This window comes from Streptomyces sp. NPDC048434 (assembly GCF_043200375.1).
Taxonomy (GTDB): Bacteria; Actinomycetota; Actinomycetes; order Streptomycetales; family Streptomycetaceae; genus Streptomyces.
Genome location: NZ_JBICXQ010000011.1, coordinates 111,714 through 223,911, shown reverse-complemented (window position 1 = coordinate 223,911; position 112,198 = coordinate 111,714). Strand labels below are relative to the sequence as shown.

General features: G+C 69.5%; 106 protein-coding genes and 2 pseudogenes (2 of these 108 only partly in view). 69 read left to right on the top strand and 39 right to left on the bottom strand.

Annotated features, from left to right (window positions below):
- From ACGFWI_RS15870 to ACGFWI_RS15860, 3 genes are all read right to left on the bottom strand, one after another.
- On the bottom strand, positions 1–85 hold the 5' portion of the coding sequence (locus tag ACGFWI_RS15870; protein WP_393906516.1) for an ECF subfamily RNA polymerase sigma factor, BldN family. The gene continues 701 nt to the left of window position 1, outside the view; the window shows 85 of its 786 coding nt (coding positions 1–85); the start codon lies at positions 83–85; its stop codon lies off the left edge, out of view.
- Between the two features lie 330 nt (positions 86–415).
- Positions 416–1,399 carry an HAD family hydrolase gene (locus ACGFWI_RS15865; RefSeq protein ID WP_393906515.1) on the bottom strand — a complete coding sequence of 328 codons (984 nt, stop codon included), beginning with the start codon at positions 1,397–1,399 and terminating at the stop codon, positions 416–418.
- A gap of 142 nt (positions 1,400–1,541) precedes the next feature.
- A complete protein-coding gene (locus ACGFWI_RS15860) occupies positions 1,542–1,820 on the bottom strand; it encodes a glutaredoxin family protein (protein ID WP_086720225.1) in 279 nt (92 codons plus the stop codon).
- Positions 1,821–2,213: 393 nt separating this feature from the next.
- Between ACGFWI_RS15860 and ACGFWI_RS15855 the strand changes: the two genes are divergently transcribed.
- Genes ACGFWI_RS15855 through ACGFWI_RS15840 form a run of 4 tightly spaced genes read left to right on the top strand, consistent with a single transcriptional unit; the run spans position 2,214 to position 6,980 of the window.
- On the top strand, positions 2,214–2,987 hold the full coding sequence (locus tag ACGFWI_RS15855) for a redox-sensing transcriptional repressor Rex (protein WP_393906514.1): 774 nt from the start codon (positions 2,214–2,216) through the stop codon (positions 2,985–2,987).
- Positions 2,984–4,351: a glutamyl-tRNA reductase gene (locus ACGFWI_RS15850; RefSeq protein ID WP_393906513.1), complete on the top strand. Its 1,368-nt coding sequence runs from the start codon at positions 2,984–2,986 to the stop codon at positions 4,349–4,351. Before ACGFWI_RS15855 ends, ACGFWI_RS15850 begins: the two co-directional genes overlap by 4 nt.
- Positions 4,348–5,325 carry a hydroxymethylbilane synthase gene (gene hemC / locus ACGFWI_RS15845; RefSeq protein WP_393906512.1) on the top strand — a complete coding sequence of 326 codons (978 nt, stop codon included), beginning with the start codon at positions 4,348–4,350 and terminating at the stop codon, positions 5,323–5,325. Before ACGFWI_RS15850 ends, hemC begins: the two co-directional genes overlap by 4 nt.
- Positions 5,322–6,980 carry a uroporphyrinogen-III synthase gene (locus ACGFWI_RS15840; RefSeq protein ID WP_393906511.1) on the top strand — a complete coding sequence of 553 codons (1,659 nt, stop codon included), beginning with the start codon at positions 5,322–5,324 and terminating at the stop codon, positions 6,978–6,980. The genes hemC and ACGFWI_RS15840 overlap by 4 nt, the downstream gene beginning before the upstream one ends.
- Before the next feature lie 52 nt (positions 6,981–7,032).
- Here ACGFWI_RS15840 and ACGFWI_RS15835 read toward each other — a convergent pair.
- Positions 7,033–7,128: pseudogene (locus tag ACGFWI_RS15835) on the bottom strand (DUF397 domain-containing protein); the annotation flags it as partial.
- 93 nt (positions 7,129–7,221) lie between these two features.
- On the opposite strand from ACGFWI_RS15835, the gene hemB reads away from it, so the two are divergent.
- Together hemB and ACGFWI_RS15825 are read left to right on the top strand one after the other, a co-directional pair.
- Complete coding sequence (gene hemB, locus ACGFWI_RS15830; protein ID WP_393906510.1) at positions 7,222–8,211, top strand: porphobilinogen synthase; 990 nt, start codon at positions 7,222–7,224, stop codon at positions 8,209–8,211.
- Positions 8,212–8,362: 151 nt separating this feature from the next.
- Entirely contained in the window at positions 8,363–8,548 is a 186-nt protein-coding gene (locus tag ACGFWI_RS15825) for a CsbD family protein (protein WP_393906509.1), read from the top strand.
- A gap of 57 nt (positions 8,549–8,605) precedes the next feature.
- On the opposite strand, the gene bla is transcribed toward ACGFWI_RS15825, so the two are convergent.
- The gene (gene bla / locus ACGFWI_RS15820) at positions 8,606–9,544 is read right to left on the bottom strand and encodes a class A beta-lactamase (RefSeq protein ID WP_393906508.1); all 939 of its coding nucleotides are present in this window, start codon (positions 9,542–9,544) and stop codon (positions 8,606–8,608) included.
- 118 nt (positions 9,545–9,662) lie between these two features.
- A complete protein-coding gene (gene argS, locus ACGFWI_RS15815; protein ID WP_393906507.1) occupies positions 9,663–11,438 on the bottom strand; it encodes an arginine--tRNA ligase in 1,776 nt (591 codons plus the stop codon).
- 175 nt (positions 11,439–11,613) lie between these two features.
- Between argS and lysS the strand changes: the two genes are divergently transcribed.
- The 4 genes from lysS to ACGFWI_RS15795 all read left to right on the top strand — a co-directional run bounded on the left by lysS (position 11,614) and on the right by ACGFWI_RS15795 (position 17,335).
- Entirely contained in the window at positions 11,614–13,338 is a 1,725-nt protein-coding gene (gene lysS / locus ACGFWI_RS15810; RefSeq protein ID WP_393906506.1) for a lysine--tRNA ligase, read from the top strand.
- 124 nt (positions 13,339–13,462) lie between these two features.
- Positions 13,463–13,678, top strand: coding sequence for a hypothetical protein (locus ACGFWI_RS15805; RefSeq protein WP_393906505.1), 216 nt, complete (start codon positions 13,463–13,465; stop codon positions 13,676–13,678).
- Positions 13,679–14,078: 400 nt separating this feature from the next.
- Positions 14,079–15,245, top strand: a complete 1,167-nt coding sequence (locus ACGFWI_RS15800) for an acetyl-CoA carboxylase biotin carboxylase subunit family protein (RefSeq protein ID WP_393906504.1) — start codon at positions 14,079–14,081, stop codon at positions 15,243–15,245.
- 59 nt (positions 15,246–15,304) lie between these two features.
- Complete coding sequence (locus tag ACGFWI_RS15795) at positions 15,305–17,335, top strand: hypothetical protein (protein ID WP_393906503.1); 2,031 nt, start codon at positions 15,305–15,307, stop codon at positions 17,333–17,335.
- A 179-nt stretch (positions 17,336–17,514) separates the two neighbouring features.
- On the opposite strand, the gene ACGFWI_RS15790 is transcribed toward ACGFWI_RS15795, so the two are convergent.
- The 3 genes from ACGFWI_RS15790 to ACGFWI_RS15780 all read right to left on the bottom strand — a co-directional run bounded on the left by ACGFWI_RS15790 (position 17,515) and on the right by ACGFWI_RS15780 (position 20,815).
- On the bottom strand, positions 17,515–18,753 hold the full coding sequence (locus tag ACGFWI_RS15790; protein ID WP_393906502.1) for a DUF2637 domain-containing protein: 1,239 nt from the start codon (positions 18,751–18,753) through the stop codon (positions 17,515–17,517).
- A 215-nt stretch (positions 18,754–18,968) separates the two neighbouring features.
- Positions 18,969–19,676: a DUF3558 domain-containing protein gene (locus ACGFWI_RS15785; protein WP_393906501.1), complete on the bottom strand. Its 708-nt coding sequence runs from the start codon at positions 19,674–19,676 to the stop codon at positions 18,969–18,971.
- A gap of 248 nt (positions 19,677–19,924) precedes the next feature.
- Positions 19,925–20,815: a hypothetical protein gene (locus tag ACGFWI_RS15780; RefSeq protein WP_393906500.1), complete on the bottom strand. Its 891-nt coding sequence runs from the start codon at positions 20,813–20,815 to the stop codon at positions 19,925–19,927.
- 162 nt (positions 20,816–20,977) lie between these two features.
- Here ACGFWI_RS15780 and ACGFWI_RS15775 point away from each other — a divergent pair, with 162 nt between their 5' ends.
- Positions 20,978–22,171 (top strand): RtcB family protein, encoded by a 1,194-nt coding sequence (locus ACGFWI_RS15775; protein WP_393906499.1) that lies wholly within the window; start codon positions 20,978–20,980, stop codon positions 22,169–22,171.
- 70 nt (positions 22,172–22,241) lie between these two features.
- On the opposite strand, the gene ACGFWI_RS15770 is transcribed toward ACGFWI_RS15775, so the two are convergent.
- Positions 22,242–22,991 (bottom strand): SDR family oxidoreductase, encoded by a 750-nt coding sequence (locus ACGFWI_RS15770; protein WP_393906498.1) that lies wholly within the window; start codon positions 22,989–22,991, stop codon positions 22,242–22,244.
- Positions 22,992–23,076: 85 nt separating this feature from the next.
- Positions 23,077–23,412: a YnfA family protein gene (locus ACGFWI_RS15765; protein ID WP_393906497.1), complete on the bottom strand. Its 336-nt coding sequence runs from the start codon at positions 23,410–23,412 to the stop codon at positions 23,077–23,079.
- A gap of 112 nt (positions 23,413–23,524) precedes the next feature.
- Between ACGFWI_RS15765 and ACGFWI_RS15760 the strand changes: the two genes are divergently transcribed.
- Positions 23,525–24,265, top strand: a complete 741-nt coding sequence (locus ACGFWI_RS15760) for an AAA family ATPase (protein ID WP_393906496.1) — start codon at positions 23,525–23,527, stop codon at positions 24,263–24,265.
- Here the strand turns inward: ACGFWI_RS15760 and ACGFWI_RS15755 are convergent.
- Positions 24,222–25,820 carry an FAD-dependent monooxygenase gene (locus ACGFWI_RS15755; protein ID WP_393906495.1) on the bottom strand — a complete coding sequence of 533 codons (1,599 nt, stop codon included), beginning with the start codon at positions 25,818–25,820 and terminating at the stop codon, positions 24,222–24,224. The two genes, ACGFWI_RS15760 and ACGFWI_RS15755, sit on opposite strands and share 44 nt — an antisense overlap.
- A 126-nt stretch (positions 25,821–25,946) precedes the next feature.
- Between ACGFWI_RS15755 and ACGFWI_RS15750 the strand changes: the two genes are divergently transcribed.
- On the top strand, positions 25,947–26,618 hold the full coding sequence (locus ACGFWI_RS15750; RefSeq protein ID WP_393906494.1) for a TetR family transcriptional regulator: 672 nt from the start codon (positions 25,947–25,949) through the stop codon (positions 26,616–26,618).
- A gap of 37 nt (positions 26,619–26,655) precedes the next feature.
- On the opposite strand, the gene ACGFWI_RS15745 is transcribed toward ACGFWI_RS15750, so the two are convergent.
- Entirely contained in the window at positions 26,656–27,462 is an 807-nt protein-coding gene (locus ACGFWI_RS15745) for a DUF6597 domain-containing transcriptional factor (protein WP_393906493.1), read from the bottom strand.
- 122 nt (positions 27,463–27,584) lie between these two features.
- On the opposite strand from ACGFWI_RS15745, the gene ACGFWI_RS15740 reads away from it, so the two are divergent.
- The 3 genes from ACGFWI_RS15740 to ACGFWI_RS15730 all read left to right on the top strand — a co-directional run bounded on the left by ACGFWI_RS15740 (position 27,585) and on the right by ACGFWI_RS15730 (position 30,016).
- On the top strand, positions 27,585–28,271 hold the full coding sequence (locus tag ACGFWI_RS15740) for a TIGR03086 family metal-binding protein (protein WP_393906492.1): 687 nt from the start codon (positions 27,585–27,587) through the stop codon (positions 28,269–28,271).
- Between the two features lie 309 nt (positions 28,272–28,580).
- Complete coding sequence (locus tag ACGFWI_RS15735) at positions 28,581–29,192, top strand: cupin domain-containing protein (RefSeq protein WP_393906491.1); 612 nt, start codon at positions 28,581–28,583, stop codon at positions 29,190–29,192.
- Complete coding sequence (locus ACGFWI_RS15730) at positions 29,189–30,016, top strand: SDR family NAD(P)-dependent oxidoreductase (RefSeq protein WP_393906490.1); 828 nt, start codon at positions 29,189–29,191, stop codon at positions 30,014–30,016. The genes ACGFWI_RS15735 and ACGFWI_RS15730 overlap by 4 nt, the downstream gene beginning before the upstream one ends.
- A 119-nt stretch (positions 30,017–30,135) precedes the next feature.
- Here ACGFWI_RS15730 and ACGFWI_RS15725 read toward each other — a convergent pair whose 3' ends face one another.
- Positions 30,136–30,687 (bottom strand): hypothetical protein, encoded by a 552-nt coding sequence (locus ACGFWI_RS15725; RefSeq protein WP_393906489.1) that lies wholly within the window; start codon positions 30,685–30,687, stop codon positions 30,136–30,138.
- Positions 30,688–31,011: 324 nt separating this feature from the next.
- On the opposite strand from ACGFWI_RS15725, the gene hemL reads away from it, so the two are divergent.
- The 7 genes from hemL to ccsB all read left to right on the top strand — a co-directional run bounded on the left by hemL (position 31,012) and on the right by ccsB (position 38,798).
- The gene (gene hemL / locus ACGFWI_RS15720) at positions 31,012–32,319 is read left to right on the top strand and encodes a glutamate-1-semialdehyde 2,1-aminomutase (protein ID WP_393906488.1); all 1,308 of its coding nucleotides are present in this window, start codon (positions 31,012–31,014) and stop codon (positions 32,317–32,319) included.
- A 58-nt stretch (positions 32,320–32,377) separates the two neighbouring features.
- Entirely contained in the window at positions 32,378–33,058 is a 681-nt protein-coding gene (locus tag ACGFWI_RS15715) for a histidine phosphatase family protein (protein WP_393906487.1), read from the top strand.
- 146 nt (positions 33,059–33,204) lie between these two features.
- Positions 33,205–34,434, top strand: a complete 1,230-nt coding sequence (locus ACGFWI_RS15710) for a hypothetical protein (protein ID WP_393906486.1) — start codon at positions 33,205–33,207, stop codon at positions 34,432–34,434.
- 77 nt (positions 34,435–34,511) lie between these two features.
- On the top strand, positions 34,512–35,126 hold the full coding sequence (locus ACGFWI_RS15705; RefSeq protein WP_393906485.1) for a TlpA family protein disulfide reductase: 615 nt from the start codon (positions 34,512–34,514) through the stop codon (positions 35,124–35,126).
- Between the two features lie 4 nt (positions 35,127–35,130).
- Complete coding sequence (locus ACGFWI_RS15700) at positions 35,131–35,892, top strand: cytochrome c biogenesis CcdA family protein (RefSeq protein WP_393906484.1); 762 nt, start codon at positions 35,131–35,133, stop codon at positions 35,890–35,892.
- A gap of 3 nt (positions 35,893–35,895) precedes the next feature.
- Positions 35,896–37,707 (top strand): cytochrome c biogenesis protein ResB, encoded by a 1,812-nt coding sequence (locus tag ACGFWI_RS15695; RefSeq protein ID WP_393906483.1) that lies wholly within the window; start codon positions 35,896–35,898, stop codon positions 37,705–37,707.
- The gene (gene ccsB / locus ACGFWI_RS15690; protein WP_393906482.1) at positions 37,704–38,798 is read left to right on the top strand and encodes a c-type cytochrome biogenesis protein CcsB; all 1,095 of its coding nucleotides are present in this window, start codon (positions 37,704–37,706) and stop codon (positions 38,796–38,798) included. Before ACGFWI_RS15695 ends, ccsB begins: the two co-directional genes overlap by 4 nt.
- Positions 38,799–38,911: 113 nt before the next feature.
- Here ccsB and ACGFWI_RS15685 read toward each other — a convergent pair whose 3' ends face one another.
- The 3 genes from ACGFWI_RS15685 to ACGFWI_RS15675 form a co-directional block, all read right to left on the bottom strand.
- Positions 38,912–40,339 carry an alkaline phosphatase family protein gene (locus ACGFWI_RS15685; RefSeq protein ID WP_393906481.1) on the bottom strand — a complete coding sequence of 476 codons (1,428 nt, stop codon included), beginning with the start codon at positions 40,337–40,339 and terminating at the stop codon, positions 38,912–38,914.
- A gap of 214 nt (positions 40,340–40,553) precedes the next feature.
- Positions 40,554–41,051, bottom strand: coding sequence for a DUF4291 domain-containing protein (locus ACGFWI_RS15680; RefSeq protein WP_393906480.1), 498 nt, complete (start codon positions 41,049–41,051; stop codon positions 40,554–40,556).
- 60 nt (positions 41,052–41,111) lie between these two features.
- The gene (locus ACGFWI_RS15675) at positions 41,112–41,759 is read right to left on the bottom strand and encodes a hypothetical protein (protein WP_393906531.1); all 648 of its coding nucleotides are present in this window, start codon (positions 41,757–41,759) and stop codon (positions 41,112–41,114) included.
- Between the two features lie 364 nt (positions 41,760–42,123).
- Here ACGFWI_RS15675 and ACGFWI_RS15670 point away from each other — a divergent pair, with 364 nt between their 5' ends.
- Positions 42,124–43,044, top strand: a complete 921-nt coding sequence (locus ACGFWI_RS15670) for a phosphotransferase enzyme family protein (protein ID WP_393906479.1) — start codon at positions 42,124–42,126, stop codon at positions 43,042–43,044.
- A 6-nt stretch (positions 43,045–43,050) separates the two neighbouring features.
- Here the strand turns inward: ACGFWI_RS15670 and ACGFWI_RS15665 are convergent, their stop codons facing one another.
- A complete protein-coding gene (locus ACGFWI_RS15665) occupies positions 43,051–44,388 on the bottom strand; it encodes a sporulation protein (protein ID WP_393906478.1) in 1,338 nt (445 codons plus the stop codon).
- Between the two features lie 272 nt (positions 44,389–44,660).
- On the opposite strand from ACGFWI_RS15665, the gene ACGFWI_RS15660 reads away from it, so the two are divergent.
- From ACGFWI_RS15660 to ACGFWI_RS15645, 4 genes are all read left to right on the top strand, one after another.
- Positions 44,661–44,957 (top strand): hypothetical protein, encoded by a 297-nt coding sequence (locus tag ACGFWI_RS15660; protein WP_393906477.1) that lies wholly within the window; start codon positions 44,661–44,663, stop codon positions 44,955–44,957.
- Positions 44,954–45,292 (top strand): hypothetical protein, encoded by a 339-nt coding sequence (locus ACGFWI_RS15655; protein ID WP_393906476.1) that lies wholly within the window; start codon positions 44,954–44,956, stop codon positions 45,290–45,292. The genes ACGFWI_RS15660 and ACGFWI_RS15655 overlap by 4 nt, the downstream gene beginning before the upstream one ends.
- 486 nt (positions 45,293–45,778) lie before the next feature.
- The gene (locus ACGFWI_RS15650; RefSeq protein ID WP_393906475.1) at positions 45,779–46,054 is read left to right on the top strand and encodes a hypothetical protein; all 276 of its coding nucleotides are present in this window, start codon (positions 45,779–45,781) and stop codon (positions 46,052–46,054) included.
- 1,046 nt (positions 46,055–47,100) lie between these two features.
- Positions 47,101–47,562 carry a GNAT family N-acetyltransferase gene (locus ACGFWI_RS15645; RefSeq protein WP_393906474.1) on the top strand — a complete coding sequence of 154 codons (462 nt, stop codon included), beginning with the start codon at positions 47,101–47,103 and terminating at the stop codon, positions 47,560–47,562.
- Between the two features lie 182 nt (positions 47,563–47,744).
- Here ACGFWI_RS15645 and ACGFWI_RS15640 read toward each other — a convergent pair whose 3' ends face one another.
- Positions 47,745–47,897: a hypothetical protein gene (locus ACGFWI_RS15640; RefSeq protein WP_326744800.1), complete on the bottom strand. Its 153-nt coding sequence runs from the start codon at positions 47,895–47,897 to the stop codon at positions 47,745–47,747.
- Positions 47,898–48,404: 507 nt separating this feature from the next.
- Here ACGFWI_RS15640 and ACGFWI_RS15635 point away from each other — a divergent pair.
- A complete protein-coding gene (locus ACGFWI_RS15635; RefSeq protein ID WP_393906473.1) occupies positions 48,405–50,597 on the top strand; it encodes an AAA family ATPase in 2,193 nt (730 codons plus the stop codon).
- A gap of 409 nt (positions 50,598–51,006) precedes the next feature.
- Here ACGFWI_RS15635 and ACGFWI_RS15630 read toward each other — a convergent pair whose 3' ends face one another.
- The gene (locus ACGFWI_RS15630; RefSeq protein ID WP_393906472.1) at positions 51,007–51,780 is read right to left on the bottom strand and encodes a GntR family transcriptional regulator; all 774 of its coding nucleotides are present in this window, start codon (positions 51,778–51,780) and stop codon (positions 51,007–51,009) included.
- A 166-nt stretch (positions 51,781–51,946) separates the two neighbouring features.
- On the opposite strand from ACGFWI_RS15630, the gene ACGFWI_RS15625 reads away from it, so the two are divergent.
- The 3 genes from ACGFWI_RS15625 to ACGFWI_RS15615 are packed head-to-tail and all read left to right on the top strand — an operon-like array spanning position 51,947 to position 53,801.
- Positions 51,947–52,309, top strand: coding sequence for a hypothetical protein (locus tag ACGFWI_RS15625; protein ID WP_393906471.1), 363 nt, complete (start codon positions 51,947–51,949; stop codon positions 52,307–52,309).
- Complete coding sequence (locus ACGFWI_RS15620; RefSeq protein ID WP_393906470.1) at positions 52,309–53,610, top strand: FtsK/SpoIIIE domain-containing protein; 1,302 nt, start codon at positions 52,309–52,311, stop codon at positions 53,608–53,610. Before ACGFWI_RS15625 ends, ACGFWI_RS15620 begins: the two co-directional genes overlap by 1 nt.
- Positions 53,607–53,801 (top strand): hypothetical protein, encoded by a 195-nt coding sequence (locus ACGFWI_RS15615; protein WP_393906469.1) that lies wholly within the window; start codon positions 53,607–53,609, stop codon positions 53,799–53,801. Before ACGFWI_RS15620 ends, ACGFWI_RS15615 begins: the two co-directional genes overlap by 4 nt.
- 871 nt (positions 53,802–54,672) lie before the next feature.
- On the opposite strand, the gene ACGFWI_RS15610 is transcribed toward ACGFWI_RS15615, so the two are convergent.
- The 4 genes and pseudogenes from ACGFWI_RS15610 to ACGFWI_RS15595 form a co-directional block, all read right to left on the bottom strand.
- The gene (locus ACGFWI_RS15610) at positions 54,673–56,184 is read right to left on the bottom strand and encodes a recombinase family protein (RefSeq protein ID WP_393906468.1); all 1,512 of its coding nucleotides are present in this window, start codon (positions 56,182–56,184) and stop codon (positions 54,673–54,675) included.
- Positions 56,185–56,202: 18 nt separating this feature from the next.
- Positions 56,203–56,406, bottom strand: a pseudogene (locus ACGFWI_RS15605) (DUF4291 family protein); the annotation flags it as partial.
- A gap of 207 nt (positions 56,407–56,613) precedes the next feature.
- Complete coding sequence (locus ACGFWI_RS15600; protein WP_393906467.1) at positions 56,614–57,159, bottom strand: nucleoside deaminase; 546 nt, start codon at positions 57,157–57,159, stop codon at positions 56,614–56,616.
- A 70-nt stretch (positions 57,160–57,229) separates the two neighbouring features.
- Positions 57,230–57,655, bottom strand: coding sequence for a PLD nuclease N-terminal domain-containing protein (locus tag ACGFWI_RS15595; RefSeq protein WP_393906466.1), 426 nt, complete (start codon positions 57,653–57,655; stop codon positions 57,230–57,232).
- Between the two features lie 88 nt (positions 57,656–57,743).
- On the opposite strand from ACGFWI_RS15595, the gene ACGFWI_RS15590 reads away from it, so the two are divergent.
- Together ACGFWI_RS15590 and mqnP are read left to right on the top strand one after the other, a co-directional pair.
- Positions 57,744–59,204: a menaquinone biosynthesis decarboxylase gene (locus tag ACGFWI_RS15590; RefSeq protein WP_355789216.1), complete on the top strand. Its 1,461-nt coding sequence runs from the start codon at positions 57,744–57,746 to the stop codon at positions 59,202–59,204.
- Positions 59,201–60,103, top strand: coding sequence for a menaquinone biosynthesis prenyltransferase MqnP (mqnP, locus tag ACGFWI_RS15585; RefSeq protein WP_393906465.1), 903 nt, complete (start codon positions 59,201–59,203; stop codon positions 60,101–60,103). The genes ACGFWI_RS15590 and mqnP overlap by 4 nt, the downstream gene beginning before the upstream one ends.
- 438 nt (positions 60,104–60,541) lie before the next feature.
- On the opposite strand, the gene ACGFWI_RS15580 is transcribed toward mqnP, so the two are convergent.
- On the bottom strand, positions 60,542–61,201 hold the full coding sequence (locus ACGFWI_RS15580; RefSeq protein ID WP_393906464.1) for a DUF4870 domain-containing protein: 660 nt from the start codon (positions 61,199–61,201) through the stop codon (positions 60,542–60,544).
- 94 nt (positions 61,202–61,295) lie between these two features.
- Positions 61,296–61,889 carry a rhomboid family intramembrane serine protease gene (locus ACGFWI_RS15575; RefSeq protein WP_393906463.1) on the bottom strand — a complete coding sequence of 198 codons (594 nt, stop codon included), beginning with the start codon at positions 61,887–61,889 and terminating at the stop codon, positions 61,296–61,298.
- A gap of 116 nt (positions 61,890–62,005) precedes the next feature.
- Here ACGFWI_RS15575 and ACGFWI_RS15570 point away from each other — a divergent pair, with 116 nt between their 5' ends.
- Positions 62,006–62,734 carry a UbiX family flavin prenyltransferase gene (locus tag ACGFWI_RS15570; protein WP_393906462.1) on the top strand — a complete coding sequence of 243 codons (729 nt, stop codon included), beginning with the start codon at positions 62,006–62,008 and terminating at the stop codon, positions 62,732–62,734.
- On the opposite strand, the gene ACGFWI_RS15565 is transcribed toward ACGFWI_RS15570, so the two are convergent.
- Positions 62,731–62,865, bottom strand: coding sequence for a hypothetical protein (locus ACGFWI_RS15565; RefSeq protein ID WP_393906461.1), 135 nt, complete (start codon positions 62,863–62,865; stop codon positions 62,731–62,733). The genes ACGFWI_RS15570 and ACGFWI_RS15565 overlap by 4 nt on opposite strands.
- A 117-nt stretch (positions 62,866–62,982) precedes the next feature.
- Here ACGFWI_RS15565 and ACGFWI_RS15560 point away from each other — a divergent pair, with 117 nt between their 5' ends.
- The 5 genes from ACGFWI_RS15560 to ACGFWI_RS15540 all read left to right on the top strand — a co-directional run bounded on the left by ACGFWI_RS15560 (position 62,983) and on the right by ACGFWI_RS15540 (position 67,557).
- The gene (locus ACGFWI_RS15560; RefSeq protein WP_393906460.1) at positions 62,983–63,441 is read left to right on the top strand and encodes an Lrp/AsnC family transcriptional regulator; all 459 of its coding nucleotides are present in this window, start codon (positions 62,983–62,985) and stop codon (positions 63,439–63,441) included.
- A gap of 155 nt (positions 63,442–63,596) precedes the next feature.
- A complete protein-coding gene (gene mqnE / locus ACGFWI_RS15555) occupies positions 63,597–64,760 on the top strand; it encodes an aminofutalosine synthase MqnE (RefSeq protein WP_393906530.1) in 1,164 nt (387 codons plus the stop codon).
- A gap of 44 nt (positions 64,761–64,804) precedes the next feature.
- Positions 64,805–65,329, top strand: a complete 525-nt coding sequence (locus ACGFWI_RS15550) for a GNAT family N-acetyltransferase (protein ID WP_393906459.1) — start codon at positions 64,805–64,807, stop codon at positions 65,327–65,329.
- A gap of 150 nt (positions 65,330–65,479) precedes the next feature.
- A complete protein-coding gene (locus tag ACGFWI_RS15545) occupies positions 65,480–65,770 on the top strand; it encodes a DUF4229 domain-containing protein (protein ID WP_393906458.1) in 291 nt (96 codons plus the stop codon).
- 431 nt (positions 65,771–66,201) lie between these two features.
- Positions 66,202–67,557 carry a dicarboxylate/amino acid:cation symporter gene (locus tag ACGFWI_RS15540; protein ID WP_393906457.1) on the top strand — a complete coding sequence of 452 codons (1,356 nt, stop codon included), beginning with the start codon at positions 66,202–66,204 and terminating at the stop codon, positions 67,555–67,557.
- 299 nt (positions 67,558–67,856) lie between these two features.
- Here the strand turns inward: ACGFWI_RS15540 and ACGFWI_RS15535 are convergent, their stop codons facing one another.
- Both ACGFWI_RS15535 and ACGFWI_RS15530 read right to left on the bottom strand, forming a co-directional pair.
- Positions 67,857–68,183, bottom strand: a complete 327-nt coding sequence (locus ACGFWI_RS15535) for a hypothetical protein (RefSeq protein WP_393906456.1) — start codon at positions 68,181–68,183, stop codon at positions 67,857–67,859.
- Between the two features lie 503 nt (positions 68,184–68,686).
- Positions 68,687–69,577 carry an alpha/beta fold hydrolase gene (locus ACGFWI_RS15530; RefSeq protein ID WP_393906455.1) on the bottom strand — a complete coding sequence of 297 codons (891 nt, stop codon included), beginning with the start codon at positions 69,575–69,577 and terminating at the stop codon, positions 68,687–68,689.
- Between the two features lie 164 nt (positions 69,578–69,741).
- On the opposite strand from ACGFWI_RS15530, the gene ACGFWI_RS15525 reads away from it, so the two are divergent.
- The gene (locus ACGFWI_RS15525) at positions 69,742–70,446 is read left to right on the top strand and encodes a TetR/AcrR family transcriptional regulator (RefSeq protein WP_393906454.1); all 705 of its coding nucleotides are present in this window, start codon (positions 69,742–69,744) and stop codon (positions 70,444–70,446) included.
- Between the two features lie 25 nt (positions 70,447–70,471).
- On the opposite strand, the gene ACGFWI_RS15520 is transcribed toward ACGFWI_RS15525, so the two are convergent.
- Positions 70,472–71,521: a MaoC family dehydratase gene (locus ACGFWI_RS15520; RefSeq protein WP_393906453.1), complete on the bottom strand. Its 1,050-nt coding sequence runs from the start codon at positions 71,519–71,521 to the stop codon at positions 70,472–70,474.
- 776 nt (positions 71,522–72,297) lie between these two features.
- Between ACGFWI_RS15520 and ACGFWI_RS15515 the strand changes: the two genes are divergently transcribed.
- Complete coding sequence (locus ACGFWI_RS15515; RefSeq protein WP_393906452.1) at positions 72,298–74,253, top strand: AMP-dependent synthetase/ligase; 1,956 nt, start codon at positions 72,298–72,300, stop codon at positions 74,251–74,253.
- Between the two features lie 99 nt (positions 74,254–74,352).
- Here ACGFWI_RS15515 and ACGFWI_RS15510 read toward each other — a convergent pair whose 3' ends face one another.
- Together ACGFWI_RS15510 and ACGFWI_RS15505 are read right to left on the bottom strand one after the other, a co-directional pair.
- Positions 74,353–74,736: an ATP-binding protein gene (locus ACGFWI_RS15510; protein ID WP_393906451.1), complete on the bottom strand. Its 384-nt coding sequence runs from the start codon at positions 74,734–74,736 to the stop codon at positions 74,353–74,355.
- The gene (locus ACGFWI_RS15505; RefSeq protein ID WP_393906450.1) at positions 74,733–74,945 is read right to left on the bottom strand and encodes a hypothetical protein; all 213 of its coding nucleotides are present in this window, start codon (positions 74,943–74,945) and stop codon (positions 74,733–74,735) included. The genes ACGFWI_RS15510 and ACGFWI_RS15505 overlap by 4 nt, the downstream gene beginning before the upstream one ends.
- A 111-nt stretch (positions 74,946–75,056) precedes the next feature.
- On the opposite strand from ACGFWI_RS15505, the gene ACGFWI_RS15500 reads away from it, so the two are divergent.
- Both ACGFWI_RS15500 and ACGFWI_RS15495 read left to right on the top strand, forming a co-directional pair.
- Entirely contained in the window at positions 75,057–75,914 is an 858-nt protein-coding gene (locus tag ACGFWI_RS15500) for a helix-turn-helix domain-containing protein (protein WP_393906449.1), read from the top strand.
- Positions 75,895–76,188, top strand: a complete 294-nt coding sequence (locus ACGFWI_RS15495; protein ID WP_393906448.1) for a DUF397 domain-containing protein — start codon at positions 75,895–75,897, stop codon at positions 76,186–76,188. Before ACGFWI_RS15500 ends, ACGFWI_RS15495 begins: the two co-directional genes overlap by 20 nt.
- Before the next feature lie 376 nt (positions 76,189–76,564).
- On the opposite strand, the gene ACGFWI_RS15490 is transcribed toward ACGFWI_RS15495, so the two are convergent.
- Together ACGFWI_RS15490 and ACGFWI_RS15485 are read right to left on the bottom strand one after the other, a co-directional pair.
- The gene (locus ACGFWI_RS15490) at positions 76,565–76,702 is read right to left on the bottom strand and encodes a hypothetical protein (protein ID WP_393906447.1); all 138 of its coding nucleotides are present in this window, start codon (positions 76,700–76,702) and stop codon (positions 76,565–76,567) included.
- Positions 76,703–77,176: 474 nt separating this feature from the next.
- Complete coding sequence (locus tag ACGFWI_RS15485) at positions 77,177–77,380, bottom strand: cold-shock protein (protein WP_003984261.1); 204 nt, start codon at positions 77,378–77,380, stop codon at positions 77,177–77,179.
- A gap of 249 nt (positions 77,381–77,629) precedes the next feature.
- Here ACGFWI_RS15485 and ACGFWI_RS15480 point away from each other — a divergent pair, with 249 nt between their 5' ends.
- The 5 genes from ACGFWI_RS15480 (at position 77,630) to ACGFWI_RS15460 (ending at position 83,353) form a co-directional block, all read left to right on the top strand.
- Positions 77,630–78,529 carry a menaquinone biosynthetic enzyme MqnA/MqnD family protein gene (locus tag ACGFWI_RS15480; protein WP_393906446.1) on the top strand — a complete coding sequence of 300 codons (900 nt, stop codon included), beginning with the start codon at positions 77,630–77,632 and terminating at the stop codon, positions 78,527–78,529.
- A gap of 158 nt (positions 78,530–78,687) precedes the next feature.
- Entirely contained in the window at positions 78,688–80,649 is a 1,962-nt protein-coding gene (locus ACGFWI_RS15475; RefSeq protein ID WP_393906445.1) for a protein kinase, read from the top strand.
- A gap of 149 nt (positions 80,650–80,798) precedes the next feature.
- Positions 80,799–81,998 (top strand): cyclic dehypoxanthinyl futalosine synthase, encoded by a 1,200-nt coding sequence (gene mqnC, locus ACGFWI_RS15470; protein WP_393906444.1) that lies wholly within the window; start codon positions 80,799–80,801, stop codon positions 81,996–81,998.
- Between the two features lie 7 nt (positions 81,999–82,005).
- A complete protein-coding gene (locus ACGFWI_RS15465; RefSeq protein WP_393906443.1) occupies positions 82,006–82,572 on the top strand; it encodes a hypothetical protein in 567 nt (188 codons plus the stop codon).
- 79 nt (positions 82,573–82,651) lie between these two features.
- Complete coding sequence (locus tag ACGFWI_RS15460) at positions 82,652–83,353, top strand: demethylmenaquinone methyltransferase (protein ID WP_393906442.1); 702 nt, start codon at positions 82,652–82,654, stop codon at positions 83,351–83,353.
- 211 nt (positions 83,354–83,564) lie between these two features.
- Here the strand turns inward: ACGFWI_RS15460 and ACGFWI_RS15455 are convergent, their stop codons facing one another.
- The gene (locus ACGFWI_RS15455; protein WP_393906441.1) at positions 83,565–84,074 is read right to left on the bottom strand and encodes a GNAT family N-acetyltransferase; all 510 of its coding nucleotides are present in this window, start codon (positions 84,072–84,074) and stop codon (positions 83,565–83,567) included.
- Positions 84,075–84,226: 152 nt separating this feature from the next.
- Here ACGFWI_RS15455 and ACGFWI_RS15450 point away from each other — a divergent pair, with 152 nt between their 5' ends.
- Both ACGFWI_RS15450 and ACGFWI_RS15445 read left to right on the top strand, forming a co-directional pair.
- Entirely contained in the window at positions 84,227–85,510 is a 1,284-nt protein-coding gene (locus tag ACGFWI_RS15450; protein WP_393906529.1) for a geranylgeranyl reductase family protein, read from the top strand.
- Between the two features lie 160 nt (positions 85,511–85,670).
- On the top strand, positions 85,671–86,126 hold the full coding sequence (locus tag ACGFWI_RS15445) for a carboxymuconolactone decarboxylase family protein (RefSeq protein WP_393906440.1): 456 nt from the start codon (positions 85,671–85,673) through the stop codon (positions 86,124–86,126).
- Positions 86,127–86,353: 227 nt separating this feature from the next.
- Here the strand turns inward: ACGFWI_RS15445 and ACGFWI_RS15440 are convergent, their stop codons facing one another.
- Positions 86,354–87,157, bottom strand: a complete 804-nt coding sequence (locus ACGFWI_RS15440; RefSeq protein WP_393906439.1) for a C40 family peptidase — start codon at positions 87,155–87,157, stop codon at positions 86,354–86,356.
- Positions 87,158–87,882: 725 nt separating this feature from the next.
- On the opposite strand from ACGFWI_RS15440, the gene ACGFWI_RS15435 reads away from it, so the two are divergent.
- The 14 genes from ACGFWI_RS15435 to nuoN are packed head-to-tail and all read left to right on the top strand — an operon-like array spanning position 87,883 to position 104,072.
- Positions 87,883–88,242: an NADH-quinone oxidoreductase subunit A gene (locus tag ACGFWI_RS15435; RefSeq protein ID WP_006604811.1), complete on the top strand. Its 360-nt coding sequence runs from the start codon at positions 87,883–87,885 to the stop codon at positions 88,240–88,242.
- 9 nt (positions 88,243–88,251) lie between these two features.
- Positions 88,252–88,806 carry an NADH-quinone oxidoreductase subunit B family protein gene (locus ACGFWI_RS15430; protein ID WP_030074638.1) on the top strand — a complete coding sequence of 185 codons (555 nt, stop codon included), beginning with the start codon at positions 88,252–88,254 and terminating at the stop codon, positions 88,804–88,806.
- Positions 88,803–89,567, top strand: coding sequence for an NADH-quinone oxidoreductase subunit C (locus ACGFWI_RS15425; protein ID WP_393906438.1), 765 nt, complete (start codon positions 88,803–88,805; stop codon positions 89,565–89,567). Before ACGFWI_RS15430 ends, ACGFWI_RS15425 begins: the two co-directional genes overlap by 4 nt.
- A complete protein-coding gene (locus ACGFWI_RS15420; protein ID WP_393906437.1) occupies positions 89,567–90,940 on the top strand; it encodes an NADH-quinone oxidoreductase subunit D in 1,374 nt (457 codons plus the stop codon). The genes ACGFWI_RS15425 and ACGFWI_RS15420 overlap by 1 nt, the downstream gene beginning before the upstream one ends.
- A 35-nt stretch (positions 90,941–90,975) precedes the next feature.
- Positions 90,976–91,827 carry an NADH-quinone oxidoreductase subunit NuoE gene (gene nuoE, locus ACGFWI_RS15415; RefSeq protein ID WP_393906528.1) on the top strand — a complete coding sequence of 284 codons (852 nt, stop codon included), beginning with the start codon at positions 90,976–90,978 and terminating at the stop codon, positions 91,825–91,827.
- Positions 91,827–93,209, top strand: coding sequence for an NADH-quinone oxidoreductase subunit NuoF (nuoF, locus tag ACGFWI_RS15410; protein WP_393906436.1), 1,383 nt, complete (start codon positions 91,827–91,829; stop codon positions 93,207–93,209). Before nuoE ends, nuoF begins: the two co-directional genes overlap by 1 nt.
- Positions 93,206–95,740: an NADH-quinone oxidoreductase subunit G gene (locus ACGFWI_RS15405; protein WP_393906435.1), complete on the top strand. Its 2,535-nt coding sequence runs from the start codon at positions 93,206–93,208 to the stop codon at positions 95,738–95,740. Before nuoF ends, ACGFWI_RS15405 begins: the two co-directional genes overlap by 4 nt.
- Positions 95,740–97,128, top strand: coding sequence for an NADH-quinone oxidoreductase subunit NuoH (nuoH, locus tag ACGFWI_RS15400; RefSeq protein WP_393906527.1), 1,389 nt, complete (start codon positions 95,740–95,742; stop codon positions 97,126–97,128). The genes ACGFWI_RS15405 and nuoH overlap by 1 nt, the downstream gene beginning before the upstream one ends.
- Positions 97,121–97,711: an NADH-quinone oxidoreductase subunit NuoI gene (gene nuoI, locus ACGFWI_RS15395; protein WP_393906434.1), complete on the top strand. Its 591-nt coding sequence runs from the start codon at positions 97,121–97,123 to the stop codon at positions 97,709–97,711. The genes nuoH and nuoI overlap by 8 nt, the downstream gene beginning before the upstream one ends.
- On the top strand, positions 97,708–98,568 hold the full coding sequence (locus ACGFWI_RS15390) for an NADH-quinone oxidoreductase subunit J (RefSeq protein WP_393906433.1): 861 nt from the start codon (positions 97,708–97,710) through the stop codon (positions 98,566–98,568). Before nuoI ends, ACGFWI_RS15390 begins: the two co-directional genes overlap by 4 nt.
- Entirely contained in the window at positions 98,565–98,864 is a 300-nt protein-coding gene (gene nuoK, locus ACGFWI_RS15385) for an NADH-quinone oxidoreductase subunit NuoK (protein WP_018090964.1), read from the top strand. Before ACGFWI_RS15390 ends, nuoK begins: the two co-directional genes overlap by 4 nt.
- Positions 98,865–98,877: 13 nt before the next feature.
- Positions 98,878–100,761 (top strand): NADH-quinone oxidoreductase subunit L, encoded by a 1,884-nt coding sequence (nuoL, locus tag ACGFWI_RS15380; RefSeq protein WP_393906432.1) that lies wholly within the window; start codon positions 98,878–98,880, stop codon positions 100,759–100,761.
- A 3-nt stretch (positions 100,762–100,764) separates the two neighbouring features.
- The gene (locus ACGFWI_RS15375) at positions 100,765–102,423 is read left to right on the top strand and encodes an NADH-quinone oxidoreductase subunit M (RefSeq protein WP_393906431.1); all 1,659 of its coding nucleotides are present in this window, start codon (positions 100,765–100,767) and stop codon (positions 102,421–102,423) included.
- A complete protein-coding gene (nuoN, locus tag ACGFWI_RS15370) occupies positions 102,420–104,072 on the top strand; it encodes an NADH-quinone oxidoreductase subunit NuoN (RefSeq protein WP_393906430.1) in 1,653 nt (550 codons plus the stop codon). Before ACGFWI_RS15375 ends, nuoN begins: the two co-directional genes overlap by 4 nt.
- 86 nt (positions 104,073–104,158) lie before the next feature.
- Here the strand turns inward: nuoN and ACGFWI_RS15365 are convergent, their stop codons facing one another.
- The 3 genes from ACGFWI_RS15365 to fahA all read right to left on the bottom strand — a co-directional run bounded on the left by ACGFWI_RS15365 (position 104,159) and on the right by fahA (position 106,669).
- Positions 104,159–104,644, bottom strand: coding sequence for a hypothetical protein (locus ACGFWI_RS15365; protein WP_393906429.1), 486 nt, complete (start codon positions 104,642–104,644; stop codon positions 104,159–104,161).
- 172 nt (positions 104,645–104,816) lie between these two features.
- Positions 104,817–105,470, bottom strand: coding sequence for a GPP34 family phosphoprotein (locus ACGFWI_RS15360; RefSeq protein ID WP_393906428.1), 654 nt, complete (start codon positions 105,468–105,470; stop codon positions 104,817–104,819).
- Positions 105,467–106,669, bottom strand: coding sequence for a fumarylacetoacetase (fahA, locus tag ACGFWI_RS15355; protein ID WP_393906427.1), 1,203 nt, complete (start codon positions 106,667–106,669; stop codon positions 105,467–105,469). The genes ACGFWI_RS15360 and fahA overlap by 4 nt, the downstream gene beginning before the upstream one ends.
- 281 nt (positions 106,670–106,950) lie before the next feature.
- Here fahA and ACGFWI_RS15350 point away from each other — a divergent pair, with 281 nt between their 5' ends.
- The 4 genes from ACGFWI_RS15350 to ACGFWI_RS15335 form a co-directional block, all read left to right on the top strand.
- Positions 106,951–108,231: an ATP-grasp domain-containing protein gene (locus ACGFWI_RS15350; RefSeq protein ID WP_393906426.1), complete on the top strand. Its 1,281-nt coding sequence runs from the start codon at positions 106,951–106,953 to the stop codon at positions 108,229–108,231.
- Complete coding sequence (locus ACGFWI_RS15345; RefSeq protein WP_393906425.1) at positions 108,228–109,430, top strand: FAD-dependent oxidoreductase; 1,203 nt, start codon at positions 108,228–108,230, stop codon at positions 109,428–109,430. Before ACGFWI_RS15350 ends, ACGFWI_RS15345 begins: the two co-directional genes overlap by 4 nt.
- A 461-nt stretch (positions 109,431–109,891) precedes the next feature.
- The gene (locus ACGFWI_RS15340) at positions 109,892–110,905 is read left to right on the top strand and encodes a polyprenyl synthetase family protein (RefSeq protein ID WP_393906424.1); all 1,014 of its coding nucleotides are present in this window, start codon (positions 109,892–109,894) and stop codon (positions 110,903–110,905) included.
- 271 nt (positions 110,906–111,176) lie between these two features.
- Positions 111,177–112,198: the 5' portion of an outer membrane lipoprotein carrier protein LolA gene (locus ACGFWI_RS15335; protein WP_393906423.1), read on the top strand. Its footprint extends 262 nt past the window's final position; 1,022 of the gene's 1,284 nt are visible here — the first part of the coding sequence; the start codon lies at positions 111,177–111,179; its stop codon lies off the right edge, out of view.

Here is a 112,198-nt window from a genome sequence, read left to right as displayed (position 1 = left end):
TGGGGACAAAACTGCGCAGGTGGTCGACGAGTGTCGTACGCAGCGTAGCCAGGCCCGAGGCGTCAACCCCGACGTGTGGGTACACGGGACTCCCAGAGGCAGAGCTTCCATCACGTGCAGTGCGGGACCGTTCACTCGTCGTAGGGACGTGTGGGTTCCGGATTGCGTCTGAGGAGAATAACGCTTCGTACAGGCAGCGCTACACCCAGTTGCTCAAATCATCGATTACTTACGGTCCGTGCCGGGTTGGTGGCAGATCAAGTATCGAATACTGAGCAACTTTTGATCGGAAGGAAACGCAATCTGCCTGGTTGGAGGGCGTGTTGTGGTTACCCGGCGGCTACGGGACTGAGGGGACGGCGGAGGGGGTAGGAAGAGGGGATGGGCCGCCGTCCCATACGGGCATCAGGCCTGGTCAGCGGCGTCGGCGCTGCAGTGCGACCGCGGCTGCGGCACCGCCTGCGAGGGCGCCCACACCGGCCGCCGCGGGGATACCGATCTTGGCGGCTTTGCGTCCGGTCCGGTAGTCGCGCAGCCGCCATCCCTGCACCCGGGCGTGCTTGCGCAGTCGGCTGTCCGGGTTGATCGCATAGGGGTGCCCGACGAGCGAGAGCATCGGGATGTCGTTGGCGGAGTCGCTGTAGGCGGCGCAGTGCGACAGGTCCAGGCCCTCCGCGGACGCCAGGGCGCGGACCGCCTCGGCCTTCGCCGGGCCGTGCAGCGGCTCGCCGACCAGTTTGCCCGTGTAGACCCCGCCGACGGACTCGGCGACGGTGCCCAGCGCGCCGGTCAGGCCGAGCCGGCGGGCGATGATCGTCGCGGTCTCGACGGGGGCCGCGGTCACCAGCCAGACCTTCTGACCTGCGTCGAGGTGGGCCTGGGCCAGGGCGCGGGTGCCGGGCCAGACCCGCTCGGCCATGTACTCGTCGTAGATCTCCTCGCCGATGGACATCAATTCGGCGACGCGGTGGCCCTGGACGATGGACAGCGCGCTGTTGCGGACGTCCGCCATGTGCTCGGGGTTCTCCGAGCCGGCCAGCCGGAAGTAGATCTGCTGCCAGGCGAACCGGGCCAGATCGCGCTTGTGGAAGAAGCGCCGCTTGTACAGGCCGCGGCCGAAGTGGAACAGGGCGGCGCCCTGCATGACGGTGTTGTCCAGGTCGAAGAAGGCGGCGGCCGCCGTGTCTCCGACGACCGGGAAATCGGGTTCCGCCGCGGTCTCGGTCTCTTCGGCGGGCGGCGCTTCCTGGGAGGACTTCCGGGCGGCCTCGGCTGCGGCCTCGCCGGCCAGCACACTGCGGGCCGTGGCGGGTCGTCTGCGGCGGGTGAGCCAACCCAGGGAGAAGAGTGCCCCGGAGGGACTCCAGCGGAGGCGATGAGCGGGCGACGGGCGTGCCATGGCGCTAGCGTAGCCAGTTTGTTCGGTGCAGCCGGTTACGGGCGCGTGTCAGGAAGGCCTGGGGCGGTGGACGGTTGCGTTACGGCCATCCGTGGCGGCGTCCGCGAGAGCGTTCCGCACGGCCCGGCGGAGCGGGTACGGCTCAGGCGCCCAGAGCCGTACGCAGCCGCTTCGGGTCGACCCGCCAGAAGTCGTGCTGGGCGCCGTCGACGAGGATGACCGGAATCTGCTCCCAGTACTTGCGGTGCAGCTCGGCGTCCTCGGTGATGTCTTTCTTCTCCCAGGACGCGCCGGTCTCCGCGCACACTTTCTCGATCACGGCCTGGGCGTCATCGCAGAGGTGGCAGCCCGGCTTGCCGACGAGGGTGACCATCCGGTCGGCGGGGTTCTTGCGGGGGCTGCGGCTGAACAAGGGGGCCATGGAGCCATTGTGCCGGGTCGGGTCGGCGGGAGGGCGTGTCGCGGGGGCCGGGCCGGGCCCCGCACCGCCGGGCACGGATTCGGGGCGCGCCCGCGGGGGTCCGGGTCGATTACCATCGGTGGGCGATTTGTAGGTTTCCGGGGGTATGGCGATGAGGAGTGAGGGCACGTGCTCCCGTGGGTGCTGCCGTGTTTCACGGGCGGCGCGAGGGAACGGTGTGACGTGGGAGTTGGTTCCGCGGAGGCCTGTAATAGGCGCGTGACCCCGGTCACTTTGGGCGGACAAACCGGACACCATCTTTGTGCACGCGTTCACAAAGACATAGCCTGCAGAAGACAGGGCGGTCGGGTTCCATGTGGTCGCCCGCAGCCCCGCTCTACCCGCAGGAGCACCGTGGCAACTGGCCGAACTCACCGACCGGCGACCCGCAGCCGAGGCATTCCCGAGGCCACCGTCGCCCGTCTCCCGCTGTATCTGCGTGCACTGACCGCGCTCTCCGAGCGTTCGGTCCCCACGGTGTCCTCCGAGGAACTCGCCGCCGCGGCCGGAGTCAACTCTGCCAAGCTGCGCAAGGACTTCTCCTACCTCGGCTCGTACGGAACCCGCGGCGTCGGCTACGACGTGGAGTACCTCGTCTACCAGATCTCGCGCGAGCTGGGGCTGACGCAGGATTGGCCGGTTGTCATCGTCGGTATCGGTAACCTCGGCGCCGCGCTCGCCAACTACGGCGGCTTCGCCTCGCGTGGCTTCCGCGTCGCCGCGCTGATCGACGCCGACCCGGCCATGGCCGGCAAGCCCGTCGCGGGCATCGGTGTCCAGCACACCGACGAGCTGGAGCACATCATCGAGAGCAACGGCGTCTCGATCGGCGTCATCGCCACGCCGGCCGGGGCTGCCCAGCAGGTTTGTGAGCGTCTGGTCGCCGCCGGTGTCACCTCGATCCTCAACTTTGCGCCGACCGTGCTGACCGTCCCCGACGGGGTGGACGTGCGCAAGGTCGACCTGTCGATAGAGCTGCAGATTCTCGCCTTCCACGAGCAGCGCAAGGCGGGCGAGGAGGCCGGGCCCGACGGCGACGCCCCGGCTCCGGCCGCCCGCGCCGCTGCCGCCGTGGCGGGCGATCGTAAGGGACCTGACGGGGACATGCCCGCCGTGATGCCGGCATGACCCTCCTGGTCGTCGGACTGAGCCATCGCAGCGCGCCGGTGAGCGTGCTGGAGCGGGCCGCACTCGCCCCGGAGGCGCGCGGCAAGCTGCTGCAGGACGCGGTGTCGGCCGAACCGGTCACCGAGTCCGCGGTGCTCTCCACCTGCAACCGCATCGAGCTCTACGCCGACGTGGACAAGTTCCACGCCGGTGTCGCCGAACTCTCCACCCTCCTGGCCCGCCACAGCGGCGCCGGCCTGGAGGAGCTCACCCCTTATCTCTACGTCCACTACGAGGACCGCGCCGTCCACCACCTCTTCTCGGTGGCCTGCGGCCTGGACTCGATGGTCGTCGGCGAGGGCCAGATCCTCGGGCAGATCAAGGACGCGCTGGCCGTCGCCCAGGAACTGCACACCGCCGGGCGGCTGCTGAACGACCTGTTCCAGCAGGCCCTGCGGGTCGGCAAGCGCGCCCACAGCGAGACCGGCATCGACAAGGCCGGCCAGTCGCTGGTCACCTTCGGGCTGGAGCAGCTCGCGGCCGGCCAGGACGTCGCGGACTGGGCGCGCGGCAAGCGGGCGCTGGTCATCGGTGCCGGATCGATGTCGTCGCTGGCCGCCACCACCCTCGTACGGGCCGGGGTCGGCGAACTGGCCGTCGCCAACCGCACCGTCGAGCGCGCCGAGCGGCTCGTCCGGATCCTCACCGAGCCGGGCGGACCCGGCGCCACGCACCGGCTCACCGCCCGTGCGGCCGCCATGACCTCCGTCCCGGACGAGCTGGCGCTCGCCGACATCGTGGTCTCCTGTACCGGCGCGACCGGTCTGGTCCTGGCCGGCGAGATGGTCGCGGCCGCGCGCGAGGGGAACGCGGCGCCGCTGGCGCTGCTCGACCTCGCGATGCCGCGGGACATAGATGCCGCGGCACACCGGGTCGAGGGCGCGCATCTCGTCGACATCGAGTCGCTGGCCGACGCGTCCGCGGACGCGCCGATGGCGGCCGACGTGGACAAGGTGCGCGGCATCGTCTCCGACGAGGTCGCCGCGTTCGGCGCGGCCCAGCGGGCCGCGCACATCACCCCCACCGTGGTCGCCCTGCGCACCATGGCAGCGGATGTCGTCGCCGGTGAGATCTCCCGGCTCGACGGCCGCCTTCCCGACCTGGACGACAAGGAGCGCGCCGAGATCACCCAGACGGTGCGCCGCGTCGTCGACAAACTCCTGCACGCGCCCACCGTCCGGGTCAAGCAGCTCGCCAGCGAGCCCGGCGGCGCCGGGTATGCGGACGCCCTGCGGGAACTCTTCGACCTCGACCCCCAGACGGTCGCCGCCGTCAGCCGGGCCGACACGCGCGCCGACAGGCACGATGCACGGGAGCGGGCATGACCGACAGCACTACGAGAGCACTGCGGCTGGGCACGCGGCGCAGCAAGCTCGCCATGGCCCAGTCCGGACGCGTCGCCGAGGTGGTAAGCGAGCTGACGGGCCGTCCCGTCGAGCTGGTGGAGATCACCACTTACGGCGACACCTCCCGTGAGCACCTCGCGCAGATCGGCGGCACCGGCGTCTTCGTCTCCGCGCTGCGTGACGCGCTGCTCGCCGGGGAGATCGACTTCGCCGTCCACTCCCTCAAGGACCTGCCCACCACGCAGCCCGAGACCCTCACCCTGGCCGCGATCCCCGTACGGGAAGACCCGCGTGACGCGCTGATCGCCAGGGACGGGCTCACCTTCGAGCAGCTGCCCGACGGCGCCCGGGTGGGGACTGGGTCCCCCAGGAGGATGGCGCAGCTCAACGCCTGGGCCAGGTCGCTGGGCCGGCGTGTGGAGACCGTGCCGATACGCGGGAACATCGACACCCGCATCGGCTTCGTCGCGAAGGGGGAACTGGACGCGGTCGTACTGGCCGCCGCCGGACTCACCCGGATCGGCCGGATCGACGAGGCGACGCAGCTGCTGTCGCCCGACGTGATTTTGCCCGCCCCCGGCCAGGGGGCACTGGCGATCGAGTGCGCTGCGGTCAACGTGGACCTCATCGCCCTGCTTGCCGAGCTCGACGACCCGGACACCCGGGCCGCCGTGACCGCCGAGCGTTCCCTGCTCGCCGCCCTGGAGGCCGGCTGTTCCGCACCCGTCGGAGCACTGGCCGACCTGCAGGTTGACGAGCAGGCTGTCACCGAATTGCATCTGCGGGGTGTCGTCGGCACGACCGACGGCAGCACGCTGGTGCAACTGTCCACCACCGGGCACGTACCCGCCTCTCCCGACGACGTGTCGACCCCGCTGAACCTGGGTCGTGAACTCGCCGCCGAGATGCTCGCAAAGGGTGCGGCCGGTCTTATGGGGGAGCGAGCACTTTGAACCCCACCGTCCCAAACCACTCCGCCTCCGGTCAGGTCACCTTCCTGGGTGCCGGGCCGGGAGACCCGGGTCTGCTGACGCTGCGTGCCGTGGAGGCGCTGGCCTCCGCGGACGTACTGATCGCCGACCCGCAGGTGCTGGACGTCGTGCGCGTGCATGCCCGCGCACAAGTGGACACACCACTGCAGGCAACAGCTGACGAGGCGTCAATCCCCGTCACCCCCAACGGCGTTTCCACCCTTCGGGACACCGCCAATCTTGTCATGGCGGCCGCCCGTGCGGGCAAGCGGGTCGTACGTGCCGTCACCGGGGACCCCGGGCTCGACGGTGATGTCGCCGAGGAGATGCTGGCGTGCGCCGCCGAGGGGATCGTCTTCGAGGTGGTGCCCGGCATCGCCGCGGCCGTCGGCGTGCCCGCGTACGCCGGTGTGCCGCTACGTGACGCCGAGGGCACCGACGTGCGCTTCATCGACGCCCGCAGCGCCGACGCGCGCTGCTGGTCCGAGGTGGGTGCCAGTGACGCCACCGCCGTCGTCTCGACCACCCTCGACTCGGTGGCCGCGGCCGCCGGTGAGCTGGTGTCCGCGGGCCGCAAGCCCGACACCCCGCTGACCGTCACCGTCGCCGGTACCACCACGCGCCAGCGCACCTGGACCGCCACCCTCGGGTCGGTCGCCCAGGTGCTCAAGGCCGCCAAGGTGCTGCCGTCGCCGGACGGGGGCCAGCCGGTCATAGCCGTGGTCGGTGAGCGCAGTGCGGCGGCCCAGCGCGACCGTCTTTCGTGGTTCGAGTCCAAGCCGCTCTTCGGCTGGCGGGTGCTCGTGCCGCGCACGAAGGAGCAGGCCGCTTCGCTCTCCGACCAGCTCGTCTCGTACGGCGCGGTGCCGCACGAGGTCCCGACCATCGCCGTCGAACCGCCGCGCACCCCGCAGCAGATGGAGCGCGCGGTCAAGGGCCTGGTCACCGGCCGCTACGAGTGGATCGCCTTCACCTCGGTCAACGCCGTCAAGGCCGTCCGGGAGAAGTTCGAGGAGTACGGCCTGGACGCCCGCGCCTTCGCCGGGATCAAGGTCGCCGCGGTCGGTGAGCAGACCGCCAAGGCGCTGATCGCCTTCGGTGTGAAGCCCGACCTGGTGCCGAGCGGGGAGCAGTCGGCCGCCGGTCTGCTGGAGGACTGGCCGCCCTACGACGCGGTCTTCGACCCGATCGACCGCGTCTTCCTGCCGCGCGCCGACATCGCCACCGAGACCCTGGTCGCCGGGCTGATCGAGCTGGGCTGGGAGGTCGACGACGTCACCGCCTACCGGACCGTGCGCGCCTCGCCGCCGCCGGCCGAGACCCGTGAGGCGATCAAGGGCGGCGGTTTCGACGCCGTGCTGTTCACGTCGTCGAGCACCGTGCGGAACCTGGTCGGTATCGCGGGCAAGCCGCACAACGTGACGGTCATCGCCTGTATCGGCCCGGCCACCGCCAAGACGGCCGAGGAGCACGGGCTGCGGGTGGACGTCATGTCGCCGGAGCCGTCGGTGCACAAGCTGGCCGAAGCGCTCGCGGACTTCGGTGCGGCGCGCCGCGATGCCGCGATCGAGGCCGGGGACCCGGTCACCCGGCCGAGCGAGCGGCGGCCCGGCTCGCGGAGACGGGCTCGTAGCTGAGCGGCGGTACGTACGCTTTGAAGGGCGCCTCTTCCCGGGGCGCCCTTCTGCGTTACTGCCGTTCGGTGGCGTACGGCAGGAAGTCGGCCCAGGTGGTGGGGGCGAAGGTGAGGCGGGGGCCGTCAGGGTTCTTGGAGTCGCGGATGCGTCCGGTGAGCCCGCCCGTGGCGGCCTGAGCGGACCCGTCCGCTCCGACGACACGTCGGCAAAGGCAGGGGCGAAGCGGGCGTAGCGTGGCGGTATGACGAAGTACGGAAGCTTCCCCGGTGCGCGGCCCCGGCGGCTGCGTACCACCCCCGCCATACGGCGGATGGTGGCCGAACACCGGCTGCACCCCGCCGACCTGATCCTTCCCGCGTTCGTACGGGAGGGCATCGGCGAGCCGGTGCCGATCTCCGCGATGCCGGGCGTCGTCCAGCACACCCGCGACACGCTGCGGAAGGCCGCCGTCGAGGCGGTCGAGGCCGGGGTCGCCGGGATCATGCTGTACGGGGTGCCCGAGGACGCCACGAAGGACGGCCTCGGCACGGTGGGCACCGACCCGGACGGGATCCTCCAGGTCGCCATCCGAGACGTGAAGGCCGAGGTCGGCGACGACCTCGTCATCATGTCGGACCTGTGCCTGGACGAGTACACCGATCATGGTCACTGCGGCGTGCTGGACGCCCAGGGGCGGGTCGACAACGACGCGACGCTGGAGCGCTACGCCGAGATGGCGCAGGTCCAGGCTGACGCGGGCGTCCATGTCGTGGCCCCGAGCGGCATGATGGACGGCCAGGTCGGCGTCGTCCGTGACGCGCTCGACCAGACCGGGCACGAGGACGTGTCGGTCCTCGCCTACACCGCGAAGTACTCCTCGGCCTTCTACGGGCCCTTCCGGGAGGCCGTCGGCTCGTCGCTCAAGGGTGACCGCAAGACCTACCAGCAGGACCCGGCCAACCTCCGTGAGTCGATGCGCGAGCTGGCGCTCGACCTGGAGGAGGGCGCCGACATGGTGATGGTCAAGCCGGCGCTGCCGTACCTCGACGTGCTGGCGAAGGTCGCGGACACGGTGGATGTGCCCGTCGCCGCGTACCAGATCTCCGGTGAGTACGCGATGATCGAGGCGGCCGCGGAGAAGGGCTGGATCGACCGGGACAAGGCGATCCTGGAGGCGCTGACCGGCATCAAGCGGGCCGGTGCCCAGATGATCCTGACGTACTGGGCGACGGAGGTCGCGCAGGGGCTGTGAGGCGCCCCGGCCGGCCGTGCCGTTGCCGAAGCTCCCGTCCCCGGGTTCCGGGGTCGGGAGCTTTGTCGTGGGCACCACGTTTTGTCCGCCGTACGCCGGGCACGGGACCGATTGTCAAGGAAGACCCCGACCGACCGAGGAGCGGGTAACCATGACTGCCAAGCGCAAGATGCAGGCCAAGGGCGCACAGGCCATCGGCGCCATGAAGGAAGTCGTCGGCCGGGCCACGCACAACCGCAAGCTGCAGGCCGAGGGGAAGGCCGAGAAGACCGCCGGGCACGGGCTGGACGCGAGCGAGAAGATCAAGGACGCGGTACGCAGGCCCTGGCAGCACTGACGGCGCCGTCCGCACCGGAACCCCGCGGCTGAACCCCGCGCCGGGACCTCGTGCCGCTCAGCCCGCCACGGCCCGCGCGAGCACCCTCGTCACGTCGACGATCAGTGGATTGTCGTAGGCCGCGGCCTGCTCCGCCTTGCCCGTGAGCACGGCCAGCACGATCGGGGTGCCGTCCGGGGTCCAGGCCACCCCCACGTCGTTGCCGGTGCCGTACGAGCCGGAGCCCGTCTTGTCGGCGATGGCCCAGTCCTTGGGCAGGGCGGCGCGGAAGCGTTCCGTGTTGGTTTCGTTGGTCGTCATCCATGCCGTCAGCCGGCCCCGGTCCGTTGGCGTGAGGGCGTCACCCACGAGCAGCCGGGTGTAGGTGTGGCCGATGGCGGCGGGGCTGGTGGTGTCCGTCCTGCGCCAGGGCTCGGCCGAGTTCAGTTCCGTCTCCCAGCGGTCGAGGCGGGTGGTGCGGTCGCCGAGGGAGCGGGCGAAGCCGGTGACGGCGGTCGGGCCGCCGAGCTCGCGCAGCAGGAGGTTGCCGGCGGTGTTGTCGCTGCGCTGGAGGGCGGCGGCGCATAGTTCGGCGATCGTCATGCCGGTGGCGACGTGCTTTTCGGTGACGGGCGAGTTCTCGACGAGGTCGGCGTCGGTGTAGTGGATGCGGCGGGCCAGCGTCTCCCCGTTGCGGTCGAGGTCGCGGAGCACCGCCGCGACGGCGAGGGTCTTGAAGACCGAGCAGAGGGGGACGCGGGTGTGCGCCCGGTAGGCGACCGTCGCGCCGGTGGCGGTGTTGTGGGCGAAGGCGCCGACCCGGGCCCGGTGTTCGTGCTCCAGCCGGCGCAGCGCCGCGTACGGATCACCGGTGGCGGCCTGTGCGGCGGCCGGTGTGGTGGCGGACGCCAGTAATCCGGCCGCCAGCAGCCCGGCTCCGGTGCCCAGCGCGGCGCGCCGGGTCGAACCGGCGGTGTGTGTGGCCCGGTGATTGCTCCGGTGTGGTGCTCGGTGCATCGCTGCCCCTCCCCATGAGACCTGAGCGGCCCCGTACAACACCTGTGGTGTACGGGGCCGTTGTGGCAGGAGCGTAAGCGACGGCAGGCCGTCTGGACGGCCGGACGGCGCGACCGGGTCAGAGGCGCTCGGGCGTACGGATGCCGAGGAGCGCCATGCCCTGGTGGAGGGTGCGGGCGGTCAGGTCGCAGAGGAACAGCCGGCCCGCGACCTGGTCCGGGCCGCCCTCAGCCTTCAGGACCGGGCACTGGTCGTAGAAGGTCGTGAACAGCGAGGCGAGGCCGTAGAGGTACCCGGCGAGCTTGTGCGGCTCGTACGAAGCGGCGGCCTCGGCGAGGGTCTCGCCGAACTGGTCGAGGTGCAGGCCCAGCGCCCGCTCCGCCGGGGCCAGCGGCAGCTCCGGGTGCGCCGCGGGGGCCGCGTCACCGGCCTTGCGGAAGATCGACCGGATACGGGCGTAGGCGTACTGGAGGTACACCGAGGTGTCGCCGTTCAGCGACACCATCTGGTCCAGGTCGAACTTGTAGTCCCGGCTGGCCGAGGTCGACAGGTCCGCGTACTTCACCGCGCCGATGCCGACCTGCGCGCCGTTGCCGGTGATCTCCTCCTCGGTCAGGCCGATCGGCTCGCCCTTCTCCCGCACCACCGCAGTCGCCCGGTCGATCGCCTCGTCCAGCAGGTCCACCAGCCGCACCGTCTCGCCCTCACGGGTCTTGAACGGCTTGCCGTCCTTGCCCAGGACCGTGCCGAAGGCCAGCTGGACGGCGTGCGTCTTGTCGTTCAGCCAGCCGGCCCGGCGGGCGGTCTCGAAGACCATCTTGAAGTGCAGGGACTGCCGGGCGTCGACGACGTAGAGGAGGGTGTCGGCGCCCAGGTTCTGCACCCGGTCGCGGATCGCCGAGAGGTCGGTGGCGGCGTAGCCGTAGCCGCCGTTGGTCTTCTTGACGATCAGCGGGACGGGGTTGCCGTCCGGGCCCTTGACGTCGTCGAAGAACACGCAGAGGGCGCCCTCGGAGCGCACCGCCACACCGGAGTCCTCCAGCAGCCGGCAGGTCTCCTCCAGCATGTCGTTGTAGCCGGACTCGCCGACGACATCGGGGTCCTGGACGTCCATGTCCAGCTTGTTGAAGACCGAGTAGAAGTAGATCTTCGACTCGTCCACGAACCGCCGCCACAGGGCGAGCGTCTCCTCGTCCCCGGCCTGGAGCTCGACGACCCGGCGCCGGGCCCGCTCCTTGAACTCCTCGTCGGAGTCGAAGAGCGCACGCGAGGCCTTGTAGAGCCGGTTGAGGTTCGACATGGCCTCCTCGCCGGAGACCTCGCCGCTCTTGTGGTCCAGCTCGTGCGGGTGCTCGATGAGGTACTGGATGAGCATGCCGAACTGGGTGCCCCAGTCGCCGATGTGATGCCTGCGGATCACCTTTTCGCCGGTGAACTCCAGGATCTCGACCATCGCCGCGCCGATCACCGCCGACCGCAGATGGCCGACGTGCATCTCCTTCGCCACATTCGGCTGGGCGTAGTCGATGACGGTCGTCCCGGCACCGTCGGCGTACGGCACGCCCAGGCGGTCGTCGGCGGCGCGCTCGGCGAGGGTCTTGATGATCGCCTCGTCGGCGATGGTGATGTTGAGGAAGCCGGGGCCCGAGACCTCGATCTCCTTGATCACCGCGCCGCTCCCACCGGTCGGGATACCGGCGACGACCTGGGTGGCCAGCTCCCGCGGATTGCCCTTGAGCTTCTTGGCCAGCGCCAGCATGCCGTTGGCCTGGAAGTCGGCCCGGTCGCTTCGGCGCAGCAGCGGGTCAGCGGCGCCGGCCTCCGGCAGGGCTGCCGAGAGGGCGTCCGCGACGCGCTGGTGGACCGAAGCTGCGAGGGAAGTGACCGAGGCCATGGAAAGAGCTCTCTTCCAGAGGGAGGTGTCGTCGGAGTGGAAAGGGTTTGCCAAGGAGTATCCCACGGCACTACCACTGATTTTTCGTCTGGGACAATGGGCACCGTCAGGCATTTGTGCGTCGCACGCGCAAGACGGCGCAATCAGGAAGCATCAGGAAGAGGAAGGGCCGATCGTGGCTCAGCAGAGCACCGAGACCGACTGGGTCTCCAGGTTTGCGGACGAGGTCATTGCCGAGGCGGAGCGCCGCGCCCCCGGCAAACCCATCGTCTGCGCCTCGGGCCTGAGCCCGTCCGGCCCGATCCACCTCGGCAACCTCCGTGAGGTCATGACCCCGCACCTGGTCGCCGACGAGATCCGCCGCCGCGGCCACGAGGTCCGCCACCTCATCTCCTGGGACGACTACGACCGCTACCGCAAGGTCCCGAACGATGTGCAGGGCGTCGACGGCTCCTGGGCCGAGCACATCGGCAAGCCGCTGACCGCGGTGCCGGCCCCGGCCGGTTCGGCGTACCCGAACTGGGCGGAGCACTTCAAGGCCGCCATGGCCGAGGCGCTCGCCGAAATGGGCGTCGAGTACGACGGCATCAGCCAGACCGAGCAGTACACCTCCGGCGTCTACCGCGAGCAGATCCTGCACGCGATGAGGCACCGCGCGGACATCGACGCGATCCTCGGCCAGTACCGCACGAAGAAGGCGCCGGCCAAGAAGTCGCAGAAGCCGGTCGACGAGGCCGAGCTGGAGGCCGCCGAGGGCTCGGGCGCGGCAGCCGAGGACGACGGCAGCGGCGGCTCGGCGGGCTACTTCCCGTACAAGCCCTACTGCGGGCAGTGCGAGAAGGACCTGACCACGGTCACCTCGTACGACGACGAGAGCACCGAGCTGGCCTACACCTGCACGGAGTGCGGCTTCGGCGAAACGGTACGGCTGAGCGAGTTCAACCGCGGCAAGCTGGTCTGGAAGGTCGACTGGCCGATGCGGTGGGCCTACGAGGGCGTGATCTTCGAGCCGTCCGGTGTCGACCACTCCTCGCCGGGCTCGTCCTTCGTCGTCGGCGGCCAGATCGTTCGCCAGATCTTCGACGGCGACCAGCCCATCGGCCCCATGTACGCCTTCGTCGGCATCAGCGGCATGGCCAAGATGTCGTCGTCGCGCGGCGGGGTGCCGACCCCGGGCGACGCACTGAAGATCATGGAGGCGCCGCTGCTGCGCTGGCTGTACGCCCGCCGCAAGCCCAACCAGTCCTTCAAGATCGCCTTCGACCAGGAGATCCAGCGGCTCTACGACGAGTGGGACAAGCTGGAGGCCAAGGTCGCGGCCGGCAGTGCGCTGCCGGCCGACGCCGCCGCGTACGCCCGCGCGGCCCGTACCGCCGCCGGCGAGCTGCCCCGGACGCCGCGCCCGCTGCCGTACCGCACGCTCGCCTCGGTCGCGGACATCACCGCGGGCCATGACGAGCAGACGCTCCGGATCCTCGGCGAACTGGACCCGGAGAATCCGGTCACCTCGCTGGACGAGACCCGGCCGCGGCTCGGCAAGGCGGAGTACTGGATCAACACCCAGGTCCCGGCGGAGCAGCGCACCATCGTCCGCGACGAGCCCGACGAAGAGCTGCTCGGCACCCTCGACGAGCAGTCCCGCGGTTCGCTGCGGCTGCTGCTCGACGGCCTCGACGAGCACTGGTCGCTGGACGGTCTGACCACCCTGGTCTACGGCGTCCCGAAGATCCAGGCGGGCCTGGAGCCGGACGCCAAGCCGACCCCGGAGCTGAAGGCCGCGCAGCGTGCCTTCTTCGCCCTGCTCTACCGGCTGCTGGTCGGCCGGGACACCGGGCCGCGGCTGCCCACCCTGCTGCTGGCCGTCGGCGCCGACCGGGTGCGCAAGCTGCTCGGCGGATGACGGGCCGTCGGAGCGCCCTTGCCGTGGAGTCGTAGACACCCCGGCGGGGTCTCCGACCGAGGGATGAGAAGGGCTCGGCCCCGGGGACGAAGACTCCCGGGGCCGGGCCCTTCACGCTGGAGCCATGAGGGGATTCTTGGGATTCATCATCATGATCCAGGGCGTCATGGGATTCATCGGGCAGGTCTTCTTCGACCACGCCTGGGGGCTGCTGCCCCACTGGTTCGACCTGCCGTCGGCCGCCTACGCAGGCCTCTTCGCGGCCGGTGCGGCGCTGGCCGTATGGGGAGACACGGACCGGAAGCGCAAGCAGAGGCAGGCGGACGCCGGGGCGCTCTAGGAGTTGTCTTTACCTGATCTCGGGTGGTGGATCACGGTCGGGTGATATGTCGCCATGAATCGCCGGATGCTCCGTGGTCAAGTCAACCCCGTGGTCAAGTCAACTCCGTGGTCAAGGAGTCAGCGGGCCGGGCCGGCTCCCGCCTGTCCCGTTTCCCCCGTCACTCCGAGCGGGAGGCGTACCCGCGCGCACATGCCGTCTCCGTCGCTGCGTGCAGGAATGAGGTGCTTGCGCGCGGGCATGCGGTGCTTGCGAGGCAGATCGCCGGGCACGGTCGTGCCAGCCACGCCGTCGATGAGCGCACGCGTCGAAGGAGAAACCGTCTATGACACAAGGCGAACCGGCCACCAAGAATCCGGACAAAGGCTATGTAGCGCTTCTTGGTTGGAGCCTCAATGCAGTGGAAGCCCTCGACCGGTTCGATCGGCGATATGTCGTCGTGGCGCCGGAGTGGGCCGAGGAGTACTGCGTCGACCATGACATCCCCTACGTGCCGTGGAATTTCGAACGGCTCAACGACCGTTCCCTGGAGATCGCCGAGACTCTTCAGAGCGAGGGTGTCGACGTCGCGATCCCGCTGTTCGAGGAAACGGTTGAATGGGCGGGGGCGATCAACTCCGTTCTGCTGGACAACCCGCGTTTGTACGGTCAGGCCATGCTGCTGCGGGACAAGGCGCTGATGAAGCGCCGCGCGCAACTCGGCGGCATCCGGGTCGGAATATTCGAGGAAGCCCACGACCGGGACGACGTGATCCGCTTCCTCAAGCGCGTCAATCAGACCCTGCTCAAGCTGGACGGCGACCCGAACGACCCCATCCATCTCAAGGCGTTCGACAAGGCAGGATGCCTCGGGCACCGCGTCATCCGCACCCCGGACGAGGTCGACATGATTCCGGAGGAGGAGTTCCCGGTTCTCATGGAATCCCACCTCGATGGCTGGGAGTTCGCGGTCGAGGCGTGGGTACACAACGGGAAGATCAAGTTCCTCAATATCTCCGAATACGTCACGCTGGGATATTCGGTGTTCGTGCCGGCAACTCCGCAACTGGAGCAGTACCGCCCGCAGATCACGGCGCAGATCGAGAAGCTCATCAAGACGTTCGACATCGAGTTCGGCTTTGTGCACCCGGAGTATTTCGTCACCAGTGACGGCGAGATGTACTTCGGCGAGGTCGCCTACCGGCCGCCGGGCTTCAAGGTGTTCGAGCTGCTGGAGCGGGCATACGGGTTCAGCGCCTACCAAGCGCTGGTGCTGGCCTTCGACCCGAAGACGACCGAGGAGGAGATCGACGCCTTCTTCCCGCGCGAGGTCGTCGACGCGTCCGGGGTCGCCGGCTGCTTCGGTGTCTACCCGCGCCGCCGCGTCGTCAGCGACCTGGAGATCCCGGAGGAGACCGAGGACGACGACTACTACGAGTCGCACGACCTCTCGACGCCGCTCGAGGAGACTGTCACCAAGAGGACCGCGTTCGGCACCCACTGGGGCCTGGTGTACTTCTTCGGTGATGACCCTTACCGGATGCGCGACCTGTTGAAGAAGCAGGAAGAGCTCGACTTCTACGTCTGACGACCCCGTGGACGCTCTGACGACCCGTGGACGCAGGAGACCAACCCGAGGGAAAGCCTTTGAAACCGACCGTCGACGTCAGCGGTGCGGCCACGACGCTGGACAAGCGCGTGACCTCACTCGACGACGCCATCCAGGCCATGGCCGAAACCCGCGACTTCGGCAAGCACACGAAGCTGCGGCGGGTCCTGGAAGCCTTGCGGCGGGTGCTCGTGCAGCCGGGCGGCGCCGCGGCGGTCCAGGCCAGGGCGCAGGCAATTGAGGAGGCCGGGCTTTTCCAGGGGACGGACTGGGCGTCACCGGAGATCCTTGTCCCGGCGCTGGTCAGCGGGACCCTGCACAGCGCAGACACGGACACCGTCGTCATGGAGGCGACCAGCGAGCTGCGGATGCTCGCCGTCGCCCGCGGCGACTTCGCGCACCCGACGTTGCCCGCCGAGGACGCCCGCCAGTTCCTGTCCCAGGTACTGGGAACGAACCTGGAGCTGCTGTTCACCCCGCCCAGTGAGGCGGAGCGGACCCAGCAGGGCCGGACCGCACAGCTCATCCGGGACCTGTTCCGCCACCTCGCCGACGAGATCGGTTACGACAGCGTCCTGGACAACCTGGTCGACGAGATCTGGCGGATCCTGCGCCAGCGTCCGATCCAGGTCGAGGCGGTGCAGTCCCTGATCACCCGGATCGAGATCTACCGCAACGACCCGGACGTCGATCTCGGCGTGTCGTCAGGGCAGGGCATCGACCGGCTCATCACGAGCCTGTTCGGGACCACCGAGGCGTGCCGGGAGGACCCGGGCATCGACATCTTCCGCTCCCGGCTCGAGGCGATGGACGCCGGCGGCCTGCAGTACGAGGCGACGGGGTTCGCGCGGGCGATGCACGACACCGGCCTGGTGTCGCCGTACCACGCGGAACTGCTCCGGTTCCTCCTGCGCGAGAGCGACTACCTCGTCGGTGAGGCGCTCGGGCTGTCCGACACCGGCCGGAACTGCCTCCTGCGCTACAGCCAACTGGTGCACCGGCTGATCGAGGTGGCCGTGCACCCGCAGACCGCGCAAAGCATCTACGGGCTGGCGCTGCTGCTCGACCGCGGCATTCTTTACGAGCCGCCGGTGGTGCCCGCGCTGTGGCGCCAGTTGGCGCTTGAGCTCGCCCCGGTCGCGCGGGAGCGGTTGACGACGGTTTTCGGCGAGGTGCCGGGGCCGCAGGCGCGGCTGGTCGCGGGGGTGCTCTCGATGCTGGGCCAGCCGCTCGGCGTCGGTCAGGGCGACAATCCCACCTGCCAGTCGGCCCGCGCGCTGTCGATGTGGGCCTACAACGACCCGGACTACCTGCTGCAAGTAGTGGTCTGTGCGGCCCGCGACGACGAGATCCTCATGCACTTCGAGGGTCAGCCGATCTCGTCGAAGGACAGCGCGACCGGAGTCGCGAGCACGCTGCCGATGGACCTGGACCCCGTGTCGCTGCTCGTGGTGCCCCACTTGGACCGGATCTACGCCGAGATGGGGCGGCGCTGCGCCGCGCGGCCAGGGGACCCGCACCGGTGGGTCAACCCCGAGTTCCACGGCTGGTGGGCGGCCCGTGGGTTCCACATCAACGTCGACGTCGCGACCGGAAACCTGATCGACCTGGACGAGTTCCTGCGGCAGTTCCACGCCAGCTACCACCCGTCGTACAACGGCGAGCAGCCGCTGATCCATCCACAGCCGGCCGGCGTCGCCGTCACCGACAGCGCGGGCCGCTACGTCGGCTGGCACGCGATCACGATCCTGCGGGCCGCGCCGGACCCACAGGACGTCATGCGGGTGTATTTCTTCAACCCGAACAACGACAGCGGCCAGGACTGGGGTGACGGCGTCGTCGTCTCCACCGCGGGCAACGGCGAGCGGTTCGGCGAGGCCTCACTGCCGTTCGACCAGTTCGCCTCGCGGCTCTACATCTTCCACACCGACCCGCTCGAACACGGCGAACCGGAGCGGGTGCCCGCCGAGGACGTCGCGCGGATCATCGGCTACATCGAGCGCAGCTGGGGCAACGACCGGCTCCCCGCGGGGACGCTGCAAGCCGTCGAGAGGCCCACGAGCCTGTGAGCCCGGTACTCCAGAGGTAGATCCTGAAGAGCCCGACAAGGCCGCGGAGCGCGTGCCAGGCGTCGAGGCGCAGGCGGGAGTGGGAAGACGGGCGCCGGGGGCTCAGGTGCGTGGAGGGGATGCGGCGGTGGCCACCGCCCGGCTTCCCATCCGTTGCCGTACGGCACCCGGCGTGTGCGTTACGCGATGTGCTCGTCCATCATCTCCGCGTTGAGGCGGTCGCTGAACTGGTCCACGTACTGGTTCAGGTCCCGCGAGCGCAGGCGGATCCCGTACTGCGCCTCCAGGTTCGCCGCGAACGCGCCCGGGGTCGGCATGCCTTCGCCCTCTATCGAGTGCCGGAACACCTGGTACAGGTCCTCGTCGGTCGGGGCCGCGGCCGGTGCCTGAGCAGGCTGTGGGCCCGTGTCGGGGGTGCCCTTGCCGAGCGGACGCGTCCCACCCGCACCGTTAGGCACGGGGACCTGGGGCTCGGGCTCCGGCGCGCGCGGCGCCGGTACCGGGGCCGGCTCGCGCGTCGGCACCTGCTGGTGCTCGTCGTACGAGGGCTGATGCTCGTTGTACGGGGGCTGGGGCTCCTGCTCCGGGACGTACGCCGGGTCGTAGTTGCCCTGATACCTCACCTGCTGCGGCGCCGCGAACCACTGGCTCGGAATCTCCTCGGCCGGCTCCTGGGCCTTCGGCTCCAGAGCGGGCGTCACGGACTGCTGTGGAGCCGGCAGCAGCTGCGGTTCGATGCCCGCCGCGGCGAGCCCCGCGGGAGCGGTCTCTGCCAGCGGCACCCCGTACCGGGCGAGCCGCAGCGGCATCAGGGACTCCACCGGAGCCTTACGGCGCCAGCCCCGCCCGAATCGCGAACGCAGGCGTGCCTGGTAGACGAGCCGTTCCTGCTCCAGCTTGATCACCGCGTCGTACGACCGCAGCTCCCACAGCTTCATCCGCCGCCACAACAGGAAGGTCGGCAGCGGCGCCAGCAGCCAGCGCGTGATGCGCACACCCTCCATGTGCTTGTCCGCCGTGATGTCGGCGATCCGCCCGACGGCGTGCCGGGCGGCCTCGACGGTGACGACGAACAGCACCGGGATGACGGCATGCATGCCCATGCCCAGCGGATCGGACGCCGCCGCGGCATTGAACGCCACCGTCGCGACAGTCAGCAGCCACGCCGCCTGTCGCAACAGCGGGAACGGCATGCGGATCCAGGTCAGCAGCAGATCCAGGGAGAGCAGGACGCAGATGCCCGCGTCGATGCCGATGGGGAAGAAGTAGGCGAAGCTGCCGAAGCCCTTTTTGATGGCGAGTTCACGCACGGCCGCGTAGGAGCCGGCGAAGCCGATGCCGGCGATGACCACCGCGCCGGTGATGACAACTCCGATGAGTATCCGGTGTGTGCGTGTCAGCTTCAGTGGCGCGGCCACCCGAGGACCCCTCCCAGTCGGTCTGTTGCGAGCGACAGCCTGGCACATGCCTACGGGCGAGCGTGTGCCGGTACGGAGGGAGCCCGTTGAACCGGTGGTCCCACAGGTGCCCCTCATACGGGCGAGACGGACAAGAGGGCCCGCACCGTACATCGGTGCGGGCCCTCTGTGGCCGCCCCCGGCCCGGGCCGACGAGGGCCCGGATGCCGGTGCGGTCAGCTGTTGCCCTTGGCGGTGGCGGTGACCGCCTCCTTGGCGGCGGCCTGGGTCTGCTTGAGCAGGTCGGCACTCTTGGGGCCGTCCGCGCCCGCCAGGCCCGCGCCGTTGTAGTTGATCGTCACGACGACGTTGGAGGTCCGGGCGATGACCGTGGTGTTCTTGAAGCTGGTGCCGTCCCGCTTCACGTCGTAGGTGATCGCGGTGGCCTCGTCGCCGGTGCCGGAGGTCTTGACGGTCGAGACCTTCGTGGCGCCCTTGGTGGCCTTCGCCTCGGATATCTGCTTGGTGGCGAAGTCCGCGGCGCGCTTGTCGCCGCTGCCGACGCCCGGGTCGGAGTCGTAGCGCTGGTAGCCGACGTCCAGCCAGCGCCACTGGGTGCCGTCGACGCCCCTCTCATCCGCGCTGGTCCACGAGCAGGTGCCGTGGGAGGCGTTGTCCGTGGACTCGCCCCGGTCCCCGGAGGCGTCCTTCGCCTTGGGCAGCATCTTCTTGATGGTGCCCTTGGAGAACGCTTCGCACGGGTTCGGCAGCTTCTTGAACTTGGCGGGCGCGACGGTCGGCGAGGGCTTGCCCGCGCTGCTGGAGGCGGAGGAGGGGGCGCCACCGGAGCTGTCGCTGTCCGAGCCGGAGCAGCCGGCGACGAGCAGCGCCGGTACTGCTGCGCAGGTGAGGAGGCTGGCAAGTCGCTTGGCTGAACGGTGCATGGTTCCTTCGCTGTTCGTCGTCGGGTCGGCGGGCACGGCCGTGGCGGTGGCCGTGGGGCCCGCCCGCCTCGCGTACGGGGCGGGGCCGGGCCGTGTCTTCGGGTCAGCGCGGACCGGCCCGACACGGCCTAGACGGCACGGTACGCGGCGCGGCGAGGTGGGTGACCGATTCATGTCGATGAGCGCAACGCTCAAATCGGGCTTTTTCTCTTCTTGTCCGTCGACTCGGCCAATGTGCCTGATCCGGACTATTCGCTCAGGCTGTCGGACAGCTCGGTGGCCAGCGAACGGGCCTTGTCCTGCAGTTCCTGGCTGTCCGGCAACATCGACTTGTCCGTGGACCACTGGTCGTACGTGAGCTGCACGATGACGTTCGACGTGCGAAAGACCACAGTGACATCGCGGTGTACGCCGGAGTCCGCTGTGACCAATTTGTCATTGAGGAAGGCCGCGTCCCCGAGGTCGTCCAGGACGCGCGGGGCGGTGGAGGCGCTCGGGTCCGCGCTCGGGTCCGTATTCGGGTCGGACGTCTGTGAGGGGCTCCCGGACGCGGCATTGCCCGCCTTGTCCGTCGCGCTCTTGTCCTTCGAGCCGTTCGTGACGGTTCCTTCGCCCTTGTCCTTGTTCTTGGAGGCGGACGGGGACGGGGCGGCGGGCGAGGGGGACCCGGCGCCGCCGGACGGTATCTGCGCGGCCAGCTCCTTCTTGTCGTAGATCCCCTGCGCCTTGTCGTCATCGCTGACGGCGGAGTCGTACGAGACCACGCGCTGGATGTCCAGGCCCAGATGGCGGGTGCCCGCGGTGGTCTCGCGGGTCCAGCGGCAGCCGACACGGCGGTCGGTGTCATAGGTGATGTCGGCCTGGCCGTCGTAGATCTTCTGGGCCTCGGAGCGCGACAGGGCCTGGCCGTCGCCGGGGAGCATGCCGCGGAGGGCGCTGCGCGAGGGCAGCCCGCAGGCCTCCGGGACGGTCTGGTAGCGGCCGGGCTCGGCGGCCGGGCTCGACGTGGCGGTGTCGCCGCCCTTGGCGTCACCGGCGCCGCCTTGAGGGCTGGAGCTGCCGGTGCAGCCGGTGAGGCCCGCGGCCAGGGCCGCGGCCACCACCAGTGCGGCACCGGGTACGAACGGCTTCCGTGGCATCGTTCGTGGCTCCTTCCCCTACGAAATGTGGTTGCCGCCGGGCGGCGGCCGATGGACACAATGTCTATCGCACGTCTTGCCGCAAACGCCGGTCCGCCGTCCAAGATCGGATAAATTGTCCGGCTTTTGCGTTTTTTATAAATTCGGGGGAATGGGGAAGTTATGTCGTACGTCGAGGTGCCCGGTGCCCAGGTACCGATCCGGATGTGGACGGACCCGGCCACGGTCGAGGGCGTCGCGATGCAGCAGCTGCGCAATGTCGCCACCCTTCCGTGGATCAAGGGTCTGGCCGTGATGCCGGATGTCCACTACGGAAAGGGCGCCACGGTCGGCTCGGTGATCGCCATGCACGGTGCGGTCTGCCCGGCGGCGGTCGGTGTGGACATCGGCTGCGGGATGAGCGCGGTGCGGACCTCGCTCACCGCCAATGACCTGCCCGGCGATCTCTCCCGGCTCCGCTCGAAGATCGAGCAGGCGATTCCGGTGGGGCGCGGGATGCATGGTGATCCGGTCGACCCCGGACAGCTGCACGGCTACCCGACGGCGGGCTGGGGGGACTTCTGGTCGCGGTTCGACGGGGTGGCCGACGCGGTCAAGTTCCGTCAGGAACGCGCGACGAAGCAGATGGGTTCGCTGGGCAGCGGCAACCACTTCATCGAGTTCTGCCTCGATGACACCGGCGCGGTGTGGCTGATGCTGCACTCCGGCTCCCGGAACATCGGCAAGGAACTGGCCGAGTTCCACATGGGCCAGGCGCAGAAGCTGCCGCACAACCAGGGCCTGGTCGACCGCGATCTCGCCGTCTTCATCGCGGACACCCCGCAGATGGCGGCGTACCGCAACGATCTGTTCTGGGCGCAGGAGTACGCCAAGCACAACCGGGCCGTGATGATGGCGCTCTTCCAGGACGTCGTGCGCAAGGAGTTCAAGAAGGCCAGGCCGACGTTCGAGCCGGTGATCTCCTGCCACCACAACTATGTGGCGGAGGAGCGGTACGACGGCATGGACCTGCTGGTGACCCGTAAGGGCGCGATCCGGGCGGGCAGCGGCGAGTACGGCATCATCCCGGGCTCGATGGGCACCGGGTCGTACATCGTCAAGGGACTGGGCAATGCCGCGTCCTTCAACTCCGCCTCCCACGGCGCCGGCCGCAAGATGAGCCGGAACGCCGCGAAGAAGCGGTTCTCCACCCGGGACCTGGAGGACCAGACCCAGGGTGTGGAGTGCCGTAAGGACTCCGGTGTGGTGGACGAGATCCCGGGTGCCTACAAGCCGATCGAGAAGGTCATCGATCAGCAGCGGGACCTGGTGGAGGTCGTCGCCAAGCTCAAGCAGGTGGTGTGTGTGAAGGGCTGAGTCCGGGGCGGCCCGGCGCGGTGTGCGCAGGGCCGCTCTCGGGACCGGCCGGTGTGGCCCGCCGGGCCTCTCAACCGGTGCGGTGGACCTTGGAGTTGGAGGCCTGGGCGCGGGGGCGGACCACCAGCAGATCGATGTTGACGTGGGCGGGGCGGGTGATCGCCCAGGCGACGGTGTCGGCGACGTCCTCCGCGCTCAGCGGGTGGTCGACGCCCTCATAGACCTTGGCGGCCTTGTCGGTGTCGCCCCGGAAGCGGGTGGCGGCGAACTCGTCGGTCTTGACCATGCCCGGGGCGACCTCGATGACGCGTACCGGCTCGCCGCACAGCTCCAGACGGAGCGTCTCGGCGATGACATGTGCACCATGCTTGGCGGCGACATAACCGCCGCCGCCCTCGTAGGTGCCGTGGCCGGCGGTGGAGGAGAGCACGACGACGGTGCCCTCGCCGGAGGCGATGAGCGCGGGCAGCAGCGCCTGGGTCATATGGAGCACGCCCAGCACATTGACCTCGTACATGGCGCGCCAGTCGGCGGGGTCACCGGTGGCGACCGGCTCCGCGCCGTAGGCACCGCCGGCGTTGTTGACCAGGACGTCGATGGAGGGGTAGCGGTCCGCGAAGGCGTCGACGGCGGCGCGGTCGGTGACGTCCAGGGCGTAGGCCTCGGCGTTCGGCAGCTCGGCGGCGAGGGCCTCGATGCGGTCCTTGCGGCGCGCGGTGAGCACCACGCGGTAGCCGGCCGTGGCCAGCGCTCGCGCGGTGGCGGCGCCGATGCCGCTGCTCGCTCCGGTGACGACGGCGGTACGGGCCTCGGCGGTCATGGCACTCTCCTCGGGGCGGTGGGGGTCCCCCTGCGCCGCAAGGGCTTGGGGGAAGGTGGTCCGCGGCCAGGATATGCAGGCGGGTTCAGCGGCCCCTGGGGGCGTACATGATCACGGCCATTCCGGCCAGACAGATCAGTGCGCCGGTCACATCCCAGCGGTCGGGGCGGTAGCCGTCGACGAGCGCGCCCCACGCCAGCGATCCGGCGACGAAGACACCGCCGTACGCGGCGAGGATGCGGCCGAATGCGGCGTCCGGCTGGAGCGTGGCGACCCAGCCGTACACCCCGAGCGCGATCACTCCGGCACCGATCCAGACCCAGCCCTTGTGTTCGCGGATGCCCTGCCAGACCAGCCAGGCGCCGCCGATTTCGAAGAGCCCGGCGAGGACGAAGAGGACGGCGGAGCGGGCGAACAGCATGGGGGAAGCCTACGGAACCAGGGCCCGGTTCCGGCGTGGGCGGGGTCCCGGCAGGGGTGTTCAGGGCGCTGTGGGCCGGTGGTTGTCAGTGGGGTGTGAGAGCTTCGAGGGCATGCTGATCGAACGGGCTTACGTGGACGTTCCGGAGGGCGAGGGGACGGCCGAGAACGGCTGGCCCTGGACGGTGCCGTGTGTGCGCCAGCTGGCCGAGGAGGGGCTGGCCTTCCCCGCTCCGGTCACCTTTCTGGTGGGGGAGAACGGGTCGGGCAAGTCGACGCTGGCCGAGGCGCTGGCGGAGGGCTTCGGGCTGGATTCGTACGGCGGCTCGGCGGGATACAAGTACGCGAGTTCGCGGGAGGCCTCGCTGCTCGGCGGCCTGATGCGGTTCGATCCCACGCGGGAGGGGCGCACGATGGTGCGTGGGCCGCGGGTCCGCCGGCGGGGGTTCTTCCTGCGGGCCGAGACGGCGATGGAGGCGCTGAACGGGGAGCGGAGGTCGCTGCGGCTGTCCCGGTCCCCGGACGAGATGAGCCACGGGGAGGGCTTTCTGCTGGCCTTCCGTGAGCGGTTCTCGCAGCGCGGTCTCTATGTGCTGGACGAGCCGGAGGCGGCACTGTCCTTCTCCTCCTGCCTGGAACTGGTGGGGCTGATGGACGCGTTGGGGAGGGGCGGCGCACAGATCATCTGCGCCACCCACTCCCCGCTGCTGACGGCGCTGCCCGGAGCGGCGATCGTGGAGGTCGGCGAGCACGGGATGCGGAGCGTGGAGTGGGCGGAGCTGGGGCTTGTCGACCACTGGCGGCGCTATCTCAACGACCCCCGGGCGTATCTGCGGCATGTGCTGGAGGGGTGAGGGCGCCGGGCCGGGCGGTGGTTATGGAGTCGCCGTCCTCGGGCGCGGCGCCGGTCCAGTGGAGCAGAGCGGCCCGTAGCGCGGTGGCGCGCTCGGCGGGGGCCGTGGCATCGGTGGCCCAGGCGATATAGCCGTCGGGGCGTACCAGAAGCGCCGTGCGGCGGTCGCTTCGCCAAGAGGCGGTCACGACACGGTCGGCGGCGGGCCGGAGGCCGCTGGGCTCGTCGGCGGGGGTGAGAAGGACGAACTTGCCCTGGCGGAGGAGTGCGTAGAGGCGGTTGCCGCCGGCCAGCCGGATGTCGGGGGCGCGCCGGCCGGCGAGGGGGTGGGCGCCGGGCCCGGCGGCGTAGGAGATGCCGATGCCGGAGACGGTGCGGATCGCGCGGCCGGACAGTGGCCCCAGGTGGTTGAAGAGCCGGGCGGCGAGCGCGCGGACGGCGCGTCCGGGGGCGGTGTGCAGGAGGGCGAGCCGGATGAGGGCGCCGCTGCTGTACAGCACCTGCCTGCCCACCGGGTGGCGCTCGGCCTGATAGCTGTCCAGCAGGCTGTCGGGGGAGTGGCCCCGGAGCACCGCGGCCAGTTTCCAGCTGAGGTTCGCGGCGTCCTGGAGGCCGGTGTTCATGCCCTGGCCGCCGGCGGGGGAGTGCACATGCGCGGCGTCGCCGGCGAGGAAGACGCGGCCCACGCGGTACTCCGGGGCCTGGCGCTCGTCGCTGTGGAAGCGGGAGATCCAGCGGGCGTCGTACATGCCGTAATCACTGCCGAGGGCGAGCCGGGTGCATTCGCGGACCTCGTCGAGATCGGCGGGCGCGTCGTCGTCGGCCTGGCGGTGGCGGTTCCAGCCGATGGCGCGGTACCAGCCGTCGCCGAACGAGCCGATCAGGGCGAAGGCGTCGTCGTTGGCGTTGACGGTGAAGGGGGACTCGGGCTCCTGGGCCAGCCGGACATCGGCGAGGACCAGGGAGCGGATCACCGACTTGCCGGGGAACGGCAGGCCGATGGCCTCGCGGATGGCGCTGTGGACGCCGTCGGTGCCGACGGTGTAGGCGGCGCGAAGGCTGCCGAGGCCCTCGGTGGTGCGGAAGCGCACCGTCACGCCGTCGGCGTCCTGATCGAGGCCGAGCACCTCGGATTCGTAACGGAAGACGACGCCGGCCTGGCGGGCCCGCCGCTCCAGCAGCCGCTCGACCTCGAACTGCGGGGTGATCAGCACGAACGGGAAGCGGGTGCGGAGCCGGGTCGCATCGAAGGTGGCTTCCCCGAAGAGACGGATGGCCGGGAGCCGATGGCCGCCGGCGGCCAGCTCATCGGCGAGACCCCGGGCGTCCAGCTGCTCAAGGGTGCGGGCATGGACGGCCAGGGCGCGGGTGAGGTTGCTGATCGTGGCGGGGCGGCGCTCCAGGAGCGTGACGCCCAGTCCTGCCTCGGCGAGGTCGCCGGCGAGCAGCAGGCCGGTCGGGCCGGCGCCTACGACGATGACGTCCGTATCCCGGGCCGCCTGTGCCTTGCCGGTCTCGGGGCCGCTGTTGCCGGTCTTGCGGTTCCTGGCATCCATGGCTTTCCGCCTCCTGTGCCTGTGCTCTGCCTGCACCTATGCCAACGCATGTTGGTCAACGCTTGTTGGCAAGCGTAGAGCGATCGGATCTGGCGTGTCAACAGCCGTTGGCCTACAGTTGTTGATATGGCCGAACACCCTCGCTCCGCCGCCGAAACCGCGCCCGCTGCGCCCGCCGCATCCGCCGTGCCGCCCGAGGTCACCGCGGCCGCCGAGGCTGCGCCCGACGGCGCGGCCCCCGCCCGCCCCCGCCGCTCCGCCGCGACGCGCGCCGCGATCCTGGCCGCCGCCCGGGACCGCTTCGCCGCGGACGGCTACGAGCGCGCCACCATCCGTGCCATCGCCAGGGAGGCGGACATCGACCCGTCGATGGTGATGCGCTACTACGGCAACAAGGCCGGTCTCTTCGCGGCCGCCTCCGAGATCGAGGTGCACGCCCCCGACCTCACCCATGTCCCGCCCGACGAGGCCGGCGCCCGGCTCGTACGCCACTTCCTGGAGCGCTGGGAGTGCGACGAGACGCTGACCGGCATGATGCGTGTCGGCGTCACCAACGAGGCGGGCGCCCAGCGGATGCGCGGCGTGTTCGCCGAACAGATCAAGCCGGTCCTGGCCGCGGTCTGCCCGGTGCCCGACGAGGCGCCGACCCGTGCCGCGCTGATCGCCTCCCAGATACTCGGCATGGCGCTGTGCCGCTATGTGCTGCACATCCCGCCGGCCGTGAACCTCGGCCACGACGAGGTCGTCGCCTGGCTGGCCCCCACCATCCAGCGCTATCTGACGGCCGAACAGCCCTGACGGCTCCCGGCGCGGGCGGCTCCCGGCGCGGGCGGCGTCAGCGCCCGTACGCGGTCGGCGGGACCCCGACGGTGGCGGTGACATCGCGGATCAGATGCGCCTGATCGCTGTAGCCCAGCTCGGCGGCGAGCGCGGCCCAGTCGACCTCCGCACCGGACGCGGCGCGCTCCAGGGCCTCGTGCACCCGGTAGCGCAGCAGCACCCACTTGGGGCTGACCCCGACGTATCCGGCGAACAGCCGCTGCAGGGCCCGTACGGACATGCCCTCGGCCCGCGCGAAGTCCGCGACCCGTCGGATCGAGCGGTCCGTGCGGATCCGGTCGGCCAGCCCCATGGCGAGGTCGGTCTGCGCGAGGATCCGCGGCCCGGCCCGCAGGCGAGGGATCAGAAAGGCGTCGAGCGCGGCCACCCGGGCGTCCTCGTCGTCCGGCTCCAGCACGGTGGCCGCGGCGTCGGTGTCGCCGAACGCCGTCGCCAGCGGCAGCCGGCGGTCCGTCCAGTCCGTGGCGGGCCGCTCAGGGGTGAACGGCCGGAAGCCGCCGGGCCGGAACTGCACCCCGCACACCCGCCCGCGCCCCGCCAGCTTCTGTGCGAACAGCTCCAGCCCGACGCCCGCGACCTCACCGAAGCCGGGTCGGTCGGCGTACCGCTGGAAGACGAGGTTCACGCACGGGTGCGGCACGACATGGGTGGCATACGGCTCGGAGAGATCCCAGTCGATCAGCCAGTAATGCTCGACATAGGGGCGCAGCGGTGCGGCGGGGGTGCGGCGGCGGAACTGCACCCGCGTGAAGAGTCCGGGGGCGTCGACGATGCCCCGGGTGTCGCGCCGTGGAGCGGCCATGCCGGGATTTTAGGGCGTGTCCGCACGTCCCGCCCGGCTCGTGCGGACAGGCCTCACCGGTCGCGCCGTGCCTGTCGCATTTCTTCAAGCCGCCCCCGGCAGTGGCCCGTAGCGTCATCGCTATGACCGACAAGCAAGACATTCCGGATGAAAAACTCGCGAGTGAGCCGGCCCGGGTGACCGAACCGGCCCCTGTGGCCCCACCCACCGACCCGACCGAACCAGCCATCGTGCCCCCACCGATCAGCGCGCTGCTCGACGCGGCGGCCGAGGCGGCGCTCCCCGTACTGCGTGGGGTGCGCGACGACCAGCTGGGGCTGCCGACGCCGTGCGCCGAGTACGACGTAAGGGCGCTGCTCAACCACCTCTTCCACGTGGTCGTCGCCTTTCAGACACTGGCCGCCAAGAAGGACACGGACTTCCGCACCACTCCCGACCGGCTCGGCGAGTACGGGGTGCGCTGGCCCGACCGGTTCGCTGAGGAGACGGCGCGGCTGGTCGAGGCGTGGGCGGTGCCGGGCGCGGAGGACGGCCTGACCGGCGGAATGAATCTGCCGGCACGGACCGTCGGCGCGATGGTGCTGCTGGATCTGACCGTGCACGCCTGGGACGTGGCGCGGGCGACCGGCCTGCCGTACGCGCCGGCCGCCGGGTGCGTGGCCGAGCTGCGGACACTGGTCGCACAGATGGCCCCGACGGCCCGGAAGATGAACGTCTTCGCCGAGCCGGTCCCCGTTCCGCCCGGCGCCTCCGGCCTCGATGCGCTGCTGGCCGAGACGGGCCGCGACCCGCACTGGACGACCGGCTGACGGACAGCGGACGGCCGGGGCACGGGGACGCCGGCGCGCCGGGCGGGACGTGGGGAACGCGCCGGGGCGAAACGGCTGACGGGGAGCTGGGCGGGCCGTGGGCGAGGCGCCGGGCAAGACGGCTGACGGGGAACCGTGCAAGGTGTCTGACGGGGCGTCGGGCACAGCGCCTGACGGGGCGTCGGCCATCGGCTCGGACAGATGGCCTGATGGTGCCCACACCGCGCCGCCGTCGACCCTGATCCCCAAGACACGCCCTACGCTGGATTACCACCGGCAGTCGGCGGACGAGGGGGAGGCAGCCCGCAGATGGACGAGCAGCGGAGGTCCCGCGACCGGCTCCCCGAGGCGCTGATCGATTTCTACGGGCTGGCGCCGCTGCCCCGTGAGGGCGGGCGGTTCCGGCCCACATGGGCGGGGCCCGAGCGCGCCGACGGGCGGCCCGAGGGCTCGGCGATCGTGATGCTGCTGACCGACGAGCCGGGCGACTTCTCCGCCCTGCACCGGCTGCCCACCGACGAGATCTGGCACTTCTACCGCGGCGATCCGCTCACCCTGTTCCTCCTCCCGGAGGGCGGGGGCACCTCGGACGGCAGTGGTCCGGAGGGCGGCGGCGCCCCGGACACCGGCGGTCTCCCCGAGGGCGGCGCCCCGGACACCGGCGGCCTCGCGGAAGGCGGCAGCCCGGCCCGTACGGTCGTCCTCGGCCCGGACGTCCTCGGCGGGCAGCACGTCCAGTTCACGGTGCCGGCCGGTACGTGGATGGCCGCCGAAGTGGCCGACGGCGGCTCCTGGACACTCTTCGGCTGCACGATGGCGCCCGGTTTCACCTTCGAGGACTACGAGCACGGGGACGCCGCCGAACTGGCCGCGCGCTTCCCCCAGGAGGCAGCGCGGATCACCGCCCTGAGCCGACCATGACCGAGCCGACCACGACCGACCCGACCTTGACCGAGACCGTGCCCGACGTCACCGGCCGCCCCCCTCTCCCCGACCTCCGCGGCCAGGTCGCCCTCGTGACCGGCGCCGCCGGCGGCCTCGGCCGCGGGATCGCGCTGCGGTTCGCCGCCGCGGGAGCCGCCGTCGTGGCGCACTACCGGACGGGCGCCGAGGCGGCGCGGGCCCTGGTCGAGCGGATCGAGGCGGACGGCGGGAGCGCGCTGGCGCTGTGCGCCGATCTGGCCGTCGAGGAGGAGTGCCACCGTCTGGTGACCGAGGCGGCCGGCTGGCGCGGGCGGCTGACCGCGCTGGTGAACAACGCGGGGGTGCAGCCGACGCAGGAGCTGGCGGCGATGTCGCTCGCCGACTGGCGGGCGGTGGCGGATGTGAATGTGCACAGCGTCTTCGCCTGCACGCAGGCCGCGGCCGCCGTGATGCGGGCGGGCGCAGGAGGGTCGGTGACCCATATCGCCTCGATCGAGGCGGACCGGCCGGCGCCGCAGCATGCCCACTACTGCGCGTCCAAGGCGGCGGTGGTGATGCATGCACGCGGGGCGGCGCTGGAGTACGGCGCGTACGGCATCCGCGTCAACAGCGTCTCGCCGGGCCTGATCGGCCGGCCCGGCCTGGCCGAGGACTGGCCGGAGGGGGTGCGCCGCTGGCAAGCGGCGGCGCCCGCCGGGCGGTTGGGCACGCCGGAGGACGTGGGCGATGCCTGTGTCTTCCTCGCCTCGCCGATGGCGTCCTGGATCACCGGGCACGATCTGGTCGTGGACGGCGGCGTCTCGGCCCGGCCCACGTGGTGACGGGCAAGGCCCGCCCGACGTGGTGACCGGCGGGTCCCGGCCCGCCGGAGAGCGGCTCGGGCCGTGTCTCTCGGATCGGCGCGGGCCCGCGCCGCGCCCGGCGCCGTCGCGCTGAACCGTTACGGCCAGACCAGGCAGTACGCCTGGTGCCCCGCCTCGTGCAGCCGGTGGCTGAAGTCCTGCCATTCGTGCAGCAGCTGGTAGACGGAGAAGGCGTCGCGCGGACCGCCGCGGTCGGGAACGGTGGACCAGATGAAGGCGGCCGCGCCGACCGACTCCTCGCCGACGCCGCGCAGCGGGTCGACCACGGTCATCGGGAGCTTGACGACGGCGTAGTCGGGGTGGAGGACGACCAGTTCGAGCGGCGGGACCTTGTGGAGGGGTATGCCCTCGATACCGGTGAGGACCATGGCGGCCATCGTCTCCGGCTTGATCTTGGAGAACATACCGCCCATACCGAGCTCGTCGCCGCCGAGTTCCTCGGGGCGCATGGAGATCGGTACCCGGGCCGCGGTCGCGCCGTTCGGCGCGCCGAAGTACTTGTATGTCACCCCCATGCGGCCGCCTCTGACTTCCCCGCCCGTGGATTCCTCGCGCCGGTGACGGCCGCGCTGGGCGCGCTCGGGACCCCGGTCATTGGTTCCCTCGCCCAGTTCGCCACCGCGATGCATATCTCCACCCGACCACTCGCAGCCCCAGCCGCGCAACCCGATCATCGTCTCTGAGACCTCCCCCGTCACCGGCGCGTGAAACGCCCGGCCGCACGCCCCCGTGCGCCTCTGAGACCATTGCTTGCGTGACTTACTCGTACGTCGGCCCAGTTTCGCAGACGAGTGGGGGCTGACGCCCGGTCGAAAGCGAGAGGAATCAAAAAAGGAGCGAGAGTGAACCGAGCGGCGCCCGCAGGCGTATCGCGAGGAAGATCCCCGCACCCCTAGTCAGCCGGGCCGCGTGCGTGCGCCGCCCACCCGCCGTTTATGCAGGTCAGGATCACAGTGTCTTTTCCGTATGAAGCCCCTGTTTCGCAGTCGCTGTTCGACCGTGCGTCCGCCGTGACGCCGGGCGGCGTCAATTCTCCGGTGCGGGCCTTCCGGGCCGTGGGCGGTACGCCCCGGTTCATGGTGTCCGGCGCCGGTCCGTACCTCACCGACGCCGACGGCCGTGAGTATGTCGACCTCGTGTGCTCATGGGGGCCGATGATCCTCGGCCACTCGCACCCCGAGGTGATCGCCGCGGTCCAGGAGGCGGTCGCCCGCGGTACGTCCTTCGGTACGCCCGGCGCGGGCGAGGTCGAGCTGGCCGAGGAGATCGTGGCCCGGATCGAGCCGGTCGAGCAGGTGCGGCTGGTCTCCAGCGGCACCGAGGCGACGATGTCGGCGATCCGGCTGGCGCGCGGCTTCACCGGCCGGCCGAAGGTGATCAAGTTCGCGGGCTGCTACCACGGGCACGTGGACGCGCTGCTGGCCGCGGCCGGTTCGGGCGTGGCGACCTTCGGGCTGCCCGACACGCCGGGGGTGACGGGGGCGCAGGCCGGCGACACGATCGTGCTGCCGTACAACGACATCGAGGCGGTGCGGGCCGCATTCGCCGCGCACCCGGGCGAGATCGCCTGTGTGATCACGGAGGCGTCGCCGGGCAACATGGGCGTGGTGCCGCCGCTGCCGGGCTTCAACCAGGGCCTGAAGGATCTGTGCGCCGGCAACGGTGCGCTCTACATCTCCGACGAGGTGATGACCGGCTTCCGCGTCAGCAAGGCCGGTTGGTACGGGATTGATGGGGTACGTCCGGATCTGATGACCTTCGGCAAGGTCATGGGCGGCGGCTTCCCGGCCGCGGCCTTCGGTGGCCGCGCGGACGTCATGGCGCATCTCGCCCCGGTCGGCCCGGTCTACCAGGCCGGCACCCTGTCCGGGAACCCGGTCGCCACCGCCGCGGGCGTCGCGCAGCTGCGGCTGCTGGACGATGCCGCGTACGGCGCGGTCGACGCGGTCTCGGCGGAGGTACGGGGCCTGGTCACCGCCGCGCTGACGAAGGAGGGCGTGGCGCACCGGCTCCAGGCCGCGGGGAACATGTTCTCGGTCTTCTTCACGGATGCCGACGTGACCGACTACGACGGCGCCAAGGCCCAGGAGTCGTTCCGCTTCACTGCCTTCTTCCACTCGATGCTGTCGCAGGGCGTCTACCTCCCGCCGTCCGCCTTCGAGGTGTGGTTCCTGTCGACCGCGCACGACACGGCGGCCGTCGAGCGGATCGCCGCCGCACTGCCGGCCGCCGCACGGGCCGCGGCCCTGGCGACGGCCTGAGGACACCTCCGGCGCACGGGCCGGCGACTGCTTGCCGACGACTGAATGAATGGGTGACATGAGCAGCGAAGACATCACCGTCGTGCATCTGATGCGGCACGGCGAGGTGCACAACCCCGACGGTGTCCTCTACGGGCGCCGGCCCGGCTATCACCTCTCCGATCTGGGGCGGAAGATGGCCGACCGGGTGGCGGAGCACCTCGCGGAGCGGGACATCACGCATGTCGTCGCCTCGCCGCTGGAGCGTGCGCAGGAGACCGCGACGCCGATCGCCGGTGCGCACGGTCTGGAGCTGGCCACCGACGAGCGGCTGATCGAGGCGGCCAACGTCTTCGAGGGGAAGACCTTCGGGGTCGGTGACGGCGCGCTGAAGAAGCCGGGGAACTGGAAGTACCTCACGAACCCGTTCCGGCCGTCCTGGGGCGAGCCGTACCTGGAGCAGGTCGTGCGGATGATGGCGGCGCTGGGTGCGGCGCGGGACGCGGCGCGCGGGCGCGAGGCGGTGGCGGTCAGCCATCAGCTGCCGATCTGGATCGTGCGCAGCTTCGCGGAGCGGCGGCGGCTGTGGCACGACCCGCGGAAGCGGCAGTGCACGCTGGCCTCGCTGACGTCGTTCACCTTCCACGGCGACAAGATCATTTCGGTGGGGTACAGCGAGCCTGCGCGCGACCTGGTTCCCTCCCATCTTCTGGCGGGCGCCAAACCCGTCAAAGGAAAGGCCAAGGCTTTCGGGGCCTGACGGCGCATCACTTGGCGGAACGTCAAGTCGAAGCAAAATGAAATATCCAAGCGAATAACTCGGAACCCCGACGCTCGACATGCCCTCCTCTCCATTGTCCGTTTATATGGATATTGAGTTCGGCGAGCACGGATGGGGTCGAGGGTATGCGCGCGATCAGTCGGCGAAACCTGCTGGGTATGGGAGTTGGGGCAGCCGCGGCCCTGGGCGTCGCCGGCTGCTCGTCGACGGACTCGGATAACGCGGGGGCGGACAAGCAGCGCGTCAAGGGCTCGGTCCAGGCGCGGGCGAAGCTCATCGGTGACGGTTCGACAGCGAATTCTGGCACGCAGCCCCATCAGCCCAAGGCACCCGAACGGCTCGAGCCCGGTCAGACCCCGCCGCAGTTCGTGGTCTTTTCCTGGGACGGGGCCGGAGAGGTCGGCAACGGCCTCTTCCCCCGTTTCCTCAAGCTCGCCAGGGACCACGGCGCGGCGATGACCTTCTTCCTCTCCGGCCTGTATCTCCTGCCCGAATCCCAGAAGCATCTCTACAGCCCGCCGAACAACAAGCGGGGCGCCTCCGACATCCCTTACCTCAGCGACGACCACATCAAGGAGACGCTGAAGTGCGTGCGGGAGGCCTGGCTGGACGGCCACGAGGTCGGCACCCACTTCAACGGGCACTTCTGCGGCGAAGCCTCGACCTCGGTCAAGCACTGGACGCCCCAGCAGTGGCAGTCCGAAATCGACCAGGCGATGGACTTCGTCACGACGTGGCGCACGAACACCGGCTTCACCGACCTCGAACCGCTGCCGTTCGACTACCGCAAGGAATTGGTCGGCAGCCGCACCCCCTGCCTGCTGGGCCAGGAAAACCTGCTGCCCACCGCCAAGAACCTCGGCTGGCGTTATGACGCCAGCTCGCCCGGCGGTATGCAGATGTGGCCGAGGAAGAAGATGGGCCTCTGGGACTTCCCACTCCAGCTGATTCCGTTCCCGGGCCACCGATTCCAGGTGCTCTCGATGGACTACAACATCCTCTTCAATCAGTCGAAGAACTCCACGACGGCACCGCCGGTCAACTACCCGGGCTGGCGGCAGCAGGCCACCGACGCATACATTTCCGGTTTCCGCCGGGCGTACGAGACCAATCGCGCGCCCTTCTTTATCGGCAACCACTTCGAACAGTGGAATGGCGGCATCTACATGGATGCCGTCGAGGAAGCCCTCAAGCACATTGCCAACGAGCAGAACAGAGATGTCCGCCTGGTGTCGTTCCGGCAGTTCACCGACTGGCTCGACGCACAGGATCCGCAGGTGGTGAGCAAGCTCCAGCAGCTTCCCGTCGGAGAGCGGCCGAACGACGGCTGGAAGTCGTATTTGGCAGCCGCCTGACATGTACTGCCGGGCCGCGCCGGGCCGTCGGAGGGGGGCGCGGAAGATCCGGAATTGGCCCATGCGAAACTTTTCACATGAGTGCCTGCCGCGCCCCACGCCGCCTCACGAGCCGCCGCCGCATCACCCTGCTCGCCGCAGGGGCGGCGGTCGCGTCGCTGACGCTCAGCGCCTGCGGCGACGGCGCCTCCGGCGGCTCGTCCCAGACCCGGTTCGTCCAGGGCAAGAACGGCATCGACACCGTCAAGAAGGACGAGCGGCAGCCGGCACCCGATCTTGCCGGTGAGACCACCACCGGCAAGAAACTGGACGTCGCCGACTACAAGGGCAAGGTCGTCATCCTCAACGTCTGGGGATCATGGTGCGGCCCCTGCATCGCCGAGGCACCGAACTTCGCCAAGGTCGCGAACGAGACCAAGGCCAAGGGCGTCCAGTTCGTCGGGATCAACACCCGCGACTCCGAGAAGTCGCAGGCCACCAGCTTCGAGGAAGAGCACAAGGTGCCCTACCCGAGCCTGTTCGACCCGACCGGACGGCTGATGCTGCGCTTCCCCAAGGGCAGCCTCAACCCGCAGTCCATCCCCTCCACGATCGCCATCGACCGGCACGGCAAGATCGCCGCCCGCTCGATCGGCCCGCTAGCCGAGGACGATCTGCGCAAGATGGTCGCCCCGCTGATCGCCGAGAAGTGATCACGTGATCGCGCTCGCCGCCGCCGCGGAAAACCAGACCGTCCTCAACGGCACCCTGCTCGCCGCCGTCCCCATCGCGCTCGTCGCCGGACTCCTGTCGTTCTTCTCGCCCTGCGTCCTGCCGCTGGTACCCGGCTATATGTCGTACGTCACCGGCGTCACCGGCAGCGACCTCGGCGAGGCCAGACGCGGCCGGATGCTGGCCGGCGCCACGCTCTTCGTCCTCGGCTTCACCGCCGTCTTCGTCTCCGGCGGTGCGCTCTTCGGGTTCTTCGGCAAGAACCTGCAGGAGTACAAGGACGTCATCTCGCGCATCCTCGGCGTACTGATGATCCTGCTCGGGCTGGCGTTCGCCGGTGTCCTGAAGCGCTTCGGACAGCGCGAACTGCGCTTCCACATGAAGCCCGCCATGGGCCTGGCCGGCGCGCCGGTGCTCGGGGTGCTCTTCGGCGTCGGCTGGACGCCGTGCCTGAGCCCCACCTTCGCCGCCGTCAGCACCCTCGCCTACTACGACGCCAGCGCCGGCCGCGGCGCCCTGCTCACCGTGGCGTACTGCCTGGGCCTGGGCCTGCCGTTCATCGTCGTCGCGCTGGCCTTCCGCCGGGCGCTCGGCGCGTTCGGCTGGGTCAAACGGCACTATCTGTGGGTGATGCGGATCGGCGGCGGGATGATGGTCGCCCTCGGCATCCTCCTCGTCACCGGCATCTGGGACAGCCTGATGTCCGAGCTCCAGAGCTGGACGCAAAGCTCCACCGTTGGGATCTGATTGATGTCCACCAAGACCGACACCCCCCGCGACCCGGGCCCCGCGGCCGACGCGGGCAGCGATCTCGGCGCGGCCGGATCCCAGCTCTCCACCGCGCCCACGGAAGACATCACCTTCCCCTCGCTCGGCCCCCTCGGCTGGGTGCGCTGGTTCTGGCGGCAGCTGACCTCGATGCGGGTGGCGCTGCTGCTGCTCTTCCTGCTGTCGATCGGCGCGATCCCCGGTTCGCTGATCCCGCAGACCAGCGTCGACCCGACCAAGGTCGACCAGTTCAAGGCCGACCACTCCACCCTCGCGGGCATCTACGACAAGCTCGGGATGTTCCACGTCTACAGCTCGGTGTGGTTCTCGGCGATCTATCTGCTGCTGTTCATCTCGCTGATCGGCTGCATCGTGCCGCGCAGCTGGCAGTTCGTCGGACAGCTCCGCGGCCGCCCGCCGGCCGCCCCGCGCCGGCTGACCCGGCTGCCCGCGTACACCACCTGGCGCACGGACGCGGCACCCGAAGAGGTCCTCGTCGCGGCGGGGCGGCTGCTGAAGAAGCGGCGCTTCCGCGCCCACCGGTCCGGCACCGCGGTCGCCGCCGAGAAGGGCTATCTGCGCGAGGTCGGCAACCTCGCCTTCCATGTCGCGCTGATCGTGATGCTGGTGGCGTTCGCCGTCGGCGGCCTGTGGAAGTCCGAGGGCAACAAGCTCGTCACCGAGGGCGACGGCTTCGCCAACAGCCTCACGCAGTACGACGAGTTCAAGTCGGGACCGTTCTACGACACCGACGACATGGAGCCGTTCGGCTTCAAGCTCGACCGTTTCGACGCGACGTACGAGCGGACCGGACCCCAGCGGGGCACCCCGCGCACCTACCGGGCGCAGATCTCCTACTACCTGGGCGCGGACGGCAAGCAGCACAAGACCGCGATCGAGGTGAACAAGCCCCTCGACATCGCCGGCAACAGGGTCTACCTGCTCTCGCACGGCTACTCGCCCGTCGTCACCGTCAAGGACGGCCGCGGCAAGACCGTCTACCACGGCGCGACGGCCTTCCTGCCCGCGGACCCGAAGAACCTCACCTCGACCGGTGTGGTGAAGGTACCCGGGGCGCAGACCAAGGACGGCAAGCGCAACCAGCTCGGCTTCCAGGCCATGTTCGTCCCGACGTTCGGCGGCCGCGGCACCGGCTCGATGTTCTCGCAGTTCCCGGCGCTGGACTTCCCCGTGCTCTCGGTGAACGCGTACCACGGTGATCTGGGCCTGGACTCCGGCCTGCCGCAGAGCGTCTACAAGCTCGACACCAAGCGCCTCAAGAAGTACCAGGACGGCAAGGGCGGCATCCTCAAGAAGATGCTGCTGCCCAAGGACCGCGTGGAGCGGCACGCGGGCTCCAAGAACAAGGCGGCCGTACGCGCCGCCGAAGAGCAGACGACGATGAAGCTGCCGAACGGCGAGGGCTCGATCACCTTCGACGGCGTCAAGGGCTGGGCCAGCTTCAAGGTCTCCCACCAGCCCGGCAACGGCCTGGCGCTGACCGGCGCGGTCACCGCGCTGCTGGGCCTGGCCGGATCGCTGTTCATCCAGCGCCGCCGGGTCTGGGTCCGGGCGGAGCGGGCCGAGGAGAACGGCGCCGGCGTCACCGTCGTCGAGATGGCCGCTCTCGGCCGCAGCGAGTCGGCCCGGCTGCCGGAGGAACTCGCCGGTCTCGCCGGGGAGCTGTGCCCCGATGCCCCGCCCGCCCCGGCCACCGCCCCCGACACCGAAGACCCCGCGGAGCCCACCGACTCTGACGGACCTGCTGACCCCTCCGAAGGAGCGCGCGCGTGAACATCGCGGCCGCAGCCAACGAGACACTGGCGCACAACAGCAACCTGCTGGTCTATTCCGCGATGGCGGTCTATACGCTCGCCTTCCTCGCGCACATGGCCGAGTGGGTGTTCGGCAGCCGCAGCAAGGTCGGCCGCACCGCCGCCGCCCTGACCGCCCGGGCCAAGGCGCCCGTGACGGTGTCCGTGCAGTCCGGAGCAGGCGCAGGATCCACCGGAACGGCCGTGCTGGAACGGCCCACGGTCGTCACCAAGTCCGTCACCGGCAGCCGCGATGTCCCCGACGGGCCGGGCGCCGCCGGCGACACCGAGAAGGGCGACCTCTACGGGCGGATCGCCATCTCGCTGACCGTCCTGGCCTGGGCGCTGCACGTGGGCGGCGTCCTCACCCGCGCCCTGTCCGTCCAGCGTGCCCCCTGGGGCAACATGTACGAGTTCTCCACGACCTTCGCCGCGGTCGCGGTCGGCCTCTACCTGCTGCTGCTCGCAGGCAAGAAGAAGGTCCGCTGGATCGGGCTGCCCCTGGTCACCACTGTCCTGCTCGACCTCGGGCTGGCCGTCTCGGTGCTCTACACCGCCAGTGACCAGCTGGTGCCCGCGCTGCACTCGTACTGGCTGTGGATCCACGTCAGCTGCGCGATCATCTCCGGCGCGGCCCTCTACCTCGGCGCCGTCTCCACGCTGCTCTTCCTCTTCCGCGACTCCTACGAGGCCAAGCTCGCCGACCCGGCGGGCAAGCAGCCCGGCGCGTTCGCCTCGTCCGTACTGGACCGGCTGCCCTCCGCCGCCTCGCTGGACAAGTTCGCCTACCGCGTCAACGCCACCGTCTTCCCGCTGTGGACGTTCACCATCATCGCCGGCGCCATCTGGGCCGAGGCCGCGTGGGGCCGCTACTGGGGCTGGGACCCCAAGGAGGTCTGGGCCTTCATCACCTGGGTCGCCTACGCCTGCTATCTGCACGCCCGCGCCACGGCCGGCTGGAAGGGCCGCAAGGCCGCCTACCTGGGCCTGATCGGGTTCGCCTGCTACCTGTTCAACTACTACGGCGTGAACATCTTCGTGACGGGTCTGCACTCCTACGCGGGAGTCTGACCCGCACACCCCGCGGTGCCGTACGGGACGCCTCCTCGCGAGGCCGGCCCGTACGGCACCGTCGTTTCAGGGGGAGAGGCGGCAGGCCCCGGGGCGGGGCCGCAAAGGCTGCCCTACCGCCGCCTGCGCCGGCCGCGCTCCTGACGCGGCGGCTGCTGCCCCGCGCCCGGCAGCGTCGGCTTCGGCAGATGCGCCACCTCCCACTGCGCCTCGACCAGCTGCTCGGCGGTGTCGCGGGGCAGCCGCGGCGGGCGGTGCGCCCGGTGGCCGAAGCCGAATGCGGAGGTCAGATCGCCGAAGGCGTCCCGTCGCCAGTCGCTGATGTTGGGCTCCGCCACACCCGTCCAGCGCTCCAGGAACTGCAGCACCGAGGTGTGGTCGAAGGGGTCGCCGGCGGCCCAGCCGCCCACCGTCCACGGCGAGATGATCAGACACGGCACCCGGAAGCCGCCGCCGATCGGCAGGCCCCGGACGAACTCGTCCTTCGTCCCCGGGGGCGGCACCGGCGGCGGCACATGGTCGAAGAGGCCGTCGTTCTCGTCGTAATTGAGGATGAAGACGGTCTTGGCCCACACCCTCGGGTTGGACGCGATCGCCTCGATCTTCTGGGCGACGTAGTCGGCGCCCGCGGCCGGCAGATAGTCCGGGTGCTCGGACTGGTGGCTGGTGGGGATCAGCCAGGAGACGGCCGGCAGCCGGTCGTTGCGGGCGTCGTCCTCGAAGGTGCCGGCCGGCTGCGGCCGCATCCCGCGCTCGTAGAGCGACTGGCCGGGCTGGGCGTCCCGGAACGTCTGGAACTGCTCCAGGAGGTTGCAGCCGTAGTCGTCCTCCTCCTGGTAGACCTTCCAGCTGATGCCGGCCGCCTCCAGTCGCTCGGCGTAGGTCGTCCAGCGGTACGGCTTGGGCGCGGTGTTGTTCAGCACCGGACCGCCCTGTGTGCCGCCCGGGTCGAGGGTGCCGGTCATCCAGTACAGCCGGTTGGGCCAGGTCGGGCCGAAGACCGAGCAGAAGTAGTTGTCGCAGAGGGTGAAGGCCTCGGCGAGGGCGAACTGGAAGGGGATGTCCGCGCGGGTGTGATAGCCCATGACGTACGGACCGTTGATGCCGTCGGCCTTGCGGTGCGCGGGCAGCCAGCGGTCCATCGTGCCGCCGTTCCACGCCTCGTGCTGCACGGACCAGGCATGGCTGGTGGAGGGGATGGCCTGGGCGCTGGTGGTGTGCGTGTTGAGGCGGAACGGCAGCAGATAGCCGTCCGGGTTCTGCGCGTCCGGCTGGTGGAAGACGGACCGGCCGTCCGGCAGCGTCAGCGCGTCCGGGTCGGCGAAGCCCCGGACGCCGCGCAGAGTGCCGAAGTAGTGGTCGAACGACCGGTTCTCCTGCATCAGCATCACGACGTGCTCGACGTCGTGCAGCGAGCCGTGACGCGCGGGTCCGGCGGCGACGGCCTTTTGCACGCTGGGCGGCAGCAGCGACAGCGCGGCGGCGCCGCCGACCGCGCCGGCCGCGGAGCCGAGAAGTCTGCGTCGGGTCATGTCGGGCATATGTGCCACTCTCCCTGAGTCGCGTGAGCCCTCAGTGGGCCGACTTGACTGTGGCGGCGGCCGAGTTTCCCGGGCAGGGGGAGGTTGCTGAACGATGCATCAATTGGCTGTGAACGATCGAGAGTTGGCCGGGGGACGCTACGTCCCGTACGCCACACGAACCAGTGCCCGGCGGACCGCGCGGTGGCCGGAATTACGCGTTTGTGAAGGCGCCTCAGGACACGCGGCCGAGCCCCGGAGTTCCCCCGGGTGCCGGGTAGGGCCGCTCCTCGGGCAGCAGCGCGGCGGCCGCCGCGGTGTCCCCAAAACGCACCAGCGCACGGATCTCATGGGCCAGCGGGGTGACATCCGTGATGGCCACCGTCCACTCGTCCGCGTACCGCCGCGACGCCTCACCCGACAGGCCCAACTGCAACGACCGGTACGCCAGCGGCCGCAGCCCCAGATCCCGCTCCGGATCCCACTGCACCCGCGCCGGCGCCCCCTTCAACTGCCGCTGCCAGGCGTCGCGGTCGGGGTGCTCGTCCCGGTCGTAGTGCGACAGACAGGCATGCCCCAACGCCCAGTCGAACCCGGCCCGCTCGATCTCGATCGCCAGCACGGTCTCCTGGTCGGCCTTGGCGCCCCAGCCGCAGCGGTACATCATCCATAGGAAGGACGGCTTGATCCATGTCAAGCAGTGTTCGTAGTCCTTTCTGGATCTGATGCGCACTGCGAGTGACCGTCCCCTCGTTTTATAAGCTCGGCGTCGCCGTCACCCTGTGCACGCTTCTCAAGCCGGGTCTGTGCGGTGAGCAGAGTGCTCGGCGCGGCTGGAGTGACCTTGACCCGTCTTGCGTGTCCACAGTGAAATGTCGCTGCTCGTCGCGACGGCGATGGTCTGCCCGGAGGGCGAGAAGCCGGCTGCCCGGAATTCGGAGTAGTTCGAGTGGAAGATGTGCCACCACCGCTCGTCGTGGGGACCGGAGTGAGGCAGCCCGCCGTCACGGGAGAGCAGGACCCGATCATTCGGCCACGCCGGGGTGACGACCTCCAGATACCAACCGTCTGCGGTGGTGGTGTGGAGCCCTCCGCCGAAGAGCCCCGCTATGTGTACCCGGCTTCCGGTGATCGGCCCCAGGCCGGGGCAGGACAAGTCCGGCATGCTGTCGGGAGTCTCGTCCGCGGGGTCGGGTTCGCGGTCCCTGGCGATCTTCTCCCCAGTGACGGCGTCGAAGAGGCCGTGACCGTCGCGTGAGACGACCATCACCAGATCGCGGCGGTCCTCGGGATGCGACGCGAAGCCGATTCCGAGGAGCCCGCCGACGGGGACAAGGGCAACGGATTGCCAGGGTTCGGGTGCAGGCACAACGGGGGCTGCGAGGAGCCGTTCCCGCATCGCCTGTTGGTAGGCGGAGAGCTTTGGCTCAAGATCTGGCATCTCGTCCGGGGCTATCTTCTTCGTTGACTTCGCCACGGCCCCATGATCCACGCTTCGGCAGGCTTGCCCAACGGAGTTGCTGCGTACCTGCGTTCAGGCACGCTTCCTTACAGGCTGTGAACGCGGCTTGATGATCCTGTCAAGCATTGTTCATAGTCCTTTTTCCGGGTCGCATACCGGCAGGTCAGGGCCTACGGCTGGTGACTGGGTGCGTGTTGGCCCCGAGAACGGTCGCTCGACATGCCCCGGTCCCGTCTGCGGCCACCACCCGTGGGTACGGTCGCCTTGATGTCTGTTGCCGGCCGCTGCATGCCTCGGCGGTCTGCGCTACCGGGTTGGCGGTATTGAGGGAGTGGATACGGGCATGCCGTCTGATGCTGAGCGGAGTACAGGAGAGGGGTTCACGTCGGCCACCGCTACACAGGTGTTGGCCGCGGCGTGTCGACAGGCGGGGCTCGACGGTGACGGAGCGCGCCTGATCCGCTTGGGAGAGAACGCGCTGTTCCGGCTGACTGCCCATCCTGTGGTGGTGCGGATCGCCCGTTCGACGGAATACCTGCACTCGGCCCGGGGTGAGGTTCAGGTGTCGCGCTGGCTGTCGCGTGAGGGCTTCCCCGTTACGCGCGTGGTCGATGACCTGGAGCAGCCCTTGGTCGTCGACGGCCATCCGGTGACGTTCTGGCACCTGATCGAGGAGGGTGCCCGTAAGGCAACGTACGGAGAGCTGGGCGCCGTCCTCCGGGATCTGCACTCGCTCAGCCTGCCGGACACGCTGAACCTGCCTGCGTACCCGGTCCTGGACCGGACCGACCGACGGATCAACGCGGCAGTCGACATACCGGAGGATGACCGCGCGTTCCTGCGGAAGCGCGCGCGTGAGCTCCGGGACCGTGTGGAGGATCTTCGGTTCGAGTCCGAGCGGGGCCCTGTGCACGGGGACGCTCACGTGCAGAACCTGATGATGGACCGGAATGATCAGGTGATCGTGATCGATCTGGAGCGGTTCAGTTTCGATCACCCCGAGTGGGACCTGATGGTCACCGCCACCGAGCATCACAGCCTGGGATGGCAGACCAAGGAACAGTACGGCGCCTTCGTCGGCGCCTACGGGCGGGATCTCCGTACGTGGTCGGGCTTCGCCACCCTCCGTGCAGTGCAGGAATTCAACATGACGACATGGCTCATGCAGAACGTGTCCGAGAGCGCCGAGACGGCTGCGGAGTACGCCCGTCGGATCTCCTCGCTCCGGAACGAGGACGCGCCGCGCGACTGGAATCCGGGGTGACCTCGGCTACTCGTCGCCCGGCCGGTTCATGGCGTCCCGTACCTGCCCGCTGAACTGCTGAACGGCAGGGTGCGTCCCGTGCGCGGACACCTCGCGTTGGAAGTCGCCCACATACCGCTGGAACCGAGCGGAATCCAGTGCGTCCCCGGCATCGACGGCGAGACCGGCGGTCGTCACGGCAGCGTCGAGGTCTCCGTTCAGCAGCTGACTCTGTGCGAGCACCATGCGGCAGAACCCGAGGGTACGGGCGTATTTAGGGTCAGTGAGCTCGACAGCGCGTTCGGCGAAGCGGACGGCTTCGGCGCCCTGTCCGAGATCGCGGAAACAGTGGCAGAACTCCCCGATCAGCTCGGCTTCGTCCATGTAGGAGAGCCATTCGGGATCGTCTGCGCTGTCAGCACGCTCGAAGAACTTCTCCGCCTCGGTCATCGCGCGGGCAGCGCCCCTCTGGTCCTGGGCGGTGGACAAGGCGCGTGCCTCATGGGCGGAGAACAGCGCCATCGCGCGGGGTGTGGAGGCGGCCTTGCCACCTTCCACCGACGCGCGGGCCAGCGTCAGAGCTCGGGGCACCTGGCCCAGGTAGTTGGCCTGGTGGCTCATATTGGCCAGAATGCGTGCGCCCATCATGCGGTCGCCCGCCACCTGGGTCAGTCGCAGCGTCGAGAGCATGTAACGGTCGGCAAGGGCATGGTTTCCGCTGTCGTACGCGGTCCAGGCAAGTAGCTGTGACATCTCCGTTGCGGCCTGGAACAGCGCCTCGCCCACCTTGGCGCTGTAGCTGGCTCCCAGCAGAGGCAGCACGTCTTCCCGGAAGTAATGCCGGAACGCCTTGTGCGCGTGTCCGCCGCCGAACTGGAAGTCCAGCTGCATGAAGAACCCCGCTGCCGTCCGGACCGCGGCGACGTCACGCATGCCGACCCGACGGGCGGCGGGAACATCGGTCGGCACACCTTCCGGGCGGGAGACGAGCCACGAGAGGGCGGCGGAGTGCACATCGGCGTCCGGGAGCTGGGGTTCGTCCGACGGGCCGTTCTCTGGACGCTGGTGCGTAAGGCCATCAAGGGCGTTCAGCGTCTCGGCCAGCGAGCCGGCGTAGCCCATGCTGACCGCGGGAGCGGGAACCTGCGCAGCACCGGGGAATCCCAGATCTTGCGGCGTGACCCTCCGCCGTAACTTGTCGCTCAGTGCCTCGGCGACGAACACGGCTGACTGCCGCTGGATTCCGCTCCCGTCCAACCATCGCTGAACGGCGACGTGGGTTGTCCCGAGGTGTTCGCCGTGCCGCTGCGCGACCTCACGGACTCGTTTGGCCAGTCCCTTGTTCGAGGCTCCGGCCTCCGCCATGACTGCGGCCAACTTGCGGTTCGGTTCTCTGCTCACGTTCTGCTGACACCCCCCGGCGTCACGTCAAGTGTTCATCGTGTCACACGAGATTTGGCCAAGGGGGTTCATCGCGAACCCCCTTGGAGCGAAATCTTGAGCCCCTCGTGTGCACATGAACCCCCGTATGAACGCTGCCTCTTGGCCAAAGACGGTCGTTGACTGTCGAGACAAGACACCCCGGCGGTGCGTGACGGCACCCCGGGGCATGGCCAACCTGATGGAAGCAGGTCGACATGCGGAACCATATCGGCAGGTTTTTCGAGTTGCTGCTGAAAGCCTTACTGCCCGCTCCGGGGCACCACCGCGCGGCGGGAACGAGCCCGGCCGTGGGCTGCGCGGACATGCCGACGATGAGCCTGAGCGTGCCGTGGGTCCCTGACCCGTACGTCTGGGGTCCGATCCGCGGCGAGGACGTTCAGCTCGTCCGCCCCTATCTCGTCGCCTACGAGCAGCAGATGCAGCGCCGGGCGGAGTCTGCCCGCTGCGCCGGCTCGATGTGTGCCTCTCAGTGGATGGCGGTGACATTGTGAGCGCCCAACCGCGTCTGCTCCCCTGGCCGGGCCCGGCCGGTCAGCGCTCCTACCTGGCCACCGACGACGGCAATAGCCCTCTCTCACAGCTCGCCGACGAAATGGAAGAGGTCCAGCTCCAAACGGGCGCCGAGCTGCTCGACCACGCGGCGAAGATGCTCGAAAACCAGAAGGCCAACGCCCTGGAACTCCGATTCCTGAGTGCCCGGTTGTGTGAGGCACTCCGGGATGCGTTGACGGTTGCTGAGAGCAGGGGTGGACGGCTGCCCTCACCCGATGGCGAGGAGGCCGAGCCTGACAAGCCGCCGACATCTGCCAACGGGACAAACGGATGAGCCGGACAGCGCACGAGGCACAGGGGTGGGAACTCGCACCGGTAGCGAGCAAATCCGTGAGCCGTGAACCGGATGGAGGGATGGCGCTGACGCTCCAGATCACCCTCCATGGGGACCCGGTCGCCACTGCTTCGCTGCGGCTGAGGCGGAACGGGTCCATGCTGCGCTCTGCCATGCGCTCGACCAAGAGCCTGTGCCTGGCGATGCGCCGGACTGCCGCAAGCCGATTCAGTACCCCGGCGGCCGACAACGTTTCTGACCTCTGCCGGCCTGCGACCGGCCAGAGGCGTCACGCACAACAACCGCAGACATGACGCCGGACCACCCCTCAAACCCTGGCAGGCGCGGGGTGGTCCGACAGGGGATCGCTCCCAAACGATCACGAACCCCGGTGCCGATGGTACCGGGGCCCTCGTCGTGTCCTCATACGGCGTGGCCCGGCAAGGACAGTGTTCAGCCAGCCTACGGGGAAAGGGACTTGAGAGAATGGATGGCATCGGGGACGACGGATTCGACGGTGAGGACCTGGACCCTGACGCGGTCCTGTGGGTACGCGGGGTGGACTACCTGGCCGGCTGGCGAGACGCGACGCAGGCGGCGGCAGAGCTGGGCGACGCGCTGGTAGCGGCGAGTGTGGAGGCGACAGGAACCAAGCTGCGTGCTGCCGTGGCCGCGGACGGTTCGGGGGTCGTACGACTGGAGCTGTCGGCGGCGGCTGCGCGCGAGGTTGCGACGCGGGCCCGTGTGGCTACGGCCGGTTGACGAGAGGTCAGTTGAGGGCAATCGATCGATGCACGCAGGTTGACATGAGCCGCCCGGGTAATCGTTGCTTGCAGGATCCAGGCCCTTGCTCAGGCGCCTGCACTTGCCACGACGCAGACGTACTGAGGGGGGCGCGCTCCGCCATCGTTCGGGAAGTCCAGGACGGCCGGGTAAGTCATCCTCGTGTCCGGGTACGACTCCGCGCAGTCCGGGGGGCTGTCATAGAAGATGGACCTGCCGTCTGCTTGGATCACCTGCCCGTCCACGCCGACCAGATCGGCCCCGCACCGATAGCCCGGTGCGTTCATGAGGAGGGCGGCGTCTTTTCCCGTGCCCTCGCTACTACCCGTCCAGGCGAGGCAGTAGCTGGAGCTGGGATCTCCCCCGGTGGCTGGCTCCGAGATGATGTGAATGGGTTGGAGAGGGGTGGGCCCCCCGCACAGCGCCTCAATGTTAGCCAGGTGCCAGGGTGCCCCTGGAGTGCAGATATCCGCCTTCGACTCACAGCCGGCGGGACCGCTGGGCATCTTGTACGTCACCCGAAGGCATGACGGTGCTTTGCTCGCCGAGGGTGATGGGGGCGTGCTCGCTGTAGAGGGTGGCGTCACGGAGGGGGAGGAGACCACGTCCTTCACGTGCGCGGTTCCTGTAGCGCTGGGCGTGCTTCGGGGGCGTGCTTCGACACCGACGCCGCGACCGCTCGCCGCTGGACGCAGGAGCAGGGCGGCGCAAAACCCAATGGTGATCGCCACGACTGCCCCGGCCATCGTGGCTTTCCAAGGGAAGGGCCGAGGTGGAGCGTCGTCCCGAATGACGGGGATGTTCTCAAGTGTGTCGCCGTTATGGAAGGCGAGCACTTCATCCGGGCGCGGCAGTTTCCGTGGCGGTTGCGGAGTACTCATGTCCCCCCTGCTTGCGATACGCAATGCTCACGGTAGGACACCTAGGTTGGTTGAGGGGCGAATTAGCTGGAATGGCAACAACGTTGTGATTCGCCTGCTAGTGCAGCATCAGGCAACGTTTGCCACGCCTGTCAGACTCATCGGGTGATCGTCAGACTCGCGCGAGAGCAGGACTTCCCCGGCATCCTGAGGTTGGCGTCTCAGGTCGAGAACTGGTTCGGTCCGATGGTTGAGAGTCCCGGATTCCGTAACGCTGTGGACCAACACATTCGCCGGTCCACGGCGCTCGTTGCCGTCCGGGGCTCGGACGTCCTCGGCGGCCTGCTCTTTGGCGGCAAGGCTCCGGCCTACCACGTCCACTGGCTCGTCGTATCGGAGAAGGAACGCGGGAAGGGTATCGGCCGTGCATTGATGGCGGATGCGACACGTAGATTCGTGCAGGGCCCAGGCAGCATTGAGGTGGTTACCTTCGGGGTCGACCACCCAGGCGCATCCGCCAGCGGTGCACGCCCCTTCTACGAGCACCTAGGTTTCAGTCCGGCCGAGGCCGCCGATCCGGGCCCGGAGGGCGGTTCACGGCAGGTCTATCGCCGGGCCGTCATCTGATTCATGCGGTGATCGACCACCGCATTAGGAGTTCGAGCCGCGCTCCGCACGGCCTGCGAGATGTGGTCCAACTAGGCGGCATCGGGTCGGTACTTGACTGCCTCGCACCGCTGTCGTCTGCCGACGTTGATGTCATCTGGTGATGTCAGCCGTGGGGGACATCGAGGGAGGACTCGGGGCCATCAGTGGCGGAAGCGCGCGGTGTCGCCTTCGACGTGGATGAGGAAGTCTTCGATCGTCTCAGAGTCGGGGACCGAGACCAGGGCCAGCTTGAGAGCATCGACAGCTTCCAGGGCCCTGATGATCTCGTCCTCGTCGCTATCGTCGCTCTCCACGGCTCTGGTCCATGCTTCCACGGTGGGTCGCAAAGGCTCCCAAGCGGAAGTCGGCCTGAAGCGACATTCAAACCACGGCTGGGCTACCTGGTCGAGCGCAAGGGTGCCAACGTGCACGTCGCCCTGCATCAACCACCATGATCGGCTCACAGCCCTTCCCTTCTCACGGCTGGCAGCACTGTAGGCCCTGAGCTTGGGAATCAGCGTGTGCGACGGACGCCCCGGGTTCCTGACCTGCGGAGCGGGGCCGCCGGCGTCTCGTCTGCCCTGTCACTTCATGCTGGTCTTCACCGTGGTTGAACGCTCATTCTGGTGCTCATCTGGTGCAGACCGCAGTAAGGGAGGGAGCTGCTGCTGCATTTTGGTCTCATGCTCCTGCTGTGCGCGCGGACTTTTCGGGCTTTTACATGCAAATAGCCCATAACTGCTGACGAAATGGCAAGACGCCAGACGGGTAAGCCGATAAACGCTAGCCTATCTGGAGTCGACCGATATGGAGTGGTTTAGATGCGAGTGGCAGATGTTCAGGGCGTGCGATTCCGTAGCCTGCGCGATGCAGCTCTGGACGACTGCGGGGAGCTGAATGTATTGATCGGAAAGAATAATTCGGGGAAGTCCAATTTGCTTTCTGCCATCGAGCTGTTCTTTCAATTCTTTCAATCGAGTGGGGCCGTTGCCACCATCTCTCCGTCTCTTCACCGTTTGACGGATTGGTATTCCAAAGATGCGTCTCAACCGATCAGCATTATTCTCACACTCGAACTATCTAGCGCCGAAATGCAAACTCTGACTGAAGCCATTGCCGAGGAGGCGCCGCAAGTACGTAATGCGTTGGCGCGCGAACGCCGGGAAGCCCTAGTTACGGTCGAGCTCAATTTCATTCGCCAGAAAATGAATGTCGGCTACATTTCCCGAATTTCTTTCGGTGGGCAAGGTGACCCAAGTGGGACTGTTATCTTTGCCATGAGTCCGGCAAGTGCAACAGATATTGCAAATAACTTCGCTAAGGCTAAGGAATACACCCAAGATATCCAAGCTTTGAAGCGACTTACTGAGCGAATTGACGCTGAGGATTGGCGCATGGTCTCGGACAGATCGGTAAGTAATACTAGTTTCCTCCGCAGCTTTCTGGGTCCGGGAATCGCAAGAACCACTGACCTCCGAAAGATCTCTAAAATGATCCTCGATGCTTCCGACCATGGAGATTTCGTTGCTCGGTGCGAGGATCGCATTGCATCACTGGACCAACAACGTCAACTGGTAACAGCGGCCGAGATTTCTCACCCACTTACCACATTTTCGGGTGACTCGACCGATGTGCCGGATTATGTTACTGGGTTTGTTCAAAAAATCGCTTCTACGAATGTCCATTATCTTTCCGAGCAGCGCAAGCCAATTGGGGAGGTGGAAGCTAGCAGAATTTTGAAATTGAAGACCAGTCGGGGCCAGGGTGACGTGCTAAGGGAAATTCAGTCGGTTGTTTCGAGCTTGCTAGGTGTGCAAATTGATGCCTTTAGCTCCGACGCTATCTCAAACCGTACTGGAGACTTGTCTGCTGAACTTGATGTTGATGAATTCTTGGTACAAGTCAACGGTTCAGGGATCCGGGAGGCCTTGAGACTCATCCTCGACTACGAGTTTGAGCGCCCAGAAATTCTTCTTGTTGAAGAGCCTGAGGTTCACCTGCACCCTGCTCTCGAGACCGCTCTCATGCAGTACCTAAAAAACATCAGTTCAAACTCACAGATTTTCCTGACCACCCACTCGACTAACTTCCTCGACGTCGGATCTCTTGAAAATGTCTATCTGATTCGCAAGGGTGACGAAACGTCGGTACAGCGGCTGGACGTGACTGGGGCTGAAGATGCGATTCCGGAGGAACTAGGACTCCGCCTCAGCTCTCTCTTTATGTTCGACCGGCTTGTCTTTGTGGAGGGGCCATCAGACGAGCAGCTTTTGCGGACATTCGCCGATACGCTTAATGTGAGCTTCGGGCAGGCATCACTAGGGTTCGTTACCACTGGTGGCGCTCGCAACTTCACGCACTACGCCACTGCTGCTACGCTTTCCTTTTTGAGGAAGAGAAATGTAAGAACTGTCTTTGTTTTGGATCGAGACGAACGAGACTTGGCAGACCTCGAAGACCTGCAGAATCGAGTTGATGGGGTAAGTGAGGTAAAGCTTCTTCGGCGTCGAGAGCTAGAAAATTATCTTATTCACCCTGACGCATTGGCTAGATTCATCTATTCAAAATCGAATGGTGCGAGCACCCCGACACCTGAAGAGATTTCCGCCGCTATAGATGAAATCTGCGAAGAGCTGTTCGACGTGGCTGTTGAACGCAGGATCCTCAAGCGGGTTTGTCGGCCGGTGATCCCTGACAGGCGGCCTGTGCTTTCTCGCGGAGAAGCAGATTTCAATAGTGCGCTGACTTCTCAGCTGCACTCTGCGCGGGAGAAATTGTCGTCCCTCGTCGAGGAAATTGATGCAATCAAAGCTGAGTGCACTGATGAGGTGAAAGTCGACTGGGCGAAGAGGAAATCCGAGATCGTTCCTGGGGATGAGCTCCTGGATAAGCTTTTCCAGCGCTTTAGCTTGCGCTTTAATAAGCGTCAAGACGCACTTAAGATTTCGCAAGAGATGAAACCTAGTGAGATTCCCGTCGAGATGAAGCAGCTCGTGGAACGCCTGGTTTCCTGATAGTCCATAGGCCAAAGTGCCGCTATCCAAAACAGAGGTTGGCGGAGCGGGTTTGGCCGGTGTCCTGCCCGGTTTGGGGTCGAGCATGATCAGGGGGCCGTACGCTGGCCGGCAACTCGGGCAGGCTGTGATCCTGCCCGGAATTTGAACGAGTGGCCCCCTGGTCTTGCTCGACGCGGGACCCGAACCGGGGAGGTGGCTAAAGCCGTGGAGCCGACCGCCCCAGCCACAGCGGGTTTCTTCCCCACCATGGTGCTCGCTCCAGCCGCGCGACCGGCGTAGCCGGGGCCAGAGCGGGCCGAAGGCAGGAGCGTCGGGCCCCGGCGGTGAGCCGGGGAGCGCGCGGCGAGCGGAGCGAGCCGCCTTGAGTAAGTGAAGACAGTTTTCGACAGTTGGCCGGGGAGTGGGCTCAGAGGGCGTGGAGTGTGCGGGGGCTGTCGGCGGTGATGCGGTAGGCGAGTTGGGTGCGGTCGGCGCCGGCGCGGAGTTCTTCGAGGATCAGTGGGCGTTGGTCGGTGCCGAGGGTGATGCGGGTGGCGTGGACGATCGGTGTCGCGTCGGGGATTTGTAGCGTGGCGCGCTCGTCAGGTAGCGGCATGCGGGCGCTGACGGTCTCGTCCCAGGTGAGTTTGTGGCCGGCTGCGGTGAGGGTGGCGTAGATCTGCTCCGGTTCGGTGTCCGGGGCTTCGCCTAGCTGTTCGGCTTCGTTGGCCGCGGTGGCGAACGGGATGAGCACGCGGTGTAGAGCGCGGGTCTCGGTGTGGGGGTCCGACAGCAGTCGGTCGACGGCGAACAGGGCTTCGCCTTCCGGGAGTCCGAGGAGCGGGCCGGTGGTTGCCGTGGTCGTGGTGCGGTAGATGGTCGGCGCCTCGACTTCGCCCCACGTCTGGTGGCCGGTGTGGAACGTCTTGCCGCTGCGGGTGATGGTCCGCTCGATCGTGACCGCGGGGGCGGGGACGGCCCGGACGTAGCTGCCCTTGCCGTGGATGACCTCGATGAGGCCTTCCGCGCGGAGTGCGGCGATGGCCTTGCGCACGGTCGGGCGGCTGACCCGGTAGCGGTCGATGAGCTGGGATTCGGAGGGGAGCGGGGCTCCGGGCTTGTACTCGCCTGCGGTGATGCCGCTGCGGATCTCGGCGGCAACCTGCTGGTACAGCGCGCCGGGACGCTGGATCTCTCCCATGCCGGGCTCTCCTCATCACCTGTGTGTGCGGTCCTGACGTGAGATGACGTCACTCGTAAGCATAAGTGCTTGCCTTCTTCGGTCAACCCATGCCACTCTCAACTCGTAAGCACGAGTGACGTCATGTGATGTCTTGGCGTCTGAGTGGCCAAGGAGGCCCCCACCCATGCAGTCCATCCCTGTGGACACCTCCCGACTGGGCGTACTGCGGTGCGCGGTCGGGCCTGAACCGAAGATCGCTGATTTCGAAACCAAGGAGGTCAAGAAGGACCGGGACGGCAACACCATCTACTCCGTCGCTGTGACGGTCCGCCAGGAAGGGCGCCGGGTATCGGTGATCGAGATCTCTGTCACCGGAGAGCCCAAAGGCGTGGTTGAGGGCGCGGAAGTACGCGTGACCGGCCTCGATGCCTTTGCCTGGGCTATGGGCGACCGGCACGGAATCAGCTTCCGTGCGGCAGCCATCACCCCCGTACCCACCGCCGGCGCACCTGCCGCACCGTCCAACGGGAAGGCGGGTGGTGCCTGATGAGGCCGACACTGCTCGCGTTCGCCCTCGCGTTACTGGCGTGGCTCCTGGTCGTCGGCAAAGAGCTGCGGCAGCGCCGGCCGGAGTGGCACTGGTACCTCACGGGCTACCCCCGCACCGCCCTGCGCGTGGTGTTCACCTGGTCCAAGGTGGCCTACCTCAACGGCCTCACCGTCTCCCGCAAGCCCACGCGTCGCGTTCTGGGGGATCTGGCGGTCAAGGGCGATCCGCTGCGCCCCCGTGCCCCGCGGATCTCGTTCCCCCGCTCCACCCCGAACGGTCTGGAACTCCTGGTTCGCTTACGTGCCGGGCAGACCCCGACCCCGTTCCTGGCTGCGGCCGATGCCCTCGCTCACGCCTGGCGCATGCATGCCGTACGCGTCGTCTCGCCGGAACGCGGCGTTGTGCTGATCACGGCTACTGCCAGCGATCCTCTGGAGCATCCCGGCAACCCTGCTGGGCCGGATCCCATGGCGCTTCTATCGGCGGTGGTCGGTGCGCTGGAGAGCGGTCGTGCGTGGGTGATGGACTTTCGGCGGGTGCCGCACTGGCTCATCGTCGGGGCCACCCAGTCCGGCAAGTCGACGCTCATCGCACGGCTGATCACCCAACTCGCCCCGCAGCCGGTCGCCCTGGTCGGCGTCGACTGCAAGGGCGGCATGGAACTCGGGCTGGTCGCCCAGCGGCTCTCCGCCCTGGCCACTTGCCGTGCGGAAGCCGTCATCGTCCTGGGCGCGCTGGTCACCGACATGCAGGAGCGCATGCGGCTGTGCCGTGCGGCGGGCGCCCGGTCGATCTGGGACCTGAACGAGAAACAACGTCCGGTGCCAGTGGTCGTGATCGTCGATGAGCTGGCAGAGCTCTACCTGATCAACGGCAGCAAAGAACAGCGGGCAGAGGCTGAGCAGTGCTCGACCTACCTCCTGCGGCTGGCGCAGCTCGGCGCGGCCCTCGGCGTCCACCTGGTCGTGGCCGGCCAACGCGTCGGCTCCGATCTCGGGCCCGGAGTCACCGCCCTGCGTGCCCAGCTGAGCGGACGGATCTGCCACCGAGTCAACGACCCGGGAACGGCGGAAATGGCGCTCGGCGACCTCAACAAGGACGCCGTGGCGGTCGCCCAATCGATCGGAGAGGCAGAACAAGGCGTCGCGGTGACCGTCGGCGACATGGGTGCCTGGATGCGCAGCCGCTCCCGACTCACCACATCCGCTGAAGTCCAAGAGTCAGCAGCGCAGTTCGCGGACCTGACCCCGTACGTGCCCTGCCTCGCGAGCGCGACGGAAGGCGGTGAGGGCGCATGAGCGAATCGGCAGCTCTTCCGCTGTTGCTGGTCTTCGGGCTGGCCACCGTGCTCCTCATCCGCTCCCGCGAGGTGCGCTGGTGGGAAGCCGGACTGATCGCCCTGTTCGGCATGTACCTCGGCCAGACGCCGTTCATCTTCGCCGCGAACGGCCTCGTGCACTGGCTCCTGACCGGCGTCAGCCACACCTAGAGAGCAGGGAGGACCTCACCGTGCCCATGCGCCGAGTCCGCTGCCCCGTCTGCAAGGGCGAGCGCTCCGCCAAGACCCGCACCGGCCACCGGCGGCGCTGCTGCTGCTGCCGAGGCACCGGCACCATCCGCTGAACCACACACCGACCCATCGGGAGTGATCGCCATGGACGTATCCGACCCAACCCCATCCATCCGTGCCGCCACGGCGGCCCACCCCGGGAGGTCCCCACCATCCCCGCCCAGAACCCCTCGGCGGACAGACGCGCCGTGCTCGACCGCTCGGCGCGCCTGCGTCAGCTCTCCGAAGTCGATAGAGACCTGATCCGCCGTGGGTGTGTTCCTCGACCGCGCGGTAGGCATTCACACTTGCCGTCAGCCGAGTGGCGATCTCCCGTCCATCCTTCGCGAGGTTATCGACGCCGCGCTGCCAGCGGTCGAGATAGTCGGACAACACGCTCGCCAGCGCTTCGTGTCCGACCTCCGACTCGTCGTGCGGAACGTCGCTCACCTTCTGCACGCTGATCTCGTCGAGCGTGCCGTTCACCCCCGTGGCGGCTTTCTCCAACGCCTCAAGATCGACCCTGTAATGCTCGCCCATCCCTGCCCCCCAGTTCAGGTCGCCAGCGGCCATCAACCGGGGGAAGTCTGCCAAACGACCGCGTGCGAATTTGGCCGTCCTGTACCGTTATGTCGACCTGTATGGCCAGCCTTTGACGCACCCGTGAATCGCAATTGATCAACTCTTTGCGCAAGCTCGGCCAGCTCTGCAAGCTCAACGACGACATCACTGGCTGAGGCCGGAACTGACAACCGGCCTGCCCGGCGGCTGCCTTCATGGCCGCGCCGCCCGGTCTCCTCGTCTGCCCTGCTCAGAGCCATATCGGGTTCTGCTCTATGTCGATCCTGCCGTAGTCGAACCGGCGGCCCTTCTTCGTGGCCTCTTTGATCTTCACGGCGGCGAACAGAAAGCGCATGACAGCGTTCATGCGCTGATTGTTCTCGGCTTCCTTCAGGGCGTTCCAGCTCTCACGAGCGTTCGGGCCGGTGAGACCGTCCAGGACTTCCGTGGTCGGACGGACGATCACCTTGCGTTCCACCTCGGCAATGCGCGCCTCGACCGTCCTCCGCATCTCCCGGTACTCCCGTGTCTTGAGTTCCTGGCTCTCCCACATGTCCTTGAGGTCGTCGAGTTCCTGGCGGTCCGCGTCGATCGCTGCCTGGTCTTCCTCGGACAGAGAGGAAGGGGTGGGGACTTCGGTGAGGTCGAGGCGTTCCAAGAGGTAGAGGGCGGCCTCGGTGACGAACTCCTCGACGTGGGATGCCTTGACCGCCCGGTTGCAGCGCGGGATGTCGAGACGATGGGTGTGGTTGCACACGTACTTGGTTCCGGCACCTCCCATGGGTTTGCCGCATCCCGTGCAGACCACGATGCCGCGCAGCAGGTAGAACCTGCTCGGCCGGTCGTCGTTCGCTGTCAGCGCTGCGGCCCGGTAGGTGCGCCGTTGCTGAGCCTCCAGCCACATGCCGCGATCGATGATCGCGGGCCATTCACCGTCGCCGATTTCCTCGCCGCGGAAGACACGAATGCCGGTGACGTGGCGGTTGTCGAGCAGGTCACGTACGCGGGGTGCGTTCCAGTCACGTCCTTCGGCGGTCTTTTCACCCCGTTCGTAGAGGTCCTTGGCAAGCTGAACAGGGCTGTCCCCGTCCAGGTAGCGGGTGAAGACCTCCCGTACGACGGCGGCCTCTTCGGGAATGATCTCCGTGCCGGTCTTGTCGTAGCCGTACCGGCGTCGGCCGGTGTGCGGCCTTCCGTCCTTGGCCCGGTCCACCATGGAGTCGATGAGCCGGCGCGAGGTGTCGTCACTGGAGCGACAGGAGTGCGCGACTTCGATACGAAGGAAGAACCGGTCATCGGGGTCGGCGAGATCGCGCCGGTTGGCCTGCCCGTGCAAGGTGATGTCGTGGTCGTCCGCGATCTGCAACAGCTCCTCCAGATCGCGCGGTTGTCGCATGAGGCGATCCGGGTGGTAGGTGAGGACGTGGCGCACGCGTCCCTGCCTGGCCTCGTCGAGCAGCGCGTCCCACCCCGGGCGCTTCCGCTTGCGCTGCCACGCGGACCTGTTGTTGTCGACGAAGACTTGGTCCTCGGAGACGATGAGACCGAGCCGTTCGGCCACCTCGCGGCAGATGCCTTCCTGCCGGTCCACTCCGGTCTGGTCGTCGTCGTTCGCGTGGGAGATCCGGCAGTAGATCGCGGCGGATTCTCCCGACCAGTCCGCGCGGCTGCTGTTGGCCCGCTTGCTACCGGCTGTCTGGCGGGCGCGGTGGGCTCGTCGTAACCGTGCCTCGTCCTGCTGGTTCCTGTCTTCCCTCGTCATGGAAAGAGACTATGAACGCGGCTTGATCCATGTCATCCGCTCCCGCTTCCACGCCGCCGGGAACCGCCCGTCCCGCGCGGCCGGAACGCCCAGCGCGGGGGAGTAGGCCTGGTAGACGGTGACGGTCTTCTCGGTGTGCAGGGCGCGGATACGACGGGCCGGCTCGGCGGGGGATATGGGGGTGTCGGCGGCCTGTACGGGGGCGTCGGGGCTGGTGCTCATGGGTGGTCATCCTGGCGGAGGGCGGGGCTGCGGGCCAGCGAATTGCGGGGCCGGGGAACGGCGTCCGGCAAATGGTCGATCGGCATGCCCGGCCCCGGACCCGGCCCTGCCCCGTCTGCCGTCGGGCGCCGTTCTGCTGGTTCCCCGCATCGGCCGTGCAGCCGCCGCTGATGTTGCCCGGGACCTGTAGTGCCGACCGCGGACCGGTTACTCGACCCCGATGTCCTCGTGCCAAAGCTCCGGCCGCGCCCCGATGAAGTCGCGCATCATTGCCGCGCAGTCGGGGTCGTCCAGGAGCACGATGCGGACGCCGTGCCGGGCCAGCCAGTCATGGCCGCCGTGGAAGGTGCGGGCCTCGCCGATCACCACGCGGGAGATGCCGAACTGGCGGACCAGGCCGCTGCAGTACCAGCAGGGGGACAGGGTGGTGACCATCGTCGTGCCGCGGTAGCTGCGTTGGCGGCCGGCCGCGCGGAAAGCAGCGGTTTCGGCGTGCATCGTGGGGTCGTCGTCCTGGACGCGGCGGTTGTGGCCGCGGCCGAGCAGGGTGCCGTCCGGTCCGTAGAGCGCCGCGCCGATCGGGATGCCGCCCTCGGCGAGACCGGTGCGGGCCTCGGTGAGCGCCGTTGCCAGCATGGCGCGGGCCTGTTCCTGCAGATGACCGGGGTGGCCGGTCGGGTCGCTGTGGCCGTCGACGCTGCCGTGCAGCCGGAACTCGTCGCGGTCCTGACCCCAGTCCTGCGTACGGTCCATGCGTTCACCGTACGCCTGGCGGCCGGGCCGCGGCGCGTCGGTGCGGACGTGCGGACAAGGGGCGGAAGCCCTACCCCTGGGCAGGCGGCGGCGTGTCCTCGGGGCCGCCGTCCGCCGCATCGCGGCCCTTGCGCCGCAGCTCCTCCTCGCGGCGGCGCAGGTCGGCCTCCCAGTCCTTGAGCAGCGCCTCGTCCTTCTTGCTCTCGTCCTTGAGGGACCTGAGGAACTCGGGGTTGTCGTCGGGCGCCACGAACTTCGTACGGTGGTTGCGGTGCCACTCCGAGGGCGTGGAGCCGCCGTCCGTCGCCGGCCCTCGGTGCTTGCCCGCCACCAGCCAGGCGACCGGGCCGACCAGCACCTCACCGAAGAGCAGGATGATGATCACCCAGATCACCTTCGGCAGTCCGCGCACCTGTGATTCGGGAGTGTTCAGACAGTCGATGAACGCATAGATCCACAGTGCCAGCACCAGTAGGAACGGCAGATACCTGAGCATTGCGGAACGGTCCCCCTGCACACGACGGCGGGCCCTCGCCGGGGCCCGGTGACCCGTCCAGGGTAGTGCGTACCCGATACTGGAAGGCATGGCTTACGACGATCTTCGCTCGTTCCTGCGTGCACTGGAGCGGGAAGGCGACCTCAAGCGCATCAAGGCCGAGGTCGACCCGTATCTGGAAGTCGGCGAGATCGTGGACCGGGTGCAGAAGTCCGGTGGCCCGGCGCTGCTCTTCGAGAACGTCAAGGGCTCGGCGATGCCGCTGGCCATGAATGTCTACGGCACCGACCGCCGGCTGCTCAAGGCGCTGGGCCTGAAGGCATACGAGGACATCAGCGGCAAGATCGGCGGCCTGCTCAAGCCGGAGCTGCCGCAGGGCTTCGTCGGCGTACGCGAGGCGTTCGGGAAGCTCGCGGGCATGACGCATGTCCCGCCGAAGAAGGTGAAGGGGGAGAGCGCGCCCGTCCAGGAGGTCGTCCTCAAGGGCGACCAGGTCGATCTCGACCAGCTCCCGGCGCTGTTCACCTGGCCCGAGGACGGCGGCTCCTTCTTCAACCTGGGCCTGACGCACACCAAGCACCCCGAGACCGGCGTACGCAACCTGGGCCTGTACCGCCTGCAGCGCCACGACAAGCGCACCATCGGCATGCACTGGCAGATCCACAAGGACAGCCGCAACCACTACCAGGTCGCCGCCAAGCGCGGGGAGAAGCTGCCGGTCGCCATCGCCTTCGGCTGCCCGCCGGCCGTGACGTACGCCTCGACCGCGCCGCTGCCCGGTGACATCGACGAGTACCTCTTCGCGGGCTTCCTCCAGGGCAAGCGGATCGAGATGGTCGACTGCAAGACCGTGCCGCTGCAGGTCCCGGCGCATGCCGAGGTCGTCATCGAGGGCTGGCTGGAGCCCGGCGAGATGCTGCCCGAGGGCCCGTTCGGCGACCACACCGGCTTCTACACGCCGCAGGAGCCGTTCCCGGCGCTGACCATCGACTGTGTGACGATGCGTAAGCGGCCGCTGCTCCAGTCGATCGTCGTGGGGCGGCCGCCGACCGAGGACGGGCCGCTGGGCCGGGCGACGGAGCGATTCTTCCTGCCGCTCCTCAAGATCATCGTCCCGGACATCGTCGACTACCACCTCCCGGAATCCGGCGGCTTCCACAACTGCGCAATCGTCTCGATCGACAAGAAGTACCCCAAGCACGCACAGAAGGTCATGCACGCCATCTGGGGCGCGCACATGATGTCGCTGACCAAGCTGATCGTGGTCGTGGACGCGGACTGCGATGTGCACAACCTCCATGAGGTCTCCTGGCGGGCGCTCGGCAACACCGACTACGCCCGCGACCTCACCGTCGTCGAAGGTCCCGTCGACCATCTTGACCACGCCTCCTACCAGCAGTTCTGGGGCGGCAAGGCGGGGATCGACGCGACGGAGAAGTGGCCCGAGGAGGGCTACACGCGCGACGGCGGCTGGCCCCACATGGTCGAGTCCGACCCGCGGACGGCGGCGATGGTCGACCGCCGCTGGAAGGAGTACGGACTCTCATGAGCAGCGCATCCGCAGCGGTCCCGCAGCCGGGCCGCACCAAGGCCTTTCTGCGTCTCGTGATGATCGAGCACTCGGTCTTCGCGCTGCCCTTCGCCTACATCGCGTCCCTGACCGCGATGTACGAGTGGGACCAGCGCGTCCACTGGGGCCGGCTGTTCCTCGTCACCCTCGCCATGGTCGGCCTGCGCACGTTCGCCATGGCCGCGAACCGGATCATCGACCGCGAGATCGACGCCCGTAACCCGCGCACCGCGCACCGGGAACTGGTCACCGGCGCGGTGTCGGTGAAGTCGGCGTGGACGGGCGCGCTGATCGCGCTCGTCGTCTTCCTGGGCGCGGCGGCGCTGCTGAACTCCCTGTGCCTGGCACTGGCGCCGCTCGCGGTGGTGCCGATGGTGGTCTATCCGTACGGCAAGCGGTTCACGAACTTCCCGCAGGCCATCCTCGGCCTCGCCCAGGCGATGGGCCCGATCGGCGCCTGGCTCGCGATCACCGGGTCCTGGTCCTGGGAGGCGCTGATCCTCGGCCTCGCGGTCGGCATCTGGATCGGCGGCTTCGACCTGATCTACGCCTGCCAGGACGTGGAGACGGACCGCGAGGTCGGCGTGCTGTCGGTCCCGGCCCGCTTCGGCATCCCGGCCGCGATCCGGGGGGCGCGTGGCTGTCACCTCGTCACGACGGGGCTCTTTGTCTGGTACGGGCTGGCGACCGGCGCGGGCGCGTTCTTCTGGCTGGGCCTGGTGATCGTGGCGGCGGCCTTCCTGTACGAGCACACGATCGTCAAGCCGCACGACCTGACCCGGCTGAACCGAGCGTTCTTCCAGGTCAACGGTTTCATCGGGATCGCGCTCTTCGTCTGCGCGCTGCTGGATCTGCTGGTGCGCGGGCTGACGGTGTGACGGACCGTCGGCCGAGTTGGTGGTGTGACGGGCGGCCGGCCGGGTTGGTGGTGTGACGGGCGGCCGGTGTGAATGGTCCGTCGGCCGGGCCGGAGGAGTGACGGGCGGCCGGCGTGACGGCCTGCCGGCCCGTCGCCCGGACCGGCGGTCGGTCTCGGCCGGCGGGACGGCTTCACGGCTCCCTGCCCCCACGGCCTCCAGCTCCACGGCTCCATGCCCGCACGGTGCCATGCCCCACGGCCCCACAGCCCCACGTCCGCACGGCCATGGCCCCATGGGCCCCACGTCCGCACGGCTTCATGGGCCCCACGGCCCCATGCCCGACGACGACTCCATGCCTCCCCCCCACGCCCCATGCCCCCCCACGCCCCATGCCCCCGCGCGGGTCCTCTTCTGCTTGCAACGATTACGGAGAGTAATCAGTTCCTTGCGGTTCGCTCAGCCCTTGCTCAGCGGCCAGGCGATCAGCCGCGGGTAGGTCCACAGTTCGCCGCGGGTCGCCTTCACTGTGCCGATGATCGCGCAGACCACGCCGGACAGGGCGTAGCTGCCGAAGATGCCGATCACGGTCAGCAGCGGGACCGCCAGGCCGGAGCTGTTGCGCTGGGCGTCCGTCGTGGCGGCCGCGGCGAAGATGAAGGCGCTGGCGATGTACAGCACCACGCCGAGGGCCGCCATGAGGGCCTGGGTGATGCCGAAGTTCACCGCCTGGGTGGCGTGGTGACGGATGTACGGGTCGTGTTTGTGGCGGTCGTTGCTGCGCAGGGACAGCGGGAAGATCCAGCCGAGGAAGGCGCCCAGGCCGCAGCACATCATCGTGCCCGCGGTCATGGTCAGCAGTGCGCCGAGGTGGGCCCACATCGCGGGGCCCGTCGGGGATGCGGGCGGCGGAGTGCCGTAACCGGAGCCCGGCTGCTGGGCGCCGGGGTAGCCGTAGCCGCCGGGTGCGCCGCCGGGCCCGCCCTGCTGGGGGGACGCGTACGGCTGTTGCTGCGGTGTCCCGTACGGCTGCGGTGTCCCGTACGGCGGTGGTGTCCCGTAAGGCTGCTGTGGCCCCCCGGTCGGCGGGCCGTAACCGGGCTGGTAGTAGTCGGACATGGTCTGCTCACCCCGTATGTACTGACTGTGCCCGGTGCCGCGCGCGCTCGTTGCGAGGAAGTGCGCGCCCCCGTGGCTCCCGTTCATGCCGAGGCTACGTGACGGGTCGGACACCGGCCCCGGTCAGGTCGCCATGGGGGCGCTCCCGGAAGACGAAGGCCGCCAGTACCCCGCCGATCAGCCCGAACAGATGCCCCTGCCAGCTGATCCCGTTGTCGGACGGCAGCGCGCCCCACAGGATCGAGCCGTAGAGCGCGCCGATGACCAGGCCGATGCCGATGTCCAGGAGGCTGCGTTCGATGAAGCCGCGCACCAGCAGATAGCCGAAGAGGCCGAAGACGACACCGGAGGCGCCCGCGGTGTTGCTGTCGGGCGCGGCGGTGAACCATACGCCCAGCCCGCTGGCGAGGATGATCAGCAGGACGACCGCGAGCAGCCGGCGCACCCCGCTGCGCAGCGCGGCGACGAAGCCGAGCAGCAGCAACGGCAGGGTGTTCGCGGCGAGATGGGCGAAGCCGAAGTGCAGGAAGGCGGCGGGCACCACATCGAGCAGCTCGGCGGGCTCGCGCGGCTGGATGCCGAAGGTGTCCAGGGTGCCGCCGGTGGCGATGTCGACGCCCTCCAGCAGCCAGAGCAGCGCGACCCAGCCCAGCATCAGGCAGATCGCGGGCTTCGCGCGTGATGTCATCTCCGGCCGTCCCTTCTCGTCCCCCGGTGGGGCGGCCCTCGGCGGGGCTGCGCGAGGGGCGCACAGGTAAGAACGGCCGTGACGGGGTCCGTGGTTCCGCCGGATAGGCTCGATGCGTGGAGCCGCCGCACAACGACACCAGCAAGCAGGACCCCGGCCGACGCCGTCCGTGGGTCGTGGGGATCTCCGGCGCGTCCGGGACGCCGTATGCCGCGTCCGTATTGCGCGGGCTGCTCGCCGCCGGGGAGGCGGTGGATCTGATCGTGAGCCGGGCGTCGCGGCTGACCCTGCTGGACGAGACCGGCATTGCGTTCCGGGATGCTCATTGGCGCGCTGACCTGCGGGAATGGCTGGCGCGCGGAGCCGATGGCAAGCCGTCGACGTTTCCGGTGACGGAGGCGGATCTGGCGGATGTGCGGTATTGGCCGGCCGGGGATCTGGCGGCCGGGCCCTCGTCGGGCTCGTATCCGGTGCAGGGGATGCTGATCGTCCCGGCGAGCACGGCGTGTGTGGCCGGGGTGGCGCTCGGTCTCTCGAAGGATCTGCTGCAGCGGGTGGCGAGCGTGACGCTCAAGGAGCGGCGCCGGCTGGTGGTCACGGTGCGCGAGACCCCGTTGAACGGTCCGACGCTGAAGCATCTGGTGACGCTGGACGAGGCGGGCGCCGTGGTGCTGCCCGCCTCACCGGCGTTCTATGCGGGGGCGACGCATATCCAGGATCTGGTGGACTTCGTCGCCGGCCGGGTGCTCGATGCGGCAGGGGTGCCGCACGGGCTGTACCGGCGTTGGGAGGGGGAGTTGCGGGGCGGCTCCAAGGATGCGGAGGAGGCCCCGGACGCTCGCTAGTGCTTCTTGGCTGCGGCGGTGCGGCCGAAGAGGCGGCGGGTCCGCGGTGCCGCGGCCCGGTGGGCACGTGAACGATTGGCCTGGTCCTGCAGCTCGCGCATGCGGGCGTAGGCCATCTCGATCGAGTACACGGTGACAGCTCCTGTGAGATCGTCTTTGATCGAAAGATTCGCAGGGTCGAAACCCTGTATGCCTTAGATTCTACATGCAGAACCCGAAAATGCGTAAAGATTGGAAGGCTTGAGGGCATGGACGCGGTGGATAGGCAGCTCATCCAGGCACTTCGCGAGAACGGCCGGGCCTCGTATGCGGAGCTCGGCCGGCTCGTCGGCCTCTCCGGGCCCAGCGTCACGGACCGGATCAACCGCCTCGAAGCGGCCGGTGTGATCACTGGTTACCGCGCGACGGTCGACGCCGCCTCGCTCGGTCTCGGCGTCACCGCACTGGTCGGCATCTCGCTGTCGGACGCGGCCGACCACGAGGACGTCGCGCGCCGGCTGCGCGACCTCGAAGAGATCGAGGACTGCTGGTTCATCGCCGGCGACGACTCGTACATGCTCAAGGTGCGGGTGGGCGACGTGGACGGCCTGGAGCGCACCATCCGGCGGCTGTCCGGCACCAGGGGCGTCTCCCGTACGCGCACCACGATCGTGCTCTCCACCAAGTGGGAGAACCGCGTCGGCGAACTGCCCGAACAGGCCGAGTAGGCCACCGGGCACCTGCGGCACGCGGGAGCGGACGGGCGCGCCAAGGGGGCCCCGTCCGCCTCTACTACGGGGGAGTACGCTCGACGAAGCCCGTTTCCGGCACCGAAACGGCACCGATACGGCAGAGACTGGGAGGCGACCGGATGGCTGCGTCGATGGATGTGGGCCTCAAGCGTGAGCTGGAGGCGAAGGTCCACGCCGGGGAGCGGCTGACCCGCGAGGACGGCATCGCCCTCTACGAGTCCGACGACCTGGCATGGCTGGGCGGTCTCGCCCATGAGGTGCGCACGCGCAAGAACGGCGACGTCGTCCACTTCAACGTCAACCGTCACCTCAACATGACGAATGTGTGCACCGCGTCGTGCGCCTACTGCTCCTTCCAGCGCAAGCCGGGCGAGAAGGACGCGTACACGATGCGCATCGAGGAGGCCGTCCGCCTCGCCAAGGCGATGGAGGGCGACAACCTCACCGAGCTGCACATCGTCAACGGGCTGCACCCGACCCTGCCGTGGCGCTACTACCCGCGCTCCCTCAAGGCCCTCAAGGAAGCCCTCCCGGAGGTCTCCCTCAAGGCCTTCACGGCCACCGAGATCCACCACTTCGAGACCATCTCGGGCCTTTCCGCCTCCGAGATCCTCGACGAGCTGATCGACGCCGGCCTGGAATCGCTGACCGGCGGCGGCGCCGAGATCTTCGACTGGGAGGTCCGGCAGCACATCGTCGACCACCGCACCCACTGGGAGGACTGGTCGCGGATCCACCGCCTCGCCCACGAGAAGGGCCTCAAGACCCCCTCGACGATGCTGTACGGGCACATCGAGGAGCCGCGCCACCGCGTCGACCACGTTCTGCGGCTGCGTGAGCTCCAGGACGAGACCGGCGGCTTCCAGGTCTTCATCCCGCTGCGCTACCAGCACGACTTCGTGGACATGCAGGACGGCAAGGTCCGCAACAAGCTCCAGGCCCGCACGACGATGGCGACCGGCGCCGAGGCCCTGAAGACCTTCGCGGTCTCACGTCTCCTCTTCGACAACGTCCCGCACATCAAGTGCTTCTGGGTCATGCACGGCCTGCAGACCACCCAGCTCGCCCTGCAGCACGGCGCGGACGACATGGACGGCTCGGTCGTCGAGTACAAGATCACGCACGACGCGGACAACTACGGCACGCCCAACAAGATGACCCGCGAGGACCTGCTCGACCTGATCCGCGACGCCGGCTTCCGCCCCGTCGAGCGCAACACCCGCTACGAGGCCATCCGCGAGTACCCGGGCCCCGACGCCGAGCGCCGCGAATCCCCCCAGCCGATGCGCGTCTGACCTGCTCGGGGGCGCTGTCGGCGGCGAGAGTTAGGGTCCGGGTCATGCACGTGCGTTTTGACCTGGACCCTTCCGTCACCCCCGAACTCCGCGACGGGATATGCGCGTTGTGGGCCGATGTCTCCAACGCCGGCGGGGCGGTCGGCTTCCTCCCGCCGGTGTCGCCGGAGCAGATCCGCCCGGATCTGCTCACGCATCTGACGGCCATGGCCGAGGGCCGCAGCCGCCTGATGGTCGGCCGTGACGCGGACGGCCGGGTCCTGGCCACGGCGTTCCTCACCTTCAACGGCCACCGTCTGATGACGCACTGGCTGTGGGTCTACACGGTCATGGTCCACCCCTCCCTCCAGGGGCAGGGCGCCGGCCGCCGGCTGATGGCCGCGGTCGCCGAGGCCGCCAGCGGCTTCGACGGCGTCACCGCCCTGCGCCTCACCTGCCGCGGCGGCACGGGTGTGCACCGCTTCTACGAGGCCTGCGGCTACAAGGAGGTCGGCCGCGTCCCCGGCGCGATCAAGCTGGCCGACGACGACTTCCGCGATGACGTCACGATGTGGCTGGAGCTGGGCTGACCGGCAGGCCGACGGGGCGGGGACGACGGGCGCGGGCCGGGCCGGGCGGTCTGGGGCGGATCCGCGGCGGGGGCCGCGAAGATCGCCCGAAGCGCTGTGCTTGACTGGATGCAGACCCTTTAGGTTGCCGTTGAGGAGAAGGTCCCATCCGTGAGTAGCCACAACTTCGCCACGCTCCGCTACACCACCCTTCGCATCGGCCTCTTCGTTGCCTCGCTCGCCGTGGTGTGGGCGCTGGCGTATGTCCACGTCATCCCGCTCGCCGTCGGCGCCTCCAACGCCGTCTGGCTGCTGCTGCTCGCCATCGTGATCTCCGCGCCGCTCAGCTTCGTGCTGCTGCGCAAGCAGCGGGACGCGATGTCCGAGCAGATCGTCGCCAAGGTCGACCGGCAGCGCGAGCGCCTCGCGGCCAACGCCGGCCAGGAGGACGGGCTGTCGTAAAGGCCTGGACCTTTATGTAAGACGCCTCACACCCGCTTCGTCACGACAGGCGCCCGGCGCCATGGACTCCGCTCCATGGCCGGGCGCCTGTCGTGTTGTTGACGGGTGGTCCGGTGCGCGGACCCCTCGGGAACTCAAAGATTTTCTTTGGGTTCCTCAAAGTTCAAGTGTTAACGTACTTGGCATGAAGACAGCAGCCGCGCCCCCGTCCCCCATGAGCACTCCGCTCGTGGCGCGCCTGCACGTCGATCTCTGCCGCTGTATGTCCGCGGCCTGTTGCCGCCGCTGACCTCTCTCCTCAGCGGCCGGAGATCTTCTCCCTCACCCTCCGGGCGGGAGAGGCCCCCCTTCGCGTCTGCTCCGCAGCCGCTCACCTTCCTGGCGCTTCTTTCCGCCGCCCCGACGTCTCACCTGTCCCCGGAGTGTGTCCGTTGTCCACGTCTGCCGAGACCGCCGAGTCCTCACCGGCTCCCCAGCCCCCCAAGTCCTCCCGCATACCCAAGGTCCCGTTCTGGGCGCAGATCCTGACCGGCCTCGCCCTGGGCGTGCTGCTCGGCTGGATCGCCAAGAGCGGTGACATCGGCTGGCTCACCACCACGCTGCAGCACATCGGCGACCTCTTCGTCCAGCTGCTGAAGCTCGCCGTGGCCCCGCTGGTCTTCTTCGCGATCCTGGTGTCGATCACCAATCTGCGGCAGGTCAACAACGCCGCCCGGCTCGCCAGCCGCACCCTGCTGTGGTTCATGGCCACCTCGCTGATCGCCGTCGCGATCGGCCTGGCGATCGGCCTGCTCACCAACCCGGGCGCGGGCACCGGCCTGACCCCCAAGGATGGCAAGCTCCCCGACCACGCCGGCTCCTGGATCGACTTCCTGACCGGCATCGTCCCCACCGACATCATCACGCCGTTCACCGAGCTCAACGTCCTGCAGATCGTCTTCATGGCGGCCGTGGCCGGTATCGCGGCTCTCCAGCTCGGCGAGAAGGCCGAGCCGGTCCTCGCGATCAGCCGCTCGGTCCTCGAACTGCTCCAGAAGGCCCTGTGGTGGGTCATCCGCCTCGCCCCGATCGGCACCGTCGGCCTCATCGGCAACGCCATCGCGACGTACGGCTGGAACCTGATCGGCAAGTACGCGACCTTCACCGTCGACATCTACGTCGGCTGCGCCCTGGTGCTGTTCGGCGTCTACCCGCTGCTGCTGTCGACCGTCGCCAAGGTCAACCCGCTGCAGTTCTTCCGCGGCGCCTGGCCCGCCATCCAGCTGGCCTTCGTCTCCCGCTCGTCGGTCGGCACCATGCCGGTCACCCAGCAGGTCACCCAGCGTCTCGGCGTGCCGCGCGAGTACGCCTCCTTCGCGGTGCCGTTCGGCTCGACGACCAAGATGGACGGCTGCGCCTCGATCTACCCGGCGATCGCCGCGATCTTCATCGCCCAGATCTTCGACGTCCACCTCGGCATCGGCGACTACCTCCTGATCGCCTTCGTCTCCGTCATCGGCTCCGCCGCCACCGCCGGACTGACCGGCGCGACGGTGATGCTGACACTGACCCTCTCCACGCTGGGCCTGCCCCTGGAGGGCGTCGGTCTGCTGATGGCCATCGACCCGATCCTGGACATGATGCGTACGGCCACCAACGTGGCCGGCCAGTCGGTCATCCCGATCCTGGTGTCCGCCAAGGAGAAGATCCTGGACCGCGACGCGTACAACGGCGCCACGAGCATCAGCCTGGACGCGGCCACTGCTGACGACGCGGCGGAGAAGGTCCCCGCGGCGGCTGCTGCCTGATGCGAGCTACGCCCACGGATGAGCCCCGACCTTCGTCACAAGGCCGGGGCTTTCCCATGCGACCTGCGGGGGCGTGATCGGTGAGTCAACCGTGCCTGCTCGACGGTGATGTCCTCTGCGGTGCGAGGGATCAACGGTGGGGCGGCTTGTACCGGTCGATGCCACGGTGCACCATCAGCAGCGTTTCTGACGGGAGGACCAGCTAGGCGCTCCGCGCGCTGGTCGGGCCCACGCGGCTGAGCCGCATACGGACAGCGCCCTCGCGCCCCGTACGGAGCGCGAGGGCACTGGTCAGGTGGTCAGCACTTCGGCATGTGGACCACGGACTCGAAGTGCTGCGCTTCCGCCCAGATGGGACTCGGGCCCGCGTCAGCGATCTTGTACCACCCGGTTGTGGACAGGCAGATGACCGGGGCGCTCTCGCCCTTCCGTATGCCACTGCCCGCCTTCGGGGAATGGGTGGTGGCCTCCTTGTAGGTCTGGGCATGCTCGTGGGCGTGCACCCAGATCTTCCCCTGCGCCTCGGGGGCCTGGGCCTGGCCGGCCGCGTGGGCCACCGGCGACAGCACCGCCGCCAGCGCGAACCCCGCGCCGGCCACTGCCGCGCTCCGCGCGAACTTCCTCATGGTCATACTCCTTGAAGGTCCGAAGGTCATCGGTGGGGACACAGGTGGTTGTTCGCGGGCCGGTTGTCCCCCCGGGCACCGTGATCACCTGCGCCCTCCACTCTGTTGCGCCGCCGGATCTTGGGACATCGACCACCGGAATGATCAAGGATCCTTCGCAGGGTGTAGATCGCCGAGACCGTCTCCTCCGTAAGGCCTAGCCAGGTGTGTGCTGCTTGAGGTGACCGCACTGTGCAGTCGTCTGCGTGGGTGGCGACTCTGTGCGGTCGTGGTCGTGTCCGGCGTACATGGGTTGGCCGCCATGGCGTGCTCTGGTTGATCGCGCGCGATGAGGGGAGCTGGTTCGGGCACGGCGGTTTGACGCTGCTCAGGGTTCGGAAGAGGGGTTCACGTCGGTGGGGCACCTCTGTGTCCCGGGTCCGGAAGGCGTCGGCCGGGTCCCGGGGAGCGGCCCGCGCCGTGAGTAACTCCGGTGCTGCTGCCGCTCTCTCCCCCTCCTCCCCTCAGCCCTCTCCCCGGCCCTTCGTCGCTCCCGTATGGCGCAGGACCGCCGTGGCGAGCGGTTCCAGTACGGCGGGCGGCAGCGCATGCGCCATCCCCGGGATCTCGACGAGGGACGCGCCGTGGACGCACTGCGCGAGGTGTTGGGGGTGCGGCGGCGGGAAGACCGGCTCGGCCGGCGCGCTGACCACGAGCGCCGGCACCTCGTTCTTGGCGAGCCGGTCCGTGCGGAGCATCCCGTCGTGCTCCGCACGGCCGTGCGCGGTGCTCGTCCGGTAGTGCCCCGTGTGCTCGATGACGCGCTGTTCAAGAGCACGGAAAGAGTCGGTGTCGAAGGGAAGTTGGTCACCGGCGAGTACCCGCCAGTGTTCGATCCGGCGCTGTACCTCGGCCGCCGCACCGTGATCCTCGACCGGGCGGGCCCACAGCTCCAGGACCTCGGGCGCGATCCCCGGCAGCTCGTCCACCGGGACCGTGCGGCCGTCGGGGCGGGTGTACGGGGTGCTGCTGAGGGCGCTGGTGCCGATGAGAGTGGCGCTGAGCAGTCGGTCGGGGTGGTCGGCGAGCACCATCTGGGCCAGCATGCCGCCCAATGACATGCCGACGATATGAGCCCGGTCGACACCCAGCCCGTCCAGGACCGCGATCACGTCATCGGCGAGATCGGCGATCCGGTACGGCTGCTCGTCGAAAGGCCAGGTCGAGCGGCCGGTGTCGCGGTGGTCGTAGCGGATGACCCGGTGGTGCGCGGCCAGCGCGTCGACCAGTGGTTCCGGCCAGCCGACGCCGCTCGCCTGGGCACCCGTGATCAGCAGCAAGGGGGCCGCATCGGCGGCACCGCGCTGCTCCGTCCACAGGCGGATGCCGGGGGCGGCTTCGATGAACTGCTGCACGGTGCTGTCCTCCAGGGGGAGTGGGGCACAGCCATCGCTCCGATGGCATGGCGAGACGTATCGTCTCGCCATGGCGCGAACGTGTCGAGGGAGGGAAGGCGGAGGAGAAGCGAAGATCGTAAACTTACTTTGCAGTAAAGGGGCGGGATGGAGGGACATTCAGGGTGGGAGCTGTGAAGAGCAAGCGGGTGCCGCGTGCTGTCCGGGAGCGGCAGATGCTGGACGCCGCGGTGCTGACGTTCGCACGGCGTGGTTATGCAACGGCCTCGATGGATGAGATCGCCGAGGCGGCCGGGGTCTCCAAGCCGCTGGTCTATCTCTACCTGAATTCGAAGGAAGACCTGTTCAGCACGGTGATCCGGCGGGAGTCGGAGGCGCTGGTGGCGGCCGTGACGGGCGCCGTGGAGCCCGGGGGGACGGCCGACCGGCAGCTGTGGAGCGGTCTGAAGGGGTTCTTCGCGCACACCGCCGAGCATCCGGACGGCTGGGCCGTACTCCATCAGCAGGCACGGACACACGGTGAGCCGTTCGCGCGCGAAGCGGCCGCGATGCGGGCGGAGATCGTCGCATTCGTCACGGAGTTGATCGGTGCAGCCGCAAAGGAAGCGGGCTGCGCCGGCGAACTGGCCGAACGGGAGGTCGCCGGGCTCTCCCATGCCCTGGTCGGTGCGGCCGAGTCGCTCGCCGAGTGGGCCAATGTCCGTACGGACGAAGGGGCTTCGGGTGAGCGCGAACATCCGTCGGCGAAGGACACGGCGGCCACGATGATGAACTTCGTCTGGGCGGGCCTCGGCCGGCTGATGGGTGGCGAACGCTGGGCGCCCGGCGGACTCGACGGCCAGGAGGGCCCGTCCGGCGTCAGGGGGTGACGCGGACCGGCGGACGGCCGGCGGATCAGGGCCGTGGCGGGATGTCCGTCGTCAGATTTCCGCAGACGTGGAGCCGGGGCCGTGCGGTGCCGGCCGGTGTGCCCCGGAGCGTGAAGGTGGCGCCGGTGCCGTCCGCCGCGTCCTGCTGGGTGTAGGTCACGGTGGTGGGCAGCAGGGCCGGGGCGCGGAAGGCGGCGGTGATGCGTACGGGGGCGGTGCCGGGGGGCAGGGCCTCGGCGGTGCAGCGGGCGAATGTCCACATGCCGTGGGCGAGGGCGCGCGGGAAGCCGAGCGGGCGGGCGGTGAGCGGGTGGAGGTGGATCGGGTTGTAGTCGCCGGACACCGCGGCATGCCGACGGCCGAGGCCGGCGGGCAGCTGCCACACGGCGCGGCGGAGGGGCGACCCGTCCTCCGGGGGCGACCCGTCCTCCGGGGACGGCGCACCGTCGGGTGGCGGGGTGCCGGCGTACAGCGGATCGTCGTCCGGCGGCGGTGCGTGGGCCGGTGGCGGCCGGTCGTCCGGCGGCGGCGTCGGCGCTCCTTCCGCGCCGTCCGGCAGCGGCGTGGCCGCCTCCGCCCCTCCCGGCCCCCCGTGTCGCGCTAGATAGCTGCTCCGGTCCGTCCACACCAGCCGCCCCGCGCGCCTGGCCTCGGTCACCATCACGACTTCCGTGCCACGGCGATGGGCCCGCAACTCCCCCGCAAATACCGTGAGTTCGAGCCGGTCGTCGAGGTGAAGCGGCGCATACTGCTCGATCTCGATCGCGGTGTGGACGAGCCCGAGCAGTGGCAGCGGGAAGGCGCGCGCGCTCATCAGCCGGGCAGCGAGCGGGAAGCCGAGTATGTGCGGGTAGGTGACCGGCAGCGGGCCGGTGTCCGGGAAGCCGCAGACCCTGGCGTACGCGGCGGCCCTGGCCGGATCGATCCGTGCGGTGGGCAGGACGAGGCGGGTGGCCGGCAGGGCGGCGTCCGGATGCGGACGCTTGCCGATCCCGGTCAGCACCCCTTTGCCCAGTACGGGCATCAGCCGGGGCGCCCGGCGCAGCCGCACAGTTGCCGTGGGGGCGTCGCTCATCTCAGGCCCCGGCGGGCTCGGGCAGCGGCGTGGGCCGCGGCAGACCGGGACGGCTGGGGAGGAGACGGGCGAAGAGGCCGGCGGCGGGGCGGCCGGGCCCGGAATTGCTGCGACGAAGGGAGCGATCGGGCATTGGCCAACTCCTGGTCCTGGCGTAGTTTTACTTCGAAGTAAGGTTACTGTTCGGTCAGGAGCTGGGTCGAGGATGTGTTCCACGGATTCCCCTGCCTGGGGCGAGCCGTCCGCCGCCGGTCGCCATCGCCGCCCCCGTGCTGCCGTAACTCACCCGGCTCCGGCGGGTGTTCGGACCCCGCGACGCCGACGCCACGATGACGGCCGGTAGTTCGACGCTATCGAGAGGCCGGGTCGGGCTTCGTCTGCCGCTGCCCGGTGGGGGCCGGCTCCTCATCCCTGCGTGCCGTCGCGCGCCTTCCGGGCCCCGGGGCCGCGCGGGGTCCGCCGTTGCCGCGGGCCGCGAAGACGACGCACCGGCCCCCTTCCCCACCAACCTTCCCCACCCTTCTCCCGCCAGGTGCCCGCCCGGTGCGGGCGGCCCTGGCCCATGGCCGGGCCACCCGCCCTCAGTTCCGGCCTGCGGGCGGTCCCCACACGTCCCCACATGTCACACGTCCCCACCGCCCCCCGCACGAGTCCCGTCAGCAGCCCGGCGGCACCCCCGCACCCGCACCCGCACCCGCACCCGCACCCCCGGTCCCCCTCCCCACCCGCACCCCCGTCCCCTCCCCGCACTCCACAGGAGAAACGAGGACCCGCTCGTGTCCAACCAGGAAAGTGCAGCCACCGCATCACCCGCCGGCCCTGACGACGCCCCCGCCGGCTCCACCCCGGACCCCGCCCCCGCCCTCGTGGAGCCACAGAAGACCCTGGTGGGCGGCACCGTCCGCGAGGTCTACGTCCCCCCGATGGCCCCGCCCGTACACAGCGGTTCGCTCGGCGACATCCCCTTCCACAACGCCGCCGAGGCTCCCGCCGAGGTCGTCCTGGCACGTAAGCAACCCAGCGGCACCTGGCGCGACATCACCGCGGCGGAGTTCGCCGTCGAGGTACGCGCGGTCGCCAAGGGCCTGATCGCATGCGGCCTCCGCCCCGGCGACCGGCTCGCGATCATGGCCCGTACGACCTACGAGTGGACCCTCATCGACTTCGCCGCCTGGGCGGCCGGCCTGGTCACCGTCCCGATCTACCCCACGTCCTCCGCCCGCCAGGCGCAGTGGATCCTGCACGACTCCCGTGCCCGCGCCTGCGTCGTGGAGAACGTCGAGGAGACCCGCCTGATCAGCGGCCTGCGCGGCGAACTCCCCGGCCTTGATCACCTCTGGCAGTTCAACACCGGCGCCGTCTCCCAACTCGTCGCCGAAGGCCGCGGCCTGCCAAATTCGGTGGTGGAAGAGCGCCGTGCCGCCACGGGCCCCTACGACCTCGCCACCCTCATCTACACCTCCGGCACCACCGGCCGCCCCAAGGGCTGCGCCCTCACCCACGCCAACTTCTTCGCCGAGGTCGACAACTCCATCGAACTCCTCCACCCCGTCTTCAAGTCGGTCAGCGAGGAGCCCGCCTCCACCCTCCTCTTCCTGCCCCTCTCGCACGTCTTCGGCCGGATGGTCGCCGTCGGCTGTCTGCGCGCCCGGGTCCGCCTCGGCCACGCCCCCAGCATCCAGACCGACGACCTGCTCGCCGACCTGGCGGGCTTCCGGCCGACGTTCCTCCTCGGCATCCCGTACGTCCTGGAGAAGGTCTACAACACGGGCCGCGCCACCGCGGAGAAGATGGGCCGCGCCGCCTCCTTCGACCGCGCGGCCCGCATCGCCCGCTCCTACGGCGAGGCGGTGGAAGCCAAGGAGCACGGAACGGGCTCCGGCCCCGGCGTCGCCCTCAAGGCCGCCCGCAAGTTCTACGACCCGCTCGTCTACCGCCGTATCCGCGCCGCCCTCGGCGGCAAGGTCCGCTACATCCTCAGCGGCGGCTCGCCCCTCGGCCACCGCCTCGCCGCCTTCTACACGGGCGCCGGCATCGAGATCTTCGAGGGCTACGGCCTCACGGAGACGACGGCCGCGACGACCGTCACCCCACCCCTGCGCCCCCGTATCGGCACGGTCGGCTGGCCGCTGCCCGGCAGCGCCGTACGCATCGCCGACGACGGGGAGATCCTGGTCCAGGGCGGCCATGTCTTCTCCGGCTACTGGGACGCGGCCCTCGGCGCGGCCCGTCCCGTCACCGAGCAGGGCTGGCTCGCCACCGGCGACCTCGGTGCCCTCGACGCGGACGGCTACCTCACGATCACCGGCCGCAAGAAGGAGATCCTCGTGACCACGGGCGGCAAGAACGTCGCCCCCGCCCCCCTGGAGGACCGCCTCCGCTCCCACCCCCTCGTCGGCCAGTGCCTGGTCGTCGGCGACAACCGCCCCTACATCACCGCCCTGATCACCCTGGAGCCGGACGGTCTCGCCCACTGGTGCCAGATGAACAAGAAGCAGAATCTGCCGCTGGAGCGGCTGGCCCACGACGAACGCCTGCTCGCCGACCTCCAGCGCGCCGTCGACGACGCCAACGAACTGGTCTCCCGCGCCGAGTCCATCCGCCGCTTCGCCGTCCTCCCGGTGGACTTCACCGAGGAAACCGGACATCTGACCCCGTCCTTGAAGCTCCGCCGGGCCGCCGTCGTCCGCGACTTCGCCAAGGACATAGCGGGCCTTTACGAAAGCAGGTGACCCCAGCTCTGGAGCCGGAGCCCTCGGCGCGTCAGACTGGAACCCCGTGTCACCTCTGTGGGGGAGGTGGCACGGGGTTTGACGTGCGCTGTCGCGGTGCTACGTCCCGGCGATCTCGCACCAGACGGTCTTGCGGTCGCCTCCCCGCAGCACCACGCCCCACCGCAGCGAGACGGCATCCAGCAGCGCCATGCCCCGCCCGCGCTCGTCGTCGCCGGTGGCCCGCAGCAGTACGGGCAGCGCCCGCGGGTCGGGGTCGGTGACCTCCACCCGGGTCCGGCCGCCGGCCGTGCCGCTGATGTGGACGACGACGGGGGTGCCCTCCCCGACGTGCCGGATCACATTGCCGAGTATTTCGCTGACGCAGAGCTGGACCTCCTCGCACGGGCCGCCCAGGTGCTCGCGCACGGTGCGCCGGAGCACGGGCACTTCCTTGGGTAAGGCGAGCAGCTCCAGCGTGAGCGGCCCGGACGACGTACTCACCGCGCGGCCGCCTTACGGAGCACCTCGGCCAGCTTGCGGGCGGTGGCCGTATTGCAGTTACCGAGCGCGACGAGCGGGACCGCATAACTGCCGGCGAACCCCGGCAGATCGACCCCGAGGGACGGCAGCGTGATCCCGTTGTCCTTGAGCGCGCTGCGCAGCAGCTCGGTGCAGTCGTGCACGTCGTCGTGGTGGAGGGGGCTGGACATGGGCGTACGCCTTCCTGTGCGCATGGTGACGAAGTGCTCACAGCGTGACGTCACTCGGCGTAGCGTGGAAGGGGATCGGACTCCACCTCGCGGATCGTGGAACGGTGAACCATGCCTGCACGCAAGGACGTTGACGGATCGATGGGCGTCCCCGCCTTTTACGGCGCAGAGTTGCGCTGGAAACGGGAAGCAGCCGGCCGCACTCTCCAGGAGACCGTTGAGGGCAGCTTCTTCGCGCAGAGCTACCTGAGCGAAATCGAGCGCGGGACGCGACGCATGCCCTTGGAGCTGGCCCGCCATGTGGACCGGGTGCTGGAGACCGATGGATTCTTCGAGCGGCGGTGTGAGGACGTGCGGAAGGCGCGGCGGGGTGCACATGCCGAGTACTTCGCGCCGATTGTGGAGGCGGAGACGCGGGCCCGGGGCATCGAGCGGTGGAGCAATGCGCTCATCCCCGGCCTGCTGCAGACCGAGGCGTACACGCGAGCGGTCATCCACTCCACGCATCCGCTCGATCTACCGGAGGAGGTCGACGCGAAGGTCCGGGCTAGATTGCAGCTGGCCAAGCTCTTCGACGCCCCGAGGAAGCTGGAGTATTGGCTCATCTTGCACGAGTCTCTGGTGCGGGGCCGGAATCCGCTCCTGCCGCCACTGGAGATGGCCGAACAGCTCGACCAGATCGTCGGCTTGGTACGGCGGCGGCGCGTCTTTCCACAGATCCTGCCGTGTAATGCCCCGACTCGTCCTTTCATGGAACTGTCGCTCATGTTCATGGAGTTCGACGACGAGCCGCCGCTGATGTACACGGAGGGTCCCTACCACGGCCAGACCATCGACGATCCGGCCCTCGTGAAGCAGTACCGCAAGGCATACGATCGGCTCAGGGCCGCCGCACTGCCACCGGAGGCGTCCCTCGCCATCATCGAAGAAGCGGCTGAGGACTACCGAAATGGCCAGCAGAACCCTTGACTTGAGTGCCGCGTGTTGGCGGAAGAGTAGCTACAGCAATGGTGACGGCGGCGAATGCCTGGAGGTCGCCGAAGGGTTCCGCGGCGCCGCCAACTGGCGCAAGAGCAGTCATAGCAATGGCGACGGCGGTAACTGCGTCGAAGTCGCCGACGACGTCCCCGGCCTCGTCCCCGTCCGGGACTCCAAGGCACCCGAGGGGCCGGTCCTCGTCCTCGCGGCCGGCGCCTGGAGCCGCTTCGTGACGGCGGTCAAGGGCGACTCCCTCGGCGGCTGAGGGTCTGCGCAGAGGTATCGCCCTGCTTCACCGCGCCGGGGGCCTTCTCACTGCGGGGGCAGGGCCACAGCCGTCTGCATCTCGCACGAATTGCACCAGAACGCCCACCCGTTGGCGTCAACGGACCGCGACCCGCACGCAAGGCACGGGTCGCCCACAAAACTGGCCGCCACCCACGCCCCGGCCGTCGCCGCCCGGCGCCCCGCGGTGGTGCACTCGTCCGCGTAACACGGGATGCACAACCCGCCCTGCTGGCCGGGCAGTTTCATCGACCGTATGCCGCAGGTGGAACACGGCAGCCGGCCCACGTACTGCGCGTCCAGGCCGACCGGCTTGCCGTTCCTGTTGAAGGCCGCCATGCCTGCCTTCGCCTCCTCTACGCCAGGACGGTGCCGGTGCCACCGCAACCGGAGCACTGTGTGGTGACCTTGTCGCCCATCGGCGTCTCCCACTCCACGGTGCCTCTGCCGCCACAGTCGGGGCAGGGCTTCTGTGGGGGCATGTCCTCGCTCATCTTGCCCAAGATAGGCCGTGCCATGTTGCCATGTGAGCACTTTCCGTGATCACTTCGTCACGAACGTCAACCCGGCAGCGCAGGCAGCGTCCGGCCTCGCGTCTCGGCCCTCCCGATCGCCGTCCGGCAGCATCCGCGGCGAGCGCCGCCGCGAAGCGGTCCCGGACACAAGCCGTACGGGCCGGGGCACCCGGCAGCGGGCTCGCACGGGCGCGCCGGGCCGGTATTCCGTTGCCCGCCGGCCCGCCCGGCCCGGCGTCACGATGACACGCGGACCTGCGCGCTCAATGCCCCGGCAATTCCGTATTGCGCCCGCCATTCGGGTGTGTCGGGCGCTTGAAGGTGAATGTTCATGCAGTTGCCATTCGCCCCGGGCAAACAAAAGGCAGGAGCCCCGCTCGCCACCGGAGTGGCGGAGCAGGGCTCCTTGGGTACTGCTTTGGTGCGACCTGGAATTATTCCGGGCCGGGCAACTTAGACCGGCGTAACGTTCTCCGCCTGCGGACCCTTCGGGCCCTGCGTAACGTCGAAGTTCACCTGCTGGTTCTCCTCCAGGGAGCGGAAACCAGAGGCGTTGATCGCCGAGTAGTGGACGAAGACATCCGGGCCGCCGCCGTCCTGGGCGATGAAGCCGAAGCCCTTTTCAGCGTTGAACCACTTGACGGTTCCGGTAGCCATAAGCCCTCCTTGGGCCAAAGGGTTGCCCTGCTCCAGAACCTGCAAAGAAGTCTGAAACTACAAGAGCCTGCGGGGTCACATGCTCCGCAGGCTCTGTACTGCAAGGGAAACCAAACTGCAACTTGCGCTGAGCGTAGCATGTGCTGCTCCTGAGGCGGAAGAGCCAAAGATCACGTTTAACCGACCGCACTAACGTCCATACGCCGCCCCGCCGCGCTGCCCCATGGGAGACAGGTCTAGCCTCCGCATGTGGACAATTCAACCTTCGGAGACGCACCCGCGGGAGCCGACGCCGGCCGCCGTCGCAGCCGGCCGCGAGTGGGCCACATCCAGTTCCTGAACTGCCTGCCCCTTTACTGGGGCCTCGCCCGTACGGGCACCCTGCTCGATCTGGACCTCACCAAGGACACGCCGGAGAAGCTCAGCGAGCAGCTGGTCCGCGGGGAGCTCGACATCGCGCCGATCACCCTCGTCGAATTCCTGCGCGCCGCCGACGACCTCGTCGCCTTCCCCGACCTCGCCGTCGGCTGCGACGGCCCGGTGATGTCCTGCGTGATCGTCTCGCAGAAGCCGCTGGACCAGCTCGACGGTGCCCGGGTCGCCCTCGGCTCCACCTCGCGTACGTCCGTACGGCTGGCCCAGCTGCTGCTGGCCGAGAAGATCGGCGTGCGGCCGGACTACTACACGTGCCCCCCGGACCTCGGCCTGATGATGCAGGAGGCGGACGCGGCGGTGCTGATCGGTGACGCCGCGCTGCGCGCCAATCTGCACGACGGGCCGCGGCTGGGCCTGGAGGTGCACGACCTCGGCCAGATGTGGAAGGAGTGGACGGGCCTGCCGTTCGTCTTCGCCGTCTGGGCGACCCGGCGCGACTACCTGGAGCGCGAGCCGGAGGTGGTGCAGAAGGTGCACGAGGCGTTCCTCGCCTCGCGCGATCTGTCGCTGGAGGAGGTCGCCAAGGTCGCCGAGCAGGCGGCCCGCTGGGAGACCTTCGACGAGCCGGTCCTGGAGCGGTACTTCACCACGCTCGACTTCCGCTTCGGGCCCGATCAGCTGGGCGGCGTCACGGAATTCGCCCGGCGGGTCGGGCCGACGACCGGGTTCCCGGCCGATGTGAAGGTGGCGCTGCTGGAGCGGCCGGCCGGCTAGCCGGCAGGTGGGCGGGGGGAAGGCCGGCGGCGCGGGCATGCCGGGCCGGTGCCGTGGCCCGGTGCCGTGGCCCGGGGCCTTCGGCCGGGTGCAGCGTTCCGGGAGCCCGGCGGGGCGCGGGTCATAAGCTGGGTGCGCCGTATCGAGGGGGAGGCGCCATGGAGTCGTTGACGGCGGATGATCCACGGGTCCTGGGCGGGTACCGGCTGCTGGGCCGGCTCGGCGCGGGCGGGATGGGCCGGGTCTATCTCGGGCGCAGCGCGGGCGGGCGTACCGTCGCCGTGAAGGTCGTCCATGCGCATTTCGCCGCGGACGACCAGTTCCGTGCGCGGTTCCGGCGGGAGATCGAGTCGGCGCGGCGGGTGGGCGGCGCCTGGACCGCGCCGGTGCTGGACGCCGACCCGGACGCGGCCGTTCCCTGGATCGCCACCGGCTATGCCGCGGGCCCCTCGCTCGCGCAGGCCGTCGCCGATCTCGGGCCGCTGGCCGAGCACTCCGTGCGGGCGCTGGGCGCCGGGCTGGCCGAGGCGCTGGCCGCGGTGCATGCGCTGGGGCTGGTGCACCGGGACGTCAAGCCGTCCAATGTGCTGCTGACGCTGGACGGGCCGCTGCTGATCGACTTCGGGATCGCGCGGGCCACGGAGGGCACCGCGTCGCTGACCTCGACCGGGGTCTCGGTGGGGTCGCCCGGCTATATGGCGCCCGAGCAGATCCTGGGCAAGGGGGCGGCGGGCGCGGCCGATGTCTTCTCGCTCGGTGCGGTGCTGGCTTTTGCGGCGACCGGCGTCAGCCCGTTCTCGGGTGAGTCGTCCGCCACGCTGCTCTACAAGGTCGTGCACGAGGAGCCCGAGCTGGCTTCCCCGCTCGCCGGTGAACTACGGGAGTTGGTGGCCGGCGCTCTCGCCAAGAACCCTGCGGACCGTCCCGCCCCTGAGGCGTTGGCGGCCCGTCTCGCGGGGGAGGGCAGCGGGGGCGCGGCGGGTCTGGTGCGGGCCGGGTGGCTGCCCGCTCCGCTGGTCGAGCGGGTCAGCCGGCAGGCGGTGGAGCTGCTGAATCTGGAGGCGGGGGAGGAGACGGAGGCCGGGGCTCCGGCCGGGACGGGCGCCGGTCCGGTGGGCGTGTCGCCCGGCGGGGCGTTCGGGCCGCCGGATCCCTCCTACGGGGTGGTGCCCGGGACGCCGGACCCGTCGTACGGGGCGGCGTCCGGGCTGGTGCCGTTCGACAGCGCGCTGCAGGCCGGGCCGCCCGGCCCGCCGTCGGGCACCTCCGGCCTGCCCGGCCTCCCCGGTCAGCCGCCCGGCCCCGCGCCGCGGCCGACGGCCTGGCCGGTGGCCGGCGGGGTGCCGTCCGCCGCAACGGCCGGCCACAGTCACCCCGCGACGGCCGGCCACGGTCACCCCGCGACGGCCGGCCATGGCCATCCCGCGACCGTCGGCAGCGGCCACCCCGCGGCAACCGGTCCGGACCGTCCGCCGGCCGCCCCCGGCCTCGCCGACCTGCCGACCGGGGCTCCGCCGGCCGCCCCGAAGGAGCGGCGGATCGCGCTGTCCGGCGCGGTCGGCGGCAAGGACCGGCCGCGGCGGATGAGCTGCACGCTGGTGCTGTCGGTGGCCGGTGCGCTCGCCGTCGCGACGACGGCCGGGTTCGTCTTCCGTCTGATGCCGGGCACGGGGGGTGACACGGACGGCGGGCCGCAGGCCGGCGCCAAGCCGCCGGCCGACCGCACCCCGACGGCCCGGCCCACCGGCCCGGGGGACGAGGGTGCCGGGTCCGTCACGGTGGCCAAGGCCTTCCTCGGCACCTGGACGGGCAGCGTCACGACGGTGCACGGCATCCCCAACGGCACGATCACCAGCGTCGTCGAGCCCGGCGGCAAGGGCGACTACGTTATCCACACCACGTACGACGCGGTGCTGGTGAAGTGCCAGGCCAAGGCGAAGCTGGAGTCGGCCACGGAGACGAGGCTGGTGCTGATGGAGCGGCCGGACGGCAAGCAGGGGCCCGGCTGCACGGGCAACAAGTCCCGTGTGACGTACACGCTCGGCAAGGACGGCACGCTCGGCTTCGCCTCGCAGGACGACGCGGGCGGCACGCCGAAGGCGACCCTGACGAAGCGTTGACGGGGCGCGGGGACGCGGCGCCGGACAGGCGCCGTCCGGCTGCTGACCGGGCGTCGGCGAACGGTGCCGGCTGACCGGCGGCGAGGCTGTCGGCCCCCTGACGTACGCTGGTTCAGTTCGTGATGCCCGCCTGCGAAAGGGACGCCCCGGTGACCGAGAACGCCGACCTCCAGTCCGTACTCGACCGCGCCGCGCAGGGCGGCCGCATCACGCCGGAGGAAGCGCTCGACCTGTACCGCTCCGCTCCGCTGCATGCGCTGGGCCAGGCCGCCGACGCCGTGCGCCGCCGCCGCTACGCAGGCACCGAGCACATCGCGACGTACATCATCGAGCGCAACATCAACTACACCAATGTGTGCGTGACGGCCTGCAAGTTCTGCGCCTTCTACGCCGCGCCCAAGGACACCGCCAAGGGCTGGACCCGCGACCTCGACGACATCCTGCGCCGCTGCGCGGAGACCGTTGAACTGGGCGGCACCCAGATCATGTTCCAGGGCGGCCACCACCCGGACTACGGCGTCGACTACTACGAAGAGCACTTCTCCGCCATCAAGAAGGCGTTCCCGCAGCTGGTCATCCACTCCCTCGGCGCGTCCGAGATCGAGCACATGGCCCGGATCTCCAAGGTGTCGGTCGAAGAGGCCATCTCGCGCATCCACGCCGCCGGCCTGGACTCCTTCGCGGGCGCCGGCGCCGAACTCCTCCCCGCCCGCCCCCGTAAGGCCATCGCGCCCCTGAAGGAGTCCGGCGAGCGCTGGCTGGAGATCATGGAGGCGGCCCACCGGCTCGGTGTGGAGTCGACCTCCACGATGCTGATGGGCACCGGCGAGACCAACGCCGAGCGGATGGAGCATCTGCGGATGATCCGCGATGTCCAGGACCGTACGGGCGGCTTCCGCGCCTTCATCCCGTACACCTACCAGCCGGAGAACAACCACCTGAAGGGCCAGACGCAGGCCACCCTCTTCGAGTACCTGCGCATGATCGCCATCGCCCGGATCTTCTTCGACAATGTCGCGCACATCCAGGGCTCCTGGCTGACCACCGGCAAGGAGGTCGGCCAGCTGTCGCTGCACTACGGCGCGGACGACCTCGGCTCGATCATGCTGGAGGAGAACGTGGTCTCCTCGGCCGGTGCCAAGCACCGCTCCAACCGTATGGAGATCATCGACCTGATCCGCAAGGCGGGCCGGGTCCCGGCGCAGCGCGCCACCACCTACGAGCACCTCGTCGTGCACGACGACCCGGCCGACGACCCGGTCGACGACAAGGTCGTCTCGCATCTGTCGTCGACGGCGATCGACGGCGGCACGGCGCATCCGGAGCTGAAGCTCGTCGAGGCCAACTGAGCCTGCGGTGCTGACGATTCACCGGGTGCGTGCGGTCCGCCCGGTCGTGGACCGTCCGGGCGACGACCGGGCGGACGACGCCGGGCACGCGGTCGTCGTCACGGGCGACCGGTTCGCCGCCGTCGGACCGTTCGACGAGCTGTTCGCGGAGTACGGCGCACGGGCCCGGGTCCGGGAGTGGGACGGCGTGCTGACGCCCGGCCGCTACGAACCGGAGGGCGCCGCCCTGCTGGAGGCCGCCTACCACCCCGACCCGCGCGAGGCGGACGCCCTCGGCAGCGAGCCGGTCACCGGCGAGGCGCTCGCCGCCCTCGACATGACCGAGGCCCGCTGGGGTGCGAGTGCCCGGCGCGGACTGCAACGCCTGATGGCCATCGGGACCACGGCGCTGACCGGGCCGTTCCACCGCCCCGCGGTCCGTACGGCCGTGGAGCGCTCCGGCCTGCAGGAGCTGGACGCGCGTATCCCGCGTGCCCTGGTGGCCGGCGGCGCCGCCCACTTCGCCGTCTTCGCCGAGGACGGCAGCTGCCTGGCCACCGCACTCCACGGCCGCCTCGTCTTCCGCCGCCGCTGACACCGCCACGGACACCGCCACCCGGCGCTCCGGCCGTGCCCGGTGCGGGCGTCGGCCCGGCACGGTGGACAATGGCCGGGTGACCCGAGCATCCCTGGACAAGCAGCCGCACGAAGTCGCCGCGATGTTCGACGACGTGGCGGCGCGGTACGACCTCACCAACGACGTGCTCTCCCTGGGGCAGGCGCGGTTGTGGCGCAAGGAGGTGGACCGCGCGGTGGCCGCCCGGCCCGCCGAGCGGGTGCTCGACCTCGCGGCCGGTACGGGCACCTCCTCGCTGCCGTTCGCGCGGACCGGTGCCTACGTCGTGCCGTGCGACTTCTCCGTCGGCATGCTGGGGGAGGGCAAGAAGCGCCATCCGTGGCTGCCGTTCACGGCCGGTGACGGCACCCGGCTGCCGTTCGCCGACGGGGTGTTCGACGCCGTGACCATCTCCTTCGGGCTGCGCAACATCCAGGACACCGACGCCGCGCTGGCCGAGCTGTACCGGGTGACCAAGCCCGGCGGCCGGGTCGTGATCTGCGAGTTCAGCGAGCCGACCTGGGCGCCGTTCCGGACCGTCTACACCGAGTACCTGATGCGTGCGCTGCCGTCGGTCGCCCGCGCGGTCAGCAGCAACCCGGACGCCTATGTCTATCTCGCCGAGTCCATCCGCACCTGGCCGAACCAGCCCGAACTCGCCGCCCGGCTGCAGGGCGTGGGCTGGATCGAGGTGGCCTGGCGCAATCTGACCGGCGGCATCGTGGCGCTGCACCGGGGGCGCAAGCCGGCCGAGGGCTGACGGGCGGCCGCCGGCCGCGGACACCCGACGCGGCGGGCGGGCCGGAAACCGGGCACGGCGGGCGGGCCGCAACCCGGACTCGCTGTGGAACACCGTCCACGCCCTCGACCAGGGCGTAGGTGGCCGCCGACGGCACCGCATTCGGGCCCGGACTGCATGATCGGCCGACGCGCGATGCTCAGCGCGCCGGCTCCTTCGCTCCGCGGGACGCTCAGACATCCAGCCGGTGGCAGCAGGCGGTCCGCTTGCCCTTCGGCGTGATCAGCGTCTCCGCGAGCCGCATCCCCAGCCGCCGGGTCACCGCGATCGACCGCTCGTTGCGCGCATCCACCATGGCGACCACATGGCGGACGCCGGCCGCGCGTACGGACGCCAGTGCCGCCTGCGCCGCGGCCGTGGCGTAGCCCTTACCCCAGTAGGCGCGACCGAGCCGCCAGCCGATCTCGATCTCGCCCGCCGGGCCCCAGTCCCACGGCCACGGCTGGGCGCCGGTGGAGCCGATGACCGTGCCGTCGGCCGGATCGACCAGCGTGTACAGGCAGAAGCCCAGCTCCGCGTGGTGCCTGCGCTGGCGTGCGGTGAGCTCCTCGTACTCGGAGGGTTCGGCCGCTGCACCGCCGTGGAATTCCATGACGTCCGGGTCGTTGAAGACCCGGTGCCAGTTCATCGCGTCCTCCTCGGTGGGCACGCGCAGCTCGACCGCGGGGAGCGGCCGGTTCACGGGCGGTGTGTTCACAGACTTCACGGCACAACCCTTCAGGTTCTGATCATCACGGCCCCCATAGACTGACGTGCCCAGTGCCGGTCGGCACCCTGATATCCAGATATCGACTTCCGGGAGACAGCGCCGTGACCGAGTCCGTGACCGAGTCCGTGACCACAGCCCGCTCTGAGCACAGCGCGGATGTGATCGTCGTCGGTGCCGGGCCCGCCGGCTCGGCGACCGCCTATCACCTCGCCAAGTCCGGTCTGGATGTGCTCCTTCTGGAGAAGACCGCTTTCCCGCGCGAGAAGGTCTGCGGCGACGGGCTGACCCCGCGCGCCACCAAGCAGCTGGTCGCGATGGGCATCGACATCTCCGAAGAAGCGGGCTGGCTGCGCAACAAGGGCCTGCGGATCATCGGCGGCGGCTCCCGCCTCCAGCTCGACTGGCCGGAGCTGGCCTCGTACCCCGACTACGGGCTGGTCCGTAAGCGCGATGACTTCGACGAGCAGCTGGCCCGGCAGGCGCAGAAGGCCGGTGCGCGGCTCTACGAGCGCTGCAATGTGGGTGCGCCGATCGTCAACGAGCTGACCGGCCACATCACCGGCGTCCACGCCAAGCTCGGTGAGGAGAAGACCCCGGCCACCTTCCACGCCCCGCTCGTGGTCGCCGCCGACGGCAACTCCACCCGGCTCTCGCTGGCCATGGGGCTGCACCGCCGCGAGGACCGCCCCATGGGCGTGGCCGTCCGTACGTACTTCACCTCGCCCCGCCATGACGACGACTACCTGGAGTCCTGGCTCGAACTGTGGGACCGCCGCGGCGCCGAGGACCGGCTGCTGCCCGGCTACGGCTGGATCTTCGGCATGGGCGACGGTACGAGCAACGTCGGCCTCGGCATCCTCAACTCCAGCTCCGCCTTCCGGGAGCTGGACTGGCGCGAGATCCTCAAGGCCTGGTGTGCCTCGATGCCCGCCGACTGGGGCTACACACCGGAGAACATGACCGGCCCGATCCGCGGCGCCGCGCTCCCCATGGCCCTCAACCGCCAGCCGCACTACACCAAGGGCCTGCTGCTGGTCGGTGACGCGGGCGGTCTGGTCAACCCGTTCAACGGCGAGGGCATCGCCTACGCCATGGAGTCCGGCGCGATCGCCGCCGAGGTCATCGTGCAGGCGCACGCCCGCGCCACGTACGCGCAGCGCGAACTGGCCCTGCAGCGCTACCCGAAGATCCTCAAGGACACCTACGGCGGCTACTACTCCCTCGGCCGCGCCTTTGTGAAGCTCATCGGCAACCCCAAGGTCATGAAGATCGCCACCCAGCGCGGTCTGACCCACCCGCTGCTGATGCGCTTCACCCTCAAGATGCTCGCCAACCTCACCGACCCCACGGGCGGCGACGCGATGGACCGGATCATCAACGGTCTGAGCAAGGTCGCGCCGAAGGCCTGACGCGTGGCACCGGCACCGGGCGGGAAGCCTGCGGCCGGCTCCGGCGAGGGGCCCGGTGGGGCCCCGGTGGCGGCTCGGGAAAATCCCCGGGCCGCCTCGTCACATTCTCCGGCCGGGATCCGTCAGTGCAGTGACGACGAGATTCCTGAGGAGAGCAGTGATGGACGCACGAATGAAGAACCCAGCGACGGTCCTCCCCGAGGCCCTGCAGCCCCTCCTCGACGTGGTCGAGGCCACCCGCCAGGGCGGGGTGCCGGAGGCCACGCTGGAGCTGGTGCACCTGCGCGCGAGCCAGATCAACGGCTGCAGCTTCTGTGTCGACGGGGGCGTGAAGAGCGCCAGGCAGGCGGGCGTCAGCGACGACCGGCTGTTCGCGGTCGCGGCCTGGCGGGAGGCGCCGTACTTCTCGGACGCCGAGCGCGCCGCCCTGGCGCTCACCGAGGCCGCCACCCGGCTCGCCGACAGCTCCGACCCGGTGCCGGACCCCGTCTGGGACGACGCCGCCGACCACTTCGACGAGCGGCAGCTGTCGGCGATCATCCTGGCGGTCGGTATCACCAACCTCTTCAACCGGCTCAACGTGACCACCAGGCAGCCGGCGGGCGCGGGCTGGTGACCGAAGGCCCTGCGGCGGCCGTTGCGGCCCTGTTGGCCCGTAGAAGCGCGTGATGCCCGTGATGGGCCTGGAAGAGCCGTTGGCGGCCCGTCGGTGCATCCGGCGGGCCGCCGTCGGTGACACGGCCGTCGGTGACGCGGACGGCCCGGACGCCCGCATGCCGAAGGACCGTCCCTCCCGAGCGGCGGGAGAGACGGTCCTTTTGTGGCACGGAGGGTGCGGCGGTCCTAGAGGACGCGCACCGCGCCGGTCGGCATGTCGTAGCTGAGCGGGCGCTCGACGATGCCGGTGCTCGAGTTCTGGGCGCCGATGAACTTGCCGCCACCGACGTAGACGCCGACGTGGTAGGCGCTGCCCGAGCTGCCCCAGTACAGGATGTCGCCGACCTGGAGGTTGTCCAGGCCGACCTGGGTGCCGGCAGTGGACTGGTCCTGCGACACCCGCGGCAGGTCGACGCCGATCTGGTGGAACGCGGCCTGGGTCAGGCCGGAGCAGTCGTACGAGGAGGGGCCGCTGGAGCCCAGCACGTAGGCCTTGCCGAGCTGCGCCTTCAGGAACGAGACCAGGGTGGCGGAGCTGCCGGTGGCGGAGGACGACGACGGGGCGGAGGCGGACAGGGTCGAACGCTCGGAGGAGCGCGAGGCACGGGCCTGCGCGGCCTCCTTGGCCTTGCGGGCTTCCTCGGCCTTCTTCTTCGCCTCGGCCTTGGCCTTCTTCACGGCCTCGGCCTTGTGCTTCTCGGCGGCCTTGGCGGCCTTGGAGAAGGCGCTGTCCTGGAGGGCCTGACGCTCGTAGTTGAACGCGACCTGCTCGGCAGTGTCGGCGCTCTTCGCGGCGCTGGTGGCCAGCGCCGTCGTGATCGTCGGCATCTCCTGGGTTTCGGAGACGGGCTTCTGCGCGGCGTTGGCCGGGACGGTGGCTCCGGTCACCGCGAGGGTGAGGAAGCCACCGGTCACGCCCGCACGCAGGGCCCGCGAGGACGCGGAACGGCGGGGCTTCCGGTGGCTGGGTATGAGTGCGTTCGGGGACATGGCAACAACGGCTATCAGGCCTCACAGGTTGCTGCCAAGAAAGGTGCAGTGCGCCACACTTGACGTGTACGCGGCGAATATAACGGACTTTTGTGCCCGCGCCGAGCCGTCGACGGGATGCCCGAATTTCGCGATCATGTTCCTACGCATGGCATTTGCTGCGCGATGCGGGGGCGGCGAGCGCCTATCACTTCCCCATCCGCCACGCCAAGGCTTCCCGTGCGTCAAGGACTTAGTGCTGGAAATAGCGTGGGATAGGTCACTCTTGAGTGTCCGTTATGTTCCTGTGACCTGGCGTCGGCCGTGGCGCTCGTGAACCGAAGCACGCACCGATGATCACGGTCAGGTCACGGGCGGATCCCGCCTACGGGCCGTCCCCATATAACAGTTGGCCGCGTCCAGCACCAATTTGCTCGCGGTGGGGCCCACTTGATAGAGGCGACCCCGCTCTGACCAGCGGTAACCCATGCGAATGTCACCTCTCGTGATCACTCGCGCGCTTCACGTATGAAGATCACCGCTCATCCGACTTCATGATCCTTCGCCGGGTGGTGGAGATCACAAAGGCGTTGTCCACTCCCGTGTCGCAGATCACAGACCAGCGGGCATAAGATGCTGGCGGTTCGGGCTTGTGAACTGCCTCACATGTGCACGACCTCCACGGGGCAGCCGAAGGCCCGAGCGGACCGCCATCCAGTCATCGTCGACTGAAGGGAGCGAGGACGGTGAACGCTTATGCGCCCATCCTCGTACTGGGAGCCCTCGGGGCAGGCTTTGCGATCTTCTCCGTCGTGATGGCCACCCTCGTCGGGCCCAGGCGCTACAACCGGGCCAAGCTCGAGGCGTACGAGTGCGGAATCGAGCCGACGCCACATCCGTCCGGTGGCGGTCGCTTCCCGATCAAGTACTACCTGACGGCGATGCTCTTCATCGTCTTCGACATCGAGATCGTCTTCCTCTATCCCTGGGCCGTCACCTTCGACGCCCTGGGGCTTTTCGGGCTCGTCGAGATGCTCCTCTTCGCGCTCACCGTCTTCGTCGCCTACGCCTATGTCTGGCGTCGTGGCGGCCTGGAATGGGACTAGGGGTCACACATGGGACTTGAAGAGAAGCTGCCGAGCGGCTTTTTGCTGACCACTGTCGAGCAGGCCGCGGGCTGGGTGCGCAAATCATCGGTCTTCCCCGCGACCTTCGGGCTGGCCTGCTGCGCCATCGAGATGATGACGACCGGCGCCGGGCGCTACGACCTGGCCCGCTTCGGCATGGAGGTCTTCCGCGGCTCGCCGCGGCAGGCGGACCTGATGATCGTGGCCGGCCGGGTGAGCCAGAAGATGGCGCCCGTTCTGCGGCAGGTCTACGACCAGATGCCGGACCCGAAGTGGGTGATTTCCATGGGGGTTTGCGCCTCATCAGGCGGAATGTTCAATAACTACGCGATTGTGCAGGGCGTCGACCACATCGTTCCCGTCGACATTTATTTGCCGGGCTGCCCGCCGCGTCCCGAGATGCTGATGGACGCCATTCTCAAGCTGCATCAGAAGATCCAGAACACCAAGCTCGGGGTCAATCAGCAGCAGGCCGCCCGTGAGGCGGAGGAAGCGGCGCTCAAGGCGCTCCCGCTGATCGAGATGAAGGGGCTGCTGCGGTGAGTGAGCAGAAGAACCCTGAGCGTCCCGACGAGCCGGACGGCCGGGACGACGCCGTCCCCGCGCAGCGCGACGACGCCGGCGAGGCGATCGCCACCCGCCGCGGCATGTTCGGCGCCGACAACGGCGGCGACACCAGCGGCTACGGCGGCCTCGTACGGACCGTCCGGCTGCCCGGCGCGACCCAGCGGCCGTACGGCGGGCCCCGCGGCGAGGGCGGATACGGCGAGTTCGACGAGATCGCCGACGAGCTGGAGGGCGCCCTCGACGAACAGGGCCTGGTCCCCGAGAACGTCCTGGAGAAGACCGTCGTCGACCGCGACGAGCTGACCTTCCACATCGAGCGCAGCCGTCTGCCGGCGGTCGCCCGCATCCTGCGCGACGACCCGGCACTGCGCTTCGAGCTGTGTACGGGCGTGAGCGGAGTGCACTTCCCCGGCGACAAGGGCCGCGAGCTGCACGCCGTCTACCACCTGCGCTCGATCACCCACAACCGGCTCATCCGGCTGGAGGTCTCCGCCCCGGACGCCGACCCGCACGTGCCCTCGCTCGTGGACGTCTATCCCACCAACGACTGGCACGAGCGCGAGACCTACGACTTCTTCGGAATCGTTTTCGACGGCCATCCGGCGCTGACGCGGATCATGATGCCCGACGACTGGCAGGGCTTCCCGCAGCGCAAGGACTACCCGCTCGGCGGCATCCCCGTCGAGTACAAGGGCGCTCAGATTCCGGCTCCCGACCAGCGGAGGTCGTACAGCTGATGACTACTGCACCGCACTCCCACTCCTCGAACGGGCACCACACGTCCAGCGACTTCGACACGGAGTCCCTGGCCCGGGAGACCACCGAGGGCACCGTCTACAACGTCTCCGGCGGCGACTGGGACGAGATCGCGGCCGCCGCGGTGAAGTCCGACGACGAGCGGATCATCGTCAACATGGGGCCGCAGCACCCCTCCACCCACGGCGTGCTCCGGCTGATCCTGGAGATCGACGGCGAGACCGTCACCGAGGCCCGCTGCGGCATCGGCTATCTGCACACCGGCATCGAGAAGAACCTCGAATACCGGACCTGGACGCAGGGCACCACCTTCGTCACGCGCATGGATTACCTCACCCCCTTCTTCAACGAGACGGCCTACTGCCTGGCCGTGGAGAAGCTGCTCGGGATCACCGACCAGATCCCCGACCGGGCCACCGTCATCCGCGTGCTGCTGATGGAGCTCAACCGGATGTCCTCCCACCTCGTGGCGATCGCCACCGGCGGGATGGAGCTGGGCGCCACCACGATCATGATTTACGGCTTCCGCGACCGTGAACTCATCCTCGATCTCTACGAGCTGATCACCGGCCTGCGGATGAACCACGCCTACATCCGGCCCGGCGGCCTCGCGCAGGACCTGCCCCCGGGCGCGGTCGACCAGGTGCGTGAGTTCGTGAAGAAGATGCGCAAGAACATCGGCGAGTACGACAAGCTCGCCACCGGCAACCCGGTCTTCAAGGGCCGCATGGAAGGCATCGGCTATCTCGACCTGGCCGGCTGCATGGCCACCGGCGCCACCGGGCCCATCGTGCGCGCCGCCGGACTGCCGCACGACCTGCGCAAGACGCAGCCGTACTGCGGTTACGAGACCTACGACTTCGAGGTGCCGACCGCCGACACCTGCGACTCCTACGGCCGGTTCCTCATCCGGCTGGAGGAGATGCGCCAGTCGCTGCGGATCGTCGAGCAGTGCCTGGACCGGCTGGAGCCGGGCCCGGTCATGGTCGCGGACAAGAAGATCGCCTGGCCCGCCCAGCTGGCCCTGGGGCCGGACGGCCTGGGCAACTCCCTCGACCACATCAAGAAGATCATGGGCACCTCGATGGAGGCCCTGATCCACCACTTCAAGCTGGTGACCGAGGGCTTCCGGGTCCCGCCGGGACAGGCCTACACCGCCGTCGAGTCGCCCAAGGGCGAGCTGGGCGTGCATGTGGTCAGCGACGGCGGCACCCGTCCTTACCGGGTGCACTTCCGCGACCCGTCCTTCACCAACCTCCAGGCCATGGCGGCGATGTGCGAAGGCGGCCAGGTCGCCGACGTCATCGTCGCCGTCGCGTCCATCGACCCCGTGATGGGAGGCGTCGACCGGTGAACGCCACTCCGGCAAACCATGACGTGCAGCTGGGGATGCCCGCGCTCCCCGCCCCCGACTATCCGGTGGACGTACGGGCCCGGCTGGAAGCGGACGCCAAGGAGGTGATCGCCCGCTACCCCGGCGCGCGCTCGGCGCTGCTGCCGCTGCTGCACCTCGTACAGGCCGAGGAGGGGCATGTCACCCGCACCGGCATCCGCTTCTGCGCCGAGCTGCTCGACCTCACCACCGCCGAGGTCACCGCGGTCTCGACCTTCTACTCCATGTACCGCCGCAAGGCGAGCGGCGACTACCAGGTCGGGGTCTGCACCAACACGCTGTGCGCGGTGATGGGCGGCGACGCCATCTTCGAGGACCTCAAGGAGCACCTCGGCGTCGGCAACGGCGAGACCACCGAGGACGGCGCCGTCACCCTCGAACACATCGAGTGCAACGCGGCCTGCGACTTCGCCCCGGTCGTGATGGTCAACTGGGAGTTCTTCGACAACCAGACCCTGCAGTCCGCCCGGCAGCTGGTCGACGACCTGCGGGCCGGCCGGAGCGTCCGGCCCACCCGCGGCGCACCGCTGTGCACCTTCAAGGAGACGGCCCGGATGCTCGCCGGATTCCCGGACGAGCGGCCGGGCGCCGTCGAGGCCACCGGCGGAGCGGGCCCCGCCTCGCTGATCGGGCTGCGGCTGGCCAAGGGCGAAGCGGTCCCCGGCCGCGGTGCCGACCACGTCATCGCGCCGCGCGCCACCACCGACGGTCCCACCGACGAGCCCCCGTCCGGCCACCCCGCCGACGAGGCGCCCTCGGGACACCCCAGCTCCCACGACGCACCGCAGCAGACCTCGGCCTCGGACGAGCAGCACCCGGCCGGTCCCACAGCAGAGGAGGGGGAGTGATGACAGTGGCAGCCGAACACGGCGGCGCCTCACGGCCGGAGGCCGGCGGGGAGACCAACCCGGAGAAGCTTCTGACGCCCGTCCTGTCCGCCTTCTGGGACCGGCCCGAACCCTGGACGCTGGAGACCTACCGCCGGCACGAGGGCTACGAGGGCCTGCGCAAGGCGCTCGCGATGCCTCCGGACGACGTCATCGCCTACGTCAAGGACTCCGGGCTGCGCGGCCGCGGCGGCGCGGGCTTCCCGACCGGGATGAAGTGGCAGTTCATCCCGCAGGGCGACGGCAAACCGCACTACCTGGTCGTCAACGCCGACGAGTCGGAGCCCGGGACCTGCAAGGACATCCCCCTTCTCTTCGCGAACCCGCACTCCCTCATCGAGGGGATCGTGATCGCCTGCCATGCGATCCGCTCGAACCACGCCTTCATCTATCTGCGCGGTGAGGTCGTGCCCGTCCTGCGGCGGCTGCACGAGGCCGTACGGGAGGCCTATGCGGCGGGCTACCTCGGGAAGAACATCCTGGGCTCGGGCCTCGACCTCGATGTGATCGTGCACGCGGGCGCCGGCGCGTACATCTGCGGTGAGGAAACCGCGCTGCTCGACTCCCTGGAGGGCCGCCGCGGCCAGCCCCGGCTGCGGCCGCCCTTCCCGGCGGTGGCGGGCCTCTACGCCTGCCCCACCGTCGTGAACAACGTCGAGTCCATCGCGTCGGTTCCCGCGATCATGAACAAGGGCAAGGACTGGTTCAGGTCGATGGGCAGCGAGAAGTCCCCGGGCTTCACGCTCTACTCGCTCAGCGGCCATGTGACCAACCCGGGCCAGTACGAAGCCCCGTTGGGCATCACCTTGCGCCAGCTGCTGGACATGAGCGGCGGCATGCGCCGCGGCCACCGGCTGAAGTTCTGGACGCCGGGCGGTTCCTCGACGCCGATGTTCACCGACGAGCACCTCGACGTCCCCCTCGACTACGAGGGCGTCGGCGCGGCCGGCTCGATGCTCGGCACCAAGGCGCTGCAGTGCTTCGACGAGACCACCTGTGTCGTACGGGCGGTCACCCGCTGGACCGAGTTCTACGCCCACGAGTCCTGCGGTAAGTGCACGCCCTGCCGCGAAGGGACGTACTGGCTGGTGCAGTTGCTGCGCGACATCGAGGCCGGCAAGGGCCGGATGGACGACCTCGACAAGCTGAACGACATCGCCGACAACATCAACGGCAAGTCCTTCTGCGCCCTCGGCGACGGCGCCGCCTCGCCGATCTTCTCCTCGCTCACGTACTTCCGCGAGGAGTACGAGCAGCACATCACCGGCAAGGGCTGCCCCTTCGACCCGGCCAGGTCGACCCTGTGGGCCGACAACGACGCTCACCTGGGGGTGAAGGCATGACCGTCACGACAAATGCTCCCTCCGGGGGCGGCGAGGCGGCGATCCCGCCGGAGGACCTCGTCACCCTGACGATCGACGGCATCGAGATCTCCGTCCCCAAGGGGACGCTGGTCATCCGTGCCGCCGAGCTCCTCGGTATCGAGATCCCGCGGTTCTGCGACCACCCGCTGCTGGACCCGGCGGGTGCCTGCCGGCAGTGCATCGTCGAGGTCGAGGGCCAGCGCAAGCCGATGGCCTCCTGCACCATCACCTGCACCGACGGCATGGTCGTCAAGTCGCAGCTCACCTCGCCGGTGGCCGAGAAGGCCCAGCGCGGCGTGATGGAGCTGCTGCTGATCAACCACCCGCTGGACTGCCCGGTCTGCGACAAGGGCGGCGAGTGCCCGCTGCAGAACCAGGCGATGCAGGTCGGCGACCCGGATTCGCGCTTCGAGGGCAAGAAGCGCACCTTCGAGAAGCCGGTGCCGATCTCCACGCAGGTGCTGCTGGACCGCGAGCGGTGCGTGCTGTGTGCGCGCTGCACCCGCTTCAGCAACCAGATCGCCGGCGACCCGATGATCGAGCTGGTCGAGCGCGGCGCCCTCCAGCAGGTCGGCACCGGAGAGGGCGACCCCTTCGAGTCGTACTTCTCCGGCAACACCATCCAGATCTGCCCGGTCGGCGCGCTCACCTCCGCCGCGTACCGCTTCCGCTCCCGCCCCTTCGACCTGGTCTCCTCGCCGTCGGTGTGCGAGCACTGCGCGGGCGGCTGTGCGACCCGTACGGACCACCGGCGCGGCAAGGTCATGCGGCGGCTGGCGGCGAACGACCCCGAGGTCAACGAGGAGTGGATCTGCGACAAGGGACGGTTCGCCTTCCGGTACGCGCAGCAGCGCGACCGGCTGGAGCACCCCCTGGTGCGCAACCCGGAGTCCGGCGAACTGGAGCCGGCGAGCTGGCCCGAGGCCCTGGAGGCGGCGGCCCGCGGACTGTCCGCGGCCAGGGGACGCACCGGTGTGCTGACCGGCGGCCGGCTGACCGTCGAGGACGCCTACGCCTACGCCAAGTTCGCCCGGATCGCGCTGAACACCAACGACATCGACTTCCGGGCGCGGGTGCACAGCGCCGAGGAGGCCGACTTCCTGGCGTCCCGGGTCGCCGGCCGCGGCCGGGATCTCGGGGGCACCTCCGGGACGGAGACCGGGGGCGGAACGGGCGTCACGTACACCGCGCTGGAGAAGGCACCGGCCGTCCTGCTGGCCGGTATCGAGGCGGAGGAGGAGGCGCCCGGCGTCTTCCTGCGGCTGCGCAAGGCGCATCGCAGGAGCGGCCAGCGCACCTACGGGCTGGCCGGTCACGCCTCGCGCGGGCTGATCAAGGCCGGTGGCACGCTGCTGCCGTCCGCACCCGGCACCGAGACCGAATGGCTGGACGCGCTGGCGGGCGGCGTCGGCCTGGACGGCGAGGGGCAGGCGGCGGCCGAGGCGCTGCGGGCCGACGGCGCGGTGATCGTCGTCGGCGAGCGGCTGGCGGCCGTGCCCGGCGCACTGACCTCCGCCGTCCGCGCCGCCCGCGCCACCGGCGCCCGGCTGGTGTGGATCCCACGGCGGGCGGGCGAACGCGGCGCCGTCGAGGCGGGCGCGCTGCCCGGTCTGCTGCCCGGTGGCCGGCCGGCCACCGACCCGCGGGCCCGCGACGAGGTCGCGGCCGCCTGGGGCGTGGCCGCGCTGCCGCACCGGCACGGCCGGGACACCGGCCAGATCATCGAGGCCGCGGCGACCGGTGAGCTCGGCGCGCTGCTCGTGGCGGGCGTCGAGGTGGCGGACCTGCCGGACCCGGCCCGTGCGCTGACCGCCCTGGACGAGGTCGGCTTCCTGGTCAGCCTGGAGCTGCGGCCCTCGCAGGTCACCGAGCGGGCGGATGTGGTCTTCCCGGTGGCGGCCGTGGTCGAGAAGGCCGGAACGTTCCTCAACTGGGAAGGCCGGGCGCGGCTGTTCGAGGCCGCCCTCAAGCCGGACCAGATGACCCGCCGGCATCTGCTGTCGGACTCCCGGGTCCTGCACATGCTCGCCGACGCCCTCGACGTCCATCTGGCGCTGCCGGACATCCGCTCCGTACGCCGCGAACTGGACCGGCTCGGCGGCTGGGACGGCCCCTACGCGGGCGAGCCCGTGGAGACCGGGCGGCCGCTGCCCCGGCCCGACAGCGGCGAGGCCGTCCTCGCCGGGCACCGGCTCCTGCTGGACCAGGGACTGCTCCAGGAAGGCGATGAGGCGCTGGCCGGCACCCGGCACGCCGCCCTCGCCCGGCTGTCGCAGACCACCGCGGAGGAGACCGGGGTCAAGGACGGTGACCTGCTGGCGGTCACCGGGCCGGCCGGCTCGGTCCAGCTGCCGCTCAAGGTCACCCCGATGCCCGACCGGGTGGTGTGGCTGCCGCTCAACTCCACGGGCGGCGGCGTCGCCGCCGACACCGGGGCGCAACCCGGTGACCTGGTGAAGATCTCCGCCGCCCCGGGCACCCCGGAGCCGGCCGAGGAGGTGGACGCATGATGCAGCAGCTCGATCAACTCGCCGCTGCCGGAAGCGCGCTGGCGCAGGAAGATCTGTCGATGTTCGGCCGCGACCCGTGGTGGCTGGTCGTCATCAAGGCGGTCTTCTGCTTCGCGTTCCTGATGCTGACGGTGCTGTTCTCGATCGTCTGGGAACGCAAGGTCGTCGCCTGGATGCAGCTGCGCATCGGCCCCAACCGGCACGGCCCCTGGGGGATGCTCCAGTCCCTCGCCGACGGCATCAAGCTGATGCTGAAGGAGGACCTGGTCGTCAAGCGGGCCGACAAGGTGGTCTACATCCTCGCGCCGGTCGTGGCGGCCATCCCGGCCTTCATGGCGATCGCGGTGATCCCCTTCGGCCCGGCCGGCAACGAGATCTCGGTCTTCGGCGTCCGCACTCCGATGCAGCTGACCGACCTGCCGATCGGCATCCTCTACATCCTGGCCACGGCCTCGGTCGGCATCTACGGCATCGTGCTGGCGGGCTGGTCGTCCGGCTCGACCTATCCGCTGCTCGGCGGGCTGCGCTCGTGTGCGCAGATGATCTCGTACGAGATCGCGATGGGCATGTCGTTCGCGGCGGTGTTCCTCTACTCCGGGTCGATGTCGACCTCGACCATCGTGGAGTCGCAGCAGAACAGGTGGTACGTCCTGCTGCTGCCGGTGTCCTTCATCATCTACATCGTCGCGATGGTGGGCGAGACCAACCGTGCGCCCTTCGACATGCCGGAGTCCGAGGGCGACCTCGTCGGCGGCTTCAACACCGAGTACTCGTCCATCAAGTTCGCGATGTTCATGCTCGCCGAGTACATCAACATGGTCACCGTCTCGGCGGTCGCGATCACGCTCTTCCTGGGCGGCTGGAAGGCCCCCTGGCCGATCTCCACGTTCTGGGAGGGCGCGAACCACGGCTGGTGGCCGCTGCTCTGGTTCACGATCAAGGTGCAGCTGCTGCTGTTCTTCTTCATCTGGCTGCGCGGCACCCTCCCGCGGGTGCGCTACGACCAGTTCATGAAGCTGGGCTGGAAGGTCCTGATCCCGGTCTCGCTGGTCTGGCTGATGCTGGTCGCCACGGTCCGGGCGCTGAAGAACGAGGGCTACCACTTCTCCCAGATCGTGCTCTACGTCGCCGGCGGCGCCGTCCTGCTGCTGCTGCTCTCCCTCCTCGTGGACTTCTTCCGGCGCGGTGAGAAGGAGGAGGAGACGGACGGCGACGGGGCCTTCGACGCGATGGCCGGCGGCTTCCCCGTGCCCCCGCTGCCCGGACAGAGCCTGCCGCCCGTGCCACGACGCCGGCCGCGCCGTGATCGCGAGCTGATTGTCAGTGGCGGGCCGGACACTGTCAGTGACGAAAACGGAAACGACGGAAAGGGGGGCGACGGTGCCTGAGTTCCAGAACCCCGTGGCCGGCTTCGGCGTGACCTTCAAGGCCATGTTCAAGAAGCGGCTGACCGAGCAGTACCCGGAGGAGAAGAAACCGACGGCGCCGCGTTTCCACGGCCGGCATCAGCTCAACCGCCATCCGGACGGGCTGGAGAAGTGCATCGGCTGCGAGCTGTGCGCCTGGGCCTGCCCGGCGGACGCGATCTACGTCGAGGGCGCGGACAACACCGACGAGGAGCGCTACTCCCCGGGCGAGCGCTACGGCCGCGTCTACCAGATCAATTACCTGCGCTGCATCCTGTGCGGCCTGTGCGTGGAGGCCTGCCCGACCCGCGCACTGACGATGACCAACGAGTACGAACTCGCCGACCGGTCCCGTGAATCGCTCATCTACACCAAGGAGGAGCTGCTCGCGGGCCTGGAGGAGACGATGGTCGACTCGCCGCATGCGATCTACCCCGGCATGACGGAGAAGGACTACTACCAGGGCCTGGTGACCGAGGCCGCCCCGGGGGCCGTCCGTCAGGTCGCGTCCTCCAAGGGTGAGAAGGCCGACGGGAACGCCCAGGGGAAGGAGGCGACCGCATGACCGGGCTCGCCGCCGCGGCCTCCACCGGAGAGGCCGTGCAGTTCTGGATCCTGGGCATCGTCGCCGTCAGCGGCGCGCTGTCCACGATCCTGATGAAGCGGGCCGTGCACAGCGCCCTCTCGCTGGCCGGCACCATGATCGTCCTGGCGGTCTTCTACCTCGCCAACGGCGCGTACTTCCTCGGCGTCGTCCAGATCGTCGTCTATACGGGCGCGATCATGATGCTGTTCCTGTTCGTCGTCATGCTGGTCGGTGTCACCGCGGCGGACTCCCTCAAGGAGACGCTCAAGGGCCAGCGCTGGCTCGCCGCCGGACTGGGCATCGGCTTCGGGATCCTGCTGATCGCCGGTATCGGCAATGCCTCGCTCAAGGAGTTCAACGGCCTGGGCGAGGCCAACGCCGGCGGCAATGTGCAGGGCCTGGCCGCGCTCATCTTCACCAAGTACGTCTTCGCCTTCGAAATCACCGGTGCGCTGCTGATCACGGCGGCCGTCGGCGCGATGGTGCTGACCCACCGGGAGCGTACGGAGCGCGCCAAGTCCCAGCGTGAGCAGTCCGAGGCGCGGGTCCGCGAGGGCAAGCAGGTGCCGCCGCTGCCCGCCCCGGGGGTGTACGCCCGGCACAACGCCGTCGACATCCCGGGCCTGCTGCCCGACGGCACCACGTCCGAACTGACCGTCAGCCCGACGCTGCGGGAGCGCGGCCAGGTCCGCGATGTGTCCGGCGAGTCGCTCGCCGAGCTGAAGGCGCTGGAGGAGCGCTCCGAGGACTGGCTGGGCCGGGGTTCCGATGAGCCCCGGTCCTCGTCGTCCGGTGGCGTGACACCGAAGGAGCGCAAGGAGGGGGCCAAGAAATGAACCCGGTCTACTACCTCTATCTCGCCGCCCTGTTGTTCACCATCGGTGCGGCCGGGGTGCTGATCAGGCGGAACGCCATCGTGGTGTTCATGTGCATCGAGCTGATGCTCAACGCCTGCAATCTCGCCTTCGTCACCTTCTCGCGGATGCACGGGAATCTGGACGGCCAGATCATCGCCTTCTTCACGATGGTCGTCGCCGCGGCCGAGGTCGTGGTCGGTCTGGCGATCATCGTGTCGATCTTCCGCACCCGTCATACGGCCTCGGTCGACGACGCCAGCCTGATGAAGCTGTAAGGGGTCGCACAAAGTGGAGAACTTGATCGCGCTGCTTGTCGCGGCACCGCTGGTCGGTGCGGCCCTGCTGTTGTGCGGCGGCAAACGATTCGACCGCACCGGTCACTTGATCGGCACGCTGTTCTCGGTGGCGTCGTTCGCCGTCGGGGTGGTGCTCTTCGCCGGCATGCTCGGCAAGGGGGCCGAGGACCGTGCGCTGCACCAGCATCTGTTCAGCTGGATCCCGGTCGGCGGCTTCCGGGCCGATATCGCCTTCCAGCTCGACCAGCTGTCGATGACCTTCGTCCTGCTGATCACCGGTGTCGGATCGCTGATCCACATCTACTCGATCGGCTATATGGAGCACGACGAGCGGCGCCGCCGCTTCTTCGGCTACCTCAATCTCTTCCTCGCGGCGATGCTGCTGCTCGTCCTCGCCGACAACTACCTTCTGCTGTACGTCGGCTGGGAGGGCGTCGGCCTCGCCTCGTACCTCCTGATCGGGTTCTGGCAGCACAAGCCGAGCGCGGCCACCGCCGCCAAGAAGGCGTTCCTGGTCAACCGCGTCGGCGATATGGGCCTGTCCATCGCGATCATGCTGATGTTCACGACGTTCGGGACCTTCGCCTTCGGCCCGGTGCTCGCCGCCACCGGTGACGCTTCCGAGGGCAAGCTGACCGCCATCGGGCTGATGCTGCTGCTGGCCGCCTGCGGCAAGTCGGCGCAGGTACCGCTGCAGTCCTGGCTCGGCGATGCGATGGAGGGCCCGACCCCGGTCTCGGCCCTGATCCACGCCGCCACGATGGTCACCGCCGGCGTGTATCTGATCACCCGCTCCGGGGCGATCTTCAATGCCGCGCCCACCGCCCAGCTGGCGGTGGTCGTGGTCGGTGCGGTCACGCTCCTCTTCGGTGCGATCGTCGGTTGCGCCAAGGACGACATCAAGAAGGCGCTGGCCGGCTCGACGATGTCGCAGATCGGCTACATGATCATGGCCGCCGGCCTCGGCCCGGTCGGCTACGCCTTCGCGATCATGCATCTGGTCACCCACGGCTTCTTCAAGGCGGGCCTCTTCCTCGGTGCCGGTTCCGTGATGCACGGGATGAACGAGGAGGTGGACATGCGCCGTTACGGCGGCCTGCGGAAGTACATGCCGGTCACCTTCGTCACCTTCGGTCTCGGCTATCTGGCGATCATCGGCTTCCCCGGTCTGTCCGGCTTCTTCTCCAAGGACAAGATCATCGAGGCGGCGTTCGCCAAGGGCGGCACCGAGGGCTGGGTCCTCGGCGGCGCGGCCCTGCTGGGCGCAGCGATCACCGCGTTCTACATGACGCGGGTGATGCTGATGACGTTCTTCGGTGAGAAGCGCTGGAATCCCGACGAGGTGCATCCGCACGAGTCGCCGAAGGTCATGACGTTCCCGATGATCGTGCTGGCCATCGGATCGGTCTTCGCGGGCGGGCTGTTCAGCATCAACGAGGCCTTTGTGAAGTGGCTGGAGCCGGTCACCTCGTTCGCGCACGGCCACTCCCCGGTCACCGCCACCACGGTCACCGCCGCCACGATCGTGGTACTGCTCATCGGCGTCGGCATCGCCTGGCTGATGTACGGCCGCAAGCCCGTTCCGGCGCTCGCCCCGCGCGGCTCGCTGCTGACCCGGGCCGCCCGCCGCGATCTGCTCCAGGACGACTTCAACCACGTCGTCTTCGTACGCGGCGGCGAAGAGCTCACCGGCACGCTCGTCCAGCTCGACCGCTCCCTGGTGGACGGCGCGGTCAACGGCACGGCGGCCTCGATGGGCGGACTCTCCGGCCTGCTGCGCCGGTTGCAGACCGGATTCGTCCGTTCGTACGCGGTCCAGATGCTGGGCGGGGCCGCCGTTCTCGTTGCCGCGACCCTGCTGATGAGGGGTGTCTGAGCCATGTCGTTTCCCCTGCTGACGGCGGTCGCCGCGGTGCCGGCGATCGGTGCGATCGCCACCGCCGCGCTGCCCGCCGCCAAGCGCACCGCGGCCAAATGGCTCGCGCTGCTGTTCTCGCTGGTCACCTTCGCGCTGGCGCTGGTGGTCGGGTTCCGCTTCGACCCCGGCGCCAAGGGCCCCTTCCAGCTCACCGAGTCGCACGCCTGGATCAGCGACTTCGGCGTCCGCTACGAACTCGGCGTGGACGGCATCGCGGTCGCCCTGATCGCGCTGACCACCCTGCTGATCCCCTTCATCATCCTGGCCGGCTGGCATGACGCCGACCCCCTGGAGGAGGCCACGCCCAACCGGCGCTGGCGGCCCACCCAGGGCTTCTTCGCGCTGATCCTGGCCGTCGAGGCGATGGTGGTCATCTCCTTCGAGGCCACCGACGTCTTCCTCTTCTACATCTTCTTCGAAGCCATGCTGATCCCGATGTACTTCCTCATCGGCGGCTTCGGGGACCGGGCGGGCGGGGACGGCGAGGAGCAGTCCGCGAGCCGGCGGTCGTACGCCGCGGTGAAGTTCCTGCTCTACAACCTCGCCGGCGGGCTGATCATGCTGGCCGCGGTGATCGGCCTCTATGCGGTCACCGCCCACCAGCTCGGCACGGGCACCTTCTCGCTGCAGCAGATCGTCGAGGCGCGGGCGGCCGGCAAGCTGGAGATCTCCACCGGCACCGAACGGCTGCTCTTCCTCGGCTTCTTCTTCGCCTTCGCGGTGAAGGCGCCGCTGTGGCCGCTGCACACCTGGCTGCCCGGCGCCATGGGCGAGTCCACGTCACCGGTCGCGGTGCTGATCACCGCGGTGGTCGACAAGGTCGGCGCGTTCGCGATGCTCCGCTTCTGCCTCCAGCTCTTCCCCGAGGCCAGCAGCTGGGCCACCCCGGTCATCCTCGTCCTCGCGCTGATCAGCGTGCTGTACGGCGCGCTGCTGGCGGTCGCCCAGCGGGACATCAAGCGGCTGATCGCCTACGCCTCGATCTCCCACTTCGGCTTCATCATCCTGGGCATCTTCGCGATGACGTCCCAGGGCCAGAGCGGCGCGACGCTCTACATGGTCAACCACGGCATCTCGACCGCCGCGCTGATGCTGGTCGCCGGCTTCCTGATCAGCCGCCGCGGCTCGCGGCTGATCGCGGACTTCGGCGGCGTCCAGAAGGTCGCCCCGGTCCTCGCCGGTACGTTCCTCATCGGCGGCCTCGCCACCCTGTCGCTGCCGGGCCTGGCGCCGTTCGTCAGCGAATTCCTGGTCCTGGTCGGCACGTTCAGCCGCTATCCGGTGATCGGCATCATCGCCACCCTCGGCATCGTCCTCGCCGCGCTGTACGTCCTCGTCCTCTACCAGCGGACGATGACCGGGCCGGTGAAGGCCGAGGTGAAGAGCATGCCGGACCTCCGGGTGCGGGAGCTGGTGGTGGTGGCGCCGCTGATCGCGCTGCTGCTCTTCCTCGGGGTGTACCCGAAGCCGCTCACCGACCTCGTCAATCCGGCGGTGGGCCACACCCTGTCCGTCGTGGACAAGAAGGATCCCAAGCCCACAGTGCAGGTGGACGCCGTGCCCGGCGGAGGCCGGTCCGGCCATGCCGTGCGTGATCAAGACGGGGAGGCCGCGAAATGAGTTCCGTGGCAAGTGTCCACAGCCTGTGGACAGTCGCGGCCGGTGCACCGGGCAAGATCCCGGCGCCGCACATCGAGTACGCCCAGCTGGCGCCGACGCTGATCGTCCTCGGCGCGGCGGTGCTCGGCATCCTCGTCGAGGCGTTCGTGCCGCGCCGCAACCGCTACTACTCCCAGCTGCTGCTGACCGTGGTGGCGCTGGCCGCCGCGTTCGCCGCGGTGATCGGCCTGGCGGCCGGCGGCTTCGGCTCGTCCAAGGCGCATATCGCCGCCATGGGTGCCCTCGCCGTCGACGGCCCGGCCCTGTTCCTGCAGGGCACGATCCTGCTGGTGTCCCTGATCGCCGTCTTCACCTTCGCCGAGCGCCGGCTCGACCCGGCGGCGCACGGCAAGCGGGTGGACTCCTTCGCCGCGCAGGCCGCGGCCGTCCCCGGCGGCGCCGCCGAACAGGCCGCGGTGAAGGCGGGGTTCACCACCACCGAGGTCTTCCCGATCGTGCTCTTCGCGGTCGGCGGCATGCTGGTCTTCCCGGCGGCCAACGATCTGCTGACGCTCTTCATCGCGCTGGAGGTCTTCTCCCTCCCGCTGTACATCCTGTGTGCGCTGGCCCGCCGCCAGCGGCTGCTGTCGCAGGAGGCCGCGGTGAAGTACTTCCTCCTCGGCGCCTTCTCGTCGGCGTTCCTGCTGTTCGGCGTGGCCCTGCTGTACGGCTACGCGGGCACGGTCACCTACGCCGGGATCGCCGAGGTGGTCTCGGACGGCGCCAAGCAGATCGATCCGGCGCTGGCCGGCACGATGGGCAATGACGCCCTGCTGCTGATCGGTGCGGCGCTGGTGCTCATGGGGCTGCTCTTCAAGGTCGGCGCGATTCCGTTCCACATGTGGACCCCGGACGTCTATCAGGGCGCGCCGACCCCGGTCACCGGCTTCATGGCGGCCGCCACCAAGGTCGCGGCCTTCGGCGCGCTGCTGCGTCTGCTGTACGTCGCCCTGCCGGGCCTGCGCTGGGACTGGCAGCCGGTGATGTGGGGCGTCGCGATCATCACGATGCTGGGCGGCGCGATCGTCGCCATCACCCAGACCGACATCAAGCGGCTGCTGGCCTACTCCTCCATCGCGCACGCCGGCTTCATCCTCGCCGGTGTCATCGCCACCAGCGAGGAGGGCATCTCCTCGGTGCTCTTCTACCTCGGCGCCTACTCCTTCGTGACCCTCGGCGCCTTCGCCGTCGTCACCCTGGTGCGGGACGCGGGCGGCGAGGCCACCGCGCTGTCCAAGTGGGCCGGGCTCGGCCGGCGTTCACCGCTGGTGGCCGCGGTCTTCGCGGTCTTTCTGCTGGCCTTCGCCGGTATCCCGCTGACCTCCGGGTTCGCCGGAAAGTTCGCGGTCTTCAAGGCGGCGGCGCAGAGCGGCGCGGGCTGGCTGGTGGTCGTCGGTGTGCTCTCGTCGGCCATCGCCGCGTTCTTCTACATCCGCGTCATCGTGCTGATGTTCTTCAACGAGCCCAAGGCGGACGGCCCGACCGTCGCGGTGCCCAGCCCGCTGACCACCACGGCCATCGCCATCGGCGTCACGGCCACGCTGGTGCTCGGCCTGGCGCCGCAGTACTTCCTCGACCTGGCCGGCCAGGCCGGGGTCTTCGTGCGCTGAGAACCGGCGGCGCGGCACGGCAACGGCCGCCGCCCGGAGCCCTCGGGGGGTTCCGGGCGGCGGCCGTCCGTCATCCGGCGGGGCGGTCAGCTCTTGGGCATACCGCTCGGCAGCTGCGGCATGTCGGGGATCTTCACGCTGCCGTCGCTGGACTTGGTGTACTTCTCGGTGGGGCCGTTCTTCCAGTCGACGGTCAGGGTCTTGCCGTCAGCGCCGGGCTTGAGGGCGCCCATGGTGCGGGTGGTGTCCCCGTCGGTGCACTTGAGGGCGGCCATGGTCACCCCGGCCATCTCCTGGACCTTGCCCAGACACGCGGACTTGTGCCCGTTGCTGAAGGCCACGGTGCCCTTGGTGATCACGAGGACCTGCGGGCTGCTGCCCGAGCCGGCCTTCCAGGCACCCTCGACGGCACCCGGGCTCGCGGGCTTGTCGGCGCCTCCCGGAGTCGACGGCGCGGCCTGCGGCGTCTTGCTCGGCTTGCTGTCGCTGCCGTTGTCGCCGCTGCTTCCGCAACCGCTGAGCAGCATCGCGGCGATGGCTGCCGCCCCGGCGATCTGTGCTGCCTTGCGCACGTACGTCTCCTCCGTTGTGGGTCAGGGACACGTGAGGCTAGCAGCGGCACCGGACGACGGTCCGGGCCGCGGCCCGGATTGCGGCAACGCCGGTACGGACTTGGTGTGGGGCTGTGACGTAGGAGCGCACAGAAGGGGGCGTATGGGTGCAAGCGGGGCATCTCGGTCCCGCTCAGCCGGAGGCCGCATTCGACGCCGCCTCCTTGTCCCGCCGTACCGCGCGCTGCACCGCATGGGCCGTCCAGATCTCCCGCGCCAGCCGCTTCATCTCGCGCCGTACGGGACGGTACTCGCGGCTCAGCAGGAGTTTGCGGTCCAGGTCGGTCGCCGAGGCCAGCGCGGCGATCAGCCGGCTGCGGCGGTCCGGGAACCCGGCTCCGAGCGCCGCGGCGAAGCGGTCCCTGGCCGGGCCGATGAGGTCCACCGCCCCGGCCGGGAAGCGCTCGTACGGGAAGAGCCCCAGGGCCCGCCGGGTCTCCCTGCGCAGTGCGCCCCGCTCCTCCAGCCGGCGCAGACACAGCTCCTGGACCGGCCGCCCGGCGCCGCGCACCCAGCGCTGCGCCTTGACGCCGCTGCGCTGCTTGGCCGGGTCGGGCAGCGCCGCCAGCGCGCCGTCCAGCACCGGATCGCCCAGCGGCAGCGGGTTGGTCACCGTGATCCGGTCGCGGCCCTCGACGGCGATCCGCCCGGCCTCCTCCAGGTCGGCCAGCGCCGCGCCGGCCAGCCCGTAGCGCAGGTACTTGGTGTGGTTCAGCGACCGGCCGCGTACCGGGTCGAGGGCGAGCAGCAGCAGCTCCTCCGGCAGGGTGAGCGGTGCGCCGGTCATACCGCGGGCAGGATGCGGCCGGTGACCTCGCCCAGGCCGATCCGGGCGCCCTCGGGGCCGGGCGCCCAGGCGGTGAGGGTGACCTCGTCGCCGTCCTGGAGGTAGGGGCCCTTGCCCTGGGTGAGTTCGAGCAGACAGCCGAGCTGGTCGGGGTCGGGCCCGGAGACGGTGCCGGAGGCGAACAGGTCGCCGCTGCGGAGCGAGGCGCCGTTCACGGTCATATGGGCGAGCTGCTGGGCGGCCGTCCAGTACATGGTGGAGAACGGCGGCCGGGAGACGGTCTTGCCGTTGATGCGCACCTCGATGCGGATGTCGATGCCGCCCGGCTCCGCGCCCGCGTCGTCGAGGTAGGGCAGCAGCGGGACGTCCCGGGCGGGCGGCGGCGTACGGGCCTCGTCGAGGGCGTCGAGCGGGGTGATCCAGGCGGAGACGGAGGTGGCGAAGGACTTGCCCAGGAAGGGGCCGAGCGGCACGTACTCCCAGGCCTGGATGTCGCGTGCGGACCAGTCGTTGAGGAGGCAGACGCCGAAGACATGGTCGCGGAAGGCGTCCAGCCCGACGGGTTCGTGCAGCGTGGAGGGCGTACCGACGACAAAGCCGATCTCGGCCTCGATGTCGAGGCGGAGCGAGGGGCCGAAGGTGGGCGCGTCGTCCGCGGGGGCCTTGCGCTGGCCGTGGGGCCGTACGACCGGGGTGTCGCTGACGACGACGGTGCCCGCCCGGCCGTGGTAACCGATCGGCAGATGCTTCCAGTTGGGGGTCAGCGCGGCGGCGTCCGGGCGGAAGATCCGGCCGACGTTGGTGGCGTGGTGCTCGCTGGCGTAGAAGTCGACGTAGTCGGCGACCTCGAACGGGAGGTGCAGTGTGACCTCGGCGAGCGGATGGAGCAGCGGCGCCACCTCGTCGCGGTGCGCCGGGTCGGTCACGGCGCTGCGGACGGCAGCCCGGATCTGCTGCCAGACGGGGCGGCCGGCGGCCAGCAGCGGGTTGAGGGTCGGGGCCGCGAGCAGCTCGGCATGCGGATGGATGGCGGCGGGCAGCGCGCTCGGCAGTGCGCTCAGATCGAGGACCTGGGTGCCGTAGCGGACGCAGATGCGGCGCTGACCGGGCGCGTCGGCGGTGCTGAAGACGCCGTAGGGCAGGTTGTGCGGGCCGAAGGGATCGCCTTCCGCCAGGTCGAACGGGCTCTGCTCGGGCATGGACAGCTCCTCGCGTTCGTCGCCGGTGGGCGACCGGGCCGGCCGGGCCTGGTGGCCCGCGGGCCGGCGGTGCCGACGATCAGCGTACGGCCGGGCGGGGACGGGCGGGACGGTCATGGGGCGCGAGGACGTGGAGGCGTACGAATCCGGACGGCGGGTGCGCCGTGTGATGCGCCCCCAAGCATCGGCAATGTCCGGAAAAGCCTTGCTGCACTACGCAATTCGGGCCTAGCTTCCTTTCCTGGCACGGGCCGGGGTGGGACGTTCCGTTGGGGGGACACGTGGCTCGCAGTGGCGCACGGCTCGCGGTCGACCGGAGCGTTCCGGGACTGATCGTGAAGATCGGGGCTTACCCCCTGCACCACGGCGGTGTGGGGGCGATCCGCAGTCTGGGGCGGCTCGGTGTGCCCATGTACGCCGTGACGGAGGACCGCTTCACACCGGCGGCCGTCTCCCGCTACCTCCGTGGCCGCTTCGTCTGGCCGACCACCGGGCGGGAGGAGCCGAACCGGCTGGTGACGGGGCTGCTGCGGATCGGCCGGCGGATCGGCCGGCCGACGCTGCTGCTCCCCACCGACGAAGAGGCGGCCGTACTGATAGCCGAGCATGCCGAGGCGCTCGCCGGATCGTTCCTCTTTCCCCGGGTCGCTCCCGGTCTGCCGCGCCGGCTGGCCAGCAAACAGGGCCTGCACGAGCTGTGCGTCGCACACGGGGTGCCCTCGCCGGCCGCCGTTTTCCCCGGCTCGTACGCGGACATCGAGGCGTACGCCGGGCGGGCGCGCTTCCCGGTGGTGGCCAAGAACCGCGAGGCGTTCGTACGGCGCAAGAGGCCGGCCGTCGGCGGTACGACCCGGATAGGAGGGCCGGAACAGTTGCTGGATCTGGCCCGTGACTGGGGCCCGCGGCCGGGCGTGATCCTCCAGGAGTATCTGCCGCGGGAGCAGGCCGAGGACTGGATCGTGCACGCCTGCTTCGGCGCGGGCGGTGCGCCGCTGACGTTGTTCACCGGCGTCAAGGTGCGCTCCTGGCCGCCGCACGCCGGCATGACGGCCTGTGCGTACGTCGTCGACAACCCGGAACTCGCCACGATGACGGAAGAGTTCATCCACCGCATCGGGTTCACCGGCATCGCCGATCTGGACTGGCGGTTCGACCGCCGCGACGGCCGGTACAAACTGCTGGACTTCAATCCCCGGATGGGTGCCCAGTTCCGGCTCTTCGAGAACGCGGCCGGGGTGGACGTCGTACGCGCCCAGCACCTGGACCTCACCGGGCGCGCCGTCCCCGGGGGCGCGCAGCGGACCGGGCGCCGCTTCGTCGTCGAGAACGTCGATCTGCCCGCACTGCTCGCATACCGACGCGGCGGCTCCCGCTCCCCGCACGCTCCGGCGCGGGCCTCCGGCACCGAGCTGGCGTGGTTCGCGGGCGATGACCCGCTGCCGTTCCTCACGATGCTCGCGCGGTCCGTCGGGCCGGGCGCCAGACATCTGATGCAGCTGCGGCGGGCGGGCCGCCGGGCGGGTACCGAGGCACCACTCAGGCAAGGGGAGGGACCGAAGTGAGTACTCCGGTAGCGGTCATCGGGGCCGGTCCGTACGGCGTGTCGACGGCCGCGCATCTACGGGGGCGCGGCCTGCCGGTGCGGGTCTTCGGGCAGCCGATGGCGAGCTGGCGCACGCAGATGCCCGCGGGCATGCTGCTCAAGTCGACGCCGGCGGCCTCCAGCATCGACGCCCCGCAGCCCGGCCACACCCTCGGCGACTTCTGCGCGGAGACGGGGGAGGGGCCCTACGCCTCGGACTGGGACATCCTCCCCGTCGAGGTGTTCATCCGGTACGGACAGTGGGTGCAGCAGCGGCTGGTACCCGATCTGGAGCAGGTCAGGGTGGTCTCCGTCGACCGGCGGGGCGACGGCTTCGAGCTGAAGCTGGACAGCGGGGAACAGGTCGCCGCGCGGGCCGTGGTCGTCGCCACCGGCCTGAGCGGGCTGGCGCAGCTGCCGCCGGAGCTGGCCGCCGCGATCCCGGACGGGCCGTCCGCCACGGGGCCGGTCTCGCACAGTTCGCAGCACCACGATCTGTCCGCGCTGGCCGGTCGGAAGGTGGTCGTGATCGGCGCCGGGCAGTCGGCGCTGGAGAGCGCGGTGCTGCTCGCCGAGGCGGGCGCGGCGTCCGTACGGGTGGTGGCGCGCGGCCCCGCCGCGGTGGGCTTCGGCGCGCCGCCGGACCGCCAGCCCCGCCTGCGGCCGCCGTCGCCGTTCGGCAACGCCTGGTCGCTGTATGCGCTGACGCATTACGCCGGCGCCTTTCGCCGGCTGCCGGTGCCCGCCCGGCGGTATCTGGTGCGGCGGGTGCTCGGCCCGCTGGGTGCGTGGTGGCTGCGGGACCGTTTCACCGGCCGGGTGCAGGTGACGCAGGGGCGGCGGATCGTACGGGCGACGGTCCGTGACGGCCGCCCCGTGCTGGCGCTGCGCGGCGCCGACGGGCAGGGCGGGGAAGTCGCCGCCGACCATGTGCTGGCCGCGACGGGCTACCGGATGGATCTGGCGGCACTGGACTTCCTGGGCCAGGGGCTGCGCACCGGGATCGTGACGCGGGCCGGCGGGCCGCTGCTGGACGCCGGCTTCCGCTCGTCCGTACCGGGGCTGTACTTCACGGGGTTGCCGGCGGCCGCCTCGTTCGGGCCGGTGATGCGCTTCGTGTGCGGCACGGAGTTCGCCTCGCCGCGGCTGGCACGGGCGGTGGCGCGGGCGTACCGGTGAGGCCGGGCGGGGCCCGCTGCTGCTTGTGGGGCCCGTGATCCCGCCCGCGTGCGGGAAGTCATCCTGCGCTGCGGTGAATTCGGAGGGGCGGCACGCCGTACGTCCCCTCGGCGGGCTGCCCTTGCGGCCGCGGGGGCGAGCCGGCCGTGGGCGGGGGCGAGCCGGGGCCTGGCCGCGGTGCTCCGTGCCGGGCCGCGGTGTGCCGTGCACGGGCCGGGCGGTCGGCCTTGCCGGACAACAAGACGGCCAGAAATACTCTTGTCGTTGCCGGACCCCATGCTCCCGCGTCACACTCGCGTCAACAGGTGATCCAGAACCCGCGGCGGGGTCGCTGTCCTTCGCGGGTGGATCGGGGGGCGGGCGCTCACGGTGATCGAACTGCGACCGGATACGCTGGCCAACGGTGGAGACAGCGACAGATCGACATTCAGTTTGATCGTCAGCAGACAGGAGTACCCCTCGTGACCGTCGTCGGGCCCTTCGGGCTGAGCGTGCGGGACCAGGCTCTTGAGGCCGATGTCCAGGCCGGGTTGGCGGCTGTCGAGGAGGGCCTGCTGGAGGCCACCAAGAGCGACGTGCCGTTCATCACCGAATCCGCGCAGCACCTCGTGCGCGCGGGCGGTAAGCGGTTCAGGCCGCTGCTGGTCACGCTGGCCGCCCAATTCGGTGACCCCTACAGCCCGGGCGTGGTGCCCTCCGCGGTCGTCGTGGAGCTGACGCATCTGGCGACGCTGTATCACGACGACGTGATGGACGAGGCCGATGTGCGCCGCGGTGTGGCCAGCGCCAACGCCCGCTGGGGCAACTCCGTCGCGGTGCTGACCGGCGACTTCCTGTTCGCCCGCGCCTCGCACATCCTCGCCGACCTCGGGCCGGAGGCGGTACGGATCCAGGCCGAGGCGTTCGAACGCCTGGTGACCGGCCAGATCCTGGAGACCGCGGGCCCGCGCGACGGCCGCAATCCCATCGACCACTATCTGGACGTCCTCGCCGGCAAGACCGGCTCGCTGATCGCCGTCGCGTGCCGGTTCGGCGCGATGATGTCGGGCGCCGAGGAGTCGACGGTCAACATCCTCACCCAGTACGGCGAGCGGCTGGGCACCGCCTTCCAGCTGGCCGACGACGTCCTGGACATCGCCAGCGACTCGCATGAATCGGGCAAGACCCCCGGCACGGACCTGCGGGAGGGCATTCCGACGCTGCCCGTGCTGCATCTGCGGGCGCGCGCCGAGAGCGACTCCGGTACGCCCGAGGACCGTGCGCTGTGCGAGCTGCTGGCGGGCGACCTCACCGACGACGCCCGGCACGCCGAGGCACTGGCCGGCCTGCGCGCCCACCCGGCGCTCGAAGAGGCCCGCCGCGACACCGTGCGCTATGCACAGGAGGCCCGCGCGATGCTGGCGCCGCTGTCGTCCTGCACGGCCAAGTTGGCGCTCGAAGGGCTCTGCGACGCGGTGGTGCACCGGGCGGGCTGAGGTCTGCCTCCGGAGCCCGTCCCCCTCAACCCCTAGAGCCTGCCCCCGCATCCCCTAGGGAAAGATCAGACTCCCGTTGTACGGACTCCGCCCTCGGGTGACCGTGCGTCATACCTCAGCAGTAGGACGAGTTGCTCCCGCCGGGTGACGTTATCCGCGAGGCGATTTGGTGAGATGGAAACACCAGAGCGCGGCGGAGGGGCCACCATGAGCCCCAGGGGTGGACGAGTGGACAGCGCAGCAACCGCCGCACACGACGGAGGTAGGGCAGATGCCACGGAACGAACCGACACAGGGCACCGAAGGATGGGACGGGGAGCGCTCCCCGGGGCGCCGTAAGGCGGTGCGGTACGCCGTACCCGTCGCGGTGGCGGGGGTGGCGGCGGCCACGATCGGGCTGGTCCCGGCGTTCGCCGGCTCCGGTTCTCCGGACCTGCCGAAAATCTCGGCACAGGACCTGATAGCCAAGGTCGCCAAGTCGGATGTCCAGCAGCTCTCCGGGACGGTCCGGGTCACCACGGACCTCGGTCTGCCGTCCCTGCCGGGCGCCGGTGGCGGAGCAGGCGGCTTCGGCGGTGGCCAGGGCGCAGGGAAGGGCGAGGACGGCGCCTCCGCAGCGCCCCAGAACAAGCTGATGGAGCTGGCGTCCGGTGCGCACACGCTGCGCGTCGCGGCCGACGGCCCCGAGAAGCAGCGGGTGTCGATCGTCGACAAGGCCGCCGAGTACAGCCTGGTCCACAACGGCAACGAGCTCTGGGCCTACGACAGCGGCAGCAACACCGCGCTGCACAGCACCGCGCCCGCCGCCGGCCGGCACGGCAAGCAGCACCGGACGGCCGAGGGCCTCCCCGAGGGCCTGAAGAACGCCACCCCGCAGGACCTCGCGAAGCAGGCCCTGAAGGCGGCCGGTGACACGACCTCGGTCACCGTCGACGGCACCGCCAAGGTCGCCGGGCGGGACGCCTACCAGCTGCTGATCAAGCCCAAGCAGGCCGCCTCGACGGTCGGCTCGATCCGGGTCGCGGTGGACGCCGACAACGGCGTGCCGCTGAAGTTCACCCTGACCCCCAAGAGCGGTGGCGCGGCCGCCATCGACGTCGGCTACACCAACGTCGACTTCGCCAAGCCCGCCGCGAGCACGTTCTCCTTCACCCCGCCCAAGGGCGCCAAGGTCGTCGAGGGCGACAAGGCACGGGCGAAGGAGCAGCGCGAGCACGGCAAGGGCATCCGGTCCCACAAGGCCGTGAAGGACGTCAAGAAGGACATGGGCGGGCTGAACGTCCTCGGCAAGGG

Bases quoted from the DNA above. Each gene is read 5' to 3' on its own strand.
- ACGFWI_RS15785 (WP_393906501.1), bottom strand. From the start codon at position 19,676: ATGCACCGTTCAGCCAAGCGACTTGCCAGCCTCCTCACCTGCGCAGCA.
- ACGFWI_RS15495 (WP_393906448.1), top strand. From the start codon at position 75,895: ATGGCCAGCAGAACCCTTGACTTGAGTGCCGCGTGTTGGCGGAAGAGT.
- ACGFWI_RS15590 (WP_355789216.1), top strand. From the start codon at position 57,744: ATGGCTTACGACGATCTTCGCTCGTTCCTGCGTGCACTGGAGCGGGAA.
- ACGFWI_RS15865 (WP_393906515.1), bottom strand. From the start codon at position 1,399: ATGGCACGCCCGTCGCCCGCTCATCGCCTCCGCTGGAGTCCCTCCGGG.
- ACGFWI_RS15850 (WP_393906513.1), top strand. From the start codon at position 2,984: ATGACCCTCCTGGTCGTCGGACTGAGCCATCGCAGCGCGCCGGTGAGC.
- ACGFWI_RS15520 (WP_393906453.1), bottom strand. From the start codon at position 71,521: ATGAGCGACGCCCCCACGGCAACTGTGCGGCTGCGCCGGGCGCCCCGG.
- ACGFWI_RS15745 (WP_393906493.1), bottom strand. From the start codon at position 27,462: ATGGCCGCTCCACGGCGCGACACCCGGGGCATCGTCGACGCCCCCGGA.
- ACGFWI_RS15595 (WP_393906466.1), bottom strand. From the start codon at position 57,655: ATGCTCAGGTATCTGCCGTTCCTACTGGTGCTGGCACTGTGGATCTAT.
- bla (WP_393906508.1), bottom strand. From the start codon at position 9,544: ATGCACCGAGCACCACACCGGAGCAATCACCGGGCCACACACACCGCC.
- ACGFWI_RS15735 (WP_393906491.1), top strand. From the start codon at position 28,581: ATGGACGAGCAGCGGAGGTCCCGCGACCGGCTCCCCGAGGCGCTGATC.
- ACGFWI_RS15620 (WP_393906470.1), top strand. From the start codon at position 52,309: ATGAGGCCGACACTGCTCGCGTTCGCCCTCGCGTTACTGGCGTGGCTC.
- mqnE (WP_393906530.1), top strand. From the start codon at position 63,597: ATGGATGTGGGCCTCAAGCGTGAGCTGGAGGCGAAGGTCCACGCCGGG.
- hemB (WP_393906510.1), top strand. From the start codon at position 7,222: ATGACGAAGTACGGAAGCTTCCCCGGTGCGCGGCCCCGGCGGCTGCGT.
- mqnP (WP_393906465.1), top strand. From the start codon at position 59,201: ATGAGCAGCGCATCCGCAGCGGTCCCGCAGCCGGGCCGCACCAAGGCC.
- ACGFWI_RS15405 (WP_393906435.1), top strand. From the start codon at position 93,206: ATGACCGTCACGACAAATGCTCCCTCCGGGGGCGGCGAGGCGGCGATC.
- ACGFWI_RS15615 (WP_393906469.1), top strand. From the start codon at position 53,607: ATGAGCGAATCGGCAGCTCTTCCGCTGTTGCTGGTCTTCGGGCTGGCC.
- ACGFWI_RS15430 (WP_030074638.1), top strand. From the start codon at position 88,252: ATGGGACTTGAAGAGAAGCTGCCGAGCGGCTTTTTGCTGACCACTGTC.
- ACGFWI_RS15500 (WP_393906449.1), top strand. From the start codon at position 75,057: ATGCCTGCACGCAAGGACGTTGACGGATCGATGGGCGTCCCCGCCTTT.
- ACGFWI_RS15505 (WP_393906450.1), bottom strand. From the start codon at position 74,945: ATGTCCAGCCCCCTCCACCACGACGACGTGCACGACTGCACCGAGCTG.
- ACGFWI_RS15485 (WP_003984261.1), bottom strand. From the start codon at position 77,380: ATGGCTACCGGAACCGTCAAGTGGTTCAACGCTGAAAAGGGCTTCGGC.
- ACGFWI_RS15650 (WP_393906475.1), top strand. From the start codon at position 45,779: ATGGATGGCATCGGGGACGACGGATTCGACGGTGAGGACCTGGACCCT.
- ACGFWI_RS15755 (WP_393906495.1), bottom strand. From the start codon at position 25,820: ATGGATGCCAGGAACCGCAAGACCGGCAACAGCGGCCCCGAGACCGGC.
- ACGFWI_RS15710 (WP_393906486.1), top strand. From the start codon at position 33,205: ATGCGCGCGATCAGTCGGCGAAACCTGCTGGGTATGGGAGTTGGGGCA.
- nuoK (WP_018090964.1), top strand. From the start codon at position 98,565: ATGAACCCGGTCTACTACCTCTATCTCGCCGCCCTGTTGTTCACCATC.
- ACGFWI_RS15775 (WP_393906499.1), top strand. From the start codon at position 20,978: ATGTCGTACGTCGAGGTGCCCGGTGCCCAGGTACCGATCCGGATGTGG.
- fahA (WP_393906427.1), bottom strand. From the start codon at position 106,669: ATGCCCGAGCAGAGCCCGTTCGACCTGGCGGAAGGCGATCCCTTCGGC.
- ACGFWI_RS15360 (WP_393906428.1), bottom strand. From the start codon at position 105,470: ATGACCGGCGCACCGCTCACCCTGCCGGAGGAGCTGCTGCTGCTCGCC.
- ACGFWI_RS15625 (WP_393906471.1), top strand. From the start codon at position 51,947: ATGCAGTCCATCCCTGTGGACACCTCCCGACTGGGCGTACTGCGGTGC.
- ACGFWI_RS15760 (WP_393906496.1), top strand. From the start codon at position 23,525: ATGCTGATCGAACGGGCTTACGTGGACGTTCCGGAGGGCGAGGGGACG.
- ACGFWI_RS15805 (WP_393906505.1), top strand. From the start codon at position 13,463: ATGAGGGGATTCTTGGGATTCATCATCATGATCCAGGGCGTCATGGGA.
- ACGFWI_RS15490 (WP_393906447.1), bottom strand. From the start codon at position 76,702: ATGAGCGAGGACATGCCCCCACAGAAGCCCTGCCCCGACTGTGGCGGC.
- ACGFWI_RS15635 (WP_393906473.1), top strand. From the start codon at position 48,405: ATGCGAGTGGCAGATGTTCAGGGCGTGCGATTCCGTAGCCTGCGCGAT.
- ACGFWI_RS15610 (WP_393906468.1), bottom strand. From the start codon at position 56,184: ATGACGAGGGAAGACAGGAACCAGCAGGACGAGGCACGGTTACGACGA.
- ACGFWI_RS15685 (WP_393906481.1), bottom strand. From the start codon at position 40,339: ATGCCCGACATGACCCGACGCAGACTTCTCGGCTCCGCGGCCGGCGCG.
- ACGFWI_RS15600 (WP_393906467.1), bottom strand. From the start codon at position 57,159: ATGGACCGTACGCAGGACTGGGGTCAGGACCGCGACGAGTTCCGGCTG.
- ACGFWI_RS15475 (WP_393906445.1), top strand. From the start codon at position 78,688: ATGGAGTCGTTGACGGCGGATGATCCACGGGTCCTGGGCGGGTACCGG.
- ACGFWI_RS15575 (WP_393906463.1), bottom strand. From the start codon at position 61,889: ATGACATCACGCGCGAAGCCCGCGATCTGCCTGATGCTGGGCTGGGTC.
- ACGFWI_RS15445 (WP_393906440.1), top strand. From the start codon at position 85,671: ATGGACGCACGAATGAAGAACCCAGCGACGGTCCTCCCCGAGGCCCTG.
- argS (WP_393906507.1), bottom strand. From the start codon at position 11,438: ATGGCCTCGGTCACTTCCCTCGCAGCTTCGGTCCACCAGCGCGTCGCG.
- ACGFWI_RS15825 (WP_393906509.1), top strand. From the start codon at position 8,363: ATGACTGCCAAGCGCAAGATGCAGGCCAAGGGCGCACAGGCCATCGGC.
- ACGFWI_RS15550 (WP_393906459.1), top strand. From the start codon at position 64,805: ATGCACGTGCGTTTTGACCTGGACCCTTCCGTCACCCCCGAACTCCGC.
- ACGFWI_RS15725 (WP_393906489.1), bottom strand. From the start codon at position 30,687: ATGCATCGCGGTGGCGAACTGGGCGAGGGAACCAATGACCGGGGTCCC.
- ACGFWI_RS15580 (WP_393906464.1), bottom strand. From the start codon at position 61,201: ATGTCCGACTACTACCAGCCCGGTTACGGCCCGCCGACCGGGGGGCCA.
- ACGFWI_RS15660 (WP_393906477.1), top strand. From the start codon at position 44,661: ATGCGGAACCATATCGGCAGGTTTTTCGAGTTGCTGCTGAAAGCCTTA.
- nuoE (WP_393906528.1), top strand. From the start codon at position 90,976: ATGCCCGCGCTCCCCGCCCCCGACTATCCGGTGGACGTACGGGCCCGG.
- ACGFWI_RS15440 (WP_393906439.1), bottom strand. From the start codon at position 87,157: ATGTCCCCGAACGCACTCATACCCAGCCACCGGAAGCCCCGCCGTTCC.
- ACGFWI_RS15765 (WP_393906497.1), bottom strand. From the start codon at position 23,412: ATGCTGTTCGCCCGCTCCGCCGTCCTCTTCGTCCTCGCCGGGCTCTTC.
- ACGFWI_RS15665 (WP_393906478.1), bottom strand. From the start codon at position 44,388: ATGGCGGAGGCCGGAGCCTCGAACAAGGGACTGGCCAAACGAGTCCGT.
- nuoN (WP_393906430.1), top strand. From the start codon at position 102,420: ATGAGTTCCGTGGCAAGTGTCCACAGCCTGTGGACAGTCGCGGCCGGT.
- ACGFWI_RS15780 (WP_393906500.1), bottom strand. From the start codon at position 20,815: ATGCCACGGAAGCCGTTCGTACCCGGTGCCGCACTGGTGGTGGCCGCG.
- ACGFWI_RS15715 (WP_393906487.1), top strand. From the start codon at position 32,378: ATGAGCAGCGAAGACATCACCGTCGTGCATCTGATGCGGCACGGCGAG.
- hemC (WP_393906512.1), top strand. From the start codon at position 4,348: ATGACCGACAGCACTACGAGAGCACTGCGGCTGGGCACGCGGCGCAGC.
- ACGFWI_RS15770 (WP_393906498.1), bottom strand. From the start codon at position 22,991: ATGACCGCCGAGGCCCGTACCGCCGTCGTCACCGGAGCGAGCAGCGGC.
- ACGFWI_RS15705 (WP_393906485.1), top strand. From the start codon at position 34,512: ATGAGTGCCTGCCGCGCCCCACGCCGCCTCACGAGCCGCCGCCGCATC.
- ACGFWI_RS15670 (WP_393906479.1), top strand. From the start codon at position 42,124: ATGCCGTCTGATGCTGAGCGGAGTACAGGAGAGGGGTTCACGTCGGCC.
- ACGFWI_RS15560 (WP_393906460.1), top strand. From the start codon at position 62,983: ATGGACGCGGTGGATAGGCAGCTCATCCAGGCACTTCGCGAGAACGGC.
- ACGFWI_RS15730 (WP_393906490.1), top strand. From the start codon at position 29,189: ATGACCGAGCCGACCACGACCGACCCGACCTTGACCGAGACCGTGCCC.
- ACGFWI_RS15630 (WP_393906472.1), bottom strand. From the start codon at position 51,780: ATGGGAGAGATCCAGCGTCCCGGCGCGCTGTACCAGCAGGTTGCCGCC.
- ACGFWI_RS15420 (WP_393906437.1), top strand. From the start codon at position 89,567: ATGACTACTGCACCGCACTCCCACTCCTCGAACGGGCACCACACGTCC.
- nuoH (WP_393906527.1), top strand. From the start codon at position 95,740: ATGCAGCAGCTCGATCAACTCGCCGCTGCCGGAAGCGCGCTGGCGCAG.
- nuoF (WP_393906436.1), top strand. From the start codon at position 91,827: ATGACAGTGGCAGCCGAACACGGCGGCGCCTCACGGCCGGAGGCCGGC.
- ACGFWI_RS15375 (WP_393906431.1), top strand. From the start codon at position 100,765: ATGTCGTTTCCCCTGCTGACGGCGGTCGCCGCGGTGCCGGCGATCGGT.
- ACGFWI_RS15740 (WP_393906492.1), top strand. From the start codon at position 27,585: ATGACCGACAAGCAAGACATTCCGGATGAAAAACTCGCGAGTGAGCCG.
- ACGFWI_RS15675 (WP_393906531.1), bottom strand. From the start codon at position 41,759: ATGCCAGATCTTGAGCCAAAGCTCTCCGCCTACCAACAGGCGATGCGG.
- ACGFWI_RS15750 (WP_393906494.1), top strand. From the start codon at position 25,947: ATGGCCGAACACCCTCGCTCCGCCGCCGAAACCGCGCCCGCTGCGCCC.
- ACGFWI_RS15390 (WP_393906433.1), top strand. From the start codon at position 97,708: ATGACCGGGCTCGCCGCCGCGGCCTCCACCGGAGAGGCCGTGCAGTTC.
- ACGFWI_RS15860 (WP_086720225.1), bottom strand. From the start codon at position 1,820: ATGGCCCCCTTGTTCAGCCGCAGCCCCCGCAAGAACCCCGCCGACCGG.
- ACGFWI_RS15695 (WP_393906483.1), top strand. From the start codon at position 35,896: ATGTCCACCAAGACCGACACCCCCCGCGACCCGGGCCCCGCGGCCGAC.
- ACGFWI_RS15535 (WP_393906456.1), bottom strand. From the start codon at position 68,183: ATGAGGAAGTTCGCGCGGAGCGCGGCAGTGGCCGGCGCGGGGTTCGCG.